We start from the raw sequence: 112,268 nt of genomic DNA, 5'->3' as shown, positions 1-112,268 counted from the left end.
GGACCTAACGGCGTTTCACGTCGGCAATGAGGGGACCTGCCGACGGGCGGAACCTGCGCCGCGGCGATGCGCGACGCAAGCGCGGAGTAGGCCGAGAGACGCGCCCGTGACGCGGATCAAGGTGACTATCGCGATGGTGGCAGGGCGGGGGGCTTCATCAACCTGATGAACCGCCGCGGTGCGTGAGATATTGGAGAGGCGCCGCCCCTCCAAACCACCCCGCCAGGGGCCTGCGGGCCCCTGGACCGCGGGAAGCCGGTGCCTGGCGCGGCGGGCGCGACGAGGCGCCGCACGCCCCTCCGGGGCCGGCGCCCGGAATTGACGCCACCATCCAGCCAACCGAAGGTATGCGGCGCCCCCCGACGCCCAAGCGCCAAGTATCGGTTTCCAAAGGCCCACCGGCCTTTGGTGGGGTGGCTTGGAGGGGCAAAGCCCTTCCAACCTTCGAAGGCAAACGAGGCGACGCCCCCCCCTTACGCTGCCGGCCGCTTCACCCGCTCAGCGAAAACCTTGCGGAACTTCAGCACCTTCGGCGCCACCACCGCGCGGCAATACCCCGTCCATGGGTTGCGTGCGAAATAGTCGTGATGCTCGGCTTCCGCCGGCCAGAAGCGCATTTCGGGCAGCACCTCGGTCACCAGCGACCCGTCCCAGATGCCGGCCTTGGCCACTTCGTCCATCACGGCCCGCGCCGTCGCCGCCTGGTCCTCGGAATGGGTGAAGATGACGGAGCGATATTGCGGCCCGACATCGTTGCCCTGGCGGTCCTTGGTGGTGGGGTCATGGATCGTGAAGAAGACTCGCAGCAGGTCTGCGTAGGAGAGTTCCTTCGGGTCGAAGACCACGCGCACCACTTCGGCATGGCCGGTCTTCTTGCCGCAGACCTCCTCGTAGGATGGGTTGTCGACATGCCCGCCGGCGTAGCCCGACATCACTGAGACCACCCCGCGCAGTTCCTTGTAGACGGCCTCGAGGCACCAGAAGCAGCCGCCGCCGAGGGTCGCGGCCTCATGTCCCGCCTGAGCGATCATTGCATCCTCCATTCATCGCGATGAGCCTTCGCCATGTGGGGATGAAAGGTCACGCGAGGAAGACGAAATCACCCGCCAGTAGCGCAGCCTTCGCCACGCCTGCGAGTTGCACCGAATCCCCCGAGGCGAAATCGATGATTGCCCCACCTGTGCCCTGCCGGGTGGAGGCCATCAGCGCGTCGAAATTCGTGAAGCCGAAGCCCTGCACCAGGATGCGGTCCTGACCGGGCGTGAAATCCGCCACGGCATCCAGCCCCGAGCCCGGTGCGAACAGGAAGGCGTCGCGGCCTGCCTCGCCAAACAGGATGTCGTTGCCGCCGCCGCCCAACAGCGTGTCGTTGCCGGCGCGCCCGAACAGGGTCTCGGCGCGGGCCGAGCCGATGATGCGGTTGGACGCGGTATTGCCGATGCCGGTGGTCGCCCCGTCCAGGATCAGTTCCTCGACCTCCACGGGCAGGGTGTAGGACCCGGTGAAGCGCGCGATGACGACGTCCCAGCCCTGGCCGGCCAGCTCGATGAAGGCGTCATTGGACTGGGAGGCAACAAGGGTGTCGTTGCCGAGCCCGCCATAGGCCACGTCGTAGCCGCCGCCGCCGTCCAGCCAGTCGTCGCCCGACCCGCCGCGCAGAACGTCCGTCATCGTGTCGGCGCCGCCGAGCAGCGTATCGTTGCCCGCTTCGCCGTTGAGGTTGTCGGCGCCCGCCCCGCCTTCGAGCGTGTCGTTGCCGTTGCCGCCATAGATGATGTCGTTGCCATCCTCGCCGAAGATATGGTCATCGCCGTCGCGGCCCTGCAGGCGGTCGGCCCCGCCCCCGCCCCAGATCGTGTCGTGGCCGCCCTGCCCGATCAGCAGGTTGTCGCCCTCATTGCCGACCAGGTGGTCATCCGCAGCGGTGCCGATGCCATAGCGGTTGCCGGACCCGGCTGTCAGGATGAACCATTCGATGTTGTCCCGAACATACCAGGACGCCGAGGACCAGACGGTATCGGAGCCCGCCCCGGCGGCCTCGATCACCACATGGTTCGACTGGTTGATCTCATAGCGATCGTTGCCCGCCCCGCCCCACAGCTTGTCCGGCCCGCCGCCGGCAATCAGGATGTCGTTGCCGGTGCCGCCATCCAGCACCTCGGCGTGGATGCCGCCGATCAGCATGTCGTCGCCCGGCCCGCCGCGCAGCGTGTTGATGCCGTTGCCGCCCACCAGCGTGTCGTTGCCGCCATAGCCGACCAGCGAATCATATCCGAGTTCGCCACTGAGCCAGTCCGCACCGGCGGTACCGGCAATGGTGTCGGAGCCAGAGCCGCCGATCACCGCCTCGATACCGGTCAGCGTGTCGCCCAGCGCCGCGCCGCCGGTGGTGCCTGCGGTCAGCAGCACGGTCAGGGAGGTCGTCGCCTCGGAATAGGACACGGTGTCGCGCCCATCCCCGCCGATCAGCAGGTCGCGCCCCGTGCCGGGCCGCAGGACGTCGTCGCCGGCGCCGCCATCCAGCGTATCCGCCCCCGCCCCGCCTTCGAGCGTGTCGTTGCCGTCGCGGCCTTCGAGCCGATCGGCATTGGTACCGCCGACCAGGCGGTTGCGCCCGGACCCGCCGACCAGCGAAACCGCGCTGGTCACCGCCGAGGCGTCCACCGCCTCGAAGCCCAGGGTGATGCCGCCGCCGGCCACCTGGTCGATTGCGCTGTCGAGCGTGACCGAGGCCGCGACGGACAGCACCAACGTGTCGAAATCCTCCCCGCCATCGGCCAGCAGATCGGCGGGATCGTAGTCGACGGTGTCGTCGCCGGACCCGGCATCGATGGAATCCGCCCCGGCATCACCGGAGATCAGGTCGGCGCCGTCGCCGCCGGTGATGGTGTCAGCCCCCGCCCCGCCGCGCAGCGTATCGGCGCCAACGCCGCCATAGAGCCGGTCGGCGTCGTTCCCGCCATCGAGCGAATCGCGCCCGTCGGAGCCCCACAGGCTATCCGCACCCGCGCCGCCGGACACGGTGTTGCGCGCGAACAGCCCGTCCACTTCCTCGGTGGCGGGGCCTTCGACGAAGATCTCGTCATTGCCGTCGCCGCCCTCGATCCAGTCATTGCCCGCCCCGCCCCACAGCTGGTCCGCCGCGCCGCCGCCCAGCAGCGTGTCGTTGCCCTCCCCGCCCAGCAGCCGGTCGGGTCCGCCCTGGCCGAGCAGCCGATCGGCGCCGTCCAGACCGAAAATCTCCTGTCCACCGGTGGCCGCGAGCAGGGTATCGGCAGCCGCCGTGCCGACCAGGACGCGGAAGGTGCCATCGGCGAAGGCATCGGGCGTGAGCGCCGCGCCGGGCATGTCCACGGTGCCGAGGCGGACCACCACATCGTCGGTGTCGAGCAGAAGATCCTGGTCGAGATCGATGACGAACCACCCGCCGGCCGGTGCGCTGGCCATCAGCGCCGGGATCCAGAAGGCCTGGTAGTAGCCCGGGCCGATGCCCCCGCCGGGCAGCGCCTCCCCAAAGCCGACGCCGGCCGAGGTTTGCCGCGCTGCGACTGAACCGCGCCAGACCAGCGGTCCCAGGCCCTGCACCCCGGCGACCAATCCGCCAGACAGGCCAAGCGAGATCCGATCCCCCCCCGGCGCGTCGAAATCTAGGATCCAGTCCGGCGCCGAGCCCAGCGTCTCGTCGAGAGCCGGGGCCGACAGGTCGATGATGAACAGGTCGGCACCCGCCCCGCCGCTCATGCGGTCGCTGCCGCCGCCGCCAACCAGCGTGTCGGCGCCGTCGCCGCCGTCGAGCGTGTCGGTGCCGCCGCCGCCATAGGCGACGTCGTCCCCGGCGCCGCCGGACAGGCTGTCCGCGCCATCATCGGCCCAGAGGATGTCATCGCCGTCGTCGCCGCGCAGCGTGTCGAGGCCGAGCCCGCCGAACAGCATGTCCGGCGAGGCACCGCCGATCAGCAGGTTGCGGTCGTCGGCGGCCTCGGTCTCGGGCGTGTCGGGATCGGCGGCATACAGCGTGTCCCAGCCATCGCCGCCATCGAGCCAGTCGCTGCCCGGCCCGCCACGCAGTTCGTCGGCGAGGTTGCCACCGGCCAGGGTGTCATTGCCGAGGCCGCCCTCCATCCAGTCGACGCCGTCGCCGCCCCACAGGCTGTCGTCGCCGGCCTGCCCCCAGAAGGCATCGTCGGTAGCGCCGCGCCCGACCAGCAGGTCGTTGCCGTCGCCTCCGAACTGGCCGCCGAACTCGGTGGCGAAATCGAGCGGGTCCAGCACCGTGGTCGTGTCGCCGGGCGGCAATGCCACGCGCACCAGCAGGTCCGCGCCGCCGAAGCGCCCATCATCATCGAGGTCGGCCCAGACCTCGAAGCGCCAGGCCTCGCCCTCCACCAGCCGCCACAGCACATCGACGTAGCCGTCGCCGACCTGCGCCGGGTCAAGTTGCAGGCCAGATTCCGCATAGCCCTCGAAGGCAAAATCGGCGGCGGTGACGTGGAAGGCGATGACGCGCCAGATGACCATCGCGCCCGGCAGCAGGATGCGGTCGCCGCCCGACACGCCCGCGCCTTCGAAATCGACGATCAGGTCCGGTGTGGCGGGCGGGCTCTGCGGCGCGTCGATGCGGTCGAAGATGAAAGTGTCGTCGCCCGGCCCGCCGACCAGCCGGTCGATGCCGGCGCCGCCTTCGATGCTGTCATCCCCCCAGCCGCCGGAGATCGTGTCATCCCCCGCCCCGCCGGCCAGGCTGTCGGCGCGGAAGCCGCCGGTCAGCACGTCGTCCCCCGCGCCACCGATCAGGGCGACGCCCGCCGAGCTGACCGCCGCCGCGGTAACCGACGCGAAGGAACCGATGCCCTGCGCGGACGCGTCGACGGTGAACAGCCTGCCGACATCCGGCGTCGCGCTGGCCACCGCGGCATCATCCAGCGCCAGGGAGATGACGCCGTCACGCAGCGCGATCACCTCGATCGCGGTCAGCGTGCCCGCGCCCAGCGCGAGCGAGAACGTGCCCGACAGCGCCAGGCGATCGGCCGTGCCCTGCCCGCCATCCAGCCGGTCGCTGGCGTCGACCGCGCTGCCGCCCTCGATGTAGTCATCCCCGGCGCCGGCCAGGATGGTATCGGCGCCGCCGCGATCGGCGCCGAACCAGTCATTGCCCGACCCACCGCTGCGCAGGCTGTTGGAGACGCTGTCGAACAGGATGATGCTGCCGTCCTGGAACACCAGGTTGGCGGCATTCAGCCCGCCGCCGCCGAGGCTGATATTGGTGAGGCGCAGCACCTCCCCCCCCGCCATCAGCAGCAGGTCCGCTCCGCTGACGGAAAAGCGGAGCGACGCCGCGGCCATGGCCGGGCCGAAGACCAGCTGGTCCTGCGAGGGCACGAAACTCAAGGTGCCGCCGGCGACGTCGGCGAATGCGTAGGTGGTCATCGCATCCTGCGATCTGGGTTGTCGCAGGAAAGCCGGGGGACCCTGAACGGATGGTTAACGACCCGGCGAGAATTGCCGGGCCTTGGGGCGCGCCATTCGCGCTGGGGTAGGCCGAAGGATGGAGGGGCGCTGCCCCTCCAAGCCACCCCGCCAGGAGCCAACGGGCTCCTGGACCGCGGGATTTTGGCGCTGTGCATGCGGGACAGCGCGCGGCTGCAGGAGCGCGAAGGATGGCACCATGATTCGCGCACCAAACCGCGGAGTTCAGCGCCAAAGCCGAGGTTTCCAAAGGCCTTAAGCCTTTGGTGGGGGAGGTCCGGAGGTGGCAAGGCCCCCTCTGGCCCGTCCTGCCCGCCTTGCCGCCCTGGCACCGCCACGCCAAGGTCGCGCCATGAGCATCGCCGCCGCCATCATCCCCGTGACGCCCTTCCAGCAGAACTGCACCCTGGTCTGGGACGACGAGACGAAGGAAGGCGTGGTGGTCGATCCCGGCGGCGACGCGGACCGCATCCAGGAGGCGATCCAGCAGGCCGGCATCAAGGTGCAGCGCATCCTTCTGACGCATGGGCATCTCGACCATGCCGGCGCGGCAGCGGAACTTGCCGCGGCGCTGGCCGTGCCGATCGAAGGACCGCACCGCGCCGACGCCTTCCTGCTCGATGGCCTGCCGGCGCAGGGGGCGAAGTACGGGATGGACTGCAAGCCCGTCAGCCCGGATCGCTGGCTGGAGGAAGGCGAGACGGTCGATATCGCCGGCCAGGAATTCGCGGTGCTGCACTGCCCAGGCCACACGCCCGGGCATGTGGTGTTCGTCTCCACCGCGCTCGGCTTCGCGCTGGTCGGCGACGTGCTGTTCCAGGGGTCGGTCGGGCGGACCGATTTCCCTTATGGCGACACCGCGGCGCTGATTGCGGCGATCCGCGGCAAGCTGTTCCCGCTGGGCGACGACATCCAGTTCATCTGCGGGCATGGCCCCGGTTCGACCTTCGGCGCCGAACGGCGCACCAACCCCTATGCCGGAGACGGCGCATGAGCATCCTGCAGGCCGAGATCCCTGCCATCCCCGCCGCCCGGCCGGAAGCGGTGGGCATGTCCAGCAGCCGGCTGGCAAAGCTGCGCCCGGCCCTGGAACGGGAGATGGAGGCTGGCCGCTTCCCCGGCGGTGTGGTGGCGATCGCCCGGCGCGGGCGGCTGGTGCATCTGGAGGCGGTCGGCTGGCTTGATCCGGTCGCCAAGGTGCCGATGCCGGCGGATGCGATGTTCTCCATCGCGTCGATGACCAAGCCAGTCTGCGGCGTCGCGGCCCTGACGCTGGTCGAGGAAGGCCGCGTGCTGGTGAACGAGCCGGTCGGCGCGCATTTGCCGCCGCTGATGACGATGCAGGTGGCGAAGCACACGCCGGGCATGCTGTCCGGCGACGGGCCGCTGGAGCTGGAACCGCAGCGCCGGCCGATGACGGTGCAGGATGCGATGCGCCACACCACCGGCTTCGTCTATGGCGGCGGCGGCTTCGGTGCGACGGCGGTCCACAAGGCGCATCCCGGTTCGTCGCTGAACGCGGCGCGGGACTACGACGCGGCGGGGCTGGCGCAGGCGCTCGGCGCCACGCCGCTGCTGCATCATCCGGGCGAGCATTGGGAATACGGCTTCTCGACCGATGTGCTGGGCCTGGTGGTGGGCGCGGCCTCGGGAAAGTCGCTCGGGACCGTGATGCGTGAACGCATCTTCGAACCGCTCGGCATGGCGGAGACCGGCTACGTCCTGCCCGAGGGCGGCGCAGCGCGCTTCGCCAAGCCGCTGCCGAACTGCCCGATCACCGGCGCGCCGCAGGCGGTGACGGCGCCGCTGAAGCCGCCCCGGCTGGAGGTGGGCGGCGCGGGGCTGACCTCGACCGCCAGCGACTACCTCCGCTTCGCCGAGATGCTGCGGGCGGGCGGGACGCTAGGTGGGGCGCGGGTGCTGTCGCCGGCGACGGTGCGCTGGATGGCGTCGGACCACATGCAGGGCATCGCCGGCGGGCCGGAGGCGACCGATCCGGGCCTTGGCGGCTATGGCTTCGGGCTGACCGTGGCGGTGCGGCGGCATGCCGGTGGGTCGGCCTTCATGGGCCGGCCCGGGGCGTTCGGCTGGTCGGGCGTGTTCGGCACCTATTTCTGGGTCGATCCGGTGGAGGAACTCGCCGTGGTGCTGATGTCCCATGTGCCCGGCGAATTGCGGCGGCGCTACCGCATCATCACCAACATGCTGACCTACCAGGCGCTCGAAGACTGATCACGCGGCATCGTGGAAGATGACGCCGAGCGTGTGCCGCCGGCCGCTGCGGATGCGGCTGACGCCGTGGCGCAGGTTGACGCGATAGGTGCCGCGCGTGCCCTGCACGGGCCGGTGATGCACCGCGAAGATCACGCCCTCGCCCTGCGTCAGAGGCACCACCTCGGCCCGCGACTGCATGCGCGGGCGCTGTTCGGTCAGCACGAATTCGCCGCCGGTGAAGTCACCACCCGGCGCCGACAGCAGCACCGCGACCTGCAGCGGGAAGACATGCTCGCCATACAGGTCCTGGTGCAGGCAGTTGTAGTCGCCGGCGCCGTAGCGCAGCAGCAGCGGCGTCGGCCGCGTCTGTCCGGCGGCATGGCAGCGGGCGAGGAAATCCGCATGCCGCGCCGGAAAGCGCGGCGAGAGGCCCATCGCTTCGTTCCAGCGGTTGGCGATGGGTGCCAAATGCGGCCAGAACCCTTCACGCAGGGCGGCGACGGGGCCGGGCAGAGGTGCCGCGAAATACTTGTACTCGCCGCGCCCGAAGCCGTGCCGCGCCATGACGATGCGGCTGCGGAAGCCGTCCTCCCGGTCGTACAGCGCGGCGAGGTCCGCGCATGCCGCCGCATCCAGCAGCGGGCCGGTGGTGGCGCAGCCGAAGGCGTCGAGTTCCGCCCCGATCCGCGCCCAGTCCAGGTCCGGGATCACAGCGCGCCCTCCAGTGCGAGAAGCGCGCGCTTGCGCGCCGCGCCCCAGCGCCAGCCGCCTGTGCCCGGCAGCGCATGCGACCCGCCTGCCTTCGGCACGACACGGTGGCAGGGCACCAGCAACGCCACCGGATTGGCCGCGCAGGCGCGCGCAACGGCCCGCGCGGCCCCCGGCCGACCAAGACGGGCGGCGACCTGGCTGTAGGTTTCCGTCCGGCCGGGCGGGATTTCCCGCAGCGCGGCCCAGACGGCGCGCTGGAACGGCGTTCCGCGCAGGTCGAGGGGCATCGTCGGCATGGTCTGTCTCCGGTTGTTCACTGCCCCCGTCATGCCCGCAACGGCGCCCCGCCGCCTTCCGTGTGTTGCGCTGGCCTGCCCGGCGGGCGCACCCTTCGCGGCAATGGCCGAGGGAGGGCCCGAACCATGATGATCGTCCAGGTCAACTACACCCACCCCGAAATGCCCAAGGCGGAATGGGAAGCGCGCTATACCGACGACCGCGCGAAGCAGTTCCTGGCCGTGCCCGGGCTGCAATGGAAGATCTGGCTGGATGGGGAGGAGGACCGCCGCGCCGGCGGCATCTACCTGTTCGACAGCCGGGCCGCTGCCGAGGCCTATGTGAACGGGCCGATCGTCGCGCGCATGAAGGCCAATCCCGAGATCACCGAGCTGCAGGTCCGCATCTTCGATGTACGGGAACGCATGAGCGCCATCACGAACGCCCCGGTGCCGGGTCTCGCCATGGCGGCGGAATAGCCGCCGGGACAGGCACGGACTGCGCGATCCCGGCCATGGTGATCGCGCAGGTCAACGACAGCCGCCTCGTCATGCCGGCGCAAGAATGGCAAGCGCGTTGCAGCGCGCAGCATGCACGCGGCTTTATCGAGGAGCCGGAGCCGTTCGAACCGGCCTGAGCCAGCCGCGATAGCGCGTCAGCCGGCCGAGCAGCGGCACGCCGATCGGCACGTCGAAGGCGAAGCGGCCCTCGGCGTCGGCGTATTCGCGCGCCGCGCTGACAGGGGTGAGCCAGCGCGGCAGCGGGATGCCGAGGAAGCGGCCGCCGGTCGCCTCCAGCACGAGCCCGTCAGCCGTTCGGCGCAGGGCGAGCGTGCCGGTGAACGGGCCGAAGGCTTCTTCCAGCCCGCCCTTCCCGTCCGCGCGCAGCACGGAGCGCATGTTCCGACCGGGCCAGTGGCGTTCCCAGGATTCCGAGCCATCCGGCGCGGCGCGCATCTCGACACTCAGCGGGGCATCGGCGGTCGCGGCAGGCAGGCCGAAGATGCGCGCGGCCAATGCCGCGAAGGGGTTGGCCGCGCCTTCTGCGGCGCCGCGACCTTCCAGCGCCAGAAAGGCTGCGACCGCATGCCCGGCGCGGATCGCCGGCGGCAGCGTCGCAAACCCATCCCCCAACATGCGCTCGAACAGCGGCGCGGGCATGTCCTGCGCATCGATGCGCGTGGTGATGCGATGCGCGGCGAAGCCCTCCGCGATCGCGTCATAGCCCAGCACGCCGACGCAAGGCGCCGCACCGCGGAACGTAAGGGAACCCGCCGCCAGCACCCGGAGTGCGGCGAGCGCCGGCAGCGTCGGCACGAAGGGTCCGTCCCCGGCTTCGGCCACCAGCGTCCAGCAGCGGCGGCGCAGCACGCCATCGGCCTCCTCGGCGATGACGGCGACCTCCATCCCGCCACGATCGGTTCCGAAGGGTGCGAGCAGCTGCGCGAGCCACAGTAGCGGCCGCGTCAGCGGCAGCAGCGAGCGCAGCAACCCCGTCCGCACCAGCCAGGCCAGCGCGGCCAGCCCCTGATGCATCACGCCGAGTTCGAGCCCGGCGCGGAAGATCGCATCCGCGCGCGGGGCGTAGCGTGCGACCAGCAGGTCAAGATCCGGCGTCTCGCACAGCGCCAGGCGGCGCTGACCGAGGCCCGCAATGGCATGGCGGTCGGCGAGCCCCCAACCCGGTGCCTCGATCCAGCGACCGCCGCGGAAGATGCGGATGGGCTGTCCGGCGCGGGAGAGGATGGCGCGCATCACCGCCTCCCCGCGCGGCGCGCGGTTGCCAGGGGAGATGGCGACCTCGACCGTGTGGATCGCCCGCGCACCTTCGGTGATCCGGTCGAGCACCGCATGGGACAAAGCGGGGGTGGAGCTCGCCCCGGCCAGCACGGCGAGGCCGGCCTGCCGCGCCGCTTCATCCAGCGCGCCGATGCCCGCCACCCAGTCGCGCGCATCGGCGAGATCGACCCAATGCAGCCCGGCGGCGATCGCCACGCGCGGCAGGTCGGGCGCACGATCCTGGAACGGGCCCGAGGCGTCGGCGATGGCGTAGAGGGCGTGCTCCACGGCCAGGGCGCGCAGCCGCGCCGCATCCAGCCCGGCGCGATCGATCGCCAGCGTCGTGATCGCCGGGCCGAGCCGCGCCGCCAGCGCCGCCAGCGCGTCCGGTCCGCGCGCCATGGCGACGACACCGATCCCCGACCGCACTAGGCCCTCGGCGAGCCGCGACCCGAAGGCCCCGGTCGCGCCGAGCAGCAGGACGCGTTTCACCGAAGCCCCGCCAGGATGCCCGCATCGCGATGGGTCAGCAGGCCGGTCTTCAGCCCGGCGAGCGTGCGCAGCATCTCCCTGTGCAGCCAGGGGACGATCTTCATGCAGTCGAATACCAGGTCGCGCAGCAGCGGCAGGGACCGTGAATCGGCCTGGAAGAAGGGCGTCATGATCGCACTGGCGTATTGGTAGAAGCGCACATGCGCGCGCCGCGCGGCGGCGTAGCGCGCGAAGGCGGCCTCCGGTTTGGATTCCGCCGCCAGCGCATCCGCAAGGGCGAGCGCATCCAGCAGCGCGTTGTTCGCGCCCTGGCCCAGTTGCGGCGACGTCGCATGCGCCGCGTCACCCAGCAGCACGACCCGACCGCGCCAGGGCCGACGCGCGGTGAACTGGATGTAGCTCGCCGGCGTGAAGGCCTCCGGCCCGGACAGGCCGGCGAGTATGGGTGCGATGGGCGGCCACAGCCTGGAGGCCTCGGCGCGCCAGTCGTCGAAGCGCGCGGTCCAGGCTGCGTGGTCGCCCGGCTTGATCGACCAGAACAGCGCAGCGAGCGGCGGACCGCCCGGCTCCGCCTGCCCGACCGGCAGCCAGCCCAGCATGTTTCGCGCGGCGACGTAGCGCTGCAGCAGCGTGCCCGGTGCCAGGCCCGGATCGGGTACGCTCGCCCAGACCGCGCCATAGGTGAAGGCGCGCGGGGCGCGGCGCTCCACCAGGGCGCGGAACGGCGATCGCGCGCCGGAGGCGTCGATGACGATGTCGGCCTCCATTGTGTCGCCGGAGGCGTGGTGGAGGATGACGCGGTCGCTGTGCTGCTCGATGCCGGTCACCTGGCGGCCGGTTTCGATACCTGCGCCAGAGGCGGCGAAGGCGTGCCACAGCACGCGGTGCAGCGCGGCACGATGGACCGCGACCGCGTGCAGCCCCGGCGCCAGGTCGTCATAGCCGAGGTCGAACACGGTCGCGCCGCGATCCGTCGTGCCGTGCAGGCGCGTGATGCGCGCGCCAAGATCCGCGATCTCCTCCCGCAACCCGAGCCGCTGCAGCGCCGCAAGGCCGGTCGGCTGCAGCATCAGCCCCGAGCCTACCGGCTTCGGTTCGTCGAAGCGTTCTAGCACCGTCACGCGATGCCCCGCACGGGCGAGCAGCGTCGCGGCCGCAAGCCCGCCCACGCCGGCACCAATGACCGCAATGTTGCGGATCACGCGATGTCGCCGCGGCGACGCAATGCGGCGATGGCGCGGGCGACGATCTCCGGCGGCTCCGGATCGACATCGAGGTCGATCACATCCGCCTCGGTCTCCGGCAATTCGAGCGTGGCGAACTGGCTGGCGATCAGCGAGGCGGGCATGAAATGCCCCGTCCGCGACGCCTGGCGGGCCATGATCAGTTCCGGCGCGCCGGTCAGGTGCAGGAAGCGGGTATCGGCATGGCCGTCGCGCAGCACGTCGCGATAGGCGCGCTTCAATGCCGAGCAGCCGATGATCACCGGCGCGCCCGCCGCGCGCGCCGCCGCGATCCGCGCGGCAATCGCCCGCAGCCAGGGCCAGCGATCGTCATCGGTCAGCGGCGTGCCGGCGGACATCTTCGCAACATTGGCCGGCGGGTGGAAGGCGTCGCCATCCTCGAACACCCAGCCGAGGCGTTCGCCCAGCAGGCGGCCGATGGTGGACTTGCCGCAGCCGGACACGCCCATCACCACGATGGCGGCAGGGTTCATTTGGGTTCGAGATGCCCGCCGAAGCCGGCGCGCATCGCCGACAGCGCCTTGCCTGCGAAGCGCGTCTCGTCACGCGATGCAAAGCGGGCGTAGAGCGCGGCGGTCAGCACCGGCGTCGGCACCGCGGTCTCGACCGCCTGCTGCACGGTCCAGCGGCCTTCCCCGGAATCGCCCACCGTGCCGGCGTATTGCGCCAGCGCCGGGTCCTGCGCCAAGGCCGACGCCGTCAGGTCGAGCAGCCACGACGTGATGACCGACCCGCGCCGCCACACCTCCGTGACATCGGCGAGATCGAGGGTGATGCGGTGGTCCTCTGGCAGAGCCTTGCTGTCGGCGGCGCGCAGCAGGTCGAGGCCTTCCGCCAGCGCCTGCATCATCCCGTATTCGATGCCGTTATGGACCATCTTCACGAGATGCCCGGCACCATGGCCGCCGCAATGCAGCCAGCCTTGCTCGACATTCGGCGCGCGGCCATCGCGGCGCGGCGTCGCGGGAATGTCGCCGCGCCCGGGTGCCAGCGCATCGAAGATCGGCGCCAGCCGCGTGACCGGTTCGGCATCGCCGCCGATCATCAGGCAGTAGCCGCGTTCCAGCCCCCAGACGCCGCCGGAGGTGCCGATATCCAGGTAGTGAATGCCGTCCGGGCGCAATTCCTCGGCCCGGCGGACATCGTCCTTCCACTGCGTATTGCCGCCATCGATGGCCGTGTCGCCCGGCGAGAGCAGGTCGCCCAGGGCATCGATCGCCTGCTCCGTCGGATCACCATGCGGCAGCATGACCCAGACGGCACGCGGTGCGTTGAGGCCGGCCACGACACCGGCCAGGTCCTCGGCCGGCACCGCACCATCCGCCGCCACGGCGGCGACCGCCGCCGGGTCGCGGTCCCACACCACGCAGCGATGGCCGGCGCGCATCAGGCGCCGCGCGATGTTGGCACCCATGCGACCCAGGCCGACGATCCCGATCTCCGCCATACGCCCATCCCCCTGCACGGCGATGGTGGCCCGAGGCGATGGCGCGGCGCAACAGGGAGAAGGCCGGAGGGGCGGCGCGAGGCGTGGGCGGCGCGGGACCTCGGAGAGGGGCTTTGCCCCTCTCCGGACCTCACCCCACCAAAGGCTTAAGGCCTTTGGAAACCTCAACCTGGCACCCGGCGGGACGGGGGGTTTCAGTGGCAGCGGCATGCGTCGGGAGGGCGGCCGGAATTGTCCCGGGCGCCGTCCCGAAACGCGCTCCCCGATCCGGTGCCAAGATCCCGCAGTCCAGGAGCCCGTTGGCTCCTGGCGGGGTGGTTTGGAGGGGCAGCGCCCCTCCAATCTTCGCGCCTATGGGACCTTGCCTCTCCCGACCACCCCGCCAAGGGACTACGCCCCCCCTGGATCGCGAGGAGTTAACGCCGGTCAACCGCCGGCGCGGCGACGGCGCAGCAGCGCCACCCCGGCGATCGAGACTCCGATGACAAGGAAGGAGACGGCCGTCGTCACCGTGCCCAGCGCGAACAGCACTGGCGTGGTGACGTTGGTGGTCATGCCGTAGATCTCGAGCGGCAGGGTGTTGAAGGTGCCCGCGGTGTAGAGGCTGCGGGCGAATTCGTCATAGGACAGGGTGAAGCCGAACAAGCCGACGCCGATCAGCGAGGGCAGCAGGATCGGCACCACCACATGGCGGATGGTCTGCCACGGCGTGGCGCCCAGGTCGCGCGCTGCTTCCTCATAGGCTGGGGAGAAGCGGTTGAAGACAGCGAACATGATCAGCAGGCCGAAAGGCAGCGTCCAGGTCAGGTGCGCGCCGAGGCCGGAGGACCACCAGGCCGCGTCCTCCCCGATCAGCCGGAACATCAGGCCGATGCCGAGCGAGATCAGCACCGAGGGCACGATCAGGCTGGCGACGGCGAGGTAGAACAGCGCCGTCGATCCCGGGAAGCGCCGGCGGAAGGCAAGCCCCGCCATGAAGGACACGACGACGGTGATCACCGTGACGATCAGGCCGAGGATCATCGAACGCGTGAAGGACCCGCCGAAATCGCCGACCATCTGCGTCTCGAACAGGTTGCGGAACCAATGCGTCGAGACGCCGCGCATCGGGAAGGTCAGCCCACCTTCCGGTCCCTGGAAGGACAGCACGACGATGGTGATGGTCGGGCCGTAGAGGAACAGCACGAACAGGCCGAAGAAGGCGGCGAGTGGCCAGAAGGCGCGAGAGCGTTCGGCGCGCATCTACAGCTCCTTTCGGATGTCGACGACGCGCAGCATCGCCGCGATCATCAGCAGCACGACGATCAGCAGCACCACGGCATTGGCCGCCGCCGCCGGGTATTGCAGCAGCGACATGGCATTGACCATCATCAGCCCGACCGAGGCGGATTGCCCGCCGGACATCAGCCGCACCGTCACGAAATCTCCCATCACCACGGCGACCACCAGGATCGATCCGATGGCGATGCCCGGCCGGGCCAGCGGGATGATGACGTTGCGCAGCACCTGCCATTCGGTCGCACCGGCATCGCGCGCGGCCTCGGTCAATGAACGGTCGATGCGGACCATGGAATTGAAGATCGGCACCACCATGAACAGCGCATAGAGGTGCACATAGGCGAGGATGACGGCGAAGTTGGAGAACAGCAGGAATTCCAGCGGCCGGTCGATCGCCCCGATCCCCATCAGCGCCTGGTTCAGCAGCCCATTCCTGCCGAGGAAGGGGATCCAGGAGATCATGCGGATGACGTTCGAGGTCCAGAAGGGGATGGTGCAGACTAGGAACAGCACCGTCTGCATCAAGGGCGTGGCGATGTGGAAGGCGAGGAAGTAGGCGACGGTGAAGCCGACGACGAGGCAGATCGCCCAGGTGATCGCGGCGAACTGCACGGTCTGGAGGTAGGTCTTCCAGGTGATCGGCGAGAACAGCAGCTCCTCGTAGTTGGTCCAGACGAAGGCGGGGAACATCCGCACGCTGTCGTAGTCGAAGAACGACACAACGATGATCGTCCCGATCGGGATGATTAGGAACAGCGCGAGGATGAGCGCGAGTGGTGATGCGAGGAGGAGGCCGGACCAGCGGGACGTCATCGGATCACCTCATCGCCCGGCGCGACGCCCCCACCTCGCACAAGACAGCGGATCGAGGCGACGCCCCTACCCGGAAGGGCACAGCACGACTGCAACCACCCAAACCGTGGCGCACCTGAGACGTCCCCCGACGACACCATCACAGGCACAGCGCACCCACCCCACCGGAAACAGCGGATCGAGGCCCCGCCGCGATCCGGGAGCGCACGGCGCGACCGCGCCCAGACCAACAGCGGTCCCGAGTGCGACAGCGCAGGGCGCGAAGGCAAGGCGGGCGGATGCCCGCCACCCGCCGTCTGAGGGACACAATCAACTCGCGATGAACTGGTTCCACTTCTGGACCATGTAGCGGTCCTCATCCATCACCGCATTCCAGCAAGCGACCGCCCCCATGCGCTGTTCGAAGGACCCGCCATCGCGCACCGCGCCGGCGCGTTCCATCACCTGGCCCTGCGGGTTCTTGATCTCGCCCTGGGCAGGCTTGCCTTCCATCCAGTAGCCCCACTCATCGGCCGACATGTGCTGCCGCGCCGTCTCCAGCACCGCCGAGTAGTAGCCCTGGCGGTTGAGATACGCCCCGACCCAGCCCGACAGATACCAGTTGATGTATTCATAGGCGGCATCGAGCTGGATGCCGCGCAGGTGTTTGGCCAGCGCCAGCCCGCCGCCCCAGGCGCGATAGCCCTCGGCCAGCGGCTGGTACACGCAGGGGATGCCGCGCGACCGCACCGCGGTCACCGCCGGCGACCACATGGACTGGATGACGACCTCGCCCGAGGCCATCAGGTTCACGCTCTCGTCGAAGGTCTTCCAGAAGGCGCGGAACTGGCCGGCGCGCTTGGCCTCGATCAGGAAGTTGATGGTGGTGTCGATCTCGGCGCGGGTCATGTTGCCCTTGTCGCCGTAGCGAATGACGCCCGCGCTCTCGCAGATCATCGCCGCGTCCATGATGCCGATGGACGGGATGTTCAAGATGGATGTCTTGCCCCGGAAGGCCGGGTCCATGATGTCCTTCCAGTTGGTGATCGGCCGGCCCACCAGGTCGGGGCGGATGCCGAGCGTATCCGCGTTGTAGATGGTCGGGATCATCGTGAACCACTGGGTCGGCGTGGGCGAGAAGCGCACGCTGCCGGCGCCGTCCACGAAGCTGACCGTGTTCGGCGCGGTGCCCTGCGCGACGGTCGAGGTGGGCGTCAGCTTTCCGGTCGTGAAGATCGGTACGATCTTATCGAACAGCCGGACCTTCGAGGTATCCATGGGCTGCAGCACGCCCGCCGGGAACACCTTCTTGCAGATCCAGTATTCGATGTCGGCGATGTCGTAGGAATTCGGCTGCGTCACCGCGCGCTGCGTCACCGCGTCGGAATCGAGCGCGGTCATCTGCAGCGTGATGCCGAGGTCTTCCTTGCACTTCTCGGCGATGGCGTTCTGGTTCGACACGCCGGTGCCAAACTGGCGCAGCACCACGTTGCGGATGTTCTGCGCCCACAGCGTCGGGAAGCCGGTGACGGCACCCGAACCCACCGCGGTGCCGGCCGCGGCGGCGAGCAACCTGCGCCGCGCGAGGCCCTTCTTCTGCGTCTCGACCATGGCAGTCTCCCTTCGGTTGAACGCGACGGCGCGCGGCCGGCGCGGGAAATCACGCGATGCCGTGCATGTCCTCGGCATTCCAGCCGACGCAGACGCCGTCGCCGGGTCGCATCGGGTCGGCAAAGAAGGCCGCTTCAGGCAGCACGGCGGAAAGCGGGTCCAGCCCGTCGACCGCGAGCCCAACCGCGACGGTCGCGCCGAGATATTCGACCGAGCGCACCATGCCGCTGAGCGGCAGCGCAGCCCCGGGCCGCCCCAGCATCATCCGGTCAGCGCGAACCGCGACATGGCGCGCAGATGTCGGCAGCGCGGCCAGCGCCACGCCATTGCCCAGCGCCCCGCCGCCGGGTGCCAGCGCGATCACATTGTGCCCACCGATGAAGCGCGCGACGAAGGCGCTGGCGGGGCGGTTGAAGACCTCTCGCGCGGTCGCGGCCTGTTCGATGCGGCCCTGGTTCATCACCACCACCAGGTCGGCGAGCGCCATCGCCTCATCCTGGCTGTGGGTGACGTGGATGAAGCTGATGCCGAGGCGCTGCTGCAGCGTCTTCAACTCCTCCCGCATGCGCACGCGCAGGAAGGGATCGAGCGCCGAGAGAGGTTCATCGAGCAGCAGCACCGACGGATCGGTGATCAGCGCACGGGCGAGTGCGACGCGCTGCTGCTGGCCACCGGACAATTGCGCCGGCAGGCGCTCGGCGAAGCTGGTCATCTCGACGCGCGCAAGCATCTCGGCCGCGCGGGTGCGGCGTTCCACCTTGCCGACGCCGCGCATCTTCAGGCTGAAGGCGACATTGTCGAGGCAGGTGAGGTGCGGGAACAGCGCGTAGGACTGGAACATCATCGCCGTGCCGCGCCGCGCCGGGGGCAGTTCGGTGATGTTGTCGGCACCAAGCAGGACGTCGCCGTCCGAAGCGATCTCATGCCCGGCGATCATGCGCAGGGTGGACGTCTTGCCGCAGCCCGATGGCCCGAGCAGGCAGCAATAGGTGCCGGCGGGAATGCGCAACCCGATGCCGTCCACGGCGGTGACCGCGCCATATCGCTTGGTCAGGGCGATGAGCTCGATATCAGCGGCTTTGGCCATGGGGGGTTCACTGCACTCCATGCCGGCCGCGGCGGGGTCGCATTACCCCACGCCCGACGACCTGCACCTCCCGTCGCAGGCAATCGCTGTGCCAGGGGCGGCGCGGGACGGGTTCGTTTGACTGCGCACGAAGGCGCCCTCAATCGCCCGTTTTTCCGGCAATATGCACAAGAATGTGGCCGACGCAGCGTAAGTAGGCTGCCGCGCCATGAAGCGAGCCCGATACCGTCAGCACCCGATCCCCGCGGTCCAGGGGCCCGCTGGCTCCTGGCGGGGTGGTGCGGAGGGACGGCGCCCCTCCGGCCTTCAGTCGTCGAGCGCGCCCAGCACCCGTTCGACCACCCCGCCCATCGCGGCGGGATTGGTCCAGCGCATCACGCAGACGATGCCCTTGGACGGCTCCATCCAGGTCAGGTTTCCCCCCGCCCCACTCGCGAAGAAGGCGTCGCGCCCGGCCGCCGGGTACCGCGCCCCGTCCGAGTTCAGCCACCACAGGAAGCCGTAATGCGGGTTCAACGCGCAGGGCGTGGTGGACAGGGCGAACCAGGATTCCGGCAGGATCCGCCGGCCGGCCCACATGCCGCGGTTCAGTGCCAGCAGCCCGACGCGCGCCTGATCTTCCGCATGGATCGAGATGCCGCCGCCCCAATGCGTCCCGCCCGGCACCGACTGCACCCTGCAGCCGTCCGGTAGATCCACCCAGGAGGTGCGATAGCCGTCCCAGCGCCAGTCGGCCGAGCCGCCAATGGGGGCAAGGATGCGCTCGCGGAACACCTCGGGCAGCGGCCGGCCGAAGCGGCGCAGCAGGCACAGCGACAGGCGGTTCACCCGCACATCGTTGTATTCCCAATGTGTCCCCGGGGCGGCAAGCGACCGCTGGCCCTTCTTGCCTTGCCCTTCGACGCCGAGGTTGCGGCCACGGTCGATGCTGTCCGCCTTGCCGAACAGCGTGCCTTCCCATTCCGAGGTGTTGGTCAGCAGGTAACGCCAGGTGATCGGCGCGTTCTGCGCGGAGTCGAAGCCGCCATCGTCCACCGTCTCGCGCACCGGCCGGTCGATGTCGGGGATCAGCCCGTCGACGACGGCGAGGCCGGTCAGCAGCGAAAGGTAGGATTTGGCGACCGAGAAGGTCTGGCTGACCTCCCGCGTGTCACCCCACCGGGCGACCAGCACGCCGTGGCGCGTCACCATCCCGCCCGGCGCGCCACGCGGCCACAGCGGGCCGAGCACCTCATTGTCCGGCGGCGGCTCGAAGGCGCCGCGGCCAATATGGCCGGCGAGGTCATGGGGCCACGGCGTCTCATGGGCGGCGGCGAAAGCAACGGCCTCGGCAAGGCGGCCGGCGTCGAAGCCGAGCGCGGCAGGCGTCGCCTCCGTCCATGGTGTGGGATGCGCAGGGGGGAAGGTCATGGATGTCATCGCGCGCGACCATGCCCTCTGGCCAGCGCTGATCCAAGAGGGGGCGGGGTTGCTGCACGCGACCGGCACACCCATCCTCGGACCCTGGCCATCGCCCCTGAGGAGCCCCCGCCATGGAACCCGCCCCCGCGCCCGTCGGCCGGCTCGAGATCGTCTCCGACGTCATCTGCCCATGGTGCTGGATCGGCCGGGCGCATCTGGATCGCGCCCTGGCCATCCTTGCCGAAGACGGCATGACCTTCGAGATCGGCTGGCTGCCGTATCAGTTGAACCCCGACATGCCGGTGGAAGGGGTGGAGCGGGCGGCCTACCGGGCGCAGAAATTCGGCTCGGTCGAGCGCGGGGCGGAACTGGACGCCCAGGTCGCCGATGCCGGTCGCGTCGCCGGGCTGGCCTTCCGCCACGACCTGATGGCGCGCACGCCCAACACGGTCGAGGCGCATCGGCTGATCCGCCTGGCCGCGCCGAGCGGGTTGCAGCACGCCTTGGTCGGCCGGCTGTTCCGCGCCTATTTCCAGGAAGGCGAGGATGTCGGCGATACCGCGGTGCTGGAGCGGCTGGCCACCGAGGTCGGCCTGCCGGAGGAGGCGATCGTCGCCTTCACCGCCGGACAGGCGGCGCGCGACGAGGTGATGATGGAATCGCTCGGCCTGTCGCAGGCGGGCATCAACGGCGTGCCGTCCTTCCTGTTGGACCGGCACCTGCTGTTCTCGGGCGCGATGCCGGGACAGCGGATGGCCGACGCCTTCCGCCAGGCCGTGGCCATCCTGCGGGACCGCGCCGCCTGAGTGGGCCGGGCCGCTCTCATCAAGCGACCCGAGCCACCGCCCGCGCATGCATGACGCGTCCCTGGGCCCCTTCGGCCCGAGGCGCCGCGACGGACCGCGAGCGCACGGCGCGATCGCGCCGGGACCACCCGGCCCCGCCCAAGCAACAGGGCATGGCACGCAAGCCGAACGCGCCGTTGTGCGCGCCGGCGCCGGAGGGCCGACAGAACTCCGGCGACGTCAGGCACCCGCCCACAGGGCGAGCTCGGCCATCGCCCAGGCCAAGGCCAGGAAACCGGTGAAATCGCGCATGGCGCGGCGGGCGATCCGGCGCGCCGGGGTGGCCGGCAGGAAGCGGATCGGCGGGACCACGCGCATCGCGACCGGGCAAGGCGGAATGGCCAGGGTGGTATCGACGGGGCTGAGCGTTCTCATGCGATGATAAGAACAAAACAAGAACATGAATGCAAGCCCCGTATGGCCCCCTCGCGAAGGTCGCACCGACAGGCTTGTGCGACCGCCTCACCGGCGCCGAGAATGCAACGAACGGATGCCAGAGGACCGCCCGACATGACTGATCCCAAGGAAGGCCGCCTGGCGCGGCGCGTGCTGATGGTGCGCGCTGCGGCTGCCGGTGGTGCTGCCGGTGGTGCTGCCGGCGTGCCTGGCCTGGCGGCCGCCCAGGGCGGCAAGGGCGAACCCGGCGGCGGAACGCCGGCGCCCACGCCCGGCCCGACGCCAGCCCCCACGCCAGCACCGGCCCCTGCCCCGCAGGCCCCGCGCAATGCGCCAGGCGGCGTCTCCGATGCCGACCCGGGCGACCCGCCCGGCGGTGGTCGCGGCGGCGGAGGCCGACCGCCGGTGAAGGGCCAGCAGCAGCAGCGCCCGCCGCAAACCGGCCAGACCGACGCCGACCCGAATGACTCGCCCGGCAATGGACGCGGCCCGCAGGGTGGCGGGCGCCCGCTCGGGCCGTCCGACAATGATCCGAACGACCCGCCGGGCCAGGGCCGCGGCGGTCGCGGCGGCCGTTCGGGCGCGACCGATTCTGACCCGAACGATCCACCGGGCCAGGGGCGCGGCGGCAGCGGCGGGGGCCGGGCACCCGCAGGCCCGACCGACAATGATCCGAACGACCCGCCCGGCCGGGGGCGCGGCGGCAGCGGTGGCGGACGCCGGGGCGGGATCAGCGACGCCGACCCCAACGACCCGGCAGGCCAGGGGCGTGGTGGCAGCGGCGGCGGGCAGCCGCGCCAGGGCGGCGCGACCGACTCCGACCCGAACGACCCGCCGGGCGGCGGTCGCGGCGGCGGCGGCCGGACGCCCGCGGGACCGTCTGACAATGACCCGAACGACCCGCCCGGACAGGGGCGTGGCAGCCGAGGGCCGATCAAGACCTGATCTGTCAATGAGACGAATTCTCTAAATTTGAGATTTGTCTCGGAAATTCGTCTCTTTTTTAGAGACAGGCGGACATCCTGCCTGGGTCCGGCGCCTCGTGGCGCCGGCTCCCAGCCGGAGCCGCCCCCCTGCCCGTCGTCACCCTCACCGCCAACGCGGCAAATACCGTCACCCTCGCCGGCTTCGACCGGCTCAACGGTGGGGCATTTGCCGATACCGTCACCGTCACCGGCGCGCTGTTCGACGCCATCGCCGATCTCGGCGCGGGCGCCGACAGCCTCCAACTCGCCGATAGCGGCAACCGTCTCTCGGTCCAGAACGTCGAGATCCTCAACGGCGGCGCCGGGTCGGACACCATCGTTCTGCTCGCCGCCAGCAACGATGCGAAGATCGACCTCAAGGGCGGCAACGACCTGCTGCTGCTGGCGGAGGGGACCAACTTCGTCACCGTCTCCGGCGTCGAGACGGTGCTCGGCGGCAGCGGCGCCGACGCCATCTACAGCGGCGCGCCGATGCGCGGCTTTTACAGCCTGGGGGCCGGCGCCGACGCGCTGACCATGATCTCGACCCGCGGCAACGCGGTGACGATCGCCGCGGACATCGAAACCGTCACCGGCAATCGTGGCGTCGAGGAGGTGACGGTGCTGGGCGCCGCCATGGGCATGCGCATCGACCTCAAGGAGGGTGCCGACCGCGTCGTGCTTTCCGACGGCGCCGATTCCATCACCGTCGCGGGCGTGGAAACGCTGCTGTCTGGCGGCGGCGACGACATCATCCTGGTCGACGGCCGCGCCGAGGGGCTGTTCGACCTCGGCGCCGGCAACGACCGGCTGGTGCTGGGCAATGGCGGCGCGCTGCTGACCGTGACCGGCGCCGAGACGATCGAAGGCGGCAGCGGCGCCGACACCATCACCCTGACCGAGACGGCGACCGGGCGGCGTATCGCGCTCGGCGCGGGCAGCGACGCCCTGGTGCTCGCCCCAGGCGGCAACACGCTGCGCCTTTCTGGCGTCGAGGCGGTCACCGCCGGGGCCGGCGACGACCGCCTGGTGCTCGAGGATGCGCTGCCGGCCGGTGGCCTGTTCGACCTCGGCGCCGGCGCGGACAGCATCGCCCTGGCCGATGGCGGCAATGTGCTGACCTTGCGTGGCGTCGAGACCATCGCCGGCGGCGCCGGTGCGGATCGCATCACCCTGCTCGGCGGCGGCAGCCTCGTCGCCGGCGGCATCGAGACGATCATCGGCGGCGGTCTCGCAGACAGCATCACGCTACGCACGCGGATGGATGGCGGGCTGGTCAATCTGGGCGCCGGCGCCGACCGGCTCGTGCTCGCCGACGGCGGCAATACCTTGCGCGCCTATGGCACCGCGACGCTGCTCGGCGGCACGGGCGCGGACGACGTCATCCTCTCGGGCGCGATCAATGGCGGCGTCATCGACCTGGGCGCCGGCGCCGACCGCCTCGTGGTGCGCGGCGGCCCGGTCAACGCCGTGATCCTGAATGTCGAGACGCTGGAAGGCGGCGGCGGCGACGACGACCTGACCCTCGGCGCGGCCTTCAGCGGGCGCATCGCCCTGCATGGCGGGCAGGACCGGCTGCGCCTGGCCAATGGCGGCAATACCCTGACCGTCGCCGGGGTGGAGACGCTCATCGGCGGCAGCGGCGCCGACATCATCCTGTTCGAGCGCAGCATCACCGCCGCGCAGGTCGAATTGGGCACCGGCAGCGACCAGCTGACCCTCTCGGCCGGCGCCAACAGCGTCTTCGTCTCCGGTGTCGAGACGATCAATGGCGGCATCGGCGCGGACGACGTCACCTTCCGCGATGCGGCCGACAATGCCTTGGCCTCGCTCGGTCCCGGGCGCGACCGGGTGTTCCTGTCAGATGCCGCCGATGCCCTGCGCCTGCGCGGGGTCGAGATGCTGGAGGCCGGTGGCGGCGACGACACCGTCACGCTGCTCGACACCGTGCGCGGGGCGTATCTGCATCTCGGCGCGGGGCTCGATCGCGTGATGCTCGCCGATGGGGACAACATCCTGACCGTGCTCCATGGCGAGACCATCCTCGGCGGCAGCGGCGCCGACCTCGTGACGCTGGGCGCGGCATTGCCCGCGGGGCTGGTCGACCTCGGCGGAGGCAGCGACCGGCTGGCGCTGACGCGCGGCGGCAATCGCATTGCCGTCGCCGGCACCGAGCTCGTGATCGGCAGCGACGGCGCCGATACCATCGACCTCGCCGGCGGCGCGGACGGCGTGGTGTTGCGCCTGGGCGCCGGGGAGGACCATGTGCTGCTCGGTGCCGGCGGCAACCGGGTGACGCTGTCGGATGTGGAGCGGATCACGGGCGGCAGCGGCGACGATCTCGTCACCCTGGCGCGTGCGGTAATGGGGGCGCAGATCGACCTGGGGGCCGGCACCGACCGCCTGACGCTGGGCCCGGGCGCCAATGCCGTGGTCGTGCGGGATGCGGAGGCGGTGGTCGGCGGGGCCGGCGCGGATGCGGTGACGATCGCGGGTGCCACCGCCGCGGTCGCGGTCACGCTCGGCGGCGGATCGGATGTGCTAACGCTTGGCGATGGCGGCGTCGCGGTGGTGACGACGGATGTCGAACTGGTGCGCGGCGGGACCGGTGCCGACCGGATCACCGTCTCCGCCGGGAGCGGGCGCACGCGGCTGTACGGCGGGGACGGCAACGACACGATCACCGGCGGTGGCGGCAATGACGAAATCCAGGGCGGGGCCGGGGCCGACCGGCTGACCGGCGGCGCCGGGGCCGACCTGTTCATCTACACGGCGATCTCGCATTCATCGGTGTCGGCGCCGGATACCATCGTCAACTTCAACCCGCTGGAGGGCGATGCGCTGGCTTTCGCCGGCATCGGCACGGGCGGGGATTTCCGCTGGCGCGGCGCCTTCGCCTTCAGCGCCCAAGGCGGCGCGGAAGGGCGTTTCGACGAGGCGACGAAGATCCTCTCGATCGACATGGACGGCAACGGCACGGCGGACATGGCGTTCATCCTGCCGGGCTTTCCGCCCGACGACTTCGACGGGCATTCGGTGCTGTGGGCGTGAAGCGGATCCCGCCGCGCCAGGCGCCCGCGTCAGCGCGGGCCGAGCATGCCGCGCGCCACGATCAGGCGCATGATCTCGTTCGTGCCTTCGAGGATGCGGTGGACGCGCAGGTCGCGCACGATCTTCTCGACGCCGTACTCCGCGAGATAGCCATAGCCGCCCAGCATCTGCAGCGCGTCATCGGCGACGCGCGACCCGGTGTCGGTGACGAAGCGCTTGGCCATGGCGCAGAAGGCCGTAGCATCCGGCGCCTTCTCATCCAGCTTCGCGCAGGCGCGCCACAGCAGGGATCGCGCGGCCTCCAACTCGATCCGCATGTCTGCGAGCTTGAACTGCGTGTTCTGGAAATCACTGATCGCGCGGCCGAAGGCGCGGCGTTCGCGCGTGTAGTCCAGTGCGATTTCAAGCGCGGCTTCGGCACCACCCAGCGAACAGGCCGCGATGTTCAGCCGCCCGCCATCCAGGCCCGCCATGGCGAAGCGGAACCCCTGCCCTTCTTCCCCCAGCAGGGCGGAGGCCGCGACGCGCGCATCCTCGAAGATCACCTGGCGGGTCGGCTGGGCATTCCAGCCCATCTTGCGTTCATTGGCACCGAAGGACAGGCCGGGCGTGTCCTTCGGAACGAGCATCGCGGACACGCCGGCCGGACCCTCCCCGCCGGTGCGCACCATGGTCAGGTACAGATCCGACACGCCCGCACCGGAGATAAACTGCTTCGTCCCGTTCAGCACATAGCCTTCATTGTCGCGCGCGGCCCGCGTGCGCAGCGCCGCGGCATCCGACCCCGACCCCGGTTCGGTCAGCGCGTAGGACGCGATCCGTTCCATGGTGACCAGCGATGGCAGGTGCTCGGCCCGCTGCGCGTCCGACCCGAAGCGGTCGATCATCCAGGCGACCATGTTGTGGATCGACAGATAGGCCGCGACGGTGGGGCAGCCGGTCGCCAGCGCCTCGAACACCACGGCGGCATCCAGCCGCGTCAGGCCCGACCCGCCCGACCCTTCCCGCACATACAGCGCCGCCATGCCAAGGGCGGCGGCCTGTCGCATCTCCGCAATGGGAAAGTGGCGTTCCTCGTCCCAACGGCGGGCGTTGGGGGCGAGCACCTCGGCGGCGAAGTCGCGCGCGACGGACTGCAGTTCGCGTGTCGCTTCGGGCAGGTCGAAGGGTGAGGTCATGGCGTTCTGGCTCCCTTGCCACCTTACTAGGGCGCCCCGGGCCGCGCCGACACCCCATTCCGCGCGAACACCGCTCGCTCCAGACCGTGCGCCATCGACACAATTCCCGGTGTTCCATCGCAGCATGACCAATGCCTTGAACGCGGCCGTGATGATCCGCGGGTCCTTCGCCGGCATTCCGATCGGCGGCGGCTGGATGGTGCGCGAGTGGGAGAAGCCCGAGGGGCGCATCCGCTTCGCCGGCGACCGGACGTCGCTGAAATCCGGCTGGGTGGAAGGCGCGATCGAATCCGGGCTGCGGGCCGCGCGACAGATCGACCCGGCGGCGCGGCCCGAGGGCAATCCGCGGATCCGGCAGGAGATCGGCTTGCCGTGACGGAACCGGAGAGGGCCTTGCCCTTTCCGGACCTCACCCACCAAAGGTTTGAGGCCTTTGGAAACCTCGACCTGCCTCCGGGTGCCCAGGACCGGATCGGTGTCCGCAAAGGCGTCGGACACCGTGGCCGAGCCCTGGATATCGCGGGGTCCTGGCGGGGTGGTCTGGAGGGGCAGCGCCCCTCCATCGGCGCGCTACTCCGCCGCGATCGCCGGCGCTTCGATCACCGCCAGCCTTGCCCGGGTGGTGGCGAGGTTGCGCGCCTTGATCGGACCGAAACCCTTCACGCCAGCCCAGGCCTCGGCCCATTCCGCCGCCAAGGCGGGGTTGCCCATCAGCCTTTCGACCCCGGCGCGAAACTCGCCCGGCAGGGCGCGTTCGGTGCGGCGTTCCTCGGTGCGGCCGAAGGGGTCGAGCGCGGTGCCGCGCAGCACCTTGCCATGCCGCAGCAGGCCCATCGCGGTCAGCATCCATGGGCCGAAAACGCGCTTCGCGGGCACACCGGTCACCGGATCGGCCTTGGCCATCACCGGGGGGGCGAGGTGCATCTCGATCCGCTGCGTGCCGGTGAAGCCATGGGCCAGCGCGTCCTTCCAGGCGGGCAGGCTGTGCAGGCGGGCGACCTCGTACTCGTCCTTGTAGGCCATCAGGCGGTGCAACTGCGTCGCCACCGCGCGAGTGAGGCGTTCATCGCCCACCGCACGGACCTGCGCGACGAAGGCTTCATAGTCGCGGGCGGTGCGCGCGTTCTGATACCCGGTGAGGTCGGCGACGCGGCGCGCGACCAGCACGTCGATCGTCTCCGCCACATGCGCCGGCGGGGACAATTCCTCCAGCGCCGCTGCGCGCCCGCGCGCGAAGGCTTCCTTGTTCAGCGCCACCTGCGCGCCATTGAGGTCGAGCGCGCGGCCGATCGCTTCCGAGGACAACGGCACCAGCCCGCGCTGATAGGCGATGCCGAGCAGGAAGACGTTCAGGTAGACCGCATCGCCAAGCTCCTCGGTGACGCGCGTGGTGCCGCCCAGGGCAATGGTTTCGCGGCAGGCCGTGCGAATGCTCTCGAGCATCTCCGCACCGTGATACCGCGTGGCGGTGTCATTCACGAATTGCGCGGTCGGCGCAAGGTCGGCATTCACCACCGAAACCGTGCGCGCCGGCCCCAGCAGCGGGCGCGCCGTGCGGCCATGCGCCACCACCATGTCGGCGGCGATCAGCAGGTCGGTTCCACCCGCCGCGATGCGCGCACCGGCGATGCTGTCCGGCGCCGCGCCGGGCTCGCCGATCCGCAACTGCGCATAGACGCCGCCACCCTTCTGCGCGAGGCCGAGGAAGTCGAGGCTGCGCACCGGCCGCCCTTCCAGATGCGCGGCCTGGGCAAGGATGGCCGCGAGCGACGACACCCCCTGCCCGCCGACACCGGCCATCAGCAGGTTCCAGGCCTCGCCCTGCACCTCGGGGCGGATCGGTTCCGGCGGCGCGGCGCCGGATGCGACGACGTGGTGTTCCGCCGGCTTCGCACCCACCAGCGTGACGAAGGACGGACAGAAGCCGCCCAGGCAGGACAGGTCCTGGTTGCAGGCGGATTGGTCGATCCTGCGCTTGCGGCCGAATTCCGTGTCCACCGGTTCCACCGCCAGGCAGTTCGACGCACGCGAGCAGTCGCCGCAATCCTCGCAGACGCGCGGGTTGATCATCACCCGCCGCTCGGCCTTGGGGGCCAGGTCGCGCTTGCGCTTGCGGCGGCGTTCGGTCGCGCATTCCTGGTCGTAGATGATGGCCGTGACGCCCTTCACCTCGCGCAGGGTCCGCTGCACGGCGTCGAGGTCCGACCGGTGGTGGAAGCCCGCCGTCGCCGGGATCAGCGGATTGCCGCGATGGCGGTCGGGGTCGTCGGAGACGATCTCGATGCGCTCGACGCCTTCGGCGTGCAGCTGGGCGGCGATGTGCGGGACGTCGATCTCACCTTCGGGCGTCTGGCCGCCGGTCATGGCGACGGCGCTGTTGACCAGCACCTTGAAGGTCATGTTGGCCTTGGACGCCACGGCGAAGCGGACGGTCAGCGAACCCGAATGGCCCCAGGTGCCGTCGCCGATATTGGCGAAGACATGCTTTTCCGTGGTGAAGGGCGCCTGGCCGATCCAGGGCATGCCCTCCCCGCCCATCTGGGTGAATAGGTCCGAATTGCGGTCCATGTTCTTCGCTAAATAGTGACACCCAATGCCGGCCAGCGCGCGCGACCCGTCCGGAATGCGCGTCGAGGTGTTGTGCGGGCAGCCGGGGCAGAAATACGGGTCGCGCAGATGCAGCGGCGCGGTCTGCGCGGCGACCAGCGCATCCAGCTCGGCGATGCGTTCATGCAGCCGGTTGGTGCGCAGCGGCGCAGGCAGCCGCGCGGCGAGCGCGCGCAGGATCTGGCCGATGTCGAGTTCCGTGAGGTCGGACAGCAGCGGGCGGCCGTTCTCGTCCCTCTTGCCGGTAACGCGCGGGCGCACCGGCGCGTGGAACAGCGCGTCGCGCAGTTGCGGTTCGATCACCGGGCGCCGGTCCTCGATGACGAGGATCTCCTCCAGCCCATCGGCGAAGGCGCGCGCGGCCTCGGCATCCAGCGGCCACACCAGGCCCACCTTCCAGATCCGCAGGCCGTGTTCGCGCGCGAAGGCGTCCGAAATGCCGGCCTCGTCCATCGCCTGGCGGAACACCGCATAGGCCTTGCCGCGCACCGCGATGCCGAAGCGGGCATTCGGCCCATCCAGCACCATGCGGTCGAAGCCATTGGCGCGGGCGAAGGCGACAGCGGCCGGCAGCTTGAAATGGCGCAGCCGTTCCTCCTGCGCGATCGGGCTGTCGTGCAGGCGGATGTGCAGGCCATCGGGCGGCATCGGCAGCCCGACCGGGTCGCGCGTGGCGTAGCGCGCGGGGTCGAGCTGCACCGTCATCGACGCATCCATGGTGTCGGCGACGCATTTGATGCCCGCCCACAGCCCGGCGAAGCGCGACAGGGCGATGCCCTTGAGACCGAATTCCAGCACCTCCCCCACATCGGCGGGATCCAGCACCGGAATCTCCGCATCCATGAAGGCGTATTCGCAGCCGGAGGTGATGGTCGAGGATTTGGACGACGGATCGTCACCGGCCAGTGCGATGACGCCACCCTTCGGCATGGTCCCCGCGCTGTTGGCGTGGCGCAGCACATCGCCGGACCGGTCGATGCCCGGCCCCTTGCCGTACCAAATGCCAAACACGCCATCGACCGTCGCACCCGCGGTCAGCCCGACCTGCTGCGACCCCCAGATGGCGGTGGCGGCCAGGTCCTCGTTCAACCCGGGCTGGAAAACAATGTGATGCGTGGCGAGGCGCTTCTGCTGGCGCGCCAGTTCCTTGTCGAAGCCGCCGAGCGGCGAGCCGCGATAGCCCGAGATGAAGCCGCCGGTCTTCCAGCCGAGGGCCGCATCCATGTCCTGCCGCAGCATGGGCAGGCGGACCAATGCCTGGGTGCCTGTCAGCAGCACGGGTCCGTCGGTCGCGTCCCAGCGTTCCTCGAGTGTCGCGTCCGGTCGGATGATGCTGCCCATGGCGGTCATGTTGGTCTGCTCCGGCAATCCTGCCAATGCCGGGATGATGCGCCAGGACGCGCGGCGGTTTATTCCGATTTCTGTTGTGCAGTGCCGAAGTGGCGGAACATCCTTCTGCCATGGACGCCACAGACCGACGAATCCTCCGTGCCCTCGCCCGCCGCGCGCGGCTGACCAATGCCGAGCTGGCCGAGGAGGTGGGGCTGTCGCCCTCCCCCTGCTGGACGCGGGTGAAGCGGCTCGAACAGGCCGGCGTGATCCAGGGCTATCAGGCGCTGCTGGACCAGGCGGCGCTCGGGCTGCCCGATACGGTATTCCTGGAAGTGATGATGGAGCGGCACGACGACGAGAACCTCAGGCGCTTCGAGGAGGCTGTCAGCGCCATGCCCGAGGTGCTGGAATGCTGGCTGGTGACCGGCGAGTACGACTACATCCTCAAGGCCGCGGTGGGCGGCACGGCGGGGTACGAACGCCTGTTACGAGAGAAGATCTACCACCTGCCCGGCGTGCGGCACACGCGCACGGCGTTCACGCTGCGCTGCCTGAAACGGGTGATCTCGCCGGTGCCTTGATTTTTGGCCTCACACGCCGGGCGCCGCACATCCGTGCGACTTGGCTTCGCGCCATGCACTGGCGCGAAGCCAAGCGGCCTGGAAGGGCCGCGCCCGCCGTTTGATGGCATGCCATACACCATGACAATGCGGGCCGCTGACAGCGGCCCGCATTGTCAGTGACCTTCCTGCTCGTCGAAATGCACCTTGATGGCGTTGAACGCGTTCAGCACGCCGAACAGCACCAGCCCCCAGCCGAAGATGGCGATCCCGACATCGCGTGCCGCCGCGGCCAGGAACAGGCCGACCAATCCCAGCACGACATAGGTAATGAGGAAGAATACGCGGGCACCGGTCATTTCGGCGTCTCCTTGCGGGGTTTGTCGTCGAACAGGATGCGTGCGGCCGCACCGTCCAGGTCTTCGTACTGGCGCGACCGCAGCGCCCAGAGAAATCCCGCCAGGCCGATCAGGCCCAGCAGCAGCGAAGCAGGGATCAGGAAGATCAGCGCGTCCATCGTTCAGTCCTTCGCCACGCGCAGCGCGTTCAGCACCACGACCAGGGAGGATGACGCCATGACGACCGCCGCGATCAGCGGAGTCACCAGCCCCAGCGCCGCCATCGGCACCGCGACGCCGTTATAGGCCAGCGAGAAGCCGATATTCTGCCGCGCGATCGCCTGGGCGCGCCGCGCAATGAGGATCGCCGCGGGCAGCACCGACAGGCCTTCGCGCTGGAGCACCAGGTCGGATGCGGTCTGCGCCAGGTCCGTCGCCCCCGCGGGGCTTGCCGAGACATGCGCCGCCGCCAGCGCCGCCGCATCGTTGATGCCGTCGCCCACCATCAGCGGATGCCGCCCCGAATCCTTCAGCGCCATGGTGCGCGCCTGCTTGGCAACGGGATCCACGCCGGACCGCCATTCGGCGATGTTGGCCTGCCAGGCGACGGATGCCACCGCGCCTTCCCCATCGCCGGACAGCAATTCGGCCGACAGGCCGAGCGCACCGAGTGCCGCAACCGCGGCCGGCGCATCCTCCCGCATCCGGTCGGCAAAGCGGAACATGACCGGCGCGGCATCGCCATCGCGCAGCGCCAGCACCATGCCATCGGCCGAAGCGCCAAGGCCGCAGAACGACGGCGAGCCGAGCCGCGCCGCGCCCTGCTCCAGCCCTTGGCCCACGACTTCCCTGACGCCATCAGCCATCGGCGCCTCCGGGCAGGCACGCACCAGCGCCTGTGCCAGCGGATGCCGCGACGCGCGCGCCATGGACGCTGCGCGCAGCAGCGTCGCCGGGTCCTGCCCGGCGGGGATCAGCACGGGCCGCCCCTCGGTCAGCGTCCCGGTCTTGTCGAGCACGACGTGGTCGGCGGTCGCGAGACGTTCGAGCGCGGTCGCCGAGGTCACCAGAACGCCGCGGCGGAACAATCCGCCGACCGCGACGACCTGCACCGCCGGCACGGCAAGTGCGAGCGCGCAGGGGCAGGTGATCAACAGCACGCAGACGGCGTTCACCAGTGCCACCTGCCAGGGGGCATCGAGCACGCCCCACCAGGCCAGGAAGGTGATGGCCGCGACGGCATGCACCACCGGCACATAGAAGCGCGAGGCGCGATCGGCGATGGCGACGAAGCGGCCCTTGGCCTGTTCCGCGCGTTCCAGCAGCCGCGCCATGGCGGCAAGCGAGCCGTCCCTGGCGGCCGCGCTGACTGTCATGGTGAAGGCCGCGCCCATGTTCACCGCGCCGGCCGGCAACTTGTCGCCGGCAACAAAGGCGCGCGGCACGCTCTCCCCGGTGGTCGCGGCGGCGTCGAGCAACGCGTCGGTCGCGGCGACACCATCCAGCCGCAGCCGTTCGCCGGCCGAGACCAGCACGCGGTCCCCCGCGGCGACGGCTTCCGCCGGCACCGCTTCCATATGCCCATCGGCCAGCACGCGGCTGACCAGGCCTTCCTGCAGCGCCAGCAGTTCCGCCACCGATTGCCGCGCGCGGCGCCGCGCCGCGCGGTCAAACACGCGACCCGCCAGCAGCAGCGCCAGCAGCATCGTGGCCCCGTCGAACCAGGTGTAGGGCCCGTTGCGCAGCGTCTCCGACAGCGACATCCCAGCGGTTGCCAGCACGCCGAGCGACACGGCGAGGTCCATCGACGGCCGCCCTGCGCGGATCGCCGCCCATGCGGACCGGTAGAAGGGCATGCCCGCGATCAGCACCACCGGCAGGCCGATCAGCGCCGCCAGCCAATGCAGCCCGTGCCGCAGCGACGGTCCCATGTCTCCGCCGACCCAGACGGCGACGGAGATCAGCATGATGTTCATCGACCCGAAGGCCGCGATCCCCAGCGCGCGGGTCAGCACGCGGCCTTCGGCGTCATCGGTCGCGCGCAGACAGGCGGGCGACCAGGGTGCGATGCGGAAACCAAGCCGACCGAGAAGTGCGGCGACGTCGTTCGCCCGCGCCGCTTCCCCTCGCCAGGTGACCGTCAGCCGACGCGCGGAAAGCGATGCACGGGCCGACAGCACATCCGGTTCGGCGGCCAGCGCCTGTTCGACCAGCCAGACGCAGGCACCGCAGGTCAGCCCCGAGACCACGAGATCAAGCCGCTGCGTGCCGTCCCGCAATGTCTCGACGAAAGGTGCGAGGTCGAGCCCGGGTGCGAGTGCCTCGGGCCGCAATGCGCCGGCCTCGGTCTCTCGCCGGCCGTAGAAGGCGGACAGGCCCAGCCCCGCGACCAGCGCATGCGCGCCAGCGCAGCCTGTGCAGCAGAATCGGTCCTGCCCCGGTGCCAGCCTTGCGTCGCAATGCGCGCAGGACGCGGCCGAGACCGCCTCCGACGCGACGGGCCGGGCATGGCCGAGGATGCTCACCGCACGATCAGCCGGTGGCGGATGTCGAAGGGCGTCCCGTCCTGGCCGAACAGGGTCAGACGCGCTTCCCACAGGCCGCGCTCGGGCGGCTGCACTTCCGCCGCCCAGCGGCCCGAGCCACGCGGCACGAAGTTGAGCGGCACCTGGAGACCTTCCAGCGGGCGCTGCAGCACGCCTTCGATGCGGCCGGGCACCGGGCGCCCGTCGCGGTCGGTGGCAACGACGCCGAGCAGGCCGCCCTCGAAGGTGACGGCTGCCCGCCAGCCGAGCGCATCCTGCCGCGCCGCCTCGGCCAGCACCTGGTCGTAGCCGCGTCCACGTTCGTAGGAATGCGGGATGGTGACGCCGGTGAAGGTGGAGACGGCGTAGTAGATCATCAGCATGTTCACCGCGAAGACCACCGCGAAGCCGCCGACGAAGGCCCACGGGATCCATCGGCTGCGCTTCGGGTCGTATCCGGCATCCTGCATGGCGGCGCTCATGGCTTCGGTCCCAGGAAGCTGCTCGACTGGCTGGCGACGGCGCGGCCGCGCGCATCGAGCAGGCGGAAGGTGACGGGCGTATCCTCGGGCAGCCGCATCCCCTGGGACGCGGTCAGGAAGACGCGGTATTGCGCGATGCCATCGGCGCGGCGGGCCAGCAGCGGGCGGCCCTGCGCGTCGTTCTCGACATCCTGCACGGTCATGCGGAAGCCGTCCGGCGCGGCCAGCACGAGCGCGAGCGGCGCCTCCTCCCGCGTCTTGTTGACGATCTTCACGGTATAGCCGTTGCGGATCGCACCATCCGACAGCCGCACGAACAGCGGCGCGCGGTCGCGCAGCACGGTCAAGTCCAGCGTCGAGCGCAGCAGGAAGGCGCCGAGCATGACCAGCGCGACGAGGCTGAGCGCCCCGGCATACATCATGGTGCGCGGGCGGATGAAGCGCGGCATGTGGCGTGCCGCCATGCCCGCCGCGAAACGCGCCTCGCCCGGCGGCATCGCCGCGGTCGCGGCGGCACTGGCCGACAGGTTCTTCAGCGTCTCGAAGGCGATCAGCCCCTTGGGACGGCCGAGTTTGGACATCACGCTGTCGCAGGCATCGACGCACAGCCCGCAGCCGATGCATTCCAGCTGCTGCCCGTCGCGGATGTCGATCCCGGTCGGGCAGACATGCACGCAGGCGAAGCAGTCCACGCAGTCGCCGACGCCGTCGGCCTTGGCCTTGCCGCGCGGTTCGCCGCGCCAGTCGCGATAGGTCACGACGAGCGAATTCTCATCGAGCATCGCCGCCTGGAAGCGTGGCCAGGGGCACATGTAGGTGCAGACCTGTTCGCGCGCCCAGCCGGCCAGCAGATAGGTGAAGCCGGCGAACAGCGCGAAGAAGAAGTAGATCTCGAGGCTGGCGCGCCCGGTCAGGATGTCGACCGTCACGGTCGGCGCGTCGTTGAAGTACATCACCCAGGCGCCACCGGTCGCCGCGGCGATCACAAGCCACACCACATGGGTCAGGCCCTTGCGGGTCCAGTAGTTCGCGCCATGCGGCCCCTGGTCCAGCTTCATCCGCGCGTTGCGGTCGCCCTGGATCCAGCGCTCGACGAACATGAACAGGTCCGTCCAGACCGTCTGCGGGCAGGTGAAGCCGCACCACAGCCGCCCGAACAGGGACGACACGGCAAACAGCGCGAAAGCCCCGAGGATCAGCGCGCCGGCGAGGAAGTAGATCTCCTGCGGCCAGAGCTCGATCCAGAAGAAGAACAGCCGGGCATTGGCGATATCGACCAGCACCGCCTGGTCGGGCACGCCCGCCCCGCGATCCCAGCGAAGCCACGGCATGATGTAATACAGCGCGAGGCAGGCCATCAGCACCGCCCACTTCACCGACCGGACGGGGCCGAAGACGCGCTTCGGATAGACCTTCTGCCGCGACGCATAGAGCGGCTGGGCGGCGGCGGAGGCGGGTGCCTCCGCCGGCCGGTCGGCCTTCGCGCGATGCGGTGCCTCGACGCTGGTCATGTCGCTTTGTCCTGTCGAGCGGGGAGCTACTCGCCCCCGCCCAAGGCGTGCACGTAAACGGTCAGCATGTTGATCACGGCCGGGTCCAGGCGGCCCTGCCAGGCCGGCATCACGCCCAGGCGCGGGCTGTGGATCATCGCCACGATGTCGCGCTTGGTGCCGCCCTGCAGCCAGACCTGGTCGGACAGCCGCGGGGCGCCGACATCGCGGTTGCCCTCGCCGCGTTCGCCATGGCAGGCGACGCAGTTCTCGGCGAACACCGTCTGGCCGCGGGTGACCGCCGCCGCGTCGGTCGAACGCCCCGACAGCGACAGCGCATATTCCGCGACATCGTTGACCTGGGCCGCGGTCAGCAGGCCATCGGCGCCGAAGCGCGGCATGACGGAAGTGCGCGCCTCGTCGTCCTCGGTGTTGCGGATGCCGTGGCGGATGGTGGCCTGGATGGCCTCCAGCGAACCGCCCCACAGCCAGTCATCGTCCACCAGCGCGGGATAGCCACCCACCGCGCCCTGCCCGCCCGCACCATGGCAGGCGGCGCAGTTGTTGGCGAAGGCGACACGCCCGCCGGCCAGCGCGAAGGCGCGCAGTTCTGGGTCGGCAGCGATCTGCGCCGGGGTTGCCGCGCGCAGCCGCGCCATCATCGGCGCGTTGGCTGCCTGCGCGGCGGCGACATCAGCGACGATCGCCTCCCGCGCCACCCAGCCGGAGGTGCCCTTCCAGCCCGGCAGCGACGGGTAGATCACCATCCACGCCACACCGAAGACGATGGTGGCGTAGAAGGTCCACAGCCACCACTTCGGCAGCGGGTTGTTCAATTCCTTGACGCCATCCCATTCGTGGCCGGTGGTGTCCTGCCCGGTCACGGCGTCCTTTTCGATCTTGGTCGGCATCCTCGGATGCTCCTCAGCGTCCGCCAGGGGCGGAATCGGTGTCGCGGAACGGGATATCGGCCTGCGCCTCGTAATACGTCTTCCGCGATGGCCGCAGCACGAACCACAGCATCCCGACGAAGAGCACGAAGAACCACACGACCCAGAGGCTGCGCAGCAGCGGCAGGGATTCGATCAGCGAAGTCATCACCCCCTCCTCAAGGCTGGCGCAGCTGCGCCGGCGTCACGTCGCGGAAATCGACGAGCGTGCCGAGCATCTGCAGATAGGCGACGAGCGCATCCATCTCGGTGATCCGCGCGGGATCGCCGTCGAAAGCACCCTGGCGGGCACGGGCGTAGCGCGTCTGGAAGGCCGCGCCGTCGGCCTCGGGCCGGGCCTGCGCCTCGATATCCGCGCGCGCATTGGCGATCATCTCGTCGCTGTAGGGCACGCCCACGACGCGCAACGCGCGCATCCGGTCCTGGATGTCCCCGTAGTCGAGCGGACGATCCAGGAACGCGTAGGGCGGCATCACCGAGGCCGGCACCAGCGCCCGCGGGGACCGCAGATGCGCCGCGTGCCAGTCATCCGAATACCGCCCGCCGACGCGCGCGAGGTCCGGCCCCGTGCGCTTCGACCCCCATTGGAAGGGATGGTCGTACATGCTCTCGGCGGCAAGGCTGTAGTGGCCGTAGCGCTCCAGCTCGTCGCGGAAGGGGCGGATCATCTGGGAATGGCAGAGGTAGCAGCCTTCCCGCACATAGATGTCGCGGCCCATCTGTTCGAGCGGCGTGTAGGGGCGCACCCCCGCCACGCGCTCGATGGTGGTCTCGACCGCGAAGAGCGGCACGATCTGCACCAGGCCACCGATCGAGACGGTGATGAGCGTGAGCACGCCCATCAGCACCAGGTTGCGCTCGATGATGCCGTGGTCGCGAAGCCAGCGGAACATGGGCGTGTCCTCCTTATTCCGCCGCGACGGCAAGGGCGGGAACGGCGGCGGGCTCGGGCTCGATCGCCTCGCTGCTCGTCACCGTCTTCCACAGGTTGAAGGCCATGATCAGCCCGCCGGTCAGGTACATCACGCCGCCCAGCGTCCGGATCACGTAGTAGGGGTGCATCGCCTCCACCGTCTCGACGAAGGAGTATTGGAGGAAGCCGAGCTCGTCATAGGCGCGCCACATGAGCCCCTGCATGATGCCCGACACCCACATCGCGCTGATGTAGAGAACGATGCCGAGCGTCGCGAGCCAGAAGTGCCAGGCGATGAGCTTCTCGCTCCATACCGCCTTCTTCTTCCACAGCACGGGGAACAGGTAGTACAGCGCGCCGAAGGTGATGAAGCCGTTCCAGCCCAGCGCACCGGAATGGACATGGCCGATGGTCCAGTCGGTGTAGTGCGACAGGCCGTTCACCGCCTTGATGGACATCAGCGGCCCCTCGAAGGTCGCCATGGCGTAGAAGCCGACCGCGGTGACCGAGAAGCGCAGCGCGGCGTTGGTCCGCAGCTTGTCCCACGCGCCCGACAGCGTCATCAGCCCGTTGATCATGCCGCCCCAAGACGGCATCCACAGGATGATGCTGAACACCATGCCGAGCGTCTGCGCCCAATCCGGCAGCGCGGTGTAGTGCAGGTGGTGCGGACCCGCCCAGATGTACAGGAAGATCAGCGTCCAGAAATGCACGATGGACAGCCGGTAGGAATAGATCGGCCGGTCCGCCTGCTTGGGGATGAAGTAGTACATCATCCCCAGGAAGCCGGCGGTCAGGAAGAAGCCCACCGCGTTGTGGCCGTACCACCACTGGATCATCGCCCCCTGCACGCCGGCCGGCGCCGAGTAGGAATGCGCCGAGCCCAGGCTGACCGGGATCGAGATGTTGTTGCCGATATGCAGCATGGCGATGGTGATGATGAAGGCGAGGTAGAACCAGTTCGCCACGTAGATGTGGGGTTCCTCGCGCCGCAGCAGCGTGCCGCCGTAGATGACGAGGTAGGCGACCCAGACGAAGGTCAGCCAAAGGTCCACATACCATTCCGGCTCGGCGTATTCCTTGCCCTGGCTGATGCCGAGGACATAGCCCAGCGCCGCCATCACGATGAAGAACTGGTAGCCCCAGAACAGGAACCAGCCGGCATCGTTGCCGCCGAACAGCCGCGCGCGGCAGGTCCGCTGCACGATGAACAGGGACGTGCCGATCAGCGCATTGCCGCCGAAGGCGAAGATGACCGCGCTGGTATGGACCGGGCGCAGACGCCCAAAGGTCGTCCATTCCAGGTCGAGGTTCAGCAGCGGGAAGGCCAGTTGCAGGGCGATCACCACCCCCGCCAGGAAGCCCACCACGCCCCAGAAGACGGTGGCGATGGCGAAGGCGCGGATCGGCGCCTCGACATAGCCGACCTCCTCCGCCCTGACGCCCTGGCCCGGAGCCAGGGCGGCTGTTGCAGTTGCTGCTGCCACGACCAGATTCTCCCCAAGCGGCGCCGCGGCGGAGTCGCCGCACGCACCAAGAATGGCAGGGAACGCCCGGAAGGGGGTGCCGTCCTTGATCCGGATCAATTCTCTCGCAATGCAGCAGTCTAGACTATGATTTGGTCCGGGGCGGCCAAGCCCCGTGGGAGGAGCGACAAGCCATGCCAAGCGAAGCGCAGCCGATTGCCCGCGGCGCAGCCGCCATCCGCGTGGTCCCGCCGGATCGCCCCTGGACCTGGCTGACGGCCGGCTGGCGCGACCTGCTCGCCAATCCCCTGATCGGTTTCTTCTATGGCGGGGCGCTGACGCTGGCGGGGTGGCTGATCTCGCTGGTCCTGCTGTGGACGCGCAGCGCCTGGGCCATCCTGCCGGCCTCGGCCGGCTTCTTCATCGTGGCGCCGCTGCTGGTCGCCGGCCTCTATGAGGCATCGCGCCTGCGCGAGGTGGGCCAGCCGGTCACGATCGGTGCCTGCCTGCGGGGGTTCACTCGCAACGGTACACAGTTGGCCTTCATGGGCGTGGTGCTGCTGCTGCTGCATCTGTTCTGGGTGCGATTCGCGGCGCTGCTCTTCGCGCTGATGTTCGGCATCAACTTCGCCCCGCCACTCGAGGATGTCCCTATGGCGATGTTGCGCTCGCCGATGCTGCTGCCCTTCCTGATCGTCGGCACGGCATCGGGGGCGGTGCTGGCGGCCGGGGCCTTCGCCATCTCGGCCGTGTCGATCCCGATGCTGGTGGACCGGCCGGACATCTCCGCCTTCGAGGCCATCGTGGCGTCGTTGCGCGCGGTGGCGACCAATCCGGGGGCGATGATCTTCTGGGCCGGGCTGATCGTGGTGTTCACCGCCATGGCTATGGTGCCGTTCTTCCTCGGCCTCGCGCTGGTGATCCCGCTGATCGGGCATGCCACCTGGCATGCGTACAGGGACCTGGTGGGTCAGGCGTAGCGCCGCTGCCGCATCAGCAGGAAGGCCACCAGCGCCAACTGCACGACGTTCACCGCGATGCCGACCCACCAGGCGGCCGCATAGAAGCCCACGCGGTCATAGATCGCGCCCGCCAGCCAGGCCCCGAAGGCCATGCCGGACAGGGAGACGAACAGCAGTGCCGGCACGCGCCAGGATGCCTCGGCGGCCGGAAACAGCGCGCGGATGGTCAGCACATAGGCCGGCACGATGCCGCCAAAGCCTAGGCCATAGGCCGCCGCGACGACGAACAGCCCGGCCTCGTCCTGCGTCGCGAGGAAACCCAGCATCCCCGCCACCTGGGCGGAAGACCCGGCGAAGACCGTCCACAGCCCGCCGATCCGGTCCGACAGCCAGCCCCAGAACTGCCGTGCGAGGAAGGCCGCGAGCAGCAGCACCGACAGCATCGCCGCCCCGCGCGACGCGCTGATGCCCAGGTCGCCGCAGAACGCCACAAGATGCGCCGCCGGCATCGCCATCGGCACGCAGCACAGGAAGGAGGCCGCGGCGACCAGCGCCATCGCCAGGTTGGGCGGCATGCCGAGCACCCGCCGCCCCTTCACGCTGTGCATCCCGCCAAGCCCGGCCGCCGGCATCGGCGCCGGTGCCAGCACAAGCGCGGCGAGGGTCACCACCGTCACCGCCGCAAACACGCCATAGGCGCGCATCGTCGCCTGCCAGCCGAAGGCGCCGATCGCGCGCTCGAACACGAAGGGCCAAAGGAAGCCGGCAACATACTGGCCGGAGGAGACCAGCGCGAGCGCCGCCCCGCGCCGCCGGTCGAACCACAGCGAGACATAGGCGACCATCGGTGCGAACAGCGCGCCATTGCCGAACAGCCCGACGCCAAGCCCGATCCCGGCCAGCAGCGACCAGCCCTGGCCCAGCGAGGCCAGCGCAAGGCCGCACAGGATCGACACGCCCCCCATGATCGCGACGCGGCGCTGCCCGATGCGCGCGGCCAACAGGCCGCAGACCACACCGCCCGCGCCAGACCCCAGATAGGCGAGCGAGGTTGCGAGCGAGGGGATGGAACGGCCCCCGCCCAATGTCTCGGCGATCGGCACCAGGCCGATCACCACCGTCAGCGGCGCGCCGGCGGCCAGGGCGAGCATCGTCACGGCGGTAACGGCAATGATCCAGGATTGTCGGGTCTCGACACTCCCGCCCGTGGCGGCGTCCGGCATGCGTTTCCTTCCCAGCGGGGGGAAGTCTCGGCGCGTCGCGCGCCGCCGTCCAGGTCAGGCGGCGACGCGCAGCGCCATCGCCGCCAGCACCACCCCGTTCAGCACGAACAGCGCGGCACCCGCGAGGCGCATCCCCGGCCCGGCCCGCCGACCGAAGAAGCGGCCGAGCAGCGCGACACCCATCAGCGCCGGCATGGTCCCGGAAACGAACGCGGCCATGGCCAGGGCACCACCCAGCACCGAACCGGTCGCGGCAGCGCCCGCCAGCGCGCCGTACAGCAACCCACAAGGCAGCGCCGACAGCATCAGGCCCAACGCCACGCCGCGCAGACCGGTGGGTGCCGCCAGCAGCGCGCCCAGCCGGCGCTCCAGCCCCGGCGGCAGTCGCGGCGCCGGCATCCTCGGCACCAGTGCGGCGATGCGAGCCGAGGCCTGCGCCAGCATCAGCACCGCGGCCACCGCCAGCAGCCCGGCGAGCACGAATCGGAACCCGGTGCCGAAGGCCACCAGCCCGGCCAGCCCGCCCGCCGCCGCGCCCAGCGCCCCATAGCCGATCATCCGCCCGAGGTGGTAGGGCGCCAGCGCCGCACCGGACAGCCGCGCCAGCACCCCCCCGGCCTGCGCGCGGTCGGCCACCGCCGCCGCCTGTGCGATGACGAAGGGACCGCACATGCCCGCGCAATGCGTCACCCCGCCCGCCAGCCCCGCCAGGAACAGCGCCGCCATCACCGCCGGCACGCCGCCGGGCCCGAGCGCCGTCAGGTCGTGCAGGCAATTCACCAGGAACTCCATCGGCGGCTTCTAGCATGCGCGCGACGAGCCGGCTTGCGGCGGCGCAAGGCCTCGCCAGGATGCGCGGCACGGATTACACGCGAAGCATCATGCGCCCCCCCCTCGCCCTCACCATGGGAGAACCCGCCGGCATCGGCGCGGAGATCGCCGCCGGTGCCTGGTCCGCCCTGCGCGCGACCGGTCCGACCTTCTTCCTGATCGACGACGCGACCCGTCCCTTCGCCGTGCCGGTGCAGGCGATCGCGGCACCCGAGGAGGCCGCGGCGGTCTTCCCGCACGCCCTGCCGGTGCTGCACCGCCCGCTGCCTCGGCCGCCCATACCGGGCCGCCCAGACCCTGCCAATGCAGCCGCCGTCATCGCCGCGATCACGGAGGCGGTGGAGTTGACCAAGGCCGGCCGTGCGGCCGGGGTGGTGACCAATCCGATCCAGAAATCCGTGCTGACCGCGGCGGGGTTCAAGCATCCCGGCCATACCGAATATCTCGGCGAGATCGCCGGCACCAATGTCCCGCCGGTGATGATGCTGGCCTCCACCGAGTTGCGCGTCGTGCCGGTGACGATCCATGAGGCGCTGGCGACGGCCATCGCGCGGCTGACACCGGCGATGATCGTCGAGACCGCCCGCATTACCGCGCGCGCGCTGCGCGAGGATTTCGGCATCGCCGACCCGCGCCTGGCCATCGCCGGGCTGAACCCGCATGCCGGCGAGGCCGGCACCATGGGTCGTGAGGATATCGAGATCGTCGCCCCCGCCATCGCGACGTTGCGCGCGGAGGGCATAGACGCGCGCGGGCCGTTGCCGTCCGACACCATGTTCACCGCGCTCGCACGGCCGGGCTACGACGCGGCGATCTGCCTCTATCATGACCAGGCGCTGATCCCGATCAAGACGCTCGACATGGCCGGCGGCGTCAACGTCACGCTCGGCCTGTCGATCGTGCGGACCAGCCCGGATCATGGCACGGCGCTCGATATCGCGGGCACGGGGAAGGCTGACCCTTCTTCGCTGATCGAGGCGGTCCTGCTCGCCGCGCGCCTCGCGGCGGTGCGCGCGGGCTTGGCGGTTCCGCCCACGCCAGCCACGGCGCCGCCGGGCTGGCGGCCGATCGCGACCGCGCCGCGCGACGGCACGCGCGTGCTGCTGACCGATGGCTCCGTGGTGACCGGCGGCAAATGGGTCGAAGGCACGCGCTATCACGGCGCGGAGGAGACGGAGGTTTCGATCTTCGTCGCCGACAGCGGCAACGACATCGATTGGAAGGGCGGGCCGGACGTGTCGGAACCGCTGTTCTGGCAGCCATTGCCGGCACCCCCGGGCAAGGACACCGCATGACGCAGCATCTCGATTTCTCGGTGAATGTCGATCACGTCGCCACGCTGCGGAACGCCCGTGGCGGGACGTTCCCCTGCCCGGTCGAGGCCGCGCGGGTCGTGGTCGACGCCGGCGCGGATGGCGTGACGATGCATCTGCGCGAAGACCGCCGCCACATCCGGGACCGCGACGTGGAACGCGTGCGCGCGGAGATCGCGGCACCGCTGAATTTCGAAATGGCGGCGACCGAGGAGATGGTCGCCTTCGCCGAGCGTATCCGCCCGCCCTATTGCTGCCTGGTGCCGGAGAAGCGCGCCGAACTGACCACCGAGGGCGGGCTCGACGTGCTGCGCGCCTCGTCGTTCCTGAAGCAGGCGATCGACCGGCTGCGCGCAGCCGACGTGCGGGTTTCCATCTTCATCGAGGCCGATCCGGCGCAGATCGAGGCGGCGGCCGCGCTCGGCGCGCAGGCGATCGAGTTGCACACCGGCACCTATGCCGAAGGGCCGGTGGAGAACCGCGCGGCCCAGCTTGCGCGGCTGAAGGCGGGTGCGGCCACGGCGAAGGCCGCGGGGCTGCTCTGCCATGCTGGCCATGGCCTGACCTTCGACACTGTCGGCCCCATCGCCGCGTGGCCGGAAGTGACCGAGGTGTCGATCGGCCATTTCCTCATCTCGCAATCGGTGTTCGAGGGGCTGGGGGCGACGGTGAAGCGCTTCCGCGCCATCATGGACGCCGCGCGCAACGCATAAGGAAACGCCATGCCCAGCATCACCGTCGACGGCTATCCGCTCGCCTATGCCGAGGCCGGTTCCGGCCCGCCGCTGCTGATGATTCACGGCACGCTCGGCGACCAGCGGTCCTGGTCCGGGCAGATGGACGCCTTCGGCGCGAAGTACCACGCCATGGCCGTGAGCCTGCGCCATTGCTGGCCCGGCGAATGGAAGGATGCCGGCGACTTCACCATCGCGCGCCACACCGCCGACATCGCCGGCTTCATCACGGCCCTGGGCAAAGGACCGGTGCGGCTGATCGGCCATTCGCGCGGCGGGCACATCGCCTTCCGCGTCGCCCAGCACCACCCCGGCCTGATCGAGTCCCTGGTGCTGCTGGAGCCGGGCGGGGAGTTGGACGAAACCCTCGGCGGCGCGCCGCCGGCCGGCAAGCAGGGTGCCGCCTTCGCCCGCGGTGCGGCACTGATCGGCGAAGGCAAGACCGAGGAAGGCCTGACCGTCATCGCCGAGCACACCGGCGGACCCGGCGCCTGGGCCAAGCGGTCTGAGGCACGCAAGGAGGTCAACCGCGACAATGCGCGCACGCTGCTCGGCCAGGTGAACGAACAGCGCAAGCCCTACAGCCGCAGCGAGGCCGAGGGCATCCGCATCCGCACGCTGCTCGCCGGCGGAGACCAGTCCCAGCCGCAATTCGGCGTCATCCTCGATGCGCTGGAGAAGGCCATGCCGAATGCGACGCGCGTGACCATCCCGAAGGCCGCGCACAGCGTGCAGGCGGATAATCCGTCCGCGTTCAACGCGGCGGTGCTGGCCTTCCTCGAAAAGCGTTGACGGCCGCGGCCGTCGCCCCGACCATCATGTCCATGATCGCGCGCCCCGCCACGCTGGCTACCCGACGCCGTCGTCCCACGACGACGGCACGGCGGCGCGCGCCCGATGCGAAGACGCGAGGATAGCGGCTCCACCGCGACCCCTCTCCGTCTTCCCGGCGCCCCGCCCACCGCAAGGTCGGCGGGGTTTTTCGTGTCCATCCGACAGGACCCATCCCATGGCAGCACTTCCCCCCACCGCGTTCCGCCGCGCAAACCCAGCTGATGCGGCCGCGATCCGCACGGTGACGCGCGAGGCCTATGCGCGATGGGTGCCGCTGATCGGGCGTGAGCCGCTGCCGATGCGCGTGGACTACGATGCCGCCGTGATGGAGCACCGCTTCGATCTGTTCCAGCGCGGCCCCGACATCCTTGCCCTGATCGAGACGGCGCTGCGTGACGATCACCTGTGGATCGAGAACATCGCCGTGCGGCCGGACCAGCAGGGCCAGGGCCTTGGAAGCCGGCTGCTGGCGCATGCGGAGACACTGGCGCGTGAGGCGGGCCGCGCGGAGTTGCGCCTGCTCACCAATGCCGCCTTCGCGTCCAACGTCGCGCTGTACGAACAGCGCGGCTACGCCGTCACGGCACGCGAGGCGTTCCAGGGCGGGACGACGGTGTTCATGCGGAAGGCGATTGCATAGTGAAGCGGCCAAGACCGGAGAGGGCGTTGCCCCCTCCGGACCACCCCCACCAAAGGCCAGTGGGCCTTTGGAAACCGTCACTTGGCGCCGGACATGCCAGGCGGTCCAGATCACTGCTGCGCACCGCAACGCTCTGGCTCTCAGCTCAACAGCGACGCCCGGCGCCAAAATCCCGCATTCCAAAGGCCCGTTGGCCTTTGGTGGGGTGGCTTGGAGGGGCAAAGCCCCTCCAATTCATCGCGTGAAGGCGTCAAGCACCATCACGCATCCGTAAACTGCAGCGCCGCCAGCCGCGCATAAAGTCCGCCCTCCGCCAGCAACGCCTCATGCGTCCCCGTCGCGACGATCCGTCCGGCCTCCAGCACCACGATCCGGTCCGCCGCACGCACCGTGGCCAGGCGATGCGCCACCACCAGCGTGGTCCGCCCCTTCGACAGCCGTGCGAGTGCCGCCTGCACCGCATGCTCGCTCTCGGCATCGAGCGCGCTCGTCGCCTCATCCAGCAGCAGCACCGGGGCGTCGCGCAGGATGGCGCGGGCGATGGCGACGCGCTGGCGCTGGCCGCCCGACAGTGTCACGCCGCGCGCCCCCAGATGCGTAGCGAAGCCGTCCGGAAGTGCTGTGATGAAGCCGGCGGCGGAGGCGGCCTCGGCGGCGGCGCGGACGGCGTCGTCACTGGCGTCGGGGCGGCCGTAGCGGATGTTGTCGGCGACGGTCGCGGAGAAGATCACGGGGTCCTGCGGCACCAGGCCGATGCGTCCGCGCACCGCCTCGGGCGCCGCACGCGCGATGTCCACGCCATCGAGCAGGATCACGCCGCCCTGGGGATCGTAGAAGCGCAGCAGCAACGACAGCACGGTGGTTTTGCCCGCGCCCGACGGGCCGACGAGCGCAACGGTCTCGCCCGGCGCGACCTCCAGGGTGAAGCCATCCAGCGCGGAGGTGTCGGGGCGCGAGGGGTAGCGGAAGGTCACGTCGCGAAAGACGACGCGGCCCTCGGCAACGGGCAGCGGGACGGGGTTGGCCGGCGCGGTGATGCTGGGCGGGACGGCGAGGATTTCGGCCAGCCGGTCGGCCGCCGCGGCGGCGCGCTGGATTTCGCCCCAGAGTTCCGACACCGTCGCACCCGCGCTCGCCAGCAGCACCGCGTAGAAGACGAATGCGGTGAGGTCGCCGCCGGTCATCCGCCCGGCCATCACATCATGCCCGCCGACCCACAGCGCGAAGGTGATCGCTCCGAAGCCGAGCATGATGACCGACAGGATCAGCCCGGTGCGCGTCAGCACGCGGCGCAGCGCCGCCTGGACGGAGCGTTCGGATTCCGCGCCGTAGCGGGCACGTTCGGCCGCTTCGTGGGTGAAGGCCTGCACGGTGCGCATGCCGTTGATCGCTTCCTCGGCGGTGGCGGCGAGGTCGGCGACGCGTTCCTGCGCGGCACGTGACAGGCGGCGTTCGCGCCGGCCGAAGATGATCATCGGCAGCACCACCAGTGGCACGACAACGGCCATCACGCCGGCGAGCTTGGCACTCGTCAGCACCAGCATCGCGAAGGCGCCGATGCCGGTCAGCGCATTGCGCAGCCCCATCGAGATGGCCGACCCGATCAGCGATTGCAGCAGCGCGACATCGGCGGTCAGCCGCGACATCAGGTCGCCGGTGCGCGCCGTTTCGTAGAACAGCGGATCGAGCCGCGTCAGGTGGTCGAACACCGCGCGGCGGATATCGGCGGCGACGCGCTCGCCCAGCCAGGTCACCAGATAGTACCGGACCGAGGTTGCCACGCCGAGGGAAGCGACGATCCCGGCCATGATGAGGGCCGCGTGGTTCAGCGCCGCGGGACCGCCGCGAAAGCCGCCATCGATGATCTGCCGCAGCCCCTGCCCGACCGCCAGCGTCAGCCCCGCGGCGGCGAACAGAGCCACTGCGGCGCAGAGCGCGCGTCCCAGATAGGGACGCAGGAACGGCAGGAGCAGCCGCAGAGATGCGACGCCGCGCGACCCGCCGCTATCGGCCACGGATCACCACGGGCCCTTCAACCGGATCGTGCCCCGCACGACCGGCGCGCGCCCGGCGCGGCAACCGCCCCCAACGCACCAGCGCAGGGCGCGCAGGCATGCCGCGCGGAACCGCGGCCCCCGCCATCCGATGGCAGGCTAGACATGCTGCCCGCCATTGATGTGCAGTTCGGCGCCGTTCACGTAGGACGATGCCTCAGTGCACAGGAAGTAGATCGCCTGCGCGACCTCCTCCGGCCGGCCGAGCCGGCCCATCGGGATCTGCTCCTGCACGATCTTCTCGGTGCCCGGCGACAGGATCGAGGTGTCGATCTCGCCCGGGCTGATGGCGTTCACCCGCACGCCGAGCGGGGCGAAGTCGCTCGCCATTTCGCGCGTGAGCCCGGCCAGCGCGGCCTTGGACGTGGAATAGGCGACACCGGCGAAGGGATGCACACGACTGCCCGCGATCGAGGTGACGTTCACCACCGACCCCTTGGCCTTCTGCAACGGCTCGACCAGGCCACGCGCCAGCAGCAGGGGGGCGAAGAAATTCACCCGGAAGACGCGCAGCCAGCCTTCGATGTCCATGTCGAGCGAGCCGAGGCGCGATCCGCCGGGCCCTTTCGGCGAAATCGCCGCATTGTTCACCAGCGCATCAAGCCGGCCGCCCTCGGGCTTCAGGCGCTCCTTGATTTCCTCGGCAGCCGCGGCGGTGGCCACCGGGTCGGTCAGGTCGAGCTGGATATGATCCTCGGGGCCCATCTCCCACGGGCATTGCTCGGGAAAGGGCTGCCGGGAGATGGTGATGACGCGCCAGCCGGCTGCCGAGAAGCGCTTCACCGTGGCATGCCCGATTCCGCGTGACGCGCCGGACAACAGCAGCACGCGCCGCGGCGCGTTCGAAGCCTTGGATCGTCCCGCGCCGCTCATGGACATGCAACCGCTCCGCACTGTTCCGCGCGGCGGGTATAGCGCGGATGGCCGCGTGGCACACCCGTGCCCGGTGGCCGCCAATCGTATCCTTCGGGTGGTGGACCGCCGCCATGCCTCAGGCTCTGGCGCAGGTTAGCGCCTTCCCGGCGCGGGCACCGTGCGTCGGGCCGCCTGCAACTGCGGTTGGTCCGGGCACGTTCGCGTCGGCCGGCCATGGCGCGAGGCACCGTCGAGGGCCCTCGCGCGATATGGTCGCGTCAGGCGGCCAGCCGGTCCGGCACGCCGACATGGAAGGCGGCGGCCCAGGCAGGTGCGGCGCGCAGCAGGCGGTCGATCGCCGCATCCGGCAGGGTCTCGGCGTATTCGAGCGCAGTGACGGCCACATCGTCCCAGTGGCGGGCGATTTCGGTCACGGCCTGCACCGCCGGCTCGGTGGTTGCCGGCATCCGCAGCGCGCCCACGGCAGCGAGCGTCGCGGCGCGGCGGGCGGTGGAGATGATCCGAGCCGCATGCTCCAGGCGCAGGCGCGCTGCGAGGCCGCCTTCGGCCATCTCGACCAGGTTGCGCGTCAGGGCGGCGGCTTGCAGGCGGGCGGAATTCGTCATGTACGTGTCCCCTTTCGGACGATGCACGCGGCCTCCCTCACCGCGTGCTGTGTGCGAAAGAGATGGCGTCACGCTGCCGCAACGACAAGATCGAAGTTTAGAACTCCGGCATGTTGCATCTGCATAGTGGTGACTCTGCTCATTTTGCGAGCCGCCGTCTCACTCGGCTTACTCCGGCTCAAGCCCCGCGGCGCGTGCCTGGTGTCCCCAGAAGGCCACCTGTTCGCGGATGAAGGCGGCGAATTCCGCCGGCGTGGATGTCATGCCCTCGATCCCGAACTCGCCGAGGCGGCGGATCGTTGCCTCGCGGTCCCAGACCCGGCGGATGGCGCCGTTCCAACTGCCCAGGATCTCCTCCGGCAGATGGGCCGGGCCGACCGCGCCCATGAACGACAGCAGTTCGAAGCCTGGCAGCCCCACCTCCGACAAGGTCGGCCATTCCGGAAAAAGCGGCGTGCGCGCCGCCGAGGTGATGCCAAGCGGCCGCAGCTTGCCCTCGGCCAGGAACGCCCGGGAGGAGGCGACATCGGCGAACATCGAGGTGACCCGCCCGGCGATCACATCCGTCATCGCCGGCGGCGAGGAACGATAGGGCACATGCGTCACATCGACCCCGCCGATGCGGTTGAGCATCGCCGCGCCCACCACGCCGGTCGTGTTGCCGGAGGCGCAGGTCAACTGGCCCGGCCGCGCCTTGGCCAGCGCCAGGAACTCCGCCATCGAGCGGACCGGCACCTGCTCATTCACCGCGAAGACAAAGATATAGGTGCCCAGGCGGCTGATCGCGGTGAAATCCGCCACCGCATCATAGGTCGGCCGTTTCATCAGGGCAGGCGTCGCACCATGCGGGCTGTTGGTGGTGATCATCACCGTATGCCCGTCGGGCGCAGCGCGCGCGGCGGCCACGGCGGCGATCGCGCCATTGGCACCCGGGCGATTGTCCACCACCACCTGCGCGCCCCATTCCTGCTCCAGAAGGGATGCCAAGGTGCGCGCCACGGTGTCCGTGCCGGACCCGGCCGCGAAAGGAACGATCATGGTGACCGGCCGCGTCGGCTTCCACCCGCCCTGTGCCCGCGCCGGGCCCGCAGCGAGAAAAGGGGCGGCCAGCAACGACCGTCGCGCGATGGTGATGGTCAAGGGACGTCTCCTCAATCTCATTTCCTTGAGCCCAGAATCGCAATCGCCGATGGGCTTGTCCATCTATCTGGGGACCCGGCACGGCATCCGGCCGGAACCACGGATGCAGGCTGCGGACTTGACCCGGCGCGGCTTCGCAGTCCATGACGACCGCGCAATGCAGAAGAATGGACCCCGCACCTCGCGGCTGCCCGGCCTGATCCTGCCCCTCGCAGCGCTGGCCGCCCTGTCGGCGGCATCGGCGCAGGCCAATACACCCCAGCGCGCCACCGAGGCGAACCGCCCGGTAACGACGGCCGCCCGCCCACCCGCCGGCCCGCGCCAGCAGGTGGCCGCACGCGCCGTGCCCGCGCCCGCCCCGCCGGTACTGTCCAATGATCCCTGGGATGCCTGTGCCCGCGCCATTGCCATTGCCGACCAGAATTCCGGCCTGCCACCAGGGTTGCTCGGCGCCATCGCCAGGGTCGAAACCGGCCGCCGCGCGCCGACCGGTGGCATCCAGCCCTGGCCGTGGTCATTCAACGCCGCCGGCGAGGGCCGCTACATGGCAAGCCGCGCCGAGGCGGTGGCGGAGGTCCAGGCACGCCTGGCCGTCGGCACGCGGTCGGTCGACATCGGCTGCATGCAGATCAACCTGCTGCACCATCCGGACGCCTTCACCAGCGTCGATGCCGGCTTCGACCCCGAGACCAATGTCCGCTACGCGGTGCGCTACTTGAAATCCCTGTTCGCGCGGACCGGGGACTGGGCCGCTGCCACGGGGCAGTACCATTCCTCGACCCCCGAGCGCGCGACGATCTACCACCTGCGCGTCACCGCCGCCCTGACGGGCCAGGGCTTCACCCCCGGCCCCGCACCGGGCGTGATCCCCTTGCCTGGCCCGGCCATGGCCGGGCTTTGCGCGTCGGGGCGCGGCGCGGTGTTGCTGGTGGGCGACCAGACGCCGTCGCTGCGGCCGATCGTGGCGGTGCCATCGGTGGAACTGCGCTTGCGCGGTCGATCGGCCGCGGCGCCGCCGCCGGCACGGCCGCGCATCATGTGTCTACGGACATCCAGCCGGGCGGCGCCGGGTTAGAGAGTGATGGCCGCAGGTGCGAATGCACCGGAGGTCTGAATCACGCGATCAAACAATAGGTTAGAGCGTGATAGGTGAACGAATGTGAACCAATCACGCTTTGCGGCAGATCGCGTCCAGATGGAATCATCTGCACGCCTGCAGATGCTCTCAAAACAATAGCCTGAAGCATGTGGCGTGAGCGCATGCGAACGCGGCATGCTGCAGTCCGCGCCCGATCCGCGGATCCATGGCGGGAGGCCGTGCCTCGGCGACCGGTGCGCGAAGCGGGACCAGGCGGACGGCAGGCTGCCGAGCGCGAGGCGCGGTTCCCAAGGCTTTGGTGGGGCGGTTCGGCGAACCATGCACCCCTTGATCCTCCGTCACGGATGCGTGCAAACGGGGCGGTGCGCCGGCATCCGGCTTCGCTATCGTCCGGCCTCTCGATCTGGCGTGATCGTCGTCGCGCCTCGCCGCCACGCCAGCCCTAGAATGATGCCCCAGGCCAGGGGCATGACCAGCGAGTGCTGCAGCACGATCAGGACTGCCGGCAGCAGGCAGGCCAGGAGCAACAGCGCCTTCTCGCCGGGCAACCAGCCGTCGCGCAGCGCCGCCCGCGCCAGGAACAGCGCCGCGATTGGCAAGGCGGGCGTGTCGTAGCCCCAGACATAGGGCGTCATCAGGTAGGATGCGGCGATGGCAGACGCGGCACGCGCTTCCTCCGACGCTTCCGGCCGGCGGAGCCACAGGTACAGCGTCAACGATGCCGCCAGTACCGCCACCAGCGCGTGGCCGGCCATGGCGAAATCCTGCCGCCCCGTCAGTCGCGCCAGGAATGCATAGATCGATTGGACGCGCGGAGAGACCTCGCCGCCCAGCATTCGGTCCGCATTGCCGGCAAGCGAAGGCAGGAAGGCCAGCCAGGCGTCCGTCCCGAAGGCGGCCCAGGCAAGGCCCATCGCCGCCAGCGCCACGATGGCCGCCGCGCCGAAGACGCGCCAGCGTCCGCTCAGCAGCAGCAGCGCAGGCAGCAACAGCCCGAATTGCGGCTTCACCGTCAGAAGCCCGAGCGCGAGGCCCGCCAACAGCGGCCGCCGGTCCATCAGCGCGAAGGTGAAGGCGAAGAGCGCGGCGATCAGCAAGCCGTTCTGACCGACCGAGGCCGTCAGCATCACCGAAGGGGCCGCCAGCACGGCGATGACCGCTGCGCCCCGTGGCAGCACGGTCCATGCCGCGGCGGCCAGTAGCAGAGCCGTGACGGCAGTCCACAACAGCCAGGCCCAGCCATAGCCGAACGCGGCGAGGGGCAGCACCAGGAAGAAGAAATGCGGCGGATTCAGCCAGCCGAGGGCGCCGCCGATCGCCTGCGGCCCAGTGCCGAGAATGGCGGCCTGGGCCAATTGCAGGGTTTCCCAGTCATAGGCGCTGGCGGCCTGCCCCGCCGCCGCCAGTCGTGCCGCGGCCAGGAAGGCAAGCAGATCGGCGCGCATCGGCATGTCGCTGCGCAGCACGGTGCCGCTGAGCAGGACCAACGCGTAGAGCACGACGACCACGCTACCGAACACCAGAACGATGGGCCCGGTCAACCAGCGGGGCGCGCCGCCAGCCGGTGCGGTCGCCACGAAGCGAGGTCAGCCCGGACGGTCGCTCGGGGTGACCTCGATGACCTGGCGCGTACCGCCCCGGAAACTCTCGCCGAGTGCCGCGAGGTCGCCACCGGCCTCGCCGAGCATCGTGCGTGCTGCCGCCACGTCCCCGGTGGCGGCGAGGGCGATGGCGTAGTTCGCGGTCACCCGGTCGGTCGCATCGGGCCGGCGCGCCAGCGGCTCGAGCACCGCGCGGGCTTCATCGGGCCGGTTGTCGAGCAACAAGGACAGGCCGAGGTTGTTGGCGATGGAAATGGAGTTCGGCGCGATCTGCTGGGCGCGCCGGTAGGAATCCTGCGCCTCGGGATGGCGACCGATCAGGTCGAGGGCGACACCGCGCCCGTCGAGTGCCTCGGCGCTGCGAGCGTCGGCCGCCAGTACGCGGTCGAACAGCGTCAGCGCCTCCCCCGCCTGACCGCTGCGCAGGCGCATGCGTCCGAGTTGAACCATCAGCGTGCGGTCGTTCGGCTGCCGCAGCGCGGCGGCGGCAAGCACCTGTTCCGCACCAGCGTGGTTACCGGCCCGCGCAAGAGCCGCGGCGAAGCGGATTTGCGCCTGCGCGTTATCCGGTTCGCGGGTGGCGGCAGCGCTGTACATCGACAGCGCGACATCCATCTGGCCCTGGGATTCGGCCACGGCGGCGACGCGCATGCGCGATGCGGCATCGGGTTGGCGTACCCCATCCGTGGCACAGCCAGCGAGAAGCAGACCGAGAAGACAGATGGGGATGCGCCGAGTCGTCATTGCGGCATTCCTGAGAATAGGCCCTTGCCAAGTTCCAGCACGGATGGCCCGACCAGTGCAATGAAGACCGCTGGCATGATGAAGAGAATCAGCGGAATGACCAGCAGTGCGGGCAGCCGAATCGCCTTTTCCTCGATTCGCAGCATGCGATCCTGGCGCATCTCGGCGGCCAGAACACGCAGCGCCTGCGCCAGAGGCGTGCCGTACTTCAGGGTCTGCGACAAGGTCGCGCCGAGTCGCTTGAAGCCGTCGAAATTCGATCGTTCGGCGAAACGCTCCAGCGCCTGGCGCCGGTCGGGCAGCATGCGCAGTTCCTGCACCAGCACGAGAAAGGAGATGGCGAGCGGACGGTTATTCGGCTCGATCTCGCGCGCCACGCGATCGAGCGCCGTCTCGATGCCGAGGCCGGCCTCGGCAGTCACGACCAGCAGGTCGAGCGCGTCCGGCAGACCCTTACGCAGCGTCTCCTCGTGCTTGCCTTTGAGGTACCGAAGGAAGAGGTTCGGTCCGAAGACGCCGAGCAGAATGCCGATGAACACCACCACGGTGGTGCGCGGCGCATCGAACTGGCTCAGGGTTGCGTAAATATAGGCGCAGATCGGCAGGGCGATCATCAGCACTGCCTTGACGCCGATGAACGTCGGCACTGCCGCGCGCGGGTTGAGCCCGGCGGCGGCGATGGCGATCTGGAAGTCGACAATGTCCTTTTCGGAAACCAGCGCGGTGTTGCGCAGCGCTTCGCCGAGCCGGCGGAACGGTGCGGCGGCCCCCGCACCGGAGGCCAGTGCCGAAGCGGTAAGATCGGGTGTGGCCGGGCGCACCACGCTGGTCACGCGGCTGGCCATGTCCTTGTCTTCGGCGCCGCGCGCCAGCAGGATCGCGGCCAGGATGGCGAGGCCGACCGCCCCGGCCACCGCCAGGATCGGGACAATGCCACCTTCGCTGATGATCTCCATCATGGCTCAGTCCGATCCTGCCCGCTTGATCATCCAGCGGATGACCAGGTAGCCGAAGACAGAGAACCCAAGGCCGATCAGCGCCAGCTTTTGCCCGGTCGGGTTGTTGAAGAAGTTATCGATGTAGAAGGGCTGGATCTGCGACATCGCCAAGGCCGCGATATAGGGCAGAACCATCAGGATGCCTGCCTGCATGCGCGCCTCGGCGGCCAATGCCTTGGCGCGCTTGGCGAGCGCGACACGCTTGCGCACGATGTCGGCTAGGTTCTCGAGCGTCTCGGCAAGGTTGCCGCCGGTTTGCGACTGCAGCCCGAACACCACCGCGAGGAAGGAGAATTCCGGTAATTCCGTCCGCTTATGCAGGCGCATCAGGGCCTGATCGATCGGTCGTCCGATCGCGACGTCACCGAGCATGCGCGCGAATTCGTCTCGTAGCGGGTCGGACAGCTCGGCCGCCACGCTGCGCATTGCCTCGCCTACCGGCAGGCCGGCGCGCACGGCGCGCACCATCATGCCGATCGCATCGGGGATCTGCACGAAGATCGATTCGACATAGCGGTTGTGCTGCCAGGCAAACAGGCCGCGAAGAATGAGAATGCAGATCCCCATGGCCAGAGGGATCGCGAACTCGATCCGTATCAGGAAGCGAGAGTAATAGCCGAAGATGACGGCAAGCAGCACGCCAATCAACAGCGTCGCCCACCATGGGATCACCTGCTCCTGCGGCGTTTCAGGATTGAAGCGAAGGAAGCGCAGGAAGCGTTCCAACAGCGGCCGGCGTTCCGAGGTGTGCAGCCGGATGCTCGGCATGCCAGGCGTCACAGTGCCGCTCAGATCGACGGCGCCGGCACTGGTCACCCTCTCGCGCAGGCGGCGCGCCTGCCCGGACTTCGCGAGTGTCACAAGCCCGGTCAGCAGAGCGACGGTTAGCAGCGCGCCAACAGCCAGGAGATAGGAACGATCCATACTCAGTTCTCCTGGAGCGCGCGCATCCAGGCATCGAGCATCCCGAAGTAGTTCAACCGGTCGACGAAGGCCGGCCGCATGCCCGGCGACACCCAGGACCCGCGCAGTCGCCCGTCGGCGTTCTCGCCTTCGTACTGAAAGGTGAAGATGTCATTCATCGTGATGACATCACCTTCCAGGCCACAGATCTCGGCAACCTGGGAGACGCGACGGCCGCCGTCGCGCATGCGTTCGATCTGCACGATCAGGTCGACCGCGGCGGCGATCTGGGTGCGGATGGCGCGCGAGGGCAGGGTCGACTGCCCCATCATCACCATGTTCTCGACACGGGTCATGGCGTCGCGGGCGGTATTGGCGTGGACGGTACAGAAGGATCCGTCATGGCCGGTGTTCATCGCCTGAAGCATGTCGAAGGCTTCGGCGCCGCGCACCTCGCCCACGATGATGCGGTCGGGGCGCATGCGCAGGGCGTTGCGAACCAGGTCGCGTGCGTTGATCTCGCCGCGTCCTTCAAGGTTGGCGTGCCGCGTTTCAAGCCGCACGACGTGCGGCTGCTGCAGCTGCAGTTCCGCCGCGTCCTCGATGGTGACGATCCGCTCGCCATGGTCGATCAGCCGCGACATGGCGTTCAGCATGGTGGTCTTGCCGGAACCCGTGCCGCCGGAGATCACCACGTTCAGCCGGCAGCGCGCGGCGATCTCGAGGACCCGCTGCACCGGGGCGGACATCGACCCGTTGGCGGCGAGCGAACCAAGATCGTAGCGCTTCTTGGCGAATTTGCGGATCGAGATGCAGGGACCGTCCAGCGCCAGCGGCGGGAACACGATATTGACGCGAGACCCGTCCAGCAGGCGCGCGTCGCACAGCGGGCTCGATTCATCGACGCGGCGGCCAACGGTGGCTGCGATCTTCTGGGCGATGGCCGAAACCTGTGCCGCTGACCGGAAACGCACATTGGTGCGCATCAGCTTGCCGCGCACTTCGACGAACACATTGTCCGGGCCGTTCACCATGATGTCGTTGATGGTGTCGTCGGCCAGCAGCGGTTCAAGCGGGCCATAGCCCACCATGTCGCGCGCTATCTCCTCGGCGATGCGCGATTGGTCGCGCGCCGAGATCTCCATGCGTTCGCGGCTGGCCAATTCATGGACCAGCGCGTCAAGTTGCTGGCGCAGCGCGAGCGGCGGCAATTCACCGGCGACGACCGGGTCGATGCGCTCCATCACCAGCAGGCGCAGCCGGGCGAGCTCTGCGCTCTCCGACAAGGCGATGTCGGAGGCGGAGATGTTGACCGCGCGGATCTCGTTGTCGCTCGAGATCGGCACCGGCAGGTGGTTGGCGCCTTCGCTGCGCCGTCCGAATGTTCGCATGCTCAACCTCCGCGTCTGAATAGTCGCGCGAAGAAGGATGGCCCCCGCTCTTCCGAACGCACCGCTGCAATCTCCAGCGACAGGACCCCCATGGCTCGGCGCAGCACGGGGCTGTCGCGCAGCGCCGGGCGGCCAAGATTGGCCGCTCGCGGCAATTGGCGCGGCAGGTCCGGTATGACGACGTCGGGCGGTGCACCGATGCCCTCGGCGATCAGCTTGATCGGCAGGTAGCCCTTACGCCCAGCGCCGTTCAGCACGGTGATGACGCGCCCTGCCGAACCGGTCATCGACACCAGCTTCTTGACCGAGACGGTGTCGCGGATGCTGGCGACGTCGGGGCCGAGCACGAGCACGACATGCCGCGCACGCTGCAACACCAGCCGCTCCACCGGACCCGGAGGCAACGGCAGGTCAATCACCACATGGTTGAACCGCTGGCGCAGCATCTCAATGACGCGACGGGCGCCTTCCTCGGTCGCCTGGACATCGGTCTCCATCGGTTCCTCGGCGGCGATCAGGCGGACCCGCTCGCCGAGCGGCACCGCGACGCGGTCGAGGAACAGGCTGTCGACGCGCTCAGGTTCCTCAAGCGCCACGCGCAGGCCCGAAGTGACCCGCGCACCGAGCATCATCGCCGCGGTGCCGCCGCGCAGATGCAGGTCGAGCAGGGCCACATGCCCGCGCGTCGCATCTTCAAGTTGCAGCGCGAGATTCACCGCGATGGTCGTGGACCCCACGCCGCCATGCACGCCACAGACCACCGTCACCTGGCCGCCGCGATCCTGCCCGCCTTCGCCGCCTCCCTGGATATGCGGTGCGAAAAGACGGGTGACGTTGTCGCGAGTCAGCGGCTTATGGAGGTATTCATGCACGCCGACATTGCGCGTGATGTCGCGGTAGAAGCCGATCTCGGTCCGTTCGCCAACCACCAGCACCCGCACATCCGGCGTGCAGACCGAGGCGAGGTCGTCGAGCGCGCCGAAGGGATCCTCGATGCCGCTGATGTCCACGATCAGGACACGCGGCGTCGTCTCCTTCTCGAGCGCCTTGACGGCTGTGCGGACCGTGCCGCGCCGCAGTTGGGCGCCCAGCACGTCGCCGATGCCACCGCGGATCGCCGCCTCACTCGCCTCATCGGCGACGAACGCCATGAGAGATGGGCGATCGGCGGAGATGACCGCGCCGCCGCGCTGCGCGTCGGGGACCTCGCGCGCGATGGCCCGATCACCTCCCACTGCTGCCTCCCCCCGAGGCACCGCCCGAGGTCACGCCCGTTGCGCCGGCGCTGCCGGCCTGGCCGACGGAGCTGAGGCCACGCGGCAAGGGCGGACGCGTACCGCGATCCAACGCGGAGACCGCGTCAGCGCCGGCACTGCCGCGGTCCGTTGCCGCACCTACGCCGCGCGTCAGGTGCGACGGGTCCGCCACCATGGCACGCAGGTTGCGGTCGTTGACGCCTTCCGCCTGCCAAGTACCCGCCCGCTCGAAATCGGTCGGCGGCAGATAGGTATCGGGCGCGCAGGCGGCGGTGCCGAGCGTCAGCACCAGGGCGGAGAGAGACGCATATCGCCGTGCCATGCCACTCACTCCACGATGAAGCCGGACGCCGCGGGCGGCCGGATCTGGCGATAGGGGGCACCCGACCCTGTCTGACGCCGCAGCAGGACGCGCTCGAGGTCAGTCGCCGGGCGGAAGGTGTCGAGCGGCGTGGCCAGCGTCGAAGGATCCGAGGTCGGCCGCACCAGATACGGGGTGATGATGATCACCAGCTCCGTCTCGTTGCGGCGGAAACGGTCGGACCGGAACAGCGCGCCCAGCACCGGGATGTCGCCCAGGCCGGCCACACCACTGTTGTTGATCGACGCATTGCGGCTCAGAAGTCCGGCGATGGCGAAGCTCTGGCCGCTGCCGAGTTCGATGGTCGTCTCGGCCCGGCGCACCGTCAGGCCTGGGATGCTGACGACGCCGCCGGCCACCGGGAAGGTGATCGACCCCGTCTCGGACAATTCGCTGACCTCAGGACGCACTCGCATGTTCATCCGTTCCGGCGAAAGGACCGTCGGGATGAAGGAAAGGCTGACGCCGTAAGGCTTGTATTCGACCGACAAGGTCGAGCTGTTGTTCGATGCCGCAGCAGGCACTGGGAACTCGCCGCCGGCCAGGAATGAGGCCACCTCGCCCGACTGCGCGGTCAGGTTGGGTTCCGCAAGCACGGTGATCAGCCGATCCTGAGCGAGCGCGTCGATCAGGCCGTTGATGTCGAAATTGCCGCCGGTGTAGCGCACCCCGAAGGTGCCGCCCGTGCCCGTTGTGGAACTGCCTTGCAAGGCACCGAGGACGCCGCCCAGCGCCGTACCCACGACGCCGGTTCCCGTGCGCAGCCCCAACGCCCAGGTGCCGTCATTGAAGGCGCCCAACCAGTTGAAGCCCAGTTCCCGGGTCACCTCGCGTGAGATCTCGGCGACGCGCACCCGCAGATTGACCTGGATGCCGGAAAGCATGGTGAGATCGTTGATGATCTCCCTCGCCTCGCCGGCCATCGACTTGGCGATCGCCTCGGCACGCTGGGCATCGGCCGCGGTCGGCACCATGCCGGACAGCTGGATGGCCCCCGTGCGGCCGGCCATCGTGACCCGCACGTTCTGCCCACCGCGCACCATGCGGCGGATCATGCTCTGCACCTGGCTCGCCGTGACGACCGGCAAGGCGGCAGCGGCGGTCGGCGCGATCTGCGGCGCACCTGCCCCGCTCGCCTGCACGGTGATGTCAAATTCGGCGACCAGCGAGCCATCCTCACGCGTCGCGATCAGGTTGGTGCGCCCGGCATTCACGCCCATCACGAACAGCGACGTGGGCGAGGCGGGCTGCACCCGCGCGATGCGCGGGTCGGCCACCAGCACGGTCAATGCCGGGCTCGGCAGTTCAACCAGCCGGCCCGCACCCTGTTCGAGCACCAGCGGACGGGTGAGCGTTGCACCCGGCGCCGGCGCAACGACCTGGGGCACGCCGGGGATCTGCGGCGGCAGGGTCTGCGCCTGCACCTGCGGCACCAGAGAGAAGCCCGGCGGCGGAGCCTGCATCGGCACATTGAAGGGCGCACTGCCGCGCGGCCCACTCGGGGGCAGCGCCTGGGTCAACTGGATGGTTGCCGGGGCTGGTGCGGCGGGTAGCAGCACATTGGGGGTCAGCGGAGCGGCCACGGACGCAGCCTCGGGGCCGGGCGTGGCGCTGGCGAGCACGGCGCCGCGCGCCACTGGCCGTTCCGGCGCGGCCATGCGCATCGCCCCGGCCAGGTCCGCCATCACCGCCGCGGTCGTGGGCGCGGGCGTCGCCGCGACTTCGGCCGCGTGGCGCGGCACGGAAGCCGAGGCTGCCAAGATGACCGGAGCGTCGGGGTCGAGAATGTCCACCACCAGCTTTGGGCCGTGATGGAAATGTCGGAACCGCGCCCCATCGCGGGCAAGGATGCGCACGCCGTCGACATCCGCCACCAGGCCGGTGACGTTGCGCGGCGCCGGCACCGTGCCGATCTGCGGGCGTCCCGGCGCGGCGAACCTGATCGCAAGCCCGTCGCCATCGGCGACAGCCTCATAATCGGTGCGCACCGGCCAGTCGAAGACCACGCGGCCATAGCCCGGGTGGCTGCCGACGCGCACGCCGATGCGCGGGCCTTCGGCCGCGGCGGTCGGCAAGTCCTGCGCCAGGCCCTGTGGCACCAGGGTCAGCAATGGCAACGCGCTGATCGCGGCAAGCAGGGCGTAGCGCCCTGCCCGCCAGGGCGTGCGGCTGGCCCTCTGCGCTTCATTCATCGGAACGTGACCTCCTGCTGCGAGCCGCCCTGGATGATGCGCATGCGCGGTGCCGCCGGGGCCGGTGCCTGGGGACCAGACAGGGCGGAGGAGACGTCCGAGCCGAACACCAGCGACGGGCGCGGGCCGGACGCCTCGGGAACGCCCTCGATCGAGCGCACCACCAACGAGATTCGGCCCAACTGCATCGCAACGGCCAGCCGCTCAGCCTGCTCGGGGTTCACCTCGAGCGTCACGGTGCGGGCCACCACGCGGCTGGCGGCAGCATCCGATGCGGTGTGACTGATCTGCTGATCCACTGCGATTACCCGTACTGCCGACAGGATGGTCTCGCCGACAATCCGGCGTCCAGGCGATTCGGACCCCTGCTGCTGCTGCAGCGTCTGGGTGAGGATCAGATCGACCTCGTCACCTGGCCAGATCAGCCCCGAGGCACCGGTCACCACATCGACGCCAATCGAGATCGCGCGGGTCCCGGGACGCAGCACGGCGGCCAGGAAGCCGCGGTCGCGCGGGCGCAGCACATCGGTGCGGATGATCGGGGTATTCGGGTCGACGAAGCGACGCAGCAGCGCGCCGCGCAGTTCCGCCAGGGATTCCGCCCCGCCGACGAAGGCACCTTCCGGCACCGCATCACCGCCAACTTCGACCTCGCGCATGTCGTCATCCTTCAGCAGCGTGCCGATGGACAACGGACGCGCCGCGACCAGCATGCGGATGCGCGGCGCTGGCGCGACGGTGGGCGGCGCCTCCACCCGCGCGACCTGCTGCTGTTGGGCTGGCGGCTGGAGCAGCTGGAGGGCGAGGATCCCGAGGCCGGTGGCGCTCAGGACCAGGGACAGGACGACGAGAAGCCGGAGGAACATCGGGTCAGATCCCCGTCAGGGTGTAGAGGACGATGAGGCCGCCGACGGCGATGGCGACGGCGTAGGGCAGCGGTCCGCGACGGCGCACGCGCCAGGCCTCGACGACCAGGACGCGGCGAAGAAGCGTTCCGCCGGCAATGAGGCGTGTCTCGGGAACGATGTGACGACCGATAATATAGGCGATGCCAAGGGCGCCACCGCTAAACACCGTGGCCACGATAAATGACCACGTCTCATGCGGCGCAAGACCGACGGCCATGGCACTCATGAGTTTCACGTCGCCGCCGCCCAGCCAGCCGCGCACCGCAAGCGGAAGCAGTATGGCGAAGAGGAGACAGCCTATGGCCAACGATAGCCCCGCCTCGGTCCAACCGACCAGCAGGCGGCTCGCCAGGCCGGCCAGCGCGATGGCAATCGAGACACCATCCGGAATGAGCCTGGTCGCGATGTCACGCGCCGCGGCGAAAATCAGAAACGGCGCCGCGACGACCTGAAACAGAAGCACCCCGGTCATGCGCCCACCGATCCTTTATTCAGCACCCCATTCCTTGGCAGTCCGAAATCTAGCGCGCCGAGACGATCGACGCCTGGCCGTTCGTGATACCGTTTGCCGCGTAAATCATTGGGTTGGCCAAGTCGAAAGCCCGGAGCGCCGTACCCACAACGATGACGATGCCAACAGCAAGAATGGCGTATTCAGCCGCGGTCACGCCACGTTGATCCCGGCACCGCCCCCCCAGAACTTCCAGGATCTGCCTGAAACCCGCCATCGACTTGCTCCGATGCAGTTAGGGTGGACCTCAACGCTCCACCACGCTCGAATGCAGGCGGATCCTTGAGTATCAGCGCCGGCATTGATCTTACAAGACCGGCACGAAATTTACGCCGGGACAACCACCGCCCCCCCTTGCCGGCCGCCCAGCCCCCTGACCATGCGATGGCCAGCGACCGGACGACCGAGGGGATCGGAACGACCAGTATCAGCGCGTGGTGATCGAGGTCTGCTGCGAGGTGATCTGGGTGCCGATGTTCGTGAAAGCGTCCTGCAGCGGCTGCTTGAACGCCAGAACGGCGCCGCCGACGATGATGACCACACCCACCGCGAGGATGGCGTATTCGGCGGCCGTCACGCCCTTGCGGTCGGAAGCGGCGCCACGGATGGAAGCCAGGAACTTGCGAATCATGTCGATCCCCTTTGACATATCTCAAAAACGAGCCGTTGCCTGCACCATCCACATCACACCCGCTCGCCTGGGTTGCACCGATGGGGACGCGAAGCGGATCGTCACCGGAGTGAGTCAGCCGCGACAAAACAACCAAAGCACGTTAGTTAACGGACGGTCAACGCTAAAAAAAAAGACTGGCGAGTGATTTTTCGTGAAAACGGAACCGATTGAGCGGTACGACACCCCTGAATCGGGTCCACTTGCTCAGATTCGCCTCTCCGAAGAAACCCAGGCAGCCATCCTACCGCCATGGGTTGAAATCTGGCCGCATCATTCGCGGGCACCTGCGATGAAGGGTCGCTCCAAAAACAGGACAGGTTTCGTGCGCGGGGATAAATTACCAAGTTCTTATTGCCCACACTCACTTGTGAGTTATATTCTGATCGCGCATCCCGTCATCTATCTGCGCTCGACGGACACGATGACGCGAACGGGAGACATCAAGCTCCAATGACCCAATCCTTCCTCGGGTCCCCTGATCGGCCACGCACGGCGGGCAGCGTCGTCAGGTCGCGCCGCGGCGGGATCGCTGTCGCCTTTGCCGTTGGTGCCACGGCGTTCCTCGGAATGGCGGCTCTCGCAACGGAGGGCGGCGTGTGGTTCGCTGCGCGCCGCAATGCGCAGACCGCGGCGGACCTCGCAGCCTATGCCGGTGTCGCGCAACTCGCCTGGAAGGGTTCCGATACCGCGGGACAGACCGCTGCCATATCAGTCGGCGCCAGCGTCGCCGCGACCAACAGCTTCGCAACCGAGGTCGACCCGCAAACCGGCGCCGCCGGTCGCACCACGGTAACGGTCACGCCTGGCCTCTGGGCCGCCGGCGCATTCACCGCGAGCACCTCGAACCCGAACGCCGTCCAGGTGACAATCGCCCAGACCCAGCGCCTCGGCCTTGCCGCGCTGATTTCCTCGACCGCGCCGGTCGTTCGCGTCCGCGCGATCGCGGCCATCCGCGACAGTTCGGACGCCTGCATCCTGTCACTGGTCGGGCAGACGACCATCACCGGCAACAACACCATCAACGCGCCCAACTGCTCGGTGAATTCGAACCGGGCCGGCACGTCGATCGACTGCGGGAATTCGGCGCAGATCAACGTCCTTGCCTTCCGCGCCGTCGGCACGGTCGCATCGCCCTGCGTTGGTCTGGCACCGATCACCGAACGGCAGATCCCTGCTGCAGACCCCTACGTGCACCTCCAGGGCGTCACGCTGCCGACCTTCCAGAACAACCAGTGCCAGAATATGCGTACCAACGGGTCCAACCCGAGGATCACCGTGTCCGGCGGCATCACCACCTACAGCCCGCTGCCCTACAACATGAACTCGACCGGCCTGTATACCACCGCGACGGCGGTCTGCGACGACATCCGCATCAGCACCAGCACCGATCGCATGGTGCTGGTCCCGGGAACCTACTTCTTCTACGGTGCAAGCCTGATGGTGACGGGCGGCACCGTCAGCTGCCCGACCTGCACCGGTGGTGCCGGCGTGACCCTGGTTTTCACCGGGACCGGCAATGGCAACAATTCCATCGGCAACATCAAGGTCACGGGTGGCAGCGTGACGCTCGACTCGCCGACCATCGGCCCCTGGTACAACCAGACCTATTCGCGGCTCGACCCTGCCACCGGGAACCAGGAGACGACCTCGATCTACGACGGCATCGTGATCTACCGAGACGTGCGTGCCAGTCCCAACAATTCCAAGCAGCTCGACAACATGAACACGCCGAACACAGCGCAGATCCCGGGCAATTCGGACTCGGTGAATATCAATGGTGGGATCTACCTGCCATCCTCGCAGATCTTCATCGCCGGAAATGCCGCGGTCAGCACCAACCAGTCCGACTGCCAGTCGATGGTTGCCGCGACCATCCAGTTCACCGGCAATTCGGGCCTGTCGCTCGATGGTTGCGCCGCGCGGGGTACCAGCGTGGTGCATAATCGCGTGCTGAGGCTGGTGCAGTGATGCGCCGGGGTCTTCTTCGCGGCCTGCGCGACCGCCGCGGCGTTGCCGCGCTCGAATTCGTGCTCATTCTGCCTGTGCTGACCCTGATCATGATCACCACGGCAGATCTCGGCAACGCCCTGCAGCAAAGCATCCGGCTGGAGACAGCCGCCCGGGCGGGCGCGCAATACGCGTTCTCCTACCCGAGCGACACAACGGGGATTACCGATCAGGTGCGCAACTCGCTGACCGGCTGGCCGGTCGGAACAGGAATCACGATCCCCACGCCGACGCTGCGCTGCGTGTGCCCTGGAAATGCCAGCGTAACCTGCGCAAATGAGGATGTGTGCACTGTCACCACCCAGCAGTTCATCACCGTCTCGGTAACGCGGTCGCATACGCCATTGTTGCTCACCCCCTTCACGACGCTGCAGGGCCGTGCCGAAGTCCGCCTCCGCTAAGCGCCGGCCGCTCGGTCGGCGCGGCATCTCGGCGGTCGAGTTTGCGATCGTCGCCGGGCTGTTTTTCCTGGCGATGCTCGCGGTCATGGACATGGCCCGCTACTACGTCACGATGCATTCGATGCGTAACGTGGTCGCCCAGGCAGGCCGCGCGCTCATGATCAATCCGGCGCTGGGTTCGACCACGCGAACCTGCAACGATGCAAGCCTCGTTGCCTCGGCTGGCGGGCTCGGCTTCGTGTCCAGCACGGGGAACCTCTGCGTGACCCGGTCCCAGGCGACGACCTCCGCGGGGGTTGCCATCACCGGCATGACCGAGGTGTTTCTTGAACTCGACGCCCCCTTCACCTTCATCATACCGGTCTTCGGTCTGACAACCGTAACCATCGTCGAGCGCCAACGGTTCCGTTTCGCCACCTGACGCCCCACCTGTTGCGGCAGCCGGCGGAACGCGCAAGATGCTGGGTCTTTCCCATAGTCGGTAGAAGGATCGCATCAATGCGCCTCGGCCAGGGCAGCACCGCCCGCCCCACAACGCGCCTGCGCGCGTTGATCGAAGCGCACCGCCCCCTGGTGGTGCCCGGCTGCTTCAACGCCATGTCGGCCCGTATCCTGGAAGATGCCGGCTTCCCTGCCCTGTACATGTCGGGCTACGGCACCTCGCTGAACCTGCTCGGCCTGCCGGATGCGGGGCTGGTGACGCTGACCGAGATGGCGCTGAACGCGAAGCTGATCGCCTCCGCCGTGCGGGTGCCGCTGATCGCCGACGCCGATACCGGATTCGGCAATGCCATCAACGTGGTCCGCACGGTCGAGGAATACATCCGCGGCGGCGTCGCCGGGCTGCATCTGGAAGACCAGGTCGCGCCCAAGCGTTGCGGCCATGTCGCCGGGCGGGAGGTGATCGCGCGCGATGAAGCGGTGCTGAAGATCCGAGCCGCGGCGCGCACGCGCGATGCGCTCGACCCCGACTTCGTCATCATTGCCCGCACCGATGCGCGCGGCGCACATGGTGGCTCGCTCGATGAGGCGGTCAGCCGCGCCAATGCCTTCCTCGATGCCGGCGCCGACCTCGCCTTCGTCGAGGGTCCGAAGGATGTCGAGGAGGTCGCGCATATCGGGCGCGAGGTGAAGGGCCCGGTCTTCTACAACATGACCGGCATCTCCCCGCGCCTGTCGGCTGAACAGATGGCCGCGCTCGGCATTCGTGTCTGCATCCTGCCAGGCGCTGCGATGCGCGCCACCATCATGGCGATCCATGATTTCGCCGTTGCCCTGAAGCAGGACGGCCCGATGGCCGAGGCTGCCTACGACGCCCGCTTCAAGCAGCACCCTATGGGCAACCTGCACGGCTTCGCCGGCTTCGACCGTATCCGCGAGATGGAGGCCGACTTCCTGCCGGAGGAAGCCGCGCAAAAATACCAAGGCGGCCTGGGATATGCGCCAAAGGCAGCGGAATAGAACGCCGCCTTATTCTTCTTCTTTGCCCCGGCCGCCCCGCGCCGCTCATCCGCCCGGCCTGACGCCGCGCCATGGTCTGCGGCGCCGCGGGCGGGGTGTGGCCTGGGCGCGGTCCCGTCGCGCGCTCCGGCCCCGGTTCAGCCGCCGCGGGCCGGCTTCCCGTCGGGCGGCTCGACGCGCGGGGTCGCCAAGCGGGCCCCTGATGCCAACTGCACCAGGCGTTGACCGATGCCAAAGCCGCGAATGCGGCGCGGCGGGAGCCTAGCGGCACGACGTCACCGGCGCGCCCGCGGCACGACGCCCGCCAAGCCTGGCGCTCTCAGCCAGCGTCCGAGGGCGTGGATCGACACAGTACAACAGCCGCGAACAGCGCCCGTTGACATCACCCTACCCGCAGCCCTGTCGCCGCCACGATCCGCCGCGCCGTCTCCCTGTCCCGCCGGATCACCGCGGCGAAGGCGATGGGGTCGGATTCCACCGGATCGGCGCCGGCCGCCTCCATGCGCCGGCGAACCTCGGCATCCGACAGGGCCGAGCGCAGCACCTGGGCGAAGCGCGTCGTCGCGACCTCCGGCGTGCCGGCCGGTGCGAAAACGCCGGTCCAGGACGACATGTCGTAGCCCGGGAAGGTCTCGGCTATCACCGGGATCTGTGGGAGCGACGCCTGGCGATGCCCCGCGGTGCTGGCGATCAGCGTCGCGCCGCGCTCCACCGCCGGGCGCAGGCTCGAATACGAGATGATGCCGGCATCGATGCGCCCGCCGGCCAGTTCCCGCGCCACATCGGCACCGCCACGGAAGGGAACGTGCTCCAGCCGGATGCCGGCCGCCATCTGCAGCGCCTCGCCCATGAAATGGCCGATATGGGCGACACCTGGCGTGCCGTAGGTGACCTCCCCGGGACGGCGCTTCGCCTCGGCGACGAAGCCCGCCAAGTCGGTTGCCGGAAACCCCGCGCGGATGCCGATGATGTAGGGCTGCGTCGTCACCTGCACGACCGGGATGAAGGCCGCGCCATAGTCGAAGGGCAGGTCCTGCCGGACTTCGGGCAGGGTGGCGAAGGTCGCGCCCTCGAACAGCAGGGTATAGCCGTCGGCGGGCGAGGCATGCACCGCCGCGGCGCCGATGGCGCCTGAGGCCCCGGTGCGATTGTCGATGAGGAAGGACTGGCCGAGATTCTCGGCCACGCGCGGCTGCATGATGCGCGCGATGGTGTCGGCCACGCCGCCCGCGCTGTAGGGCACGATGAACCGCACCGGGCGGTCGGGCCAGGACGCCTGCGCGCGGGCCAGGCCCGGCATGGCGAGCAGCCCCGCAACGACGCTGCGGCGACGGATCCGCGTCATGGCACGCCCCTTCCCTTCCCGCAGGCGCTTGACCGCGCCCGTCCTGCGCGGCGTGATGCCTGCCGCTGCCCGGCCACGCTCCCGCGCCGGCCTGGCAGCGTCAAGCCTGGGGGGGAACACGACGGATGCCAGCAACGCTGTTTGACAAGATCTGGGATCCGCATGTCGTTGCCGATCTCGGCAATGGCTGGTCGCTGCTGTATTGCGACCGCGTGCTGGTGCATGACCTGTCCGGCGGCCGCGCGCTGCAGGAAGTGGGCGAGGCCGGCTACAAGGTCGCGCGACCCGACCTGGTCTTCGCCACGCCAGACCATGCCGTCTCATCGGCACCGGGACGCACCTCGGAGACCTTCCCCACCGGTGCAAAGCTGCTCGCAGGGTTGCGCAAGCGCGTCGCGGAAACCGGCGTGCGGCTGTTCGACCTCGGCCAGGACGGCAATGGCATCGTCCACGTCATGGGCCCGGAACTTGGCATCGTGCTGCCCGGCACGACGCTTGTCTGCGGCGACAGCCACACCTGCACGAATGGCGGCGTCGGTTCGCTCGCCTTCGGCATCGGCGCGTCGGAACTGAAGCACGTTCTCGCCACGCAGACGCTGCCGCAGCGCAGGCCGCGCACGATGCGCATCCGCTTCGAGGGCGTGGCACCCGATGGTGTCACGCCCAAGGACATGATCCTCGCCGCGATCGGCCGCTTCGGTGCCGCCGCCGGCACGGGATACGCCGTGGAATATGCCGGTTCGGCGGTGCGCGCGCTGTCCGTCGAAGGCCGCCTGACGCTATGCAACCTGTCGATCGAGATGGGTGCCAAGATGGGCATGGTCGCCCCGGACGAGACGACCTTCGCCTGGCTGAAGGGCCGCGACTTCGCGCCGAAGGGCGCGGCTTGGGAGGCCGCCGTGGCGGCCTGGCGCGACCTGCCGACCGACGATGGCGCCGTCTTCGACCGCGACCTGCTGATCGACATGCGCGACATCGCCCCGCAGATCACCTGGGGCACCAGCCCGGAACAGGTGCTGCCCATCACCGGCCGCGTGCCCGACCCCGCCGATGCGCCGGATGCCGAGAAGCGCGGCGCCTGGGAAGCGGCGATTGCCTATATGGGCCTGACCGCCGGTGCGCCGATCATCGGCACCAAGGTGGATTGGGTCTTCATCGGGTCCTGCACAAATTCGCGCATCGAGGATCTGCGCGCCGCCGCCGCCGTGCTGCACGGGCGCAAGGTGGCCGACCATGTCACCGCCTGGGTGGTGCCCGGGTCGGAACGCGTGAAGCACGCGGCGGAGGCCGAGGGGCTCGACGTCGCGTTCCGCGAGGCCGGCTTCGAATGGCGCGAGCCCGGCTGCGCGCTTTGCGTGGCGGCCAATGGCGAATCCGTGCCACCGGGTGCGCGCTGCGTGTCCACGTCCAACCGCAACTTCGTCGGAAGGCAGGGCACGGGCGCGCGCACGCATCTCGCCTCCCCGGCCATGGCGGCGGCAGCGGCGATCGAAGGTGCGATCGCCGATGTGCGGCACTTCGCGGCGTAGGGAGACACAGCGATGGACAAGTTCACCAAAGTCTCCGGCCCCGCCGCGCCGATGCTGCGCGCCAATGTCGATACCGACGTCATCATCCCGATCCAGCGCCTGGTCGGCACCGGGCGCACCGGACTTGGCCCCTATGCCTTCGAACGGATGCGCTACAACAAGGACGGGTCGGACAATCCCGACTTCGTGCTGAACCTGCCGCAATACCGCGACAGCCCGATCCTGCTGGCAGGACCGAACTTCGGCTGCGGATCCTCCCGCGAAGGCGCGGTCTGGGCGCTGATGGGGATGGGCTTCCGCGCCGTGCTGGCACCCTCCTTCGGCGACATCTTCTTCAACAACTGCTTCCAGAACGGCCTGCTGCCGATCGCCCTGCCGGAAGACGTCATCGCCCGCATCGCCGCCGAGACCGAGGCCGCGCAGGGCGCGCGCCACACGGTCGTTGACCTCGCCCGCCAGGTGGTGGTCACGCCGGAGGGCGCGGAGATCCCCTTCGCCGTCGATGCACGCAAGAAGGAAGCGCTGCTCGAAGGCCTGGACGACATCGCGCTGACCCTGCGCTTCAAGGATGCAATCGACGGCTGGTACGCCGCCGACCGCGCGGCGCGTCCATGGGTGTGGGAGAGTGTCGAGCGATGAGCGCCGCGTCGGATCGGGCATCGACGGAAGCCGCGCGGTGAACCAGCGGCACCAGGGCATCAACATCGTCGTCCTGCCTGGCGACGGCATCGGCCCCGAAGTCACCGACCAGGCCGTGCGCGTGCTCGACTGGTTCGTCCAGCGCCGCGGCATCCCGCTGCGCATGGATCGCCGCCTGTTCGGCTCCGCCGCCTGGGCGGCCGAGGGCACCACCATGCCGGACGCGACCTGGGAAGCGATCCTCGCCGCCGATGCGCTGCTGTTCGGCGCGACCGGCAGCCTGGACCAGACGCACATCCCGCCCGAGGAGCGCCGCAAGGGGTCGCTGCTGCGCATCCGCAAGGGCCTCGACGTCTTCGCCAACCTGCGCCCGGTGAAGGCGCAGCCGGCGCTGGCCGAGGCCTCTCCCTTCAAGGCGCGTACTGTCGCGGGTGCCGACCTAATCTTCGTGCGCGAACTGACCGCCGGGGTGTATTTCGGCACGCCGCGCGGCATCGAGACGCAAGCCGACGGCACGCGGCGCGGCGTCAACACCCACGCCTATACCGAAGCCGAGATCGCCCGCGCCGCGCGCTTCGCCTTCGAACTCGCCCGCACGCGGCGCGGCCATGTCACATCCGTGGACAAGGCGAATGTGATGGAGGCCGGCCGGCTGTGGCGCGATGTCGTCACGGAGGTCCACGCGGCCGGCTACACCGATGTCACGCTCGACCACATGCTGGCCGACAATTGCGCGCTGCAACTCGGCCGCGCGCCGACGCGCTTCGACGTCATCGTCACCGACAACCTGTTCGGCGACCTGCTGAGCGACTGCGCCGGCGCCATCAACGGCAGTCTTGGCCTGCTGCCCTCCGCCGCACTGTCGGCCCCGCGCGACGATGGACGGCGGCGCGCGCTGTACGAACCGGTCCACGGTTCCGCGCCGGATATCGCCGGCAAGGGCATCGCCAATCCGCTGGGTGCGATCCTGTCGGCGGCGATGCTGCTGCGCTGGACGGCGCAGGCGCCGGAGGAAGCCGACCGGCTGGAGAAGGCGGTCGCGACGGCGCTGGCCCGCGGCGCCCGCACCGCCGACCTGGCCATGCCAGGCGAGACGGCCCTGTCCACGCATGCGATGACCGATGCCGTGTTGGCTGCCTTGGAGGCGTAGGGCTCCCCCCTCGCAAGCCGGCCGCGCCTGCCCTACCGTTCCTCCCAATCAACGGGAGGAAACCACATGCGTCGCCTGCTGCTTGCCGCTGCCCTGTCGCTCGCCGCCCTGCCGGCCCTCGCCCAGGACCGCACCGTCCGCGTCATCTCGGGCTATGCCGCCGGCGGCACGGGCGACCTGATGGCGCGGCTGATCGCCGAATACATCGTGCCGCATCTCGGCGCCCGCGGCGTGGTGGAGAACCGCACCGGCGCGAACGGCCTGATCGGCGCGGAGGTCGTCGCCCGCGCCGCGCCCGATGGCATGACCGTGCTGCAATGCCCGATGGGCACCATGACCATCACGCCGAACCTGCCCGGTGCCGCGATGCCGGTCGACCCGCGCACCGAACTGGCGGGGATCACCAACGTCGCGCTGTCCACCTACGCCCTCGTCGTCGCGGCGCGCGGCCCCTATGCCGATGCCGCCGCGCTGCTCGCCGCCGCGCGGGCGCGGCCGGGTGCGATGACCTATGCCTCGGCCGGCGTCGGCTCGGCGCAGCATCTCTCGGTCGAGCTGGTCAAGGCGCGCGCCGGCCTCGACATCATCCACGCGCCCTATCGCGGTGCCACGCCGGCGATCGTCGACATCCTCGGCGGCCGCGTCGACTTCATGATCACCAACCTCGGCGACGTGATGAGCCAGGTGCGCGGCGGCGAGCTGCGCGTCCTCGCCATGGGTGACAATGCCGGATCGCCGCTGTTCCCCGATGTACGGCCGATCTCCGCCTTCGTGCCGGGACTTGAGATGGCCGGCTGGTTCGGCGTGTGCGGACCGCGCGGCGTCAGCGAGGAGATGCTGGGCCGCTGGGCCGAGGCCACCCGCAAGGGCCTCGAGAACCCGACCTTCCGCGAACGCCTTCTGGCCAACGGCCTGACGCCGCATTTCGAGGATGCCCGCGCCTTCAACGCGCGCATCGCCGCCGACCTGCGGTCCTGGGGCGAGGTAATCCGCGCCGCCGGCGTGCGCGGTGATTGAGCGCGTGGCGCGCCGCCTCGCCGCCTTCACCAAGAACGGGGTGAACCCGAACTACCAGGCCTTCCTGCTGGGGGTTGAACGTGCCGCGGCCGCCGAGGGCGCCACCGCCACACGCCACTTCGCGACGACGCCCGACGATCCGGCGGAGCAGATCGCGCTGCTCGCCGCCGTCGCCGCCGAGCAGCCTGACGCGATCATCTTCGCCCCCGCCGATGACCGGCTGCTGGTGGGCCCGGTGGCGGCAGCGCGGGCGCGCGGCATTCCCTTCATCGGCTTCGTCAACCGCATGGCGGGCGACTTCGTCACCTTCATCGGCGCCGATGACGTGGCGATGGGGCGCGCGGCCGTCGGCGCCATGGCGAATGCGTTGCACGGGCACGGCGCCGTCGTGCTGATCGAAGGCCCCGATACCGCGCCGACCAGCCGGGACCGCGGCCGTGGCTTTCGCGAGGCCCTTGCCGCCCATCCGGACCTGCGACTTCTGGACAGCGCGCCGGGGCACTACCTGCGCGAACCGGGGCGGCAGGCGATGGCCGGGTTGCTCGCGCGCCATCCACGCATCGATGGCGTCGTCTGCACCAACGACCTGATGGCGCTGGGCGCGCTCGATGCGCTGGAGGCGGTGGGCCGGCAGGCTCTGGTCACCGGCATCAACGGCACCATCCCGGCGGCGCAGGCGATCGGCGCAGGGCGGCTGCTCGCCAGCATCGACTATGACGGCTTCCGCATGGGGGCCGCCTGCGCCATGGCGGCGCTGCGCCACCTGCGCGGGCAGTCGATCCCGCGCGAGATCCTGCTGCCAGCGCAGGTGATCCATCGCGGTAACCACCAGCCCTGGCTGGTGCCGATCGAAGACCGCTGCCTGCCCGATTGGGACGAGATCGTCCCGCCAGACAAAGACAACCGGGAGTGACACGCATGGACATCACCCGCCGCGCGATTGGCGCCGCACTGGCCGGGGGGCTCGCCGCGCCCGCCTTCGCGCAGGGGCCGTCCTGGCCAAGCCGCCCGATCCGGCTGATCAGCCCCTTCGCGCCAGGTGGGCCGCAGGATGTGCCGGCGCGCTACTTCGTCGAGTACCTCACGCCGCGCCTTGGCCAGCCGGTGATCTATGACAGCCGCGCCGGGGCCGGCGGGCAACTCGGCATGCAGCATGTCGCGCAGGCGACCGACGGGCATACCTTCCTCATCACCTCCAATTCCGTCGCGACGCTACCGGCGCTGAAGCACGATCTCGGCTTCGATCCCTTCACCGACCTGCTGCCGGTGACGATCGTGACGGAGGCGCCGCTGGTCTATTGCGTGCGCGCCAATGGCCCGGCCGACCTGGCGGCCTTCCTGGCCCGCGCGAAGGAAGCGCCGGGCCGCGTTTCGGTCGGCAGTTCCGGAGTGGGGTCGGCGACGCATCTGGCCTCGGCCCTGCTGATGCAGAAGGCGGGGATCGACCTGCTGCATGTGCTCTATCGCGGCGCCGGACTGATCATGACAGCGCTGCTGGCCGGCGAGATCGACGCCTTCGTGGGCGACCTGTCGCTGGCGCTGGAACATATTCGCGCCGGCACCATCCGTCCGATCGGCGTGACCACGGCGACCCGCGCGCCGCTGCTGGCGGAGGTGCCGGCGATCGGTGAGGTGGTCGCCGGCTACGCCGTGCCCTTCTGGTTCGGGCTGTTCGCCGCGAAGCAGACGGCGCCCGAGGCGATTGCGCGGATGAATGCGGAACTGGCGCCGCTGGCCGCGCCGAGCAGCGAGTTGTCGCGGCGGATGGCCGAGCGCGGATCACTGCTGGTGCTGTCCGGTCCGGAGCCGCTGGCGGCACGGCTGCGCAGCGAGGTGGCGCAGTGGCGGGTGGTGGTGCAGGCGGCGGGGATTACGATGGAGTGAGGCCGCCGGCTTCGTCGCCCCCGCTCACGGCCGCATCGTGAACCCCGCCATCCCCGGCGCCAGCAGCGGCTGCGCCAGCGCCGCGAACTCGCACAACAATCGCCGGCTGTCCCGCGGATCGATGATCTCCTCGACCCAGAACGCCTCCGCCGTGCGGAAGGGCGAGCGCAGCTTCTGCAACCGGTCCTCGATCTCCGCGACCTTGGCGGCGCGGTCATCGGCGGCCGTGACTTCGGCGGCATAGGCCGCCTCGACGCCACCTTCCAGCGGCAGCGACCCCCACCGCGCCGACGGCCATGCATAGCGGATCGAATACCGCCCCGCCGGCTGGTGCACCACGCCCGCCACGCCGAAGGCGTTGCGCATGATGATGGTGCACCAGGGCTGGCGGCACTGGTTCACCGCCGCCATGGCGCGCACGCCCCAGCGGATCGTCGCGGTCTTCTCCGCCTCCAGCCCCACCGCGAAGCCGGGGCAGTCCATCAGGTAGACGACCGGCAGATGGAAGGTCTCGGCGAGGTCGACGAAGCGGATGATCTTTTCGCAGGCATTGGCCGTCCAGGACCCGCCATGGAACACGGGGTCGGAGGCCAGGACCGCCACCGGCCTGCCATCCAGCCGTGCCAGGGCGGTGATGATCGACCGGCCGAACCACTTGCCCATCTCGAAGAAGCTGCCCTTGTCGAACAGGGTCTCGATCACCGGGCGCACCTTGTAGGCCTGGCGCGGGTCGCGCGGGATGGCGGTCAGCCACTTCTCCTCACGGCGATTCACGTCATCGCGGTTGCGCACCACCGGCGGCAGCGCATGCACCGAGGATGGCAGGTACGACAGGAAGCGCCGCGCGAGGGCGAAGGCCTCCGCCTCCGTCTCCACGGCATCATCGACACCACCGGCCCGGCACTGGATCTCCCAGCCGCCCAGGGCGCGCTTCTCCAACGTCTCGCCCAGCCGGGCGACCACCGGCGGCCCAGCCACGAACATCGCCGAGGACTTGGTCATCACCGAATAATGCGCCGCCGCCAATCGGGCCGCGCCAAGCCCCGCGACCGAACCCAGCCCCAGCGTCACCACCGGCACCAGGCCCATATTTGCAGTGGTCTGGTAGTATAGTTGGGTGCCGCCGACCCCTCCCGGCAGGTTGGCGCGCCCGGTCGTCTCGATGGTCTTGACCGACCCGCCACCGCCAGACCCCTCGATCATGCGGATGATCGGCAGGCGGAGTTCGGCGGCCATGCGCTCGGCCATGATCGGCTTTTCGCGAATGGTCGCGTCCGCGCTGCCGCCACGCACGGTGAAGTCGTCTCCCACCACCACCACGGGGCGCCCATCGACCATGCCGCGGCCCATCACGCAGTTGGACGGCGTGAAGGATTCCAACTCGCCCCTCGCATCGTAGTCGGCACGGCCGGCAATGGCGCCGACCTCGTGGAAGGATCCGGGGTCCACCAGGGCGTCGACCCGTTCGCGGACGGTCAGCCTGCCGCCGTCGTGCTGGCGCTTAACCTTGTCCGGCCCGCCCATCTCGCGGGCCATGGCCTCGCGGCGACGCAGTTCATCGAGTTCGGCAGTCCAGTTCATAGGCGCTTGGTTCCCGTCCCTGCGCCGAGTGTCACGCCGCGCTGTCCGCGCGACAAGCCGCGCTCAGGGTGCGACGACCTCGTGGCGGCGGAACCACAGCGTCAGCGGCGTGCCGTTGGTCAGGCGCAACTGAACGGTCTCCGCGTCGCTCGCCTCGGCCACCCATTCATTGATGCGAAAGGTCGTGCGGCAGCCACCGGCAGCCCGCGCCTCCGCAAGCAGCCGGGGGGCACGATCCTCGGGATTGTTCAGCACCGCCAGCGCGGCGCGGTCGGCACAGCCGACGACGCCATCCCTCGCGACGCGCCAGACCGACCGCGCAGGCGCCGCGGCCACCGGCTCGACGGTGGGGGTGGGCGCCACGGCCTCGATGGCCGCGGGCTGCGGGCGCGCGGCGGCGCGCTGCAGCGACCGCGGCGGCGCGGGCGGCGGCAGCGGCAGCGCGACGGGTTGCGGTTCCGGCGGCTCCTCTGCGCAGGCAGCGAGCAGGCAGAGCGCGGTCAGCAAAGGGGCGATTCGAAACATTTCCGTGATGGTAGCACCGGCAAGCAGCGTCCGTGCAGCCGTCATCGTCTACCTGCCCCATCATCACGGCCGTTTGCGTTGCGAACGGACAACCATTGGTTGACCCTGGCGTCGAAGACGGTTGTCGTGCCGCCTTCTCGATCGTGCTACAAGGCGATACGGCAGGGTCACATCGTGAGCGAATTGGTTTGACGACCATCGGCGGTCGACTTTGGGCGCTTGTGCTCGCCTCGGCCCTTCCCCTTTTGTTCGGCATCATGCTCATCGGCGGCTTCGGCTGGGAGGTCGAGCGCGACGCCATCGACATGCGTGTCTCGGCCCGGGCGCAAGCCGCCACGCGCGGCATCGACGCCGAGATCGAATCGCGCCGTCTTGCGCTCGAATCCTTCGCCGGCGCGCGCGAGGGCAGCCAGCAGGGCGACCTGGCCGCCACCGATGCGGCCGCGCGGCGGCTGGCCGCCACGCTCGATGCCCAGGTCAGCGTACTGGATCGCGGCCTGGGATTGCTGGTGGACACCAGCCAGCCCTTCGGCACCCCGCTTGGATCCACCCGCGCGGTGGCCGAAGGCCTGTGGGCGGTCGAGACAGGCCAGGCCCGCGTCAGCAACGGGCCGGCCGGGACCACGCCGGCCGGCCCCGCGCCGCCGCCACAGCTGCTGGTGCCGGTGATGCACGATGGGCGTGCCACCGGCGTGCTCGCCGTTTCGCTGTCGGCCGAACGACTGGCGGCGGCGGCCGGGCCGCGGCACAGCATCCTGTTCGACAATCGCTGGCGCGTCATCGCGTCCAGCGGCGGCACCCCCGCCGATGTGCCGGACTGGACCGTGCTGGCGGCGGCGCCACGGGGCGTGGCCCTGGATGGGCGAAGCGGCAGCGGCGACACCGTCCGCTACGTCGTGACGAACCTCGCCGCCGCACCCGATTGGCGCCTCGTCACCTGGGAAAGCACCGCCTTCGTCGACAGCGTCGTGGCACGCCTGCTGCCCTGGGTGCTGATCTGCCTCGCGGTGGCCATCGCCACCGCACTGTTCGCCCGGGCCCGCGCCATGGCGGCGCTGCAACTGCCCGTGCTTGCGCTGGAACATCATGCCCGCGCCACTGCAGCGGCGCTGCGCGACGATGCGCCGCGCCCGCATCCGCCGGGACTGGGCATGATCGACGAATTCGCCAGACTGGGCGCGGCGCTGGGCGAGGCCGACGCCGCCGCCACGGCCAGCGAACGCCGTCTGCGCGCCCTCGCCGAGGCCGGGGCCATCGTGCTGTGGCGCGGCGATGCCGGCGGCGGCTGGACCGAGGCCGCCGGCTGGGCGGGGCTGACCGGCCAGACCGCGCCCACGTTCCGCGGCGACGGCTGGGTGGACATGCTGCACCCGGACGACCGGGCGCCGACGCTGGCCGAATGGGGTCGCAGCCTGGTCGCGCGCCGCCCGATCGGCGTCGAATTCCGCCTGCGCACGGCCGACGATGCGGCCGGCTGGCGCTGGGTACGTGCGACCGGCGTGCCGGTGACGGACCAGGCCGGTCAGTTGCAGGAATGGGTCGGCGCCATCCATGACGTGGCCGATGCCCGGGGCGCCGGCACGGCGCGCCAGGTCAACGACGCCCAGGTGCGCCAGACGGTGGCCGAGCTTCGCGCGGTGTATGACACCGTGCCGGTCGGCCTGTCGCTGGTCGATGCGGACCTGCACTTCGTCAATGTGAATACGCGCTTCGCGGCGATCGGCGGGCTTCCGCCGGAAGCGCATATCGGCCGCGCACCGCATGAGGTGATGCCCGAAAGCCTTGCCCGCCCGCTCGAGGATGCGCAGCGGCACGTCCTGCAGACCGGCCGCCCCGTCCTCGACGTCACCTGCTCGGGCCCGGCGCCGGGGGCGGTGCAGCAATTGCGGCATTGGCTCGCCTCCTGCCACGCGGTCAAGGATGCCGAGGGCACCGTCACCGGCGTCTCCGCCGTGCTGCAGGACGTGACCGACCGCGTCCGGGCGGAACGATCGCGCGAGATGCTGGTGACCGAGCTGAATCACCGCGTGAAGAACACCCTGGCGACCGTGCAGTCCCTCGCGGCGCAGTCGCTGCGCGGGGCACGCGGCGGCAAGGAAGGCCTGGGACGTGAATTCGTCGGCCGGTTGCAGGCGCTGATGCGCGCGCATGACCTGCTCGCCGATCTCGGCTGGCAGGAGGTCGATCTCGCGCGCGTGGTGCGCACCGGGCTCGCGCCCTGGATCGAAGGCGGGCGCGCCATCCGCATGGGCGGATCGGGCCGCATCCAGGTCAGCGCCGGGCAGACCCAGGCGATCGTGATGGCGCTGCATGAACTCGCGTCCAATGCGGCGCATCACGGCGCCTTGTCGCGTCCGGGTGGCGAGGTGGAGGTTGCCTGGTCGCTCGGCGACGACGGCATCACCGTGCTGGATTGGCATGAGAGCGGCGGCCCGCCTGTCCAGGCGCCATCGGCGGACCGTCGTGGATTCGGCATGCGCCTGCTGGAACGCGGCCTTGCGCACGACCTTGGCCCAGGCGCCGATGTCCAGATGCGCTTCCCGCAGGACGGCGTCACGATGGCGATGCGATTCCGCGCCGGATTGCCGGCCCTGCAACCCGTCGAAGGCTGAAGCCGCCGCCGCCGCGCGGCCGGCGGACATCGCCCCGCAGGCGGCGTGACCCTGCGCCTTTGGACAGTCGGCCGTGGCGCGTATAAGGAACCGCTATTCTTGCAGCGAGCGGACCCGGAACGATATGGCACGTGCACTGATCACGGGGGTGACCGGACAGGACGGCGCCTATCTCGCGGCCCTGCTGCTCGACAAGGGCTACGAGGTCTTCGGCCTGCTGCACCGGCATGGCGGGTCGGAGGCTGTGCAGGACCGGCTGCGGCGGCTTGGCTGCGCCGGTTCGGTGCAGATGGTGGATGGCAACCTGATCGACCTGTCCTCGTTGATCCGCCTTCTGCAGAAGGTGCAGCCGGACGAGATCTACAACCTGGCTGCGCAGTCCTTCGTGCGGATGTCGTGGGACCAGCCGCTGCTGACCACGCATGTCACCGCGATCGGCACCGCCAACATGCTCGAGGCGGTGCGCATCGCCTCCCCGGCCGCGCGGTATTTCCAGGCGAGTTCGTCGGAGATGTTCGGCAAGGCGGAGACGCCTGCGCAGAACGAGGCGACGCATTACCACCCACGCAGCCCCTATGCCTCGGCCAAGGTCTTCGCGCATTGCCTGGTGCAGAACTACCGGGACGCGTTCGGGCTGTTCGGCTGCAACGGCATCATGTTCAACCATGACAGCCCGCTGCGCGGCATCGAGTTCGTGCTGCGCAAGATCACCGATGGGGCGGCGCGCATCAGCCTCGATCTCGCCACCGAACTCGCGATGGGCAATCTGGAAGCGCGGCGCGACTTCGGCCATGCGCGCGACTATGTCCGCGCGATGTGGCTGATGCTGCAGCAGGACAAGGCGGATGACTACGTGGTCGCGACCGGACGCGCGGCGTCGATCCGCGACCTGTGCCGCATCGCCTTCGCCCATGTCGGGCTGGACTACCAGGCGCATGTTCGGGTGGACGCGGCCTTCCTGCGGCCGGCGGATGTGGATGTGACCATCGGCGACGCATCGCGGGCGCGGACGCGGCTGGGCTGGGTGCCGGAGATGAGCCTTGAGGCGATGATCGCCGAGATGGTGGAGGCTGACCTGGCGCGTTGGAAAGCGCGGGGGTAGCGCCGGACGGAATAGGCCGGACTGCGGGCGGCACGCGCTGTTGGTGGACGGGGGCCTGCCGGTGGCGCGGGCGATTGCAGGGAGGCGCCGCACCCCATACGCGCGAGCCCACCGCATCCAAGATGCCGGTCCATGCCGCCATGTGAGCAACGCGGCGGTCCTCGCGGGCTGCGACGATCGGCCCGGCGTGCCTGTCCTCAGGTCGGCAAAGCACCGCGCTCAGGGCACGCGCAGCAATGTCCCGGGCAGCCGCCCGGGCGACAACGCGCAGGTGGCGCGCACCGCGGCGGCGGGTGGTTCGATGGCGATGGCCTGCGGCTCGCAGCTGCCCCGACCAAGATCGTCGAGCCGACGTTCGATGGCGAAGGCCTCCCGCAGCGCGCCCTCGGCCGTGGTGTCGTGGAAGGTATAGACCACGCTGCAGCAGCCGTTGCGCCCGAGTGCCACAAGCCGCCCCGCGCTGTCGCGGGAGAAGCCGAGGCCGCTGACCTCCCCTGCCCGACGGAACCGGGCGCGCTCGGGCTGCATCAGCCAGACATCCCAGGCGGTATTCGCATTGCCGCCGATCACAGGCACCCACAGGTCGAGCGCCCCGTCGCCATTGGTGTCGATCACCCGTGGCAGGACGTCGGGCAGGTCGGATTGCACCTCGATCCGCTGGCTCTCCACCCCGCCTTCGAGGACCGAGATGGTCCAGTATTCCTCGGAGGAGGTCGCCCGCAGAGTCAGTGCCTCCGCGCCAGGGCGGGTGGCGCGGAGCGTGGTGCGGGCGGCCTCGGCGGCCGTCAGCGCCAGGGTGAGCAGCGCGGCGGCAGCGAGCAGCCAGGGCTTCATGGGCGGTATCGTGCCAGGATGGCGCGCAGGGCGTCGAGGTCGATCGCCTGGCCGGTCGCGCGGCGGCCGCTGCGGGCATCGCGGCCGGTGATCGTCGTCGCCATGGTCAGCGCGTTGAGCACCGCTTCCTCCACGGCTTCGGCGGCCGCGACGAACAGCGGCGACATGCGGTCATTGGGCCAATCGGCGATTATGGCCTGGTGCGCGCGGCGTTCGGCGGTGCGGCGCACGCCGGGATGCGTGGACAGAGCGATCGCGTAGTCGCCGGATCCGTCGGAGAAGGCTGCGCCCGTGCGCGCCAGTCCTGCCGTGGCGCGGGCCGCGAGGCGGCTGAGGTTGCGGTCCGACAGCGGCGCATCGGTGGCAAGCACCACCATCACGGACCCATCGGCATCGCCGCGATCCGTGTGTTCCTTCAGGTACCATTTGCCGAGCGCGCGCCCGACCGGGATACCATCCATCGTCAGGACGCCGCCGTAATTCGCCTGGACCAGCGCGCCGATGGTCCAGCCGCCAAGGGGCGCGGGCAGCAGGCGCGAGGATGTGCCGATGCCGCCCTTGAAGCCGAAGGCCATGGTGCCGGTGCCCGCACCAACGCAACCCTCAGCGACCGGGCCATCAGTCGCACCGTCCAGCGCGGCGTGGACGTGTGCTGCCGTCACGCCACGGGCGCGAATGTCGTTGAGCCGGCCATCATTGGTCTCGCCCACCACCGCGTTGACCGAGACGGCGTCGGGGTTGCGCGCCAGCGTCCAATCGACCAGCGCTTCCACCGCGCGGCCCACGGCCAGCGTGTTGGTCAGTACGATCGGCGTTTCGAGTTCACCGAGTTCGACGAGTTGCGTGGCCCCAGCGAGCTTGCCGTAGCCGTTGATGACGGCGAGGCCGGCGGGCACGCGATTGGTAAAGAGGTTTCCCGCATGGGGCAGGATCGCGGTGACGCCGGTGCGGATGGCGTCGCCCTCGATGACGGTGGCGTGGCCGACGCGCAGGCCGGCCACATCGGTGATGGCGTTGTAAGCGCCCGGGGCGAAGATGCCAGGCGCGAGGCCGAGGTCGCGGGCGCGAACGCGCTCGCTCACCCGCCCAGCGCCGCCTTCACGGCCGCCAGCGCCTCGGCCGCCTTGTCCGCCTCCGGCCCACCGGCCTGGGCCATGTCCGGTCGTCCGCCGCCACCCTTGCCGCCGACCGCGGCGGACGCGGCGCGCACCAGCGCCACGGCATCCGCCTTGCCCTTCGCCGCCTCCCCGACCGCGACGACGATGGACGCCTTGCCCTCAGCGGTGGACACGAGTGCCACCACATCCGCGGTCCCGCCCTTCAGAATGGCTTCCGCAAGGCCCTTCAGGTCGCGCGGCGGCACTTCGCCCAGGTCGCGCAGCGCCACGCGCAGGCCGGCAACCTGCTCGACCTCCGCCCCGCCGCCGCCCGTCGCCAGTTTCCTGCGCAGATCGGCCACGTCGCGGTCCAGCTTGCGGCGTTCCTCGACCAGCGTGGCGATGCGGCCGGCGAGTTCGCCAGGCTGCACCTTGAGCACTGCGGCGGCGGCCTGCAGGCTTTCCTCCATCTCCGCGATCAGCGACAGCGCGGCTTCGCCCGTCACCGCCTCGACCCGTCGCACGCCGGCGGACACGGCGCCCTCGGAGACGATCTTGAACAGCCCGATATCGCCGGTCCGGCGCACATGCGTCCCGCCGCAGAGTTCGAGCGAATAGACGCCGTGCTTCTCGACCGCCGCGGCGTCGTGGCCCATGCCGACGACGCGCACCTCCTCGCCGTACTTCTCGCCGAATAGCGCCATGGCGCCGGCCTCCACGGCAGCTTCGGGCGTCATCAGGCGGGTGACCACCTCGGCATTCTCGCGGATGCGGGCATTCACCTCGGCCTCGACCCAATGCAGGTCTTCCTCCGACATCGGTGTCGGCTGGGACACATCGAAGCGCAGCCGGCCAGGCGCATTCAGCGAACCCTTCTGCGCGACATGGGTGCCGAGCCGCCGGCGTAGCGCCTCATGCAGCAGATGCGTCGCGGAATGGTGGGCGCGGATGGCGGAGCGGCGGGCGTGATCGACCTCCGCCTGCACGGCGAGGCCGAGCTTCGCCTCCCCATGCACCACGGTGCCGAGGTGGACATACAGCGCGCCAAGCTTCTTCTGCGTGTCGCGGATTTCGATGCGGCAGGCATCGCCGGCCTGGATGATGCCGGTGTCACCGACCTGGCCGCCCGATTCCGCGTAGAAGGGGGTCTGGTTCAGCAGCACCGCGACCTCGGCGCCGACCGGCGCGCTGTCCACCGGCTTGCCGTCGGCGACGATAGCGACGATCTCGCCCTCGGCGGTCTCGGTGGAGTAGCCGAGAAATTCGGAGGCACCGACCTTCTCCTTGAGGTCGAACCACACGCCTTCAGTCGCGGCCTCGCCCGACCCCGCCCAGGCGGCGCGGGCGCGCTTGCGCTGTTCCGCCATGGCGGCGTTGAAGCCCTCGACATCGACCGGGCGGCCTTCGGCGCGCAGCGCGTCCTGCGTCAGGTCGAGCGGGAAGCCGAAGGTGTCATAGAGCCGGAAGGCGACGTCGCCGGGCAGCGTCTGCTTGTCGCCGAGCTTGCCGGTTTCCTCCGCGAGCAGCCCAAGGCCGCGTTCAAGCAACGAGCGGAAGCGGGTTTCCTCCAGTCGCAGTGTCTCGCTGATCAGCGATTCCGCGCGCACCAGTTCCGGATAGGCCGCGCCCATCTGGCGCACCAGCGCGGGCAGCAGGCGGTGCATCAGCGGGTCGCGCGAGCCCATCATATGCGCGTGGCGCATCGCCCGGCGCAGGATGCGGCGCAGCACATAGCCGCGGCCTTCATTGGATGGCAGCACGCCGTCGGCGAGCAGGAAGGCGCCGGCGCGCAGATGGTCGGCGACGACGCGATGGCTGGAACGGAACGGCCCGTCCGGTTCCTGCCCCGTGGCTTCGGCGCTGGCGAGGATGATCGCGCGCAGCGTGTCGGTGTCGTAGTTGTCGTGCTTGCCCTGCAGGATGGCGGCGAAGCGTTCGAGGCCCATGCCGGTGTCGATGGACGGCTTGGGCAGCGGGTTGCGCGTGCCGGGCGGGTCCTCGAGGAACTGCATGAAGACCAGGTTCCAGATCTCGATGAAGCGGTCGCCATCCTCATCGGGGGAACCCGGCGGGCCGCCGGGGATCTTGTCGCCGTGGTCGAAGAAGATTTCCGAGCACGGGCCGCAGGGGCCGGTATCGCCCATGCGCCAGAAATTGTCGGAGGTGGAGATGCGGATGATGCGGCTGTCGGGCAGGCCGGCGACCTTGCGCCAGATGGCGGCGGCGTCCTCATCCTCCGAATACACCGTGACCAGCAGCCGGTCCTTCGGCAGCGAGAAGTCCTTGGTCAGCAATTCCCAGGCGTAGGGGATCGCCTGCTCCTTGAAGTAGTCGCCGAAGGAGAAGTTCCCCAGCATCTCGAAGAAGGTGTGATGGCGCGCGGTGTAGCCGACATTGTCGAGGTCGTTGTGCTTGCCGCCGGCACGCACCGACTTCTGCGCGGTGGTGGCGCGCTTGTAGGGGCGCGTCTCCTGGCCGGTGAAGACGTTCTTGAACTGCACCATGCCGGAATTGGCGAACATCAGCGTCGGGTCGTTGCGCGGAACCAGCGGCGACGATTCCACCACTTCGTGGCCATTGCGGTGGAAGTAGTCGAGGAAGGTGGCCCGGATGTCGTTGCTGCTGGTCATGTCCTGCCCGTCGCGTCGCCCGGGAAAAGCCCGTCCCGGCAAGGTGTTGGCCCAAAGGGAGCGACAGGTAGCGCGGGCGGCGCGGGGCGTGAAGGGGCGGCGCGAGGCAGCCCCGTTATTGTCCGGCTTCCTCCCTGGCGGCGTCTTCCTCCGCCTTTCGGCGGTTTTCCTGCTGCTTGTCGCCCTTGCCGTAGTCGGGGCCGCCTTCCTTGCGCTCATCCGGACGGTACAGCGGATGCGGTTTGTCCGGCGGCGCGTCCGGCGTGATCTTCGGCAGCCTGGGGCGGCGGGGCTTGTTCATCGGCGTGTCTCCTATCCCTTGGAAACACGCCGTGCAGGGGATGGTTGCCGGCCAGGACGGACGGCCCGCCCCGCCGATTCAGCGAGGCACCCATCCGGCGACCGGCTTCGATCGCTCGAACGGTTCGCGCCAGTCATCGCCCATGCGAACCGTTGTTTGTGTCGGCAGCTTCACCCGACTGAGAGAGACCATCCAGCCGGGATCTGCTCCAGCGCGCTGGGCGAGGCCCGGAAACGATGACGCCCGCGGCATGGCTGCCGCGGGCGTCATCCGGGGTCGGGCGCCGTGGCCTATTCGGCCGCCAGCGCCTCGTCATCATCGCTGCCCTCGCCCACCAGCATCTGCTCGGCGAGCAAGCCGGCCTGGCCGCGGATGCGCTGTTCGATCGAGGCCGCCATCTCGGGATGGTCGCGCAGGAACTGCTTGGCGTTCTCGCGCCCCTGGCCGATACGCTGGCTGTCGCAGGAGAACCAAGCCCCCGACTTCTCGACGATGCTCGCCTTGACGCCAAGATCGATCAGCTCGCCGACCTTGCTGATGCCCTCGCCATACATGATGTCGAACTCGACCTCGCGGAACGGCGGGGCCATCTTGTTCTTCACCACCTTGACGCGGGTGTGGTTGCCGGTGACCTCGTCGCGGTCCTTGATCGCGCCGATCCGGCGGATCTCCATGCGGACCGAGGCGTAGAACTTCAGCGCATTGCCGCCCGTCGTGGTTTCCGGGTTGCCGAACATCACGCCGATCTTGAGCCGGATCTGGTTCAGGAAGACCAGCAGCGTGTTGGACTTCGAGACCGATCCGGTCAGCTTGCGCAGTGCCTGGGACATGAGGCGCGCATGCAGGCCGACATGGGTATCGCCCATCTCGCCTTCCAGTTCGGCGCGCGGCACCAGGGCGGCGACGGAATCGACCACCAGCACGTCGATCGCGCCCGACCGCACCAGCGTATCGGCGATCTCGAGCGCCTGTTCGCCGGCATCGGGCTGGCTGATCAGCAGGTTGTCGACATCGACGCCGAGCTTCTTCGCATAGCCGGGGTCGAGCGCGTGCTCGGCATCGACGAAGGCGCAGGTGCCGCCCTTCTTCTGGGATTCCGCGATGACATGCAGCGCGAGCGTCGTCTTGCCCGAGGATTCAGGGCCGTAGATCTCGATGATGCGCCCCTTGGGCAGCCCACCGATACCAAGCGCGAGGTCGAGCCCGAGCGAGCCCGAGGAGACGACCTCGATCTCACCCTGCGACGCCTGCTTGGCGCCGAGGCGCATGATCGAACCCTTGCCGAAGGCCCGTTCGATCTGGCTCAGCGCGGCGTCGAGCGCCTTTCCCTTATCCATGCCCTTCCCCCGATCCGGCAATGATTTATCAACCATAGGGCGATATCTCCATCCAGTCTATCGCCCATTCGTAGCGGATCGGCCGACGATCCGACCCGCCGGGCCTCCCCGCACCCGCTCATGGCGGCGCGATTCGGCGCAAGGGAAAGATGCGCCCCGACCGCCCGGACGGCAAGAACAAATTAAGAACTAGAACCGTCGATCGCGGCCAGCAGCACCTTCATCCGGAACGGCTTCTCGATGAAGGCATAGCCGCGATCCGCCAGCCCCTCCCCCACCGCGCGCTCGGCGTAGCCCGACACCAGCACCACGGACAGGTCGGGCCATTGCCCGCGCAACGCATCGGCCAGGGCCAGCCCGTCCATCTCCCCGGGCATGGTCATGTCGGAGACCAGCACCTCCGGCACGAAGCCCGCTTCCACCGCCTCCAGCGCCGCGTCGGCGTCCTCGGCCTCATGCACCGCATGGCCGGCCGCCTTCAGCGCATGGGCGGCGAGCCGACGCAGCGGCGCCTCGTCCTCGACCAGCAGCACGCGGCGCGCAGCGGCCGGCGATGGTGTGGCGGGCGCCGGACGCATCGGCGCGGGAACGGCCACCTCCGCCACTGCGGGGAACCAGAGCCGGAATTCAGTCCCCTCCCCCAAGCGGGATGCGACCGTCACATACCCGCCCGACTGCCGCATGATGCCGAGCACCGTGGATAGGCCGAGACCGGTGCCGCCTTCGGTGCGGCGCGTGGTGAAAAAGGGTTCGAAGATGCGCGGCAGGTCGGCGGGCGCGATGCCGCGCCCAGCATCGGCGACGCTCAGCACGACCCAGTCGCCCGGCGGCACCACGCCGCCCGGCTCGACCCGCTCGCTCGCCAGCGCCAGCGCCTCGAGCCTGATGCGGATCGCGCCGCCGGCCGGCATGGCATCGCGCGCATTCACCGCGAGGTTCAGCAGCACCTGGTCGAGTTGCGAGCCATCCACCCGGACCCGCGGCCCCGGCTGCGCCGCCAGGTCGAGCGTCAGCAGGTGCCGCCCGCCCAGCAGCCTGCGCAGTAGCGGCGCCATCGCCTCCACCGCGGCCGCCAGTGCCAGCACGCGCGGCGCCAGGGCCTGGCGGCTGGCGAAGGCCAGCAACTGCTTGACCAGCCGCGCGCCCCGCGTCGCGCTGTCGAGGATCTGGCGCAGATCCTCGGTGGTCGGTTCATCGGGCTGGCGCGCCAGGGCGGCTTCCGCAGCGCCGGAGATCGCGGCGAGCAGGTTGTTGAAGTCATGCGCGACGCCGCCGGCCAGCCGACCGACCGATTGCAGCCGCGCGCCTTCCTCCATCTGCGCCTGCATGCGTCGCCGGGCGGTGACATCGGTGACGCGCAGCAGCGCCCCGGCCTCCCCGCGCAGTGGACGGCAGGCAACCTCGACCTGGGCATCGGGCGGCAGCCGCTCATCGGCCAGGCGCGCCAGCACGACCGGCGGCGCCGGTGGCCCGGCCAGCGCGGCGCGCACCACCTCGGCCACCGCGGCGGCCGTGTCCTCGGTGAACAGCGCTGGGGCGGGACAGCCGGATCGTGGCTCCGGACCGGCGCCGCACAGCCGCGCCAGCGCCGCATTCGCGAAGCGGATGCGCCCTTCGGTGTCCAGCACCGCGAGGCCGACCGCTTCCTCCGCCTCGAACAACTTGCGGAAGGCCGCCTCGTCGGGCTCGCGCCCACGCATATCCGTCACCCTGCCTGCCCCCGTCCGCCGAGCCGCCAGACATAGGCGATGATTTCGGCCACCGCCTGATAATGGTCCGGCGGGATTTCCGCATCCAGCTCCAGCCGGAACAGCGCGCGCGCCAGCGGCGGGTTCGACACGATCGGCACCCCGGCCTCGCCGGCCACCGCGCGGATCCGCGCCGCGACCTCATCCGCGCCCTTGGCGACGAGCCGCGGCGCCGCCTCGCCCCCCTGTTCATAGGCGAGGGCGACGGCGAAATGGGTCGGGTTGGTGATCACCACCGCCGCCTTGGGCACCGCGGCCATCATCCGCCCCTTCGCGCGCCGCTGGCGGAGTTGGCGCTGGCGGGCCTTGATGTGCGGGTCGCCCTCGCTCTCGCGCGCTTCTTCCTTCTGGTCCTGGCGGGACATGCGCAGCCGGCGCAGATGGCGCTGATGGGCGAACAGCCAGTCCGCCGCCGCGATCCCCGCGAAGGCCAGCAATGCCGCCACCGCCAGGTCGCGCGCCGCATCCCCCAGCCGCGCCAGCAATGCCGCCACCGGCAGCTGGACCAGCCGCGGCAGTTCCGCCGGATCACCGATCGCATGCCACAGCGCCGCACCGACCAGGACGAGCTTCAACAGCGTGCGCAGGAACTCGATCGCGCCATCCAAGCCGAAAATGCGCTTCAGCGCGCTGGCCGGGCTGAGGCGCGAGACCTGCGGCGCCAGCCCCTTGGCCGAGACCAGCCCGCGCGTCTGCAGCATCGTTGCACCAACGGCGCCCGCCGCGGTCAGCAGCGCGACCGGCAGCGCCGCCATCATGCCCAGGCGCAGCATCTCCATCGCCGCCTCGATGGGTGGGATCTCATGCGCGCGGGCCATCGCGCCGCCCAGGCCGCGCAGCATCGCCGCCCCCGGCGCGACGGCGAGCATCATGCCGAGCATCCCGCCGGCCAGCGCACCAAGGCCCACCACTTCACGCGACAGCGCGACCTGGCCGTCCTCCCGCGCGCGTTCCAGGCGCCTTGACGATGCGGCTTCCGTCCTGTCCTCGGCCTCGGTCCCTGATCCCCCCTCCTCGGCCATGAATCAGCGCAGCCCGGGGAGGTTGAGAAAGGCCTCGCGCGCCGCCTCGCCGAAGGCGCCGAGCAGCGCGGGCATCACCAGCGCCAGCAGCGCGAGACCCGCCAGGACCTGCCCCGGCACGGCGATGAAATAGACCTGCACCTGCGGCGCGATGCGCGTCAGCAGGCCGAGCGCGACATTGATCACCACCGCCGCCAGTACGAAGGGTGCCGCCAGCCGAAGCGCGAGTGCGAGGCTCTCGGCCGCCGCCGTCGCCATGGCTTCCGCCGACGCCCCGGCCGGGAAGGGCTCGCCGACCGGCAGCACGGCATAGGATTCGACCAAGGCCCGCAGCGGCAGCAGGTACAGCCCGCTGCCCAGCACCACCACCACGGCGGCGAGCGAGAACAACCGCCCCGTCGCGGTGCCCTGCCCGCCCAGTTCCGGATCGGGCACCAGCGCCTGCGCCAGCCCGAGCAGCAGGGCCACCGCCTGCCCCGCCATCGCCATCGCCACGGTCACCAGCCGCGCCAGCCCGCCGAGCCACAATCCGATGATGATCTCGATGAGGATGAGGCGCGTCGCCTCCCCGGCGTCATCGGGGGCCGGCGGCAGCCCCGGTGCGAGCAGCGGCAGCAGCAGCAGCACCAGGCCCAGGCCCAGGCCCAGGCGCACCGGTGCCGGCACCTCCTGCTCCCCCAGCCCGGGCAGCAGCATCGCCGCCGCACCCAGCCGCGCGAAGGCCAGCACCGCCTGGAAGGCGAGCACCGGCAGTGCGGCGAGCAGCCCGGCTTCGTCCATCAGCCGCGCAGGCCCACATCGACCACCGCCTGGAACAGGCCACCCGCATAGCCGCGCAGCACGCCGATGAAGAACGGCCCGAGCATCAGCAGGGCGCCGGCCAGCACCACCACCTTGGGCAGGAAGGCGAGCGTCGCCTCATTCACCTGGGTCAGCGCCTGCAGCACGGCGATCAGCAGGCCGATGGCGAGCATCAGCAGCAGCAGCGGCCCGCCGATCTGCAACGCGATCCACAGCGCCTCGCGCGCGGCCAGCGCGGTGTCGTTCACGGCCGGGATTTTCCCGCCAGCGGCATGTTCGGCGCTTCCTTCAGCCCTGTGCGCGGCGCCGCCGCGCGCGATGCTCCGGCCCGTCTGCGAAGCGCATCAGATCGGCATGCGCATCACGTCCTGATAGGCGGCAACGACGCGGTCGCGCACCGCCACCGCCGTCTGCAGGGTGAGTTCCGCGCGCCCGACCGCGAGCACGACATCGGTGACGCTGCCCTGCCCGGCCAGGGCGGCGGTGCTTGCCGCATCCGCCTGGTGGCCGACATCGACCGCCTGTTCCATCGCCCGCGTCAGCGCGGCGCCGAAGCCGGCCCCGCCGGTTGCCGCCTGCGGCAACGCATCGGCGGTGCGATAAGCGGCGGCAACGCCGGCGGCAGCCAACGGCAGCGGCATCAGCGCAGCGCCTCGATGGTGCGGGTCAGCATGCCGCGCGTCACTTCCAGCACCTGCAGGTTGGCGGCGTAGGAACGCTGCGCCTCGCGCATGTCCATCGTCTCCATCATGCTGTCCACATTCGGCATGCGGACATAGCCGCGCGCATCGGCAGCCGGGTGGGACGGGTCGAAGCGCAGCGGGAAATCGCCCGCGGCGGTGCCGACGCGCCCGACCCGCACCGTCTCGGCCCCCAATTCGCGGTCCATGCGGTTGCGGAAGGTCACGGTCTTGCGGCGATAGGGATCGGCCCCGGGCGACTGGCCCGTGCTGTCCCGGTTGGCGAGGTTTTCCGCCACCACGCGCAGGCGCGTGGACTGCGCCTGCATGCCGGCGGCTGAAATGCGCAATGCGCGATCGAGATCCATCCCCTTACCCCTTTACTGGTTGCGACCGAGCGCGGTGCGGAACAGCCCGAGGTAGCGACGGTGCAGCCCCACCGCGAGGGCGTGCGCCGTCTCGGTATCGGCGATGCGCATCGCTTCGCGGTCGAGTGCGACACCATTGCCATCCATGCTGCGTTCGACGCGGCGTTCACGCTGTGCACGGGCATCGCGCGCCGGTGCCAGGTGGCGCGGGTCGGTGCGCGCCACCGCGCCCTGCACGCCGGCCAGCGCCTGCGCGAAGGGCTGCATGTCGGAGGGGCGGAAGCCAGGCGTATCGGCATTGGCCACGTTCTGCGACAGCACGCGCTGGCGTGCATCGAGCCAGTGCAGGCGGGCCTCGGCGAGGGCGATCGGTCCGGTGCGGGTTGGGTCCATCGCGCATCTCCTTCGCATGGAGGCGGCGAAGGATCGGTTAATGGGCGGCGACAACCTCGCGGTAACCAGCCCTGGTGTTGAGTGCGCGCATGGACGGCATAGACATCACCGACGGGGCCGAGGCCCGCCAGGCAGCCGTGCTGCTCGCGGCGATCGAGGCCATGGAGGCCACGCTGTCGGTTGCCGATGCGCTCGTGTCCTCACACCGGCGCATCGACCTTGACGGGCTGGAGGAGGAGGTCGGGCGGATCTGCGCCGCGTGCCTTGCCGCCCCGCGCGGCGCCGCGCCGGCGGTGCGCGCAAGGCTCGAAGGTCTGCTCCGCCTCCTCGATCGGCTCGAGCGCGCCCTGGCCCCGTCCTGACGCCCCCAACCGCCGGCAGGAGGCCGCGGCATGACCATCGATCCGACCAGTTGGATCACCGCCGGCGCCGCCCTGACAGGCGTGGTCGCCCTTATCCTGGTGGCCGGGCGGCTCGCGCGTCGCGCCGGCCTCGCACCGCAGGGCAGTGGGCGGTTGCGCATCGAGGAAAGCCTGGCGCTCGACACGCGCCGTCGCCTGCTGCTGGTGCGTTGCGACGGGCGCAACCTGGTGCTGCTGACCGGTGGCAGCCAGGACCAGGTGGTCGGCTGGCTTCCGCCCGACGGTGGCGCATGAATCGCATTCTCCTGGTCGCGCTGCTGCTGATCCTGCCTGGGGTCGGCTGGGCGCAGTCCGTGGCGATCGACCTTGGCCAGACCGGCCAGCCCGGTGCCACGGCACGGCTGGTCCAGCTGACGGCGCTGATCGGCATGCTGTCGCTCGCGCCCTCGCTGCTGGTGATGGCGACCGCCTTCGCGCGCATCGTCATCGTGCTGGCCCTGCTGCGCAGCGCGATCGGCGCGCAGGGCATCCCGCCCAATCCGGTGCTGGTCGGGCTCGCGCTGTTCCTGACGTTCTTCGTGATGCAGCCGGTCTTCGAGGCATCCTGGACCCAGGGCATCCTGCCGATGACCGAGGGGCGCCTCGCCGAATTGCCGGGGCTGGAGGCCGCCGCCGAACCCTTCCGCCGCTTCATGGCGGCCAATGTCCGCGACGACGACCTCAGCCACTTCATCGAACTCGCCAACCTGCCGCAGCCCGCGAGCGCCGAGGCCGCGCCCTATCGCGCCCTGGTGCCGGCCTTCATGGTCAGCGAGCTGCGCCGCGCCTTCGAGATCGGCTTCCTGCTGTTCCTGCCCTTCCTGGTCATCGACATGGTGGTGGCCTCGGTGCTGATGTCGCTGGGGATGATGATGCTGCCGCCCTCGGTGGTATCGCTGCCCTTCAAGCTGATCTTCTTCGTGCTGGTGGATGGCTGGCGGCTGGTGGCGGCGTCGCTGGTGCAGGGTTTCGCCGGCATGTGACATCGCAGGCGGCGCGGGCCGGGAAAGCGTGGCATGCTGGGCCATCCTCGGAGGGTCTCCGCCATGCGGATCCTGCTCGCCTGCCTGCTGACGCTGCTGGCTTTGCCGGCCGCCGCGCAGCGCGCCGCACCCTGGGAGGGCATCTGCCAGAGCCCCCTGGGCCTCGCCGTCGGCCCGGGCCAGGAAGGCGCGGGCCGCGCCGCTGGTCTGTGGGCGGGCTGGATGCGGTCCCGCGGCATCGGCACGCTGCGCATCGAACGCGACCTCACGCAGCAGACCTCGAATGCTCGGGCGACGCTGAAGATCAACCTGCGCCAGCCCGAGGGCGTGGACGAGAAGGACTGGCGCGCCACCTTCTTCGCCGCCATCGCCTATCCGGCGTCGTCGGGGCTGCTGCCGGCGGCGGATGCCTCGCCGATCCTCGCCATGGTCCACCCGCCGACACCCGAGGCCGGCATCACCCCGCTGCGCGTCGAGTTCACGCCACCGGAGACCTGGTGGCGTTCCACCTGGCAGGTTGCCGTCATCGCCTGCATCCCCAACCCGCCAAGCCCCGATCCCACGGCCTTCGGCATCACCGAGGTCGCGGTGTCCAGCTACTACCTGTCGGTCGGCGTCGGCTTCGGGGCGGCCGCGCTGCTCTATCTCGTCATCGCCTTCACGGCGCTGCGCGTTCACGGCCAGCAACTCGACATCGAGGCCGCGAAGCAGCGGGATTCCGGCCGCCGCCCGACGCCTGCCTTCTGGCGCGCGCTCAATCCGGTGGTGATCTGCCAGGACGCCTTTGGCGCGGCGAGCCTGTCGCGCTTCCAGGTGCTGCTGTTCACCCTCACCGTGGTCGGCGTCTATGCATATGTCTTCGCGCGCACCGGCTACCTGTCGGGGCTGTCAAACACCGTGCTGCTGTTGCTCGGCATCACCCTGGCCGGATCGACGCTGGCGAGCCTCGCCGAAGGCCCGGCGCTGGCGACCGCCAACCGCGTATGGCTGACGGCGACCGGCATCCTTGAGACGCGCCAGCGCACGCCGCGCTGGGAAGACCTGCTCGGCGCCGAGGGCGAGGTGGATGTGACCCGCGTTCAGGCACTCGCCTTCAGCGTCTTCGCCGCGGTGGCGCTGGTGGTCAACGGTGCCACGGACCTCGAGAACTTCGCCATCCCCGATCAGCTCAACACGCTGATCGGCATCAGCCAGGCGGTCTATGTCGCCGGCAAGGCGCTGCCGCGCGAAGCGGCGAAGCGCCTGAACGACGAGGTCCGCGCGTTGCGCGACGCCGAACAGGCCGTGCTACGCAACCCCGCCGACGAACCCGCCAGGCTGGACTTCGAGCGTCAGCGCGCCGCCCTGCACGGCGTCCTGACGGATGTGTTCGGCGAGCGGTTTCGTGCGGATCGGCTGCGGGTGCTGCAGCCGGGGACGCTCGCGCCGGCGTAACCGGCCGCGCGAGCGCGCCCCGGGTCAGCGCGCCCGCAGGAAGTCCGGCACGCGCAGCAGGATGATCTCGCTGTCATCCGGCTGCCCCATCCGCCGCGCGCTGTTGTAGGGCAGGTTGTTGTCGTTCACGACGGCGATGTGGTCGGCATCGACCACCGCGACACCTTCCGGCCCCTGGAACGGGAAGGCGAAGCGGCCATTGGGTTCCAGCGGCACATGCGCGCGCCGGTCCGGATCTGCGATGTCGAGCAGGTCGATATAGCCGAGCTTGCGCACGAACCCATCGGCATCGGCATTGCCGAGGTCGATGCGATAGACCCGCTTGAAGGCCGCCGGGCGGTTGAAGCAGTCCAGCCGCGCCGGGCCGTTGCAGGCCTGGGCCGAGCTGCCTTCGGTGGTGTCGTCGCGTTCGATCAGCACGGCCGTGTTCGCATCCACCATGGCGAGGTCGCCGATGGCATGCGCGGGATTTTCGAGCCGGTAGCGCCACTGGCGCCCGGTCCAGCGCCGCTGAGCCACGTCGAATTCCAGCATGCGGACCACCGCCGCCTCGCCTGCTATCTCCGGCTGGCCGGTCTGCGGATCGACCAGCGGGCCTTCGAACATCGCGATCAGCCGCGTGCCGTCGGGGGTCGCCGCCAGCGGCTCGAAGCCGCGGCTGCGGCGGACGTTGAAGCCCGCGACGCCCGGCACATTCGGCAGTTGGGACAGCATGTGGTGGTCCGGGCTGCGCGCGGGCCGCCCTTCCACCAGCGTCTCATGCACCGCGACCACGCGGCCGGTCGCATCAGTCTCCAGGATATAGGGCCCGAACTCGTCGCCGATGAACCAGCGGTCGCCGATGACGGCGAGGCTCTCGGGGTCGAAATCCGCGCCGGTTAGGTAGCGGGTGTCGGCGGCCTCGTTGCGGATGGCGAAGGGGATGCGCCGGTCGGGGTCGCGCAGGAACAGTGTTTCGGCAATGGCGATGCGGCCCGACTGCCAATCCGCCCGTGCGCGATGGACCATCAGCAGGCTGTCCACCGAATTGGGCCGGTTGCCATAGCCATTGTCGGACAGCAGCAGGAAGGTGCCGGGCCCGGTCGGCACCAGGCCGGAGATGCCCTGGGCCGGCTGGCCTTCCAGCGGCAGGCCGACGCCCGAGCTGCGCGGCACCGCCGCGTCCGCAGTGAAGGCCGTGGTCGGGATCGCCCCTGGCCGATCCACGCGGGCGCGGTCGGCGGCGGTGAAACGGCCCGACAGGCGGAAATACGCCGGCGCATCGGCGGGCGGCTGGACCAGCGTCAGCGCCGGCAGCGCGGCGTGGCCGGCCAGCACCGCCTCGAAACGCGGCGTCTGGGCGGCGGCCGGCAGGGCGGCGAGGATGGCGGCGACCAGGGTGGCGGAGAAACGCATCGGACCTCTCCCGAACAAGGCCCGACGCGATGCCATGCAGGGTGCGACGCGCCGATGAACGGCGCGTGACGCTTGCGCGTCAGCCCCCCTGCGGGAGGTGTTCCGCGATGTAGGGCGGCAAGTGGAAGGCGCCGGCATGGATCTCCGGCGTCCAATAGCGCGTGGTGCCGAGGATACCGGCGCCTTCGGCACGGCGGCGGATCTCGGGCACCGGCACGGCGCGGCAGGTGGCGTCCTTGCCCGCCCAGCCCAGCGTCATGAAGCCGCCGACATAGGTCGGGACCGCGGCGACATAGGCCCAGATGTCCGGGAAGGCCTTGCCGCGGCGGATGGATGTCTCGCGCAGTTCGTCGGCCTGCATCTGCGGCACGCCGCACTGGTTCACGACGATGCCGCGCGAAGTCAGCAGCCGGGCGCAATTGGCGTAGAACTCATCGGTGAACAGCACTTCGCCCACGCCGATCGGGTCGGTACTGTCCACGATCACCACGTCGAAGGAAGCACCCGGCGCGCGCCGGACATAGTCGATGCCGTCGGCGACCAGCACCTCGGCGCGCGGATCGGACCACGCATCACCCGCGATACCAGGCAGGTGTTCCTTGGCGAGGCGGATCACCTCGCCGTCGATCTCGACCATCACGGCCTGTTCGACAGTGCGGTGCTGGAGGACGCGGCGCAGCACGCCGCCATCGCCTGCGCCGATGATCAGCACGCGCCTAGCATCACCATGGGCCAGCAACGGCACATGGGCGATCATCTCCTGGTAGGAGAATTCGTCCGCCTCGGTGATCTGCACCACGCCGTCGAGCATCATGACGCGGCCATGCGTCTCGCTCTCGAAGATCAGGATGTCCTGGAAGTCGGACGTGACGCGCGCGAGTTCGCGCTTCACCCGGAAGCGCTGGCCCCAGGCCTCGTACAGCGTCTCATTCACCCAGAGATCGTAGGCCATCGCAGGCATCCCCATCGTGGGAAGCAAAGGGGCCGGACGTCACCGCCCGGCCCCGATTCACTTCGGCATTGCCGGGCGCGTCAGCCGATCAGGCCGCGCTTGTGCTCGGACAACTGCACGCGTTCAGGCAGGAAGCCGCGCTTGAGCGCGGGCAGTGCCTTGTACGGATCGCATTCGCCGCAGACGAAGATGTCCAGCGCCGCGTAGTCGCGTTCCGGCCAGGAATGGATCGACACATGGCTTTCCGCCAGCACCAGCACGCCCGACACCCCGCCATTGGGCGAGAAGTGATGGAAATGCCCGTGCAGGATCGTCGCCCCGGTTGCCAGCGCGGCCTCGCGCAGCACCGAATCGATGTGATCGGGGTCGTCGATGTTCGTCGCCCCCCACAGGTCGATGATCAGATGCGTGCCGGCGTAACGAATGCCGTTGCGCGCAATAAAATAGTCCTTCTCGGGGTGCACCGAGCGGTCTTCGTCAATGTTCCGGGTGTCGCTCGGCAAATCCGAGACCATCCCCGGTTGGACGAGAGCATCCATGTTAAGGGCTCCTTCCAGCCAGCAGATGACCAGGGCGATCGGGAAAGTCCGATCATTTGGGTCAACGGCCGCGCGATATGCGGCAAGGGGTCCGGGGGCGCAAGTGAAATTGCGCCGCGGCGACCGTAAAAGTTGCGGATCACCCCCACGGGGGACGCGCATCTCAGCGCGCGACCTGCACGCCTGCCCGCAAGGCCTCCAGCCGCGCCGGCATGACGCGCATCAATCCGAGTTCGCGTTGCAGGCGCGGCAGGTCCGCGATGGCGCGCACGGGGTTGGCTGTCAGCACGCCGAAGGCCTCGGCAAGCGCGCCGCCTTCCATGCGCGGCCCCTGTGCCGCACGCAGCGCGGCAAGGCCCGCATCATCGCCGGCCAGGGCGAGATACGCGGCATGGCGCGCCAGGGCGACGCGATGGTCCTGCCCCAGCGGCGCAGGTGCCTGCGGCAGGATCGCATCGAGATGGTCAGCCATGGCGGCGGCGGCGCCGCGCCAGTCCTGCGCCTCGGCGCGCAGTTCGGCCCGCGCCGCCGAACCGGCCGGACCGAGCGTCGCGAGCATGTCCTCCGCTTCGGTGCGCGCGCCACGTCGCGCAAGCGCCCGGGCGCGCAGCAGGGCACGCTGGGTCACGATCGGTGCATCGAGGCTCGTGGATTCGCTCGCATCGAGCGCGGCGATCGTGCCGGCGGCGTCCCGTTCGGCCAGCCGCATCACGGCCAGCCGCGCGCCGATCGCCGCGCGTGCGGGGGCGTCCTCGCTCGCATCCACGGCGCGACGCAGCAGGGCCGCGGCACGATCCGGCAGGTCGAGCCCGGCAAGTCGTTCCGCCAGCATCAGCACCGCCGCCTCGCCGCGCGCACCGCCCGGCAGCATGTCCGGCTGCGCATCGAACATCGTCGCGGCCACCAGCGGCGGCGCCGTCTCCAGCGCGACCGCGAAGGCGTTCTGCAAGGCCGGACGCAGCGCCGCCGCCGCATCGGGGAACAGCCGCGCGGTTTCCTCGAGCAACGCATGGGCCTGCTGCCCCTGGAGCGCTTCCAGGCGCAGCGCGGCGATACGCCGGCGCAGCGCCAATTCCTCCGGCCCGCCGCGCCAGGCGAAGAGCGACTGTTCCAGCGCCTCGGCCGCGCCGGCCTGGTCGATGCTGCCGGCGGCGAGGCGCAGTTCCGCCAGGCGACGCTGGGCGATCGCGCGCCGGCGCCGGTCGCGCCCGGCCACCAGCGCGGCATAGGCTTCGGTCGCGGCGGCGTCGCGGCCGGCCGCTTCCATCACCATCGCCCGCGCCAGGTCGAGCCCCGCGACGTCGCCGGCCTGGGCGAGCAGGGCCGCAGCGGCGGTCGCCTCGCCACCCTGGGCCAGCGCCTCGGCGACCAGCGGCAGGGCACGCGCGCGCAGCGCCTCGGGATAGATGAGCACCAGGGGCGCGCTGACACGCAGCGCGGCAGCCGCGTCTTCCCCGCGACTGAGCGCCAGCAGGGCGCGCCACAGGGCCACCTCGTCGCGCGGCGGCAGGCGCGCATCCATGATCGCCCGCGCATCGCCCGGCCGGCCCGACAGCAGCGCCGCCACGCCATGGGCGAGCAGCAGGCGCGCATCCTCCCGCGCTTGCGGATCCTCCTGGAAGGCGATCGCCGCCATCGCCTGGGCTTCCTGCGGCATCCCCAGTGCGAGCAGCGTCTCCGCCGCGTCGCGCCGCGACGGGCCGCGGGCCAGCGGTGCGGCGGCATTCAGCGTGGTGAGCACATTGCGCAAGCGTTCCAGCAACACCGGCGTCGCGCTGGTCGGCAGGTCGAGCAGGCGGCTCATCGCCAGTGCCGCGGGCGGTGGCTCCTGCCCCGGCAACGCGCCGAGCATGAGCGATTCGCCCGCGCCCGCCTGCACCGCGAAGCGATCCTCGGTTACCACGCGCAAGCCCAGCCGGTCGGACCGGGCCAGCAGCACGGCGCCCAGCATGCTCGGCAGAAGGTCGAAATCCGGCAAACGACGGACCGTCGCGATACCGGGTCCGGGGCGCCGCAGCGTGCCGACCAGCAGCGTCTCCCCGGTTGCCGGGTCGGCCATGGCGACCGTCCCGCCGGGACTGCCACCGAGCAGCAGAAGCCGAGCGGGCGGGCCGGCCTCGGGCACCGCGCGCAGCACCGTGGCATCGATCGGCGGCGCGTCGCGCCGCGCCTCCAGTACCCAGGCCTCGCCATCCCGCCGCGCGATCAGGTGGCTGGGTGCGGGCAACGGCAAACGGAACACCGTGCCCTCGCCGGCCGGCTGGCTCTCGAGCCCGGCAAAGACGGCGTGGCCGCGCACCAAGGTCGGATCAGCCACCAGGACCCGATCGACCACGATGTGCACCCACTCGCCGCGGCGGAACATGGCTAGGCCGGCCTCCGGCCCCGCATCGAGGACGAGTCCGGTGCCGCCGGGCAGCAGGCGCAGCGCCGAAGCGCCGGTCGCGGCGTCCCGCAGCGCGGCGGCGGGCTGCGTCCTGGCCGCCGGCTGCGCGGCCGCGGCCGGGGCCAGGGCGGTTGGCGCGGTGGCGGGCGGCGGAGCGGGGCTCGCCGGCAGCGGGTCCGGCGCGGGGCTCGCGACCGGCACGGCGGGCGGCGGCGCCGGCTGCGTGGGGCTGCGCGCCGCCGCGGCAGGCCGGGCGGGCGGTGCCGGTTCGGCTGCGGCCGCGGGGTCGCGGATGTCGAGCACGATCCGGTTGCCGAGGCGGAAATGCCGCGGCCGCGCGCCCGGCGCGATGCGGATCGCCACCGCATCGCCATCCCGCTCGACCGCCAGCACGTTGCGCGGCGGGCGGCGGGCGGCGGCCAAGTCGAGTTGCCCCGGCGCGGCGAAGCGGATGACCACCCGCCCATCCTGTTCCTCGACGCCGTAGCCGATGCGCGACGGCCAGTCGAAGACCAGTCGGCCGAGATCCGGATGGGTGCCGACGCGCAGCGCCACGCGCGGCACGTCCTGCCCCCGCGCGGCGGGCACGAGGGCGACCAGCGCCAGCAGGATCAGCGCCGGCAGGCGCATCAGTCGAAACTGGCCAGCAGGCGGTCGATCTCCGCCTGGGAACTGGCGCCCCCCGGCAATTGCGGGCCATTGGCCAGCGCCTGGCCCTCGGTACGCGGTGCCGCCGGCGCCACCGACTGCGGCGTGGCGCGGCCCGAGGCATTCGCGACCGCCGCCTCGACACGGGATTCGATCGCCTTCAGCGCGGAGACCACCTTGCTGATGCGCTGGCCGGTAATGTCCTGGAAGGAGCAGGCCTCGTAGATGCGCGTCACCGCGCCCTGCAGCGCGGTTGCCGCCGCCTCCGGCACCTCGGATTGCAGTTTCTCGAGCACCTCGCAGCAATCGAGGATCTCGTTGGTCGCCTCGGCGGTGTGGCCGACGATGGCGTCGAGTTCATCGGTCGCCGAGGGGATATGTGCGCCGGTGATGTCATCGACCGACAGCGCGGCGATCTCTGCCTTAGCGCGGGCGATGGTGCGGCCCAGCGCCTCCAGTTCGGCGAGCAGCGCGGCTTCGCGCGCCGTCAGGTCGCCGGCCATCGAACCGAGCACGGCGCGCACGGCCGCCTCGATGCGGTCGTCGTCGGGAAGGCTGCCGTCAGGCATGGACCGCCACCTTCTCGATCTTCTCCTTCAGCGTCTCGGCGTTGAAGGGCTTCACGATGTAGTTCGACACGCCCGCCTGCTTGGCCGCGACCACGTTCTCGGTCTTGCTCTCGGCGGTGATCATGATGAAGGGCATGGATTTCAGCCGCGCATCGGCGCGCACTTCCTTGAGCAGGTCGAGACCCGTCATCGGCGCCATGTTCCAGTCGCTGATCACCAGGCCGAAATTGCCGGCGCGCAGCTTGGCCAGCGCCTCCTGCCCGTCGGTGGCCTCATCGACATTGTTGAAGTCGAGCTGCTTCAGCAGATTGCGGATAATGCGCAGCATCGTCCGGTAGTCGTCCACGATCAGGACGTTGGTGTTGCGGTCCATCGGTCGGGTCTTGCCTCCTGCCTGGTGTCAGTTCAGTCCACGGTGCTGCGGCGCGCGCGGTGGCGCGCCAGCTCCGCCGTTGCCATCCGCGCCCGGTCCGGGCGCATCGCGCCGATCACGGGGGCGGCCTTGCGGTCGCTCATGCGGTCGAGGATCTCGACCATCACGGGCATGTCGAGGTCATCGAAGATCGTCGCCGCATCGCGCGGGCGCATCGCCTCATAGGTGCGCACCAGGCCGCGCCAGCCGGCCTCCTCGCGCTCGCCGCGCGCACGATCCAGCGCTTCGAGCCGCTGCTGCATCGCGGTCAGTTCCTCGACCCGGCGGGTCAGCCGGGCCTCGGCGGCCTGCAGCACGATTTCCTGCGCCGAGACGGCCTGTTCGCGCGCCTCGATATCGGTGCGGCGGGCGCGCAGTTGTTCCAACAAGGCGCGTTCGGCCTGCGCCGCCGGGTCCGGCGCGGGCGGGGCGATCGCGACGGGCGCGGGTTGCGGGCGTGGCGTGGGCGTGGGCGTGGGCGCCGCCGGTGGCGGGTCCGCGGCGCGCGCAGATGCCACTACCGCCGGCAGCGCCGGCGCGCGCAGCGCGGCCAGCAGCGCCTCCGCCTTGACGAGGAACAGCCCCGCCATGGCCAGGATCGCGGCGGGCAGCAGGCGCGGGCGTCCCATCAGCGCGCCGCCCGCGCACCAAGGGTGATGGCCCGCAGCAGGTCGCGCTCGGCTTGGCTTTGCAGCGGCGGGGGCTCGGGCGCGCGCGGCGCCTCCTGGGTCAGCGGACGGCCAGCGCGCACCAAGCCTTCCAGCCGGTCGGCCAGGGTTTCGGCGCGTTCGACCAGATAGCGCAAATCGTCGCGCAATGGTTCGGCCGTGGCCGTGCGCTCGGCCACCTGCCGCCCGGCGAGTTCCGCCGAGGCGCGCAGCCGCACCATCGCCGCCTCGGCCATGCGCGCGGCCTCACCGAGCCCCTGCGCGCTGCCTTCCATGGCGGATCGGTCGGCGCGGATCTCGCGCAGCGCGCGTTCCAGCCGCAGTGCGAAGGGGATCGCCGCGCCCAGCATCAGCAGCAGCACCAGTTGCAGGCCCCATTCCAGCATGGTCATGCCGCCACCCCCGCCGTGCCGCGACTGCGTTCCAGCTCCCGCGAGATGCGCACCGCCAGGCGCTGTTCCTGCCGACCGAGCTCGGCCTCGAACAACGGCACCTCCCCACAGCGCAGCCGCACCGGCGCGCCGGGTGCGACACCCAGCGTGATGCGGTCGCCCACCTTCAGGCCGATGACGGAGGACAACGGCATCAGCTGTTCGTCCAGCACCACGTCGAGCGCGACCTCGGTGGAGCGCAGCTCCTCGGCGAGATGGGTTTCCCAGATGCTGTCGCGGCCGAACTTCTCGCCCATGAATTGCTGCAGCAGCAGTTCGCGCACCGGTTCGAGCGTGGCGTAGGGCAGCAGCAATTCAAGCTTGCCGCCGCGATCCTCCATGTCCACGCGCAGCCGCACCAGCACGCAGGCATTGGACGGGCGGGAGATGGCGGCGAAGCGTGGATTCACCTCCAGCCGCTCGAAGCCGAAGACGACGGGACACAGCGGCTCGAAGGCCGCGGTCAGGTCGTCGAGCACGACGCCGATCAGGCGTTCGACCAGGGTGCGCTCGATGGTGGTGTAGGGGCGGCCTTCGATGCGCATCGCCGCCGTGCCGCGCCGCCCGCCGAGCAGCACGTCCACCACGGAATAGATCAGCGCGGAATCGACCACGACCAGGCCGTAATTGTCCCATTGCGCCGCGCGGGTGACGCCCAGCATCGCCGGCAGCGGGATGGAATTCAGGTAGTCGGCGAAGCGCAGCGAGACGATGCCGTCGATCGACACCTCCACATTGTCGGAGGTGAAGTTGCGCAGCGTGGTGGACATCAGCCGCACCATGCGATCGAAGACGATCTCCAGCATGGGCAGGCGCTCATAGGAGACGAGGCCCGAGGAGATGATCCTCTGGATGCCGCTTTCCTCCCCGTCCCCGCCGCCCTTGCTGTCGAAGCCGAGCAGGCTGTCGATCTCGGCCTGGTTGAGCACGCGCGTGGCATCCGGTGCCGGCGCATCGGCGGCCGTGCCGTCTTCCTCATCCAGGGCAGCACCCCAGGCGGCGGCGAGGTCTTCCTCGGATTCCCCGCTCATTGCACCAGCATCTCCAGGAACAGCACGTCGGTGATGCGCGGCGCGGCCTGCGTGCTGCCCGCCGGCGGGGCGACGGCGATGTTGGCGCGCGCGACCAGTTCCTCGCGCAGCCGCTGGGTGCCGGCGGAACCGCGCAGCTCCTCCGGGCGCATCTCCCGCAGATGGGTCTGGAACAGGTCGAGCAGCCGCGGCATCGCCAGCTGGATCGCCGCGGCATCCTCGGCGCGGGTGATCTCGAGCTTGCTGCGCAGCTTCACATAGACAGGCCGCCGGCCGGTCGCGTTCAGGTTGGCGATGATCTCCGGCATCTCGAAGAAGGCGGGCGGGCGCGGTGCCTCGGCCTGCGGCGCGCCACGCGCGTCCGCGGCGGTGTCGTGGTGCCCCATGCCGAGCAGGTTCGGCAGGATGCCGCCGAACCACAGCCCGGCCCCGATCCCGCCCAGCAGCATGGGCACGGCGATGAGGAGGAGCTTCTTCCTGCCTCCACCGCTCTTGCCCGCTTCCGCCCCGGTCGCCTCGGCCGCTGCCGCCGCCATGTCATGCCTCCTGCACGGGGGCATCCTCCACGCCCGCCGTTAAGGAAGGATTGCGGCGGATCGGTGCTGCCGGGTGCCGGGCCGCGCCTGCCGCCACCCGGCAGGAAATGCCGCCCGTTTCGCCGCCCACGGCTGGCACGGCGGTTGCCCCTGCCCTGGCACCCCGGCGGCTACCACCACGGGGATGGAGACAGCGGCATGGACAGCCCCGGCTACATCATCCTCTCGCGCCTCTCGCTGCAGTCCCGCGCGACCGAGGTGCTGGCGCACAACGTCGCCAATGCGGACACGCCGGGCTTCCGCGCCCAGCGACCAGTCTTCGCCGCCTTCGTCGCGCGCCAGGACAGTGGCGCCGCGCCGCCGGGCGGCCGTCCGATCGCCTATGTCCAGGACCGCGCCACCTGGCGGGAGATGGAACCCGGCCCGGTCCAATCCACCGGCAATCCCCTGGACGTCGCGATCAACGGCGAGGGCTTCTTCGCCGTCGAGACACCACGTGGCGAACGCTTCACCCGCGCCGGGCGGTTCAGCATCGGCCAGGATGGCCGCATCGTCGACATGGAAGGCCATGCGGTGATGGGGGCGGAGGGCAACGCCATCGCCGTCTCGCGCAACGACACGCGCATCACCATCCAGGGCGACGGTACGGTGCGCAGCGAGAACGGCACGCTTGGCCGGCTGCGCATCGTCACCTTCGCCAACCCGCAGACGCTGCGCGGCGAGGGCGACCGCCTGTTCGACCCGGCCGGGGAAGACCCCCAGCCCGTCGAGCGCCCCGCCGTGGTGCAGGGCGCGCTCGAAGGCAGCAACGTGCACCCGATCATGGAAATGACCCGCCTGACCACGGAGATGCGCGAATTCCAGTTCGCCGCCCAATTCGCCGAGAAGGAAGGCGAACGCCTTTCGACCGCCGTCGAGCGCATCCTGCGCCGCCGCACGTGACGCGCGATGCGTTTCTCGCCCCTCGCTCCAACCCCATGCTCGACCGCGTGATTCAGACCCCCGGTGCCTGCGCACCCACAGTCATCGCGCCGTAAGGATCACGACCGATGCGATCGCTCACCATTGCCGCCACCGGCATGATGGCCCAGCAGAACAATGTCGAAGTCATCTCCAACAACATCGCCAACATATCGACCACCGGCTTCAAGCGGCGGCGGGCGGAATTCCAGGACCTGATCTACCAGAACCTGCGCCGCACCGGGTCGCAATCGGCCGACACCGGCACGACGCTGCCATCGGGTGCGCAGATCGGCCTGGGCGTGCGCACCGCCGCCGTCTACCGGATCAGCGAGCAGGGCAACCTGCAGCAGACCGAGAACCGCTTCGACCTCGCGGTGCGCGGCAACGGCTTTTTCCAGATCCAGCTTCCCTCGGGGGAGACGGCCTATACCCGCGACGGCACCTTCGGCCTGTCGGCGGAAGGCACCATCGTCACCGCGGAAGGCTTCGTGGTGAATCCCGGCATCACCATCCCGGCCAATGCGCGCGACGTCACCATCAATTCCAACGGCGAGGTACTGGCCAAGATCGACGGGCAGACCAACCCGCAGAATGTCGGCCAAATCCAGCTCGCCATCTTCGCCAATGAAGGCGGGCTGGAGGCGGTCGGCGACAACCTGTTCCTCGCCACCCCGTCCTCGGGCGAGGCGCAGCAGGGTTCGCCCGGATCGGTCGGCTACGGCCAGACCATGCAGGGCTTCATCGAGACGTCGAACGTCAATGTGGTGCAGGAGATCACCTCGCTGATCACCGCGCAGCGCGCCTATGAGATGAATTCGCGCGTCATCACCGCCTCCGACGAGATGCTGTCCACCCTGACGAGGCTGCGGTGATGCGCCGGCGCGCGCTGGCCCTGCTGCCCTTCGCCGCGCTGCCGGCACGCGCGCAGGGCATCCCGCCGGCGCCGCGGCCGCTGGTGCTGGCCGAGGATGCCTCGCTGCGCCTGGGCGAGTTGTTCGAGAATGCCGGCGACGCCGGTCAAGCGGTGATCGGTGCCGCACCGGCGCCGGGGCGGCGGATGATGCTCGATGCGTCGCAGCTGTCGATGATCGCGCGCCGCTTCAACCTGGCCTGGCGGCCATTGTCGGGCGAGGAGCGCAGCATCGTCGAACGCCCCGGCCGCCCGCTGCCGCGCGAGGAGGTCGAGGCCCTGCTGCGCGAGGATCTGGTGCGTCTCGGCATGGACCCTGATGCCGAGTTGGAACTACCGGGCTTCGCACCCCCCTCGGTGCCGCTCGGCACGCTGCCGCAGGCGATGCTGGAATCGTCGAGCTACGACGCCGCGACGCGCCGCTTCGCCACCACGCTGGTGGTCGCGGCCGATGGCATGGCGTCCTGGCGCGGGCGGCTGACCGGGCGTGCGCTTTCCACCGTGCCCGTGGTGATCGCCACGCGCCGCCTGGCGGTTGGCGACATCGTCGGGCCGGCGGATGTGCGTGAGATCCGCCTTCGCGCCGAACGCGTCCGCCCGGGCACCGCGCAGCGCGCCGAGGAGGTTGCCGGTCGCCAGCTGCGCCGGCCGATCGCGGCCAACCTGCCCTATGTGCTGGTCGACCTCACGGCGCCGACGATCATCGCCAAGAACCAGCTGGTGCTGATGGTGCTCGATGGGCCGGGCCTGGCGATGACCGCGCAGGGCCGCGCGCTGGAAGCGGCAGCGCGGGGGGACCGCGTGCCGGTGATGAATCTCGGCAGCCGTTCGGTGGTCGAGGCGGAGGCAATCGGGCCGGGGCGCGTGCGCGTGCTGCCAGGCGCCGTTCCGGTCCAGATCGCACGGAGGAATTGAGATGCGCCAGGCGCTGATCCTGATGATGCCGCTGGCCATGATTGCTTGTTCGGGGGCCGAAAGGCTTTCCCGCCTGGGCGACCCGCCGGAGATGGCGCCGGTCACCAACCCCACCCAGGACCCGCGCTGGCGCCCGGTGACGATGCCCATGCCAAACCCCCAGGACCCGCCGCTGGCGAACAATTCCCTGTGGCGGCCGGGCAGCCGCACCTTCCTGCGCGACCAGCGCGCGGCAACGGTGGGCGACCTTGTCACCGTGCTTGTCGCCATCGCGGATGAGGCCGAATTGCAGAACCGCACCATCCGGTCGCGCAACAACAGCGAGGGGATGGGCATTCCGCAGATGCTCGGGCTGCAATCCTCCTACGGTCGGCTGTTTCCGGCAGGCATCGACCCGTCGCGGCTGGTCGAGGCCAATTCGACATCGGATGTGAACGGCACCGGCCAGACCCGCCGCAACGAAACCGTGACGCTGCGGGTCGCGGCCACGGTGTCCCAGGTGCTGCCCAACGGGAATCTGGTGGTGACGGGGCGCCAGCAGGTGCGGGTGAACAGCGAGTTGCGCGACCTGACGGTCGGTGGAGTGATCCGCCCGCAGGACATCGCATCCGACAACACGGTACGGCACGACCGGCTGGCCGAGGCGCGGATCGCCTATGGCGGGCGCGGCACGATCAGCGACGTGCAGCGGCCGCGGACCGGGCAGGAACTGCTGGATGTGATCTTGCCGTTCTGACGGGTGCTTCGCCAAACCACCGTCGCCGGGGGCCAGCGGGGCCCCGGCACCCGGCGGGTAAGCGCGGGCCTCGGCTGCACCAGGCACGCCGCCCTTCGCCCGGTGCAACACGCGGTGCGCCCGGTCGCGATGCCCAGGGCGTCACCGAACCTTGGTGCGGATGGCCGGCAGCAGAAACGCCCCCCCCGCCGCCATCCGCATCGCAGGGGCCGGGAGCGCGACCCAATCCGCGCCTTGCCCCCGCCGGGGTCGGGCAGGCAAACAGGATCCATGTGCGGGCGGTATTTCCAGCAGCGGTCCTCGGGCGACATTGCGCGGCACTTCAAGGTGACGGGGTCCATCACGAATCTGCCGCCTTCCTTCAACCGGGCGCCCACCCAGGACGGCCTGGTGCTGCGGCGGCATCCCGAAACCGGGGCGCGGCATCTCGATGCCCTGCGCTGGGGTCTGGTGCCGCGCTGGGCCAAGGATCCCTCGGGCGGGGCGCGGATGATCAATGCGCGCAGCGAAACCGTGGCCGAAAAGCCCGCCTTCCGCGATGCCTTCGCCAAGCGCCGCGCCATTGCCGTGGCCGATGGCTTCTATGAATGGGACCAGCACACCGCCAAGGGCGCGAAGCAGCCCTTCGCGATCGCCATGGCCGATGGCGCGCCGATGCCCCTCGCCGCCTTGTGGGAAGGCTGGCGCGCACCCGACGGGACCATCCTGCGCAGCTTCACCATCCTGACCACGGTAGCGGTGCCGGAACTGGCCGGGCTGCACGACCGCATGCCGGTGATCCTGCCGCCCGAGGCCTGGGATGCCTGGCTTGGCGCGACGCCGGCCGACGATGCGTCGCTGCATGCGCTGCTGAAACCCTATCCGCGCCAAGGCCTTGCGGTATGGCCGGTGGGCGCGCGGGTCGGCCGAGTCGCGGAGGATGACGCCGGCCTGATCGAACGCGATCCGCTGGCGCAGCCGCCGCCGGGCCTGGACGACCCATCGCCGACCTTCGGCGACTGACCGGCGCCATGCCGGGCGCGCCCGCGCCCCGGGCCAGCCGCGGCCACGCGTCAGGCCATCGCCACGGCCGCGGCATCATCCACGCCTGCACGGATGCCGCGCTTGCCACAGGATCCGCTCCACGCCGGCGCCGCAGATTCATACCAACGGCCGAATTCTTCGACCGTTGGTATCGGCTTCGGCCTGCCCTCAGACGCCGGGCGCAAACCTCCGGTTTGCTTGGCTTTCGCCGGACTACCGGCGGGCCGCCTTCGCGGCCTCGGCACGAGTCAATGACTCGTGCCGTTGGTATCAGTCCACCCGCCGACGGATGGCCCATCAAAAAAGGCCGCCAAGGGCGGCCGGCGCATCAATCGTCGCGGTGCACCCGCTCCATCCGCTCATGGCGCTCCTGCGCCTCGATGCTCATGGTCGCGATCGGGCGGGCTTCGAGGCGGCGCAGGCCGATCGGCTCGCCGCTTTCCTCGCAGTATCCGTAGGTGCCGGTCTCGATCCGGTCGATCGCCTGGTCGATCTTGCTGATCAACTTGCGGGCCCGGTCACGGGTGCGCAGTTCCAGCGCCCGGTCGGTCTCGACGCTGGCGCGGTCGGTCAGGTCGGGTTCCGCGATCCCGCCTTCGGACAGCGAGGAGAGCGTCTCACCGGCTTCCCTCAACAGGTCCTGCCGCCACTTCAGCAGCTTCTGCCGGAAGTATTCCAGCTGAAGCGGGTTCATGAACGCCTCGTCGTCCGAGGGTCGGTAGTCCGGCGGTAGCGTCACGAGCATCTCAATCCATTCCCCCGGGCCGAGGATGCGACCTGTTCCTGCCGGAACGGGCACCCCCCCTCAATGCGGGCGGAACATAGACGCGTGGCGTGTCGAAAGCCAAGGGGGGAGAAAGCGACAAATCCCTGAAACAGCGGGCTTTTCAGTCTGGTGACGCAGCGGCGTCCAGACCGTGGCGCGCAAGCTCGACCCTGGCGCGCAGCCGGATCGCCGCCATCGCCGCGGCAAGCGCCGGGTCGGCCGCCTCCTCGCCCGGCACCAGGGCGGCCAGGTCACGGAGTCGCGCCGGGTCCATCGCACCGCCCAGCAGCGCGAGTTGGAGGTCCGTCAGCGATCGCAGCAGCGCCTGGCCGCGATGGCGGGCGCGCGCGTCGCGTTCCGCCACCGGCCCGGCTTCCTGCAGCGCGAGCAGACCGATCGGCTGCGCCGGCGCGACACCCCGGGCAGCCGCCGCCACGCCCGCCGGAACGCCGCCCAGGTTGAAGCCGCCGCCGGCGCTGCGCAGCGCCCGTCCCGTCCCCGTCGCCGCCCCGCCCGACACACCCCGAACGCCAACCATGGCCCTTCCCTTCCGCATCGCCGGCAAGATCCGGCCCCTCCCCGGCAAAGCCTGCCGGTCTTTTCCACCCCCGCGGCTGGCATGCGCCTTGCGCTGTCGCGGTGAACCCCGCGGACCGACCCCGGGGCCTGATCCGGACAGGCGCGCCGCCGCGAGCAACGGCGCGCGGGAGACGCATCTTGGGCTGCAATGCTTACGCGAGAACGAAGAGGCTGCTGGCCGGGCTGCTGCTCGCCCTCGGCCTCGTTCTGCCGGCCGCCGCCCAGGTCCGCATCAAGGACATCGCGGATGTCGAGGGCGTGCGCGACAACCAGCTGGTCGGCTACGGCCTGGTGGTCGGGCTGAACGGCACCGGGGACCGGCTGCGATCCGCCGTGTTCACCCGGCAATCGCTGGTGGGGATGCTCGAACGGCTCGGCGTCAACACGCGCGACAATGAACGCCAGCTCGACACCCGCAACGTCGCCGCGGTGATGGTCACCGCCAACCTGCCGCCCTTCGCCCGGCCCGGCAGCCGCATCGACATCTCGGTTTCGGCGCTGGGCGACTCGACGAACCTGACCGGCGGCACGCTGCTGGTCACCCCGCTGCTCGGCGCGGATGGGGAGGTCTATGCGGTCGCCCAGGGGTCGATCGCCACCGGGGCGATCAGCGCGCGCGGCGCCGGTGCCTCGGTCACCCGCGGCGTGCCGACCGCCGGGCGCATCGCCAATGGTGCGATCGTGGAACGGGAAGTGCCGTTCCAGCTGGCCTCGCGAGACCGCATTCGGCTGTCGCTGCGCAACCCGGACCTGACCACGGCGCGGCGCATCGCCGCGGCGATCAATGGCGCGATACGGGGGCAGATCGCCGCGGCGACCGATTCGCGCACCGTCACCGTGTCGCTGTCCGGCCAGAGCCCGATCGATTTCCTCAGCCGCATCGAACAACTGCGCGTCGAACCCGACCAGGTCGCCCGCGTCGTCATCGACGAGGCCTCCGGCACCATCGTCATGGGCGCCAATGTGCGCGTGTCGACCGTTGCCATCGCGCAGGGCAACCTGACCATCCGCGTGACGGAAACGCCCCAGGTCAGCCAGCCCAATGCGCTCGCGGGCGGGGAGACCGTGGTCACCCCGCGCACCTCCATCGAGGTGGACGACCAGGCCAATCGCCGCATGGGCGTGTTGCCGCGTTCCGTCACGTTGCAGGAACTGGTGCGCGGGCTGAACAGCCTGGGCGTCGGGCCGCGCGACCTGATCACCATCCTGCAGGCGATCAAGGCCGCCGGCGCGCTGCAGGCCGAATTGGAGGTCCGCTGATGGATACACCCGCCGCCATCGCCCCGGTCCAGCCGCGTGCCCTGCGCGCACCGGGCGCCGCCGGCAACGACGCCGCCCAGCGCCAGGCCGCCCGCGACTTCGAGGCCCAGGCGATGGCCATGCTGCTGCAGCCGATCTTCGCCACCGTCGATACCTCCCGCTCCCGCTTCGGCGGCGGCGCGGCCGAGGCGCAGTGGCGGCCCATGCTGGTCGATGCCTATGCCGCGGCCGCCGTGCGGTCGGGCCATGGCATCGGCCTTGCCGACGCCGTGCTGCGGGAACTGCAGCGCCTAGGCAGCACCCGGAACACCACCCCCAACACGGGAGATAGCGCACCATGATGGACAGCCTGATCCTCGCCGGCCAACGGCTGGCCGAAGCCCTTCGCGCGGAGAATGAGGCGCTCGCCAAGCTCGACCTGCCACGCGCGGCCACGCTCGCGACCAGCAAGATCGCCGCATCGGACGCCTTCGCCGCGGCCTATGCCGCGCAAGCGAAACATGGCGCGGCGCCCGATGGGCCGGTGCGCCAGGCGGCGGCGGTGCTGACCCGGCGGCTTGAGGAGCTGGGCCAGGAGAACCGGCGCCTGCTGGAACGCGCCGTGGCCCTGCAATCGCGCGTGATCGAGACGATTGCGGGGGCCGCCTTGCAGCGCAATGCGCCGCAGGGCTACGCGCCGGCCGGTCACCGCCAGGCCGGCGGGGCCACGCTGGCCATGACGTTGTCGGCGCGCGTGTAATACCAACGGCACGAGTCATTGACTCGTGCCGAGGCCGTAAAGGCGGGCCGGCCGTTACCGCCGGCGCGGCGAGGTCGGGCGGATGCCGGTTGCAGGGACTTCGCGCCGCGGTCCCGAGACCGGGCGTGGCGGGCAGCGGCTCGCGGTCTGGTCGCGCCATCGGCGCGCGGTCTGGTCGCGCCATCGGCGCGCGGTCTGGTCGCGCCATCGGCGCGCGGTCTGGTCGCGCCATCGGCGCGCGGTCTGGTCGCGCCATCGGCGCGCGGTCTGGTCGCGCCATCGGCCCTCGGTCCAGCCGCGGCGCCCCAGCGCGGCGCCAGGCTCTCGCGATCGCGTGATTCCAACCCGGCGTGATCTGTTCTACTGGCGTCCGGACGACGCCGCCCGGACGTCGCCTCCGGGACGCGGTCCCGATATCGGGATGCCCGCCTTCATGCATGTCGTCTCCACCGCCTGGATCGATGCCTCGCTGGAGGAGTTCGAATTCTCGGTCGGGCTTGGCCTGCATGCCGACCATGGCCGCGCCTCGGCGGCCGCACCGCTGCGCGTCGTGGTCCTTGGCGGCTTCGACAAGATCACCCCCGCCTATGCCGCCCATCTCGCCGCAGGACATGTGCGCATCGAGGACGGCACCGCGCTGCTCGCCACCTGGGCGGCGCGACTGCCGCATATCAGCCAGCGGCTCAACCGCTATGAGACCCTGTGCTTCCTGCGCTGGCCGGTACTGCGGGACGTGATGCGGGGCGAGGCCTTCGTTCATATCGATCTCGACCTTTTCCTGCAG

General features: G+C 70.1%; 109 protein-coding genes (1 of these 109 running past the window's edge). 39 read left to right on the top strand and 70 right to left on the bottom strand.

Features of this window, described 5'->3' with window-relative positions; all coding sequences use genetic code 11:
* Positions 1-473: 473 nt before the first annotated feature.
* Together msrA and AAFN86_RS22145 are read right to left on the bottom strand one after the other, a co-directional pair.
* A complete protein-coding gene (gene msrA / locus AAFN86_RS22150; protein WP_347545733.1) occupies positions 474-1,031 on the bottom strand; it encodes a peptide-methionine (S)-S-oxide reductase MsrA in 558 nt (185 codons plus the stop codon).
* Between the two features lie 49 nt (positions 1,032-1,080).
* Positions 1,081-5,427, bottom strand: a complete 4,347-nt coding sequence (locus AAFN86_RS22145) for a hypothetical protein (RefSeq protein WP_347545732.1) — start codon at positions 5,425-5,427, stop codon at positions 1,081-1,083.
* A 391-nt stretch (positions 5,428-5,818) separates the two neighbouring features.
* On the opposite strand from AAFN86_RS22145, the gene AAFN86_RS22140 reads away from it, so the two are divergent.
* Together AAFN86_RS22140 and AAFN86_RS22135 are read left to right on the top strand one after the other, a co-directional pair.
* On the top strand, positions 5,819-6,460 hold the full coding sequence (locus AAFN86_RS22140; RefSeq protein WP_347545731.1) for an MBL fold metallo-hydrolase: 642 nt from the start codon (positions 5,819-5,821) through the stop codon (positions 6,458-6,460).
* On the top strand, positions 6,457-7,698 hold the full coding sequence (locus AAFN86_RS22135; protein WP_347545730.1) for a serine hydrolase domain-containing protein: 1,242 nt from the start codon (positions 6,457-6,459) through the stop codon (positions 7,696-7,698). The genes AAFN86_RS22140 and AAFN86_RS22135 overlap by 4 nt, the downstream gene beginning before the upstream one ends.
* Here AAFN86_RS22135 and AAFN86_RS22130 read toward each other — a convergent pair whose 3' ends face one another.
* On the bottom strand, positions 7,699-8,391 hold the full coding sequence (locus AAFN86_RS22130) for a 2OG-Fe(II) oxygenase (RefSeq protein WP_347545729.1): 693 nt from the start codon (positions 8,389-8,391) through the stop codon (positions 7,699-7,701).
* The gene (locus tag AAFN86_RS22125; protein ID WP_347545728.1) at positions 8,388-8,687 is read right to left on the bottom strand and encodes a methylated-DNA--[protein]-cysteine S-methyltransferase; all 300 of its coding nucleotides are present in this window, start codon (positions 8,685-8,687) and stop codon (positions 8,388-8,390) included. The genes AAFN86_RS22130 and AAFN86_RS22125 overlap by 4 nt, the downstream gene beginning before the upstream one ends.
* 126 nt (positions 8,688-8,813) lie before the next feature.
* Here AAFN86_RS22125 and AAFN86_RS22120 point away from each other — a divergent pair, with 126 nt between their 5' ends.
* Positions 8,814-9,146, top strand: a complete 333-nt coding sequence (locus tag AAFN86_RS22120; protein ID WP_347545727.1) for a YdhR family protein — start codon at positions 8,814-8,816, stop codon at positions 9,144-9,146.
* 123 nt (positions 9,147-9,269) lie between these two features.
* Here the strand turns inward: AAFN86_RS22120 and AAFN86_RS22115 are convergent, their stop codons facing one another.
* The 9 genes from AAFN86_RS22115 to AAFN86_RS22075 form a co-directional block, all read right to left on the bottom strand.
* Positions 9,270-10,937 (bottom strand): DUF4166 domain-containing protein, encoded by a 1,668-nt coding sequence (locus tag AAFN86_RS22115; RefSeq protein WP_347545726.1) that lies wholly within the window; start codon positions 10,935-10,937, stop codon positions 9,270-9,272.
* Complete coding sequence (locus AAFN86_RS22110; RefSeq protein ID WP_347545725.1) at positions 10,934-12,139, bottom strand: NAD(P)/FAD-dependent oxidoreductase; 1,206 nt, start codon at positions 12,137-12,139, stop codon at positions 10,934-10,936. The genes AAFN86_RS22115 and AAFN86_RS22110 overlap by 4 nt, the downstream gene beginning before the upstream one ends.
* A complete protein-coding gene (locus AAFN86_RS22105) occupies positions 12,136-12,654 on the bottom strand; it encodes a gluconokinase (protein ID WP_347545724.1) in 519 nt (172 codons plus the stop codon). Before AAFN86_RS22105 ends, AAFN86_RS22110 begins: the two co-directional genes overlap by 4 nt.
* A complete protein-coding gene (gene gnd, locus AAFN86_RS22100; RefSeq protein WP_347545723.1) occupies positions 12,651-13,628 on the bottom strand; it encodes a phosphogluconate dehydrogenase (NAD(+)-dependent, decarboxylating) in 978 nt (325 codons plus the stop codon). Before gnd ends, AAFN86_RS22105 begins: the two co-directional genes overlap by 4 nt.
* Positions 13,629-14,054: 426 nt before the next feature.
* Positions 14,055-14,870, bottom strand: a complete 816-nt coding sequence (locus AAFN86_RS22095; RefSeq protein WP_347545722.1) for an ABC transporter permease — start codon at positions 14,868-14,870, stop codon at positions 14,055-14,057.
* Positions 14,871-15,719: an ABC transporter permease gene (locus tag AAFN86_RS22090; RefSeq protein WP_347545721.1), complete on the bottom strand. Its 849-nt coding sequence runs from the start codon at positions 15,717-15,719 to the stop codon at positions 14,871-14,873.
* 309 nt (positions 15,720-16,028) lie between these two features.
* The gene (locus tag AAFN86_RS22085; protein WP_347545720.1) at positions 16,029-17,309 is read right to left on the bottom strand and encodes a PotD/PotF family extracellular solute-binding protein; all 1,281 of its coding nucleotides are present in this window, start codon (positions 17,307-17,309) and stop codon (positions 16,029-16,031) included.
* A 49-nt stretch (positions 17,310-17,358) separates the two neighbouring features.
* Entirely contained in the window at positions 17,359-18,396 is a 1,038-nt protein-coding gene (locus AAFN86_RS22080; RefSeq protein ID WP_347545719.1) for an ABC transporter ATP-binding protein, read from the bottom strand.
* A gap of 306 nt (positions 18,397-18,702) precedes the next feature.
* Positions 18,703-19,806, bottom strand: coding sequence for a serine hydrolase (locus AAFN86_RS22075; RefSeq protein ID WP_347545718.1), 1,104 nt, complete (start codon positions 19,804-19,806; stop codon positions 18,703-18,705).
* 122 nt (positions 19,807-19,928) lie between these two features.
* On the opposite strand from AAFN86_RS22075, the gene AAFN86_RS22070 reads away from it, so the two are divergent.
* Positions 19,929-20,603 carry a DsbA family oxidoreductase gene (locus AAFN86_RS22070; protein WP_347545717.1) on the top strand — a complete coding sequence of 225 codons (675 nt, stop codon included), beginning with the start codon at positions 19,929-19,931 and terminating at the stop codon, positions 20,601-20,603.
* 219 nt (positions 20,604-20,822) lie between these two features.
* Here AAFN86_RS22070 and AAFN86_RS22065 read toward each other — a convergent pair whose 3' ends face one another.
* Positions 20,823-21,017: a hypothetical protein gene (locus AAFN86_RS22065; protein WP_347545716.1), complete on the bottom strand. Its 195-nt coding sequence runs from the start codon at positions 21,015-21,017 to the stop codon at positions 20,823-20,825.
* A gap of 135 nt (positions 21,018-21,152) precedes the next feature.
* Between AAFN86_RS22065 and AAFN86_RS22060 the strand changes: the two genes are divergently transcribed.
* Together AAFN86_RS22060 and AAFN86_RS22055 are read left to right on the top strand one after the other, a co-directional pair.
* On the top strand, positions 21,153-21,983 hold the full coding sequence (locus tag AAFN86_RS22060; RefSeq protein ID WP_347545715.1) for a hypothetical protein: 831 nt from the start codon (positions 21,153-21,155) through the stop codon (positions 21,981-21,983).
* A 467-nt stretch (positions 21,984-22,450) separates the two neighbouring features.
* Complete coding sequence (locus AAFN86_RS22055) at positions 22,451-25,054, top strand: calcium-binding protein (RefSeq protein WP_347545714.1); 2,604 nt, start codon at positions 22,451-22,453, stop codon at positions 25,052-25,054.
* A gap of 29 nt (positions 25,055-25,083) precedes the next feature.
* Here AAFN86_RS22055 and AAFN86_RS22050 read toward each other — a convergent pair whose 3' ends face one another.
* Positions 25,084-26,232, bottom strand: coding sequence for an acyl-CoA dehydrogenase family protein (locus AAFN86_RS22050; RefSeq protein ID WP_347545713.1), 1,149 nt, complete (start codon positions 26,230-26,232; stop codon positions 25,084-25,086).
* 124 nt (positions 26,233-26,356) lie between these two features.
* Here AAFN86_RS22050 and AAFN86_RS22045 point away from each other — a divergent pair, with 124 nt between their 5' ends.
* Positions 26,357-26,608: an FAD-dependent oxidoreductase gene (locus AAFN86_RS22045; protein WP_347545712.1), complete on the top strand. Its 252-nt coding sequence runs from the start codon at positions 26,357-26,359 to the stop codon at positions 26,606-26,608.
* A gap of 194 nt (positions 26,609-26,802) precedes the next feature.
* Here AAFN86_RS22045 and AAFN86_RS22040 read toward each other — a convergent pair whose 3' ends face one another.
* Positions 26,803-30,189, bottom strand: a complete 3,387-nt coding sequence (locus AAFN86_RS22040) for an indolepyruvate ferredoxin oxidoreductase family protein (RefSeq protein WP_347545711.1) — start codon at positions 30,187-30,189, stop codon at positions 26,803-26,805.
* 110 nt (positions 30,190-30,299) lie between these two features.
* Here AAFN86_RS22040 and AAFN86_RS22035 point away from each other — a divergent pair, with 110 nt between their 5' ends.
* Positions 30,300-30,752: an Lrp/AsnC family transcriptional regulator gene (locus tag AAFN86_RS22035; RefSeq protein ID WP_347545710.1), complete on the top strand. Its 453-nt coding sequence runs from the start codon at positions 30,300-30,302 to the stop codon at positions 30,750-30,752.
* 155 nt (positions 30,753-30,907) lie between these two features.
* Here AAFN86_RS22035 and AAFN86_RS22030 read toward each other — a convergent pair whose 3' ends face one another.
* Genes AAFN86_RS22030 through ccoN form a run of 9 tightly spaced genes read right to left on the bottom strand, consistent with a single transcriptional unit; the run spans position 30,908 to position 38,916 of the window.
* Entirely contained in the window at positions 30,908-31,090 is a 183-nt protein-coding gene (locus AAFN86_RS22030; RefSeq protein WP_347545709.1) for a hypothetical protein, read from the bottom strand.
* Positions 31,087-31,248 carry a cbb3-type cytochrome oxidase assembly protein CcoS gene (ccoS, locus tag AAFN86_RS22025; protein WP_347545708.1) on the bottom strand — a complete coding sequence of 54 codons (162 nt, stop codon included), beginning with the start codon at positions 31,246-31,248 and terminating at the stop codon, positions 31,087-31,089. The genes AAFN86_RS22030 and ccoS overlap by 4 nt, the downstream gene beginning before the upstream one ends.
* Positions 31,249-31,251: 3 nt before the next feature.
* Positions 31,252-33,594: a heavy metal translocating P-type ATPase gene (locus AAFN86_RS22020; protein ID WP_347545707.1), complete on the bottom strand. Its 2,343-nt coding sequence runs from the start codon at positions 33,592-33,594 to the stop codon at positions 31,252-31,254.
* Positions 33,591-34,076 carry a FixH family protein gene (locus tag AAFN86_RS22015; protein WP_347545706.1) on the bottom strand — a complete coding sequence of 162 codons (486 nt, stop codon included), beginning with the start codon at positions 34,074-34,076 and terminating at the stop codon, positions 33,591-33,593. Before AAFN86_RS22015 ends, AAFN86_RS22020 begins: the two co-directional genes overlap by 4 nt.
* Positions 34,073-35,587, bottom strand: a complete 1,515-nt coding sequence (gene ccoG / locus AAFN86_RS22010) for a cytochrome c oxidase accessory protein CcoG (RefSeq protein ID WP_347545705.1) — start codon at positions 35,585-35,587, stop codon at positions 34,073-34,075. Before ccoG ends, AAFN86_RS22015 begins: the two co-directional genes overlap by 4 nt.
* Before the next feature lie 26 nt (positions 35,588-35,613).
* Positions 35,614-36,477 carry a cytochrome-c oxidase, cbb3-type subunit III gene (ccoP, locus tag AAFN86_RS22005; RefSeq protein ID WP_347545704.1) on the bottom strand — a complete coding sequence of 288 codons (864 nt, stop codon included), beginning with the start codon at positions 36,475-36,477 and terminating at the stop codon, positions 35,614-35,616.
* Positions 36,478-36,490: 13 nt separating this feature from the next.
* On the bottom strand, positions 36,491-36,664 hold the full coding sequence (locus tag AAFN86_RS22000) for a cbb3-type cytochrome c oxidase subunit 3 (protein WP_347545703.1): 174 nt from the start codon (positions 36,662-36,664) through the stop codon (positions 36,491-36,493).
* Positions 36,665-36,674: 10 nt separating this feature from the next.
* Positions 36,675-37,409 (bottom strand): cytochrome-c oxidase, cbb3-type subunit II, encoded by a 735-nt coding sequence (gene ccoO, locus AAFN86_RS21995; RefSeq protein WP_347545702.1) that lies wholly within the window; start codon positions 37,407-37,409, stop codon positions 36,675-36,677.
* Between the two features lie 13 nt (positions 37,410-37,422).
* Positions 37,423-38,916, bottom strand: coding sequence for a cytochrome-c oxidase, cbb3-type subunit I (gene ccoN, locus AAFN86_RS21990; protein WP_408906624.1), 1,494 nt, complete (start codon positions 38,914-38,916; stop codon positions 37,423-37,425).
* A gap of 173 nt (positions 38,917-39,089) precedes the next feature.
* Between ccoN and AAFN86_RS21985 the strand changes: the two genes are divergently transcribed.
* Positions 39,090-39,875 (top strand): DUF2189 domain-containing protein, encoded by a 786-nt coding sequence (locus AAFN86_RS21985; protein WP_347545701.1) that lies wholly within the window; start codon positions 39,090-39,092, stop codon positions 39,873-39,875.
* Here AAFN86_RS21985 and AAFN86_RS21980 read toward each other — a convergent pair.
* Together AAFN86_RS21980 and AAFN86_RS21975 are read right to left on the bottom strand one after the other, a co-directional pair.
* Positions 39,866-41,080, bottom strand: a complete 1,215-nt coding sequence (locus tag AAFN86_RS21980; RefSeq protein ID WP_347545700.1) for an MFS transporter — start codon at positions 41,078-41,080, stop codon at positions 39,866-39,868. The genes AAFN86_RS21985 and AAFN86_RS21980 overlap by 10 nt on opposite strands.
* A gap of 54 nt (positions 41,081-41,134) precedes the next feature.
* Positions 41,135-41,872, bottom strand: coding sequence for a sulfite exporter TauE/SafE family protein (locus tag AAFN86_RS21975; protein WP_347545699.1), 738 nt, complete (start codon positions 41,870-41,872; stop codon positions 41,135-41,137).
* Positions 41,873-41,961: 89 nt separating this feature from the next.
* On the opposite strand from AAFN86_RS21975, the gene pdxA reads away from it, so the two are divergent.
* The 4 genes from pdxA (at position 41,962) to AAFN86_RS21955 (ending at position 45,432) form a co-directional block, all read left to right on the top strand.
* A complete protein-coding gene (gene pdxA / locus AAFN86_RS21970; protein WP_347545698.1) occupies positions 41,962-43,206 on the top strand; it encodes a 4-hydroxythreonine-4-phosphate dehydrogenase PdxA in 1,245 nt (414 codons plus the stop codon).
* Positions 43,203-43,937 carry a pyridoxine 5'-phosphate synthase gene (locus AAFN86_RS21965; protein ID WP_347545697.1) on the top strand — a complete coding sequence of 245 codons (735 nt, stop codon included), beginning with the start codon at positions 43,203-43,205 and terminating at the stop codon, positions 43,935-43,937. The genes pdxA and AAFN86_RS21965 overlap by 4 nt, the downstream gene beginning before the upstream one ends.
* A 9-nt stretch (positions 43,938-43,946) precedes the next feature.
* Entirely contained in the window at positions 43,947-44,750 is an 804-nt protein-coding gene (locus tag AAFN86_RS21960; protein ID WP_347545696.1) for an alpha/beta hydrolase, read from the top strand.
* A 217-nt stretch (positions 44,751-44,967) separates the two neighbouring features.
* A complete protein-coding gene (locus AAFN86_RS21955; protein WP_347545695.1) occupies positions 44,968-45,432 on the top strand; it encodes a GNAT family N-acetyltransferase in 465 nt (154 codons plus the stop codon).
* Between the two features lie 260 nt (positions 45,433-45,692).
* Here AAFN86_RS21955 and AAFN86_RS21950 read toward each other — a convergent pair whose 3' ends face one another.
* From AAFN86_RS21950 to AAFN86_RS21935, 4 genes are all read right to left on the bottom strand, one after another.
* Positions 45,693-47,447, bottom strand: a complete 1,755-nt coding sequence (locus AAFN86_RS21950) for an ABC transporter transmembrane domain-containing protein (RefSeq protein ID WP_347545694.1) — start codon at positions 47,445-47,447, stop codon at positions 45,693-45,695.
* A gap of 138 nt (positions 47,448-47,585) precedes the next feature.
* A complete protein-coding gene (locus AAFN86_RS21945; protein WP_347545693.1) occupies positions 47,586-48,365 on the bottom strand; it encodes an SDR family oxidoreductase in 780 nt (259 codons plus the stop codon).
* A 254-nt stretch (positions 48,366-48,619) separates the two neighbouring features.
* Entirely contained in the window at positions 48,620-48,967 is a 348-nt protein-coding gene (locus AAFN86_RS21940) for a hypothetical protein (protein ID WP_347545692.1), read from the bottom strand.
* Between the two features lie 168 nt (positions 48,968-49,135).
* Positions 49,136-50,107: a tripartite tricarboxylate transporter substrate-binding protein gene (locus tag AAFN86_RS21935; RefSeq protein ID WP_347545691.1), complete on the bottom strand. Its 972-nt coding sequence runs from the start codon at positions 50,105-50,107 to the stop codon at positions 49,136-49,138.
* 157 nt (positions 50,108-50,264) lie between these two features.
* Between AAFN86_RS21935 and AAFN86_RS21930 the strand changes: the two genes are divergently transcribed.
* Complete coding sequence (locus tag AAFN86_RS21930; RefSeq protein ID WP_347545690.1) at positions 50,265-51,182, top strand: lytic transglycosylase domain-containing protein; 918 nt, start codon at positions 50,265-50,267, stop codon at positions 51,180-51,182.
* A gap of 407 nt (positions 51,183-51,589) precedes the next feature.
* On the opposite strand, the gene AAFN86_RS21925 is transcribed toward AAFN86_RS21930, so the two are convergent.
* The 12 genes from AAFN86_RS21925 to AAFN86_RS21870 all read right to left on the bottom strand — a co-directional run bounded on the left by AAFN86_RS21925 (position 51,590) and on the right by AAFN86_RS21870 (position 62,702).
* Positions 51,590-52,747, bottom strand: a complete 1,158-nt coding sequence (locus AAFN86_RS21925; protein ID WP_347545689.1) for a glycosyltransferase family 87 protein — start codon at positions 52,745-52,747, stop codon at positions 51,590-51,592.
* A gap of 45 nt (positions 52,748-52,792) precedes the next feature.
* Positions 52,793-53,551 (bottom strand): tetratricopeptide repeat protein, encoded by a 759-nt coding sequence (locus AAFN86_RS21920; protein WP_347545688.1) that lies wholly within the window; start codon positions 53,549-53,551, stop codon positions 52,793-52,795.
* Entirely contained in the window at positions 53,548-54,510 is a 963-nt protein-coding gene (locus AAFN86_RS21915) for a type II secretion system F family protein (RefSeq protein ID WP_347545687.1), read from the bottom strand. Before AAFN86_RS21915 ends, AAFN86_RS21920 begins: the two co-directional genes overlap by 4 nt.
* 3 nt (positions 54,511-54,513) lie before the next feature.
* Positions 54,514-55,275, bottom strand: a complete 762-nt coding sequence (locus tag AAFN86_RS21910) for a type II secretion system F family protein (RefSeq protein ID WP_347545686.1) — start codon at positions 55,273-55,275, stop codon at positions 54,514-54,516.
* A 200-nt stretch (positions 55,276-55,475) separates the two neighbouring features.
* Positions 55,476-56,843 carry a CpaF family protein gene (locus AAFN86_RS21905; RefSeq protein ID WP_347545685.1) on the bottom strand — a complete coding sequence of 456 codons (1,368 nt, stop codon included), beginning with the start codon at positions 56,841-56,843 and terminating at the stop codon, positions 55,476-55,478.
* Between the two features lie 2 nt (positions 56,844-56,845).
* Positions 56,846-58,078 carry a hypothetical protein gene (locus tag AAFN86_RS21900; protein WP_347545684.1) on the bottom strand — a complete coding sequence of 411 codons (1,233 nt, stop codon included), beginning with the start codon at positions 58,076-58,078 and terminating at the stop codon, positions 56,846-56,848.
* Complete coding sequence (locus AAFN86_RS21895) at positions 58,068-58,421, bottom strand: hypothetical protein (RefSeq protein ID WP_347545683.1); 354 nt, start codon at positions 58,419-58,421, stop codon at positions 58,068-58,070. Before AAFN86_RS21895 ends, AAFN86_RS21900 begins: the two co-directional genes overlap by 11 nt.
* A 5-nt stretch (positions 58,422-58,426) precedes the next feature.
* Positions 58,427-60,652, bottom strand: a complete 2,226-nt coding sequence (locus AAFN86_RS21890) for a pilus assembly protein N-terminal domain-containing protein (RefSeq protein ID WP_347545682.1) — start codon at positions 60,650-60,652, stop codon at positions 58,427-58,429.
* On the bottom strand, positions 60,649-61,518 hold the full coding sequence (gene cpaB / locus AAFN86_RS21885; protein ID WP_347545681.1) for a Flp pilus assembly protein CpaB: 870 nt from the start codon (positions 61,516-61,518) through the stop codon (positions 60,649-60,651). The genes AAFN86_RS21890 and cpaB overlap by 4 nt, the downstream gene beginning before the upstream one ends.
* Before the next feature lie 4 nt (positions 61,519-61,522).
* Positions 61,523-62,032, bottom strand: a complete 510-nt coding sequence (locus AAFN86_RS21880; protein WP_347545680.1) for a prepilin peptidase — start codon at positions 62,030-62,032, stop codon at positions 61,523-61,525.
* Positions 62,033-62,081: 49 nt separating this feature from the next.
* Positions 62,082-62,228, bottom strand: coding sequence for a hypothetical protein (locus AAFN86_RS21875; protein ID WP_347545679.1), 147 nt, complete (start codon positions 62,226-62,228; stop codon positions 62,082-62,084).
* Between the two features lie 270 nt (positions 62,229-62,498).
* Positions 62,499-62,702 carry a Flp family type IVb pilin gene (locus AAFN86_RS21870; RefSeq protein ID WP_347545678.1) on the bottom strand — a complete coding sequence of 68 codons (204 nt, stop codon included), beginning with the start codon at positions 62,700-62,702 and terminating at the stop codon, positions 62,499-62,501.
* 492 nt (positions 62,703-63,194) lie between these two features.
* Here AAFN86_RS21870 and AAFN86_RS21865 point away from each other — a divergent pair, with 492 nt between their 5' ends.
* The 4 genes from AAFN86_RS21865 to AAFN86_RS21850 all read left to right on the top strand — a co-directional run bounded on the left by AAFN86_RS21865 (position 63,195) and on the right by AAFN86_RS21850 (position 66,613).
* On the top strand, positions 63,195-64,712 hold the full coding sequence (locus AAFN86_RS21865) for a TadE/TadG family type IV pilus assembly protein (protein ID WP_347545677.1): 1,518 nt from the start codon (positions 63,195-63,197) through the stop codon (positions 64,710-64,712).
* Positions 64,712-65,152 (top strand): TadE/TadG family type IV pilus assembly protein, encoded by a 441-nt coding sequence (locus tag AAFN86_RS21860; RefSeq protein WP_347545676.1) that lies wholly within the window; start codon positions 64,712-64,714, stop codon positions 65,150-65,152. The genes AAFN86_RS21865 and AAFN86_RS21860 overlap by 1 nt, the downstream gene beginning before the upstream one ends.
* On the top strand, positions 65,130-65,573 hold the full coding sequence (locus AAFN86_RS21855) for a TadE/TadG family type IV pilus assembly protein (protein ID WP_347545675.1): 444 nt from the start codon (positions 65,130-65,132) through the stop codon (positions 65,571-65,573). Before AAFN86_RS21860 ends, AAFN86_RS21855 begins: the two co-directional genes overlap by 23 nt.
* Before the next feature lie 77 nt (positions 65,574-65,650).
* Positions 65,651-66,613 carry an isocitrate lyase/PEP mutase family protein gene (locus tag AAFN86_RS21850; protein ID WP_347545674.1) on the top strand — a complete coding sequence of 321 codons (963 nt, stop codon included), beginning with the start codon at positions 65,651-65,653 and terminating at the stop codon, positions 66,611-66,613.
* A 382-nt stretch (positions 66,614-66,995) separates the two neighbouring features.
* Here AAFN86_RS21850 and AAFN86_RS21845 read toward each other — a convergent pair whose 3' ends face one another.
* Positions 66,996-67,958: a tripartite tricarboxylate transporter substrate binding protein gene (locus AAFN86_RS21845; RefSeq protein WP_347545673.1), complete on the bottom strand. Its 963-nt coding sequence runs from the start codon at positions 67,956-67,958 to the stop codon at positions 66,996-66,998.
* Positions 67,959-68,083: 125 nt separating this feature from the next.
* On the opposite strand from AAFN86_RS21845, the gene leuC reads away from it, so the two are divergent.
* From leuC to AAFN86_RS21815, 6 genes are all read left to right on the top strand, one after another.
* Positions 68,084-69,487, top strand: coding sequence for a 3-isopropylmalate dehydratase large subunit (leuC, locus tag AAFN86_RS21840; RefSeq protein WP_347545672.1), 1,404 nt, complete (start codon positions 68,084-68,086; stop codon positions 69,485-69,487).
* Between the two features lie 12 nt (positions 69,488-69,499).
* Positions 69,500-70,126, top strand: a complete 627-nt coding sequence (gene leuD, locus AAFN86_RS21835) for a 3-isopropylmalate dehydratase small subunit (RefSeq protein ID WP_347545671.1) — start codon at positions 69,500-69,502, stop codon at positions 70,124-70,126.
* Positions 70,113-71,276 (top strand): 3-isopropylmalate dehydrogenase, encoded by a 1,164-nt coding sequence (gene leuB / locus AAFN86_RS21830; RefSeq protein WP_347545670.1) that lies wholly within the window; start codon positions 70,113-70,115, stop codon positions 71,274-71,276. Before leuD ends, leuB begins: the two co-directional genes overlap by 14 nt.
* A 66-nt stretch (positions 71,277-71,342) precedes the next feature.
* A complete protein-coding gene (locus tag AAFN86_RS21825; protein WP_347545669.1) occupies positions 71,343-72,293 on the top strand; it encodes a tripartite tricarboxylate transporter substrate binding protein in 951 nt (316 codons plus the stop codon).
* Between the two features lie 4 nt (positions 72,294-72,297).
* Positions 72,298-73,206 carry a sugar ABC transporter substrate-binding protein gene (locus AAFN86_RS21820; protein ID WP_347545668.1) on the top strand — a complete coding sequence of 303 codons (909 nt, stop codon included), beginning with the start codon at positions 72,298-72,300 and terminating at the stop codon, positions 73,204-73,206.
* 5 nt (positions 73,207-73,211) lie between these two features.
* The gene (locus AAFN86_RS21815) at positions 73,212-74,177 is read left to right on the top strand and encodes a tripartite tricarboxylate transporter substrate-binding protein (RefSeq protein WP_347545667.1); all 966 of its coding nucleotides are present in this window, start codon (positions 73,212-73,214) and stop codon (positions 74,175-74,177) included.
* Between the two features lie 24 nt (positions 74,178-74,201).
* Here AAFN86_RS21815 and AAFN86_RS21810 read toward each other — a convergent pair whose 3' ends face one another.
* Positions 74,202-75,758, bottom strand: coding sequence for a carboxyl transferase domain-containing protein (locus AAFN86_RS21810; protein WP_347545666.1), 1,557 nt, complete (start codon positions 75,756-75,758; stop codon positions 74,202-74,204).
* Positions 75,759-75,821: 63 nt separating this feature from the next.
* Complete coding sequence (locus AAFN86_RS21805) at positions 75,822-76,328, bottom strand: hypothetical protein (protein WP_347545665.1); 507 nt, start codon at positions 76,326-76,328, stop codon at positions 75,822-75,824.
* 212 nt (positions 76,329-76,540) lie between these two features.
* Here AAFN86_RS21805 and AAFN86_RS21800 point away from each other — a divergent pair, with 212 nt between their 5' ends.
* Together AAFN86_RS21800 and AAFN86_RS21795 are read left to right on the top strand one after the other, a co-directional pair.
* Complete coding sequence (locus tag AAFN86_RS21800) at positions 76,541-78,895, top strand: PAS domain-containing protein (RefSeq protein ID WP_347545664.1); 2,355 nt, start codon at positions 76,541-76,543, stop codon at positions 78,893-78,895.
* Positions 78,896-79,019: 124 nt separating this feature from the next.
* The gene (locus tag AAFN86_RS21795; RefSeq protein WP_347545663.1) at positions 79,020-79,997 is read left to right on the top strand and encodes a GDP-mannose 4,6-dehydratase; all 978 of its coding nucleotides are present in this window, start codon (positions 79,020-79,022) and stop codon (positions 79,995-79,997) included.
* A 219-nt stretch (positions 79,998-80,216) separates the two neighbouring features.
* Here AAFN86_RS21795 and AAFN86_RS21790 read toward each other — a convergent pair whose 3' ends face one another.
* The 12 genes from AAFN86_RS21790 to AAFN86_RS21735 all read right to left on the bottom strand — a co-directional run bounded on the left by AAFN86_RS21790 (position 80,217) and on the right by AAFN86_RS21735 (position 91,208).
* Entirely contained in the window at positions 80,217-80,831 is a 615-nt protein-coding gene (locus AAFN86_RS21790; RefSeq protein ID WP_347545662.1) for a hypothetical protein, read from the bottom strand.
* Positions 80,828-81,913 (bottom strand): P1 family peptidase, encoded by a 1,086-nt coding sequence (locus AAFN86_RS21785; protein ID WP_347545661.1) that lies wholly within the window; start codon positions 81,911-81,913, stop codon positions 80,828-80,830. Before AAFN86_RS21785 ends, AAFN86_RS21790 begins: the two co-directional genes overlap by 4 nt.
* On the bottom strand, positions 81,910-84,558 hold the full coding sequence (gene alaS / locus AAFN86_RS21780) for an alanine--tRNA ligase (RefSeq protein WP_347545660.1): 2,649 nt from the start codon (positions 84,556-84,558) through the stop codon (positions 81,910-81,912). Before alaS ends, AAFN86_RS21785 begins: the two co-directional genes overlap by 4 nt.
* A gap of 115 nt (positions 84,559-84,673) precedes the next feature.
* Positions 84,674-84,859, bottom strand: coding sequence for a hypothetical protein (locus AAFN86_RS21775; protein WP_347545659.1), 186 nt, complete (start codon positions 84,857-84,859; stop codon positions 84,674-84,676).
* A 290-nt stretch (positions 84,860-85,149) separates the two neighbouring features.
* Positions 85,150-86,196, bottom strand: coding sequence for a recombinase RecA (gene recA / locus AAFN86_RS21770; protein WP_347545658.1), 1,047 nt, complete (start codon positions 86,194-86,196; stop codon positions 85,150-85,152).
* Between the two features lie 182 nt (positions 86,197-86,378).
* The gene (locus tag AAFN86_RS21765; RefSeq protein WP_347545739.1) at positions 86,379-87,896 is read right to left on the bottom strand and encodes an ATP-binding protein; all 1,518 of its coding nucleotides are present in this window, start codon (positions 87,894-87,896) and stop codon (positions 86,379-86,381) included.
* 5 nt (positions 87,897-87,901) lie between these two features.
* Complete coding sequence (locus AAFN86_RS21760) at positions 87,902-88,966, bottom strand: EscU/YscU/HrcU family type III secretion system export apparatus switch protein (RefSeq protein ID WP_347545657.1); 1,065 nt, start codon at positions 88,964-88,966, stop codon at positions 87,902-87,904.
* A 3-nt stretch (positions 88,967-88,969) separates the two neighbouring features.
* Complete coding sequence (locus AAFN86_RS21755) at positions 88,970-89,746, bottom strand: flagellar biosynthetic protein FliR (protein WP_347545656.1); 777 nt, start codon at positions 89,744-89,746, stop codon at positions 88,970-88,972.
* A complete protein-coding gene (locus AAFN86_RS21750) occupies positions 89,746-90,015 on the bottom strand; it encodes a flagellar biosynthetic protein FliQ (RefSeq protein ID WP_347545655.1) in 270 nt (89 codons plus the stop codon). The genes AAFN86_RS21755 and AAFN86_RS21750 overlap by 1 nt, the downstream gene beginning before the upstream one ends.
* Before the next feature lie 96 nt (positions 90,016-90,111).
* Positions 90,112-90,408: a flagellar hook-basal body complex protein FliE gene (locus AAFN86_RS21745; protein ID WP_347545654.1), complete on the bottom strand. Its 297-nt coding sequence runs from the start codon at positions 90,406-90,408 to the stop codon at positions 90,112-90,114.
* Entirely contained in the window at positions 90,408-90,815 is a 408-nt protein-coding gene (gene flgC / locus AAFN86_RS21740; protein ID WP_347545653.1) for a flagellar basal body rod protein FlgC, read from the bottom strand. The genes AAFN86_RS21745 and flgC overlap by 1 nt, the downstream gene beginning before the upstream one ends.
* Positions 90,816-90,827: 12 nt before the next feature.
* Positions 90,828-91,208 (bottom strand): flagellar basal body protein, encoded by a 381-nt coding sequence (locus AAFN86_RS21735; RefSeq protein ID WP_347545652.1) that lies wholly within the window; start codon positions 91,206-91,208, stop codon positions 90,828-90,830.
* Positions 91,209-91,297: 89 nt separating this feature from the next.
* Here AAFN86_RS21735 and AAFN86_RS21730 point away from each other — a divergent pair, with 89 nt between their 5' ends.
* The 4 genes from AAFN86_RS21730 to AAFN86_RS21715 all read left to right on the top strand — a co-directional run bounded on the left by AAFN86_RS21730 (position 91,298) and on the right by AAFN86_RS21715 (position 94,026).
* Complete coding sequence (locus tag AAFN86_RS21730) at positions 91,298-91,570, top strand: hypothetical protein (protein ID WP_347545651.1); 273 nt, start codon at positions 91,298-91,300, stop codon at positions 91,568-91,570.
* A gap of 30 nt (positions 91,571-91,600) precedes the next feature.
* On the top strand, positions 91,601-91,864 hold the full coding sequence (locus AAFN86_RS21725) for a flagellar biosynthetic protein FliO (protein WP_347545650.1): 264 nt from the start codon (positions 91,601-91,603) through the stop codon (positions 91,862-91,864).
* A complete protein-coding gene (gene fliP / locus AAFN86_RS21720) occupies positions 91,861-92,592 on the top strand; it encodes a flagellar type III secretion system pore protein FliP (RefSeq protein ID WP_347545649.1) in 732 nt (243 codons plus the stop codon). The genes AAFN86_RS21725 and fliP overlap by 4 nt, the downstream gene beginning before the upstream one ends.
* Positions 92,593-92,655: 63 nt before the next feature.
* Positions 92,656-94,026, top strand: a complete 1,371-nt coding sequence (locus tag AAFN86_RS21715) for a hypothetical protein (protein WP_347545648.1) — start codon at positions 92,656-92,658, stop codon at positions 94,024-94,026.
* Positions 94,027-94,050: 24 nt separating this feature from the next.
* Here the strand turns inward: AAFN86_RS21715 and AAFN86_RS21710 are convergent, their stop codons facing one another.
* The 10 genes from AAFN86_RS21710 to AAFN86_RS21665 all read right to left on the bottom strand — a co-directional run bounded on the left by AAFN86_RS21710 (position 94,051) and on the right by AAFN86_RS21665 (position 103,593).
* Positions 94,051-95,421, bottom strand: a complete 1,371-nt coding sequence (locus tag AAFN86_RS21710) for an esterase-like activity of phytase family protein (RefSeq protein ID WP_347545647.1) — start codon at positions 95,419-95,421, stop codon at positions 94,051-94,053.
* 79 nt (positions 95,422-95,500) lie between these two features.
* Positions 95,501-96,373, bottom strand: a complete 873-nt coding sequence (gene speE / locus AAFN86_RS21705) for a polyamine aminopropyltransferase (RefSeq protein WP_347545646.1) — start codon at positions 96,371-96,373, stop codon at positions 95,501-95,503.
* A gap of 80 nt (positions 96,374-96,453) precedes the next feature.
* Positions 96,454-96,912, bottom strand: a complete 459-nt coding sequence (gene speD / locus AAFN86_RS21700; protein ID WP_347545645.1) for an adenosylmethionine decarboxylase — start codon at positions 96,910-96,912, stop codon at positions 96,454-96,456.
* A 163-nt stretch (positions 96,913-97,075) separates the two neighbouring features.
* The gene (locus AAFN86_RS21695) at positions 97,076-99,928 is read right to left on the bottom strand and encodes a hypothetical protein (protein ID WP_347545644.1); all 2,853 of its coding nucleotides are present in this window, start codon (positions 99,926-99,928) and stop codon (positions 97,076-97,078) included.
* Positions 99,928-100,515 carry a protein phosphatase CheZ gene (locus tag AAFN86_RS21690; protein ID WP_347545643.1) on the bottom strand — a complete coding sequence of 196 codons (588 nt, stop codon included), beginning with the start codon at positions 100,513-100,515 and terminating at the stop codon, positions 99,928-99,930. The genes AAFN86_RS21695 and AAFN86_RS21690 overlap by 1 nt, the downstream gene beginning before the upstream one ends.
* On the bottom strand, positions 100,508-100,888 hold the full coding sequence (locus AAFN86_RS21685; protein ID WP_347545642.1) for a chemotaxis response regulator CheY: 381 nt from the start codon (positions 100,886-100,888) through the stop codon (positions 100,508-100,510). The genes AAFN86_RS21690 and AAFN86_RS21685 overlap by 8 nt, the downstream gene beginning before the upstream one ends.
* Positions 100,889-100,920: 32 nt before the next feature.
* Positions 100,921-101,556, bottom strand: a complete 636-nt coding sequence (locus AAFN86_RS21680) for a hypothetical protein (protein WP_347545641.1) — start codon at positions 101,554-101,556, stop codon at positions 100,921-100,923.
* The gene (locus AAFN86_RS21675) at positions 101,556-101,987 is read right to left on the bottom strand and encodes a DUF6468 domain-containing protein (protein ID WP_347545640.1); all 432 of its coding nucleotides are present in this window, start codon (positions 101,985-101,987) and stop codon (positions 101,556-101,558) included. Before AAFN86_RS21675 ends, AAFN86_RS21680 begins: the two co-directional genes overlap by 1 nt.
* Positions 101,984-103,057: a flagellar motor switch protein FliM gene (fliM, locus tag AAFN86_RS21670; RefSeq protein ID WP_347545639.1), complete on the bottom strand. Its 1,074-nt coding sequence runs from the start codon at positions 103,055-103,057 to the stop codon at positions 101,984-101,986. Before fliM ends, AAFN86_RS21675 begins: the two co-directional genes overlap by 4 nt.
* Positions 103,054-103,593: a flagellar basal body-associated FliL family protein gene (locus AAFN86_RS21665; RefSeq protein WP_347545638.1), complete on the bottom strand. Its 540-nt coding sequence runs from the start codon at positions 103,591-103,593 to the stop codon at positions 103,054-103,056. Before AAFN86_RS21665 ends, fliM begins: the two co-directional genes overlap by 4 nt.
* A 198-nt stretch (positions 103,594-103,791) precedes the next feature.
* Between AAFN86_RS21665 and flgF the strand changes: the two genes are divergently transcribed.
* The 5 genes from flgF to AAFN86_RS21640 all read left to right on the top strand — a co-directional run bounded on the left by flgF (position 103,792) and on the right by AAFN86_RS21640 (position 108,119).
* On the top strand, positions 103,792-104,535 hold the full coding sequence (flgF, locus tag AAFN86_RS21660; RefSeq protein ID WP_347545637.1) for a flagellar basal-body rod protein FlgF: 744 nt from the start codon (positions 103,792-103,794) through the stop codon (positions 104,533-104,535).
* Positions 104,536-104,642: 107 nt separating this feature from the next.
* Complete coding sequence (flgG, locus tag AAFN86_RS21655; RefSeq protein ID WP_347545636.1) at positions 104,643-105,428, top strand: flagellar basal-body rod protein FlgG; 786 nt, start codon at positions 104,643-104,645, stop codon at positions 105,426-105,428.
* Positions 105,428-106,381: a flagellar basal body P-ring formation chaperone FlgA gene (flgA, locus tag AAFN86_RS21650; RefSeq protein WP_347545738.1), complete on the top strand. Its 954-nt coding sequence runs from the start codon at positions 105,428-105,430 to the stop codon at positions 106,379-106,381. The genes flgG and flgA overlap by 1 nt, the downstream gene beginning before the upstream one ends.
* 1 nt (position 106,382) lies before the next feature.
* A complete protein-coding gene (flgH, locus tag AAFN86_RS21645; RefSeq protein ID WP_347545635.1) occupies positions 106,383-107,117 on the top strand; it encodes a flagellar basal body L-ring protein FlgH in 735 nt (244 codons plus the stop codon).
* 270 nt (positions 107,118-107,387) lie between these two features.
* The gene (locus AAFN86_RS21640) at positions 107,388-108,119 is read left to right on the top strand and encodes an SOS response-associated peptidase (protein ID WP_347545634.1); all 732 of its coding nucleotides are present in this window, start codon (positions 107,388-107,390) and stop codon (positions 108,117-108,119) included.
* Positions 108,120-108,468: 349 nt separating this feature from the next.
* On the opposite strand, the gene dksA is transcribed toward AAFN86_RS21640, so the two are convergent.
* A complete protein-coding gene (gene dksA / locus AAFN86_RS21635) occupies positions 108,469-108,885 on the bottom strand; it encodes an RNA polymerase-binding protein DksA (protein WP_347545633.1) in 417 nt (138 codons plus the stop codon).
* A gap of 142 nt (positions 108,886-109,027) precedes the next feature.
* Positions 109,028-109,444 carry a flagellar assembly protein FliX gene (locus AAFN86_RS21630; RefSeq protein WP_347545632.1) on the bottom strand — a complete coding sequence of 139 codons (417 nt, stop codon included), beginning with the start codon at positions 109,442-109,444 and terminating at the stop codon, positions 109,028-109,030.
* 179 nt (positions 109,445-109,623) lie between these two features.
* Here AAFN86_RS21630 and AAFN86_RS21625 point away from each other — a divergent pair, with 179 nt between their 5' ends.
* The 4 genes from AAFN86_RS21625 to AAFN86_RS21610 form a co-directional block, all read left to right on the top strand.
* On the top strand, positions 109,624-110,745 hold the full coding sequence (locus tag AAFN86_RS21625) for a flagellar basal body P-ring protein FlgI (protein ID WP_408906623.1): 1,122 nt from the start codon (positions 109,624-109,626) through the stop codon (positions 110,743-110,745).
* Positions 110,745-111,086 (top strand): rod-binding protein, encoded by a 342-nt coding sequence (locus tag AAFN86_RS21620; protein WP_347545631.1) that lies wholly within the window; start codon positions 110,745-110,747, stop codon positions 111,084-111,086. The genes AAFN86_RS21625 and AAFN86_RS21620 overlap by 1 nt, the downstream gene beginning before the upstream one ends.
* Entirely contained in the window at positions 111,083-111,484 is a 402-nt protein-coding gene (locus tag AAFN86_RS21615) for a hypothetical protein (protein ID WP_347545630.1), read from the top strand. Before AAFN86_RS21620 ends, AAFN86_RS21615 begins: the two co-directional genes overlap by 4 nt.
* A gap of 421 nt (positions 111,485-111,905) precedes the next feature.
* Positions 111,906-112,268, top strand: the start of a protein-coding gene (locus tag AAFN86_RS21610; RefSeq protein ID WP_347545629.1) for a hypothetical protein. The gene runs 732 nt beyond the window's last position; 363 of the gene's 1,095 nt are visible here — the first part of the coding sequence; it begins with the start codon at positions 111,906-111,908; the stop codon falls past the right edge of the window.

The organism is Roseomonas sp. CAU 1739 (genome assembly GCF_039839775.1).
GTDB lineage: Bacteria > Pseudomonadota > Alphaproteobacteria > Acetobacterales > Acetobacteraceae > Neoroseomonas.
The sequence above is the reverse complement of the archived record's forward strand: the minus strand, read 5'-3'. Positions and strand labels throughout refer to the sequence as shown.

Coding starts and splice junctions, on each gene's coding strand:
- msrA (WP_347545733.1), bottom strand. CDS start 1,031: ATGATCGCTCAGGCGGGACATGAGGCCGCGACCCTCGGCGGCGGCTGC.
- AAFN86_RS22145 (WP_347545732.1), bottom strand. CDS start 5,427: ATGACCACCTACGCATTCGCCGACGTCGCCGGCGGCACCTTGAGTTTC.
- AAFN86_RS22140 (WP_347545731.1), top strand. CDS start 5,819: ATGAGCATCGCCGCCGCCATCATCCCCGTGACGCCCTTCCAGCAGAAC.
- AAFN86_RS22135 (WP_347545730.1), top strand. CDS start 6,457: ATGAGCATCCTGCAGGCCGAGATCCCTGCCATCCCCGCCGCCCGGCCG.
- AAFN86_RS22125 (WP_347545728.1), bottom strand. CDS start 8,687: ATGCCGACGATGCCCCTCGACCTGCGCGGAACGCCGTTCCAGCGCGCC.
- AAFN86_RS22120 (WP_347545727.1), top strand. CDS start 8,814: ATGATGATCGTCCAGGTCAACTACACCCACCCCGAAATGCCCAAGGCG.
- AAFN86_RS22105 (WP_347545724.1), bottom strand. CDS start 12,654: ATGAACCCTGCCGCCATCGTGGTGATGGGCGTGTCCGGCTGCGGCAAG.
- gnd (WP_347545723.1), bottom strand. CDS start 13,628: ATGGCGGAGATCGGGATCGTCGGCCTGGGTCGCATGGGTGCCAACATC.
- AAFN86_RS22095 (WP_347545722.1), bottom strand. CDS start 14,870: ATGCGCGCCGAACGCTCTCGCGCCTTCTGGCCACTCGCCGCCTTCTTC.
- AAFN86_RS22090 (WP_347545721.1), bottom strand. CDS start 15,719: ATGACGTCCCGCTGGTCCGGCCTCCTCCTCGCATCACCACTCGCGCTC.
- AAFN86_RS22085 (WP_347545720.1), bottom strand. CDS start 17,309: ATGGTCGAGACGCAGAAGAAGGGCCTCGCGCGGCGCAGGTTGCTCGCC.
- AAFN86_RS22080 (WP_347545719.1), bottom strand. CDS start 18,396: ATGGCCAAAGCCGCTGATATCGAGCTCATCGCCCTGACCAAGCGATAT.
- AAFN86_RS22075 (WP_347545718.1), bottom strand. CDS start 19,806: ATGACCTTCCCCCCTGCGCATCCCACACCATGGACGGAGGCGACGCCT.
- AAFN86_RS22070 (WP_347545717.1), top strand. CDS start 19,929: ATGGAACCCGCCCCCGCGCCCGTCGGCCGGCTCGAGATCGTCTCCGAC.
- AAFN86_RS22065 (WP_347545716.1), bottom strand. CDS start 21,017: ATGAGAACGCTCAGCCCCGTCGATACCACCCTGGCCATTCCGCCTTGC.
- AAFN86_RS22060 (WP_347545715.1), top strand. CDS start 21,153: ATGACTGATCCCAAGGAAGGCCGCCTGGCGCGGCGCGTGCTGATGGTG.
- AAFN86_RS22050 (WP_347545713.1), bottom strand. CDS start 26,232: ATGACCTCACCCTTCGACCTGCCCGAAGCGACACGCGAACTGCAGTCC.
- AAFN86_RS22045 (WP_347545712.1), top strand. CDS start 26,357: ATGACCAATGCCTTGAACGCGGCCGTGATGATCCGCGGGTCCTTCGCC.
- AAFN86_RS22040 (WP_347545711.1), bottom strand. CDS start 30,189: ATGACCGCCATGGGCAGCATCATCCGACCGGACGCGACACTCGAGGAA.
- AAFN86_RS22035 (WP_347545710.1), top strand. CDS start 30,300: ATGGACGCCACAGACCGACGAATCCTCCGTGCCCTCGCCCGCCGCGCG.
- AAFN86_RS22030 (WP_347545709.1), bottom strand. CDS start 31,090: ATGACCGGTGCCCGCGTATTCTTCCTCATTACCTATGTCGTGCTGGGA.
- ccoS (WP_347545708.1), bottom strand. CDS start 31,248: ATGGACGCGCTGATCTTCCTGATCCCTGCTTCGCTGCTGCTGGGCCTG.
- AAFN86_RS22015 (WP_347545706.1), bottom strand. CDS start 34,076: ATGAGCGCCGCCATGCAGGATGCCGGATACGACCCGAAGCGCAGCCGA.
- ccoG (WP_347545705.1), bottom strand. CDS start 35,587: ATGACCAGCGTCGAGGCACCGCATCGCGCGAAGGCCGACCGGCCGGCG.
- ccoP (WP_347545704.1), bottom strand. CDS start 36,477: ATGCCGACCAAGATCGAAAAGGACGCCGTGACCGGGCAGGACACCACC.
- AAFN86_RS22000 (WP_347545703.1), bottom strand. CDS start 36,664: ATGACTTCGCTGATCGAATCCCTGCCGCTGCTGCGCAGCCTCTGGGTC.
- ccoO (WP_347545702.1), bottom strand. CDS start 37,409: ATGTTCCGCTGGCTTCGCGACCACGGCATCATCGAGCGCAACCTGGTG.
- AAFN86_RS21985 (WP_347545701.1), top strand. CDS start 39,090: ATGCCAAGCGAAGCGCAGCCGATTGCCCGCGGCGCAGCCGCCATCCGC.
- AAFN86_RS21980 (WP_347545700.1), bottom strand. CDS start 41,080: ATGCCGGACGCCGCCACGGGCGGGAGTGTCGAGACCCGACAATCCTGG.
- AAFN86_RS21975 (WP_347545699.1), bottom strand. CDS start 41,872: ATGGAGTTCCTGGTGAATTGCCTGCACGACCTGACGGCGCTCGGGCCC.
- pdxA (WP_347545698.1), top strand. CDS start 41,962: ATGCGCCCCCCCCTCGCCCTCACCATGGGAGAACCCGCCGGCATCGGC.
- AAFN86_RS21965 (WP_347545697.1), top strand. CDS start 43,203: ATGACGCAGCATCTCGATTTCTCGGTGAATGTCGATCACGTCGCCACG.
- AAFN86_RS21960 (WP_347545696.1), top strand. CDS start 43,947: ATGCCCAGCATCACCGTCGACGGCTATCCGCTCGCCTATGCCGAGGCC.
- AAFN86_RS21955 (WP_347545695.1), top strand. CDS start 44,968: ATGGCAGCACTTCCCCCCACCGCGTTCCGCCGCGCAAACCCAGCTGAT.
- AAFN86_RS21945 (WP_347545693.1), bottom strand. CDS start 48,365: ATGTCCATGAGCGGCGCGGGACGATCCAAGGCTTCGAACGCGCCGCGG.
- AAFN86_RS21940 (WP_347545692.1), bottom strand. CDS start 48,967: ATGACGAATTCCGCCCGCCTGCAAGCCGCCGCCCTGACGCGCAACCTG.
- AAFN86_RS21930 (WP_347545690.1), top strand. CDS start 50,265: ATGCAGAAGAATGGACCCCGCACCTCGCGGCTGCCCGGCCTGATCCTG.
- AAFN86_RS21920 (WP_347545688.1), bottom strand. CDS start 53,551: ATGACGACTCGGCGCATCCCCATCTGTCTTCTCGGTCTGCTTCTCGCT.
- AAFN86_RS21915 (WP_347545687.1), bottom strand. CDS start 54,510: ATGATGGAGATCATCAGCGAAGGTGGCATTGTCCCGATCCTGGCGGTG.
- AAFN86_RS21905 (WP_347545685.1), bottom strand. CDS start 56,843: ATGCGAACATTCGGACGGCGCAGCGAAGGCGCCAACCACCTGCCGGTG.
- AAFN86_RS21895 (WP_347545683.1), bottom strand. CDS start 58,421: ATGGCACGGCGATATGCGTCTCTCTCCGCCCTGGTGCTGACGCTCGGC.
- AAFN86_RS21890 (WP_347545682.1), bottom strand. CDS start 60,652: ATGAATGAAGCGCAGAGGGCCAGCCGCACGCCCTGGCGGGCAGGGCGC.
- cpaB (WP_347545681.1), bottom strand. CDS start 61,518: ATGTTCCTCCGGCTTCTCGTCGTCCTGTCCCTGGTCCTGAGCGCCACC.
- AAFN86_RS21880 (WP_347545680.1), bottom strand. CDS start 62,032: ATGACCGGGGTGCTTCTGTTTCAGGTCGTCGCGGCGCCGTTTCTGATT.
- AAFN86_RS21870 (WP_347545678.1), bottom strand. CDS start 62,702: ATGATTCGCAAGTTCCTGGCTTCCATCCGTGGCGCCGCTTCCGACCGC.
- AAFN86_RS21865 (WP_347545677.1), top strand. CDS start 63,195: ATGACCCAATCCTTCCTCGGGTCCCCTGATCGGCCACGCACGGCGGGC.
- AAFN86_RS21860 (WP_347545676.1), top strand. CDS start 64,712: ATGCGCCGGGGTCTTCTTCGCGGCCTGCGCGACCGCCGCGGCGTTGCC.
- AAFN86_RS21850 (WP_347545674.1), top strand. CDS start 65,651: ATGCGCCTCGGCCAGGGCAGCACCGCCCGCCCCACAACGCGCCTGCGC.
- AAFN86_RS21845 (WP_347545673.1), bottom strand. CDS start 67,958: ATGACGCGGATCCGTCGCCGCAGCGTCGTTGCGGGGCTGCTCGCCATG.
- leuC (WP_347545672.1), top strand. CDS start 68,084: ATGCCAGCAACGCTGTTTGACAAGATCTGGGATCCGCATGTCGTTGCC.
- leuD (WP_347545671.1), top strand. CDS start 69,500: ATGGACAAGTTCACCAAAGTCTCCGGCCCCGCCGCGCCGATGCTGCGC.
- AAFN86_RS21825 (WP_347545669.1), top strand. CDS start 71,343: ATGCGTCGCCTGCTGCTTGCCGCTGCCCTGTCGCTCGCCGCCCTGCCG.
- AAFN86_RS21815 (WP_347545667.1), top strand. CDS start 73,212: ATGGACATCACCCGCCGCGCGATTGGCGCCGCACTGGCCGGGGGGCTC.
- AAFN86_RS21810 (WP_347545666.1), bottom strand. CDS start 75,758: ATGAACTGGACTGCCGAACTCGATGAACTGCGTCGCCGCGAGGCCATG.
- AAFN86_RS21805 (WP_347545665.1), bottom strand. CDS start 76,328: ATGACGGCTGCACGGACGCTGCTTGCCGGTGCTACCATCACGGAAATG.
- AAFN86_RS21800 (WP_347545664.1), top strand. CDS start 76,541: ATGCTCATCGGCGGCTTCGGCTGGGAGGTCGAGCGCGACGCCATCGAC.
- AAFN86_RS21795 (WP_347545663.1), top strand. CDS start 79,020: ATGGCACGTGCACTGATCACGGGGGTGACCGGACAGGACGGCGCCTAT.
- AAFN86_RS21790 (WP_347545662.1), bottom strand. CDS start 80,831: ATGAAGCCCTGGCTGCTCGCTGCCGCCGCGCTGCTCACCCTGGCGCTG.
- alaS (WP_347545660.1), bottom strand. CDS start 84,558: ATGACCAGCAGCAACGACATCCGGGCCACCTTCCTCGACTACTTCCAC.
- AAFN86_RS21775 (WP_347545659.1), bottom strand. CDS start 84,859: ATGAACAAGCCCCGCCGCCCCAGGCTGCCGAAGATCACGCCGGACGCG.
- recA (WP_347545658.1), bottom strand. CDS start 86,196: ATGGATAAGGGAAAGGCGCTCGACGCCGCGCTGAGCCAGATCGAACGG.
- AAFN86_RS21765 (WP_347545739.1), bottom strand. CDS start 87,896: ATGCGTGGGCGCGAGCCCGACGAGGCGGCCTTCCGCAAGTTGTTCGAG.
- AAFN86_RS21760 (WP_347545657.1), bottom strand. CDS start 88,966: ATGGCCGAGGAGGGGGGATCAGGGACCGAGGCCGAGGACAGGACGGAA.
- AAFN86_RS21755 (WP_347545656.1), bottom strand. CDS start 89,746: ATGGACGAAGCCGGGCTGCTCGCCGCACTGCCGGTGCTCGCCTTCCAG.
- AAFN86_RS21745 (WP_347545654.1), bottom strand. CDS start 90,408: ATGCCGCTGCCGTTGGCTGCCGCCGGCGTTGCCGCCGCTTATCGCACC.
- flgC (WP_347545653.1), bottom strand. CDS start 90,815: ATGGATCTCGATCGCGCATTGCGCATTTCAGCCGCCGGCATGCAGGCG.
- AAFN86_RS21735 (WP_347545652.1), bottom strand. CDS start 91,208: ATGGACCCAACCCGCACCGGACCGATCGCCCTCGCCGAGGCCCGCCTG.
- AAFN86_RS21730 (WP_347545651.1), top strand. CDS start 91,298: ATGGACGGCATAGACATCACCGACGGGGCCGAGGCCCGCCAGGCAGCC.
- AAFN86_RS21725 (WP_347545650.1), top strand. CDS start 91,601: ATGACCATCGATCCGACCAGTTGGATCACCGCCGGCGCCGCCCTGACA.
- fliP (WP_347545649.1), top strand. CDS start 91,861: ATGAATCGCATTCTCCTGGTCGCGCTGCTGCTGATCCTGCCTGGGGTC.
- AAFN86_RS21715 (WP_347545648.1), top strand. CDS start 92,656: ATGCGGATCCTGCTCGCCTGCCTGCTGACGCTGCTGGCTTTGCCGGCC.
- AAFN86_RS21710 (WP_347545647.1), bottom strand. CDS start 95,421: ATGCGTTTCTCCGCCACCCTGGTCGCCGCCATCCTCGCCGCCCTGCCG.
- speE (WP_347545646.1), bottom strand. CDS start 96,373: ATGGCCTACGATCTCTGGGTGAATGAGACGCTGTACGAGGCCTGGGGC.
- speD (WP_347545645.1), bottom strand. CDS start 96,912: ATGGATGCTCTCGTCCAACCGGGGATGGTCTCGGATTTGCCGAGCGAC.
- AAFN86_RS21695 (WP_347545644.1), bottom strand. CDS start 99,928: ATGCGCCTGCCGGCGCTGATCCTGCTGGCGCTGGTCGCCCTCGTGCCC.
- AAFN86_RS21690 (WP_347545643.1), bottom strand. CDS start 100,515: ATGCCTGACGGCAGCCTTCCCGACGACGACCGCATCGAGGCGGCCGTG.
- AAFN86_RS21685 (WP_347545642.1), bottom strand. CDS start 100,888: ATGGACCGCAACACCAACGTCCTGATCGTGGACGACTACCGGACGATG.
- AAFN86_RS21680 (WP_347545641.1), bottom strand. CDS start 101,556: ATGGGACGCCCGCGCCTGCTGCCCGCCGCGATCCTGGCCATGGCGGGG.
- AAFN86_RS21675 (WP_347545640.1), bottom strand. CDS start 101,987: ATGACCATGCTGGAATGGGGCCTGCAACTGGTGCTGCTGCTGATGCTG.
- fliM (WP_347545639.1), bottom strand. CDS start 103,057: ATGAGCGGGGAATCCGAGGAAGACCTCGCCGCCGCCTGGGGTGCTGCC.
- AAFN86_RS21665 (WP_347545638.1), bottom strand. CDS start 103,593: ATGGCGGCGGCAGCGGCCGAGGCGACCGGGGCGGAAGCGGGCAAGAGC.
- flgF (WP_347545637.1), top strand. CDS start 103,792: ATGGACAGCCCCGGCTACATCATCCTCTCGCGCCTCTCGCTGCAGTCC.
- flgG (WP_347545636.1), top strand. CDS start 104,643: ATGCGATCGCTCACCATTGCCGCCACCGGCATGATGGCCCAGCAGAAC.
- flgA (WP_347545738.1), top strand. CDS start 105,428: ATGCGCCGGCGCGCGCTGGCCCTGCTGCCCTTCGCCGCGCTGCCGGCA.
- flgH (WP_347545635.1), top strand. CDS start 106,383: ATGCGCCAGGCGCTGATCCTGATGATGCCGCTGGCCATGATTGCTTGT.
- AAFN86_RS21640 (WP_347545634.1), top strand. CDS start 107,388: ATGTGCGGGCGGTATTTCCAGCAGCGGTCCTCGGGCGACATTGCGCGG.
- dksA (WP_347545633.1), bottom strand. CDS start 108,885: ATGCTCGTGACGCTACCGCCGGACTACCGACCCTCGGACGACGAGGCG.
- AAFN86_RS21630 (WP_347545632.1), bottom strand. CDS start 109,444: ATGGTTGGCGTTCGGGGTGTGTCGGGCGGGGCGGCGACGGGGACGGGA.
- AAFN86_RS21620 (WP_347545631.1), top strand. CDS start 110,745: ATGGATACACCCGCCGCCATCGCCCCGGTCCAGCCGCGTGCCCTGCGC.
- AAFN86_RS21615 (WP_347545630.1), top strand. CDS start 111,083: ATGATGGACAGCCTGATCCTCGCCGGCCAACGGCTGGCCGAAGCCCTT.